We start from the raw sequence: 115,343 nt of genomic DNA on the forward strand, positions 1-115,343 counted from the left end.
CTGCAAGTTTATCACTTGATAGATACCATTTTCAGTTTGTCGGTTGAACGTTCGTCCCTTCTTTTTAAAACCTAATGGTTTTAGGAATGAAAAAATATCCGCTTGAATCAAGTCCAAGTTTTTTTTCATTTCTTCCTTGTCCAAGATTTCGGGTTTCTTCTCAGTCCGTCTGTTCATTATTAAATCAAAAAGTCCCAAGTTAATTGAAGTCTAATTTGTCCGGAAAGCATGACCGCCAACGGCTAAGTTTGTGACGGCTGCGGTCTTCGGAGCGCGTCCCTGTCGCACGTGGCAGAGCTAAATTAAGAAAAACAAACCGAATAACCGCAACGACCCCGCAGCTGGCATAAACTTTTTGTTATGCGAACAGCCCCAGAAACTTTTCAGGGGCCGAAAAACCGTCCAACGTGCCGGGTGCGCCTACGTCCCTGTCCCGGAGCGGTGAAGCGTGGCGCGGTGAAGAAATTGTCGACCGCGTCACCGTCCCCACGCAATGCTGAACCAATTTGAAAAGCTGCAAAACAAATAAGCAAAGGCGCGGGATGAATTTCATTTTGCGGTTTCAAAATCCTGCGCGTTCGCGGGGCTTGCGCATAACGTTTGTGTATGAAACGTGGCTGGGTTTTCGAAGTGCTGTCCTGTCCCACGTGACCAAACATAATTGGAAAACTAAACTACAAATTTACACTGAATCCCAGCCATGTTTTATACACTTTGTTAGCAACAGTGCCCTTCTTTCTCTCTGGTTGTAAGTCAGTCTGTACGTTGTCGTTAAGGTGTCATGGAATAGAATTGATTGTCTGGGTACATGATTGTCCGTGGTGTGTTTGATTCTCTTTTGTCCACTGGTCACTCTATATATAGTGTACTTGCGCGGGGGGGCAACCTTGGAGAATGTTTCGGTTTACTCTTACTACTCTGTCAAATATTGGTGCGGTGGGGCGGCACTCTTGGCAAAGCTTTGGTCTTGCGGGAGGGATTGTATGGGCTTTGGCAAGTGTGCTCCCTGGGCGGGCTACATTTTCGGGTTAGATGTTTGTCCGGTTGGGAGTTTTAAGTTTTTCCCCGTGGGATATACTTTGATGGATGCTTACTTTAACTTTCTGGATGCTCTAAATTGTTTGGCGGGCGTTAGTTCTAACTTAATGGATGCTCAAATCTATTTGGCGGGTGCGAGTTTTAACTTTATGGAAGCTCTAAATTATTTGACGGATGCTCTATTTTAAAAGATGGGCAGGAGAATTTAAAATTGACCTGCCCACTTTGCAAATCAGGTTGTCTGTTCTTTAATCTCCCTTCGGTCTATTGAATTTAAGTCCGCTTACTTGTTTGTATTGCGGACTCGTTGCTCCAAACAGGGATTTCACATATTGTTTTACGTCCTGTGCTGTGTCCACCATGCCCACTGTTTCAGCATAGAGGGCTTTGTCTCTTGCAATTCGGGCGTTACTTAGTGCGGTGGTGGCTGTTATTACGGCTGTGTTTTTCGCTCTCAGGTCTGTCAGCATTGTATTAAGAGTAGCCACTTTCAATTCATTTTCATTTGGGATGTATTTTGGCTCAGCAGTCAGAGTTGCTATAAGTTGGGCGAAGTGATCTATCAACTTGTCATAACTTTGCTGGGAGGTGGAAGCGGTTTTTACAGGTTCAGCTCCGGCTGCCAACGCTGCTGCTGTCGGTTTTTCTACTGCCTTTGTGCGTCTGCCCTGAATTTTCATGTTTGTTGACTTTACATCGTCCACTGTTTGCTTTGTGGCTTCCGTTGCTGCTAACGCATTGATGATTTTAGTTGCCAATGGCTTAAGAGGTTTGAAGGCAAGCTCTCTTGCATTGGTAGAGTTGTCATAAACAGTCTTTGCCGTTTTTACCGTCTGTAATGCGGTATTTGCTCCGGCAAGTTGGATGGTTAGTGCAGGGAGTTTTAGTGCTGCTTTTGAAGGATTGTACGTTACGCCATAGCCTGTGCAAAAGCTAATAAGGTCTTCGAAGGTTGTCACGTTCTTTGCGTGGCCAGTTTCATTTGTGGATGCCATAGTCGAATCAGTTAAGGTTTAAGAGTTATTGATAGAAATAAACGGTTGTTGTTATTGTATGTATTGTATTTCTTATTTATTTGCTTAACAAATATAATATGAAGATTGACAATCGCGTTATTAGTTAAGGATTTAGTAAACAAATAAGATTATGAAAGGGACAAACCTTGGTGAATTTGAGGAGTTGGTACTGCTTACTGTTGGTATTTTAAATGAAGAGGCTTATAGCATAGCCATTTCCAATGAAATAAGTAAGATAACAAGACGCAATGCGAGCTTTGCTGTGGTACACTCGGCATTAAACAGATTGGAAGAAAAAGGATATGTTGATTCTAAGCTTGGAGGTGCAACCAAAGAAAGGGGTGGAAGAAGCAAACGGCTATTCACGATTTCTTCTGCCGGAAAAAAGGCGTTGCTAAGAACAAAGGAACAACGTGATGAATTATGGAGCATGATTCCAAAATTAATTTTCAAAAATATATGATACCAGATAGACCTGCTCCCCCCAAATGGGCAGAGCGTTTTTTGGAGTGGTATTGTGATCCAAGGTTACTGGAAGATTTGCAAGGCGACCTGCATGAAAGGTTTATGTTAAGAACTAAATCAATGAGTGCGTTACGTGCTAAGCTTCTTTATATACGGGATGTGTTTGTGTTTCTTAAGCCATATACATTTAGAAGAAAAAATCAAGTCTCTTCTTTTCTCTTTATGTTTAGGAATTACTCCTACTCTTCTTCACGAAATTTGATGAGAAGTAAGCTCCATACAGGCTTAATTGTTTTTGGTCTTACGATTAGTATTTCAGGCTTCATTCTGATTTCAATGTATGTGAGCGATGAATTGAAATATGATAGGCACTATGATAAAGCTGAACGTATATTTCAAATCACAACCGAACTACAATCGGAAACTTCAAATAGTCATGTAGTTTGGACAGATGCCTATTTAGGTCATCGGTTAAAAGAACTTTATCCAGAAGTTGAAGAGGTAGTAGAATTATTAAAACTACAGGGAAAAATAACTGTTCAATATAAAGACAAAATATTTTCGGAAGATTTACTCTACCGCGCAGAAAGAACCTATTTTCGGATTTTCTCTCATTCATGGATTGCGGGTGATCCTTCTACTGCTCTCACTAACCCTAAGTCCATTGTTATTACCCAAAAAATAGCGAAAAAGTATTTCGGTGAAGAACTTCCTTTGAACAAAGTCTTAACAGTAAGTCATGAGAATTTTATAGTTACCGGAATCATCAGAGATCTGCCAGGACATACTGATCTAAAATTCGATGCCCTCTTATCTACCGATAACGAGTATTTAGCAGAGACAAATTTTTGGTGTCTCACTTTTATTCTATTCAGAGATGTTAAGGATGCTAATGGATTTGGACAAAAGTTAAGTGAAGTTGCTAAGAAGTACATGGAGCCAGAAGCGGCTAAAATGGGAGGAAATGTGGCATATCAAATGGAATCCCTTCCAAGCGTTCATTTCGGCAAAAAGAAATTATTTGACACACCAAAAAGCAGTAAGAGTAACATATATGTATTTTCAATTATTGCTCTTTTCATCCTGTTAATTGCCTGTATAAACTATGCTAATCTTTCTATTGTACAAGTAGCAAAGCGAAGAACTGAAGCAGGTGTCAGAAAGATTATGGGAGCTTTACCATCTCAGTTAATGAAGCAATATCTTTTTGAATCATTTATTTTGAGCGCATTAAGTTTTATTCTTGCCTTAGGTCTTACCGCATTTTTAATGCGTTTTATGAATCAACTTACAGAAAAAGAACTTTCATTACAGGAATTGTTCACAACTTCTTCACTCGTAATAATTCTTTTTGCTATTTTAATAATTGCTTTTCTTGCTGGAAGCTACCCAGCTATACTATTATCATCCACTAATCCATTACATGCCTTCAAGGGGCATTTAAGAATAGTAAGTAAGAGTCGTATCAGAAACCTACTGATCGTTTTTCAGTTTACTGCCTCTATCACGTTAATGATCTCATCAAAAATTGTTTTTGATCAATTCAGTATCCTGACAGATACTGACCCCGGATTTAATAAAGAACAAGTACTAGTGGTAGATGTGCCAAAAGATACATTCCTAATCAAGTCTTTGCCATTAATCCAAAAAGAATTCTCAGAATTAGCTTTTGTCAGTGGGGCGGCTCTTGCTGGATATAATTCTATTCCTACAAGTGATATGAACGTAGATACCTATGATGTTGAGTATAAGGGCGAGTATGTCGCTAAAGCTTTCAATGACATTTCAGTGGATGCCAATTATATTAAACTGCTAAAAATTGAATTAAAAGATGGTCGTGAACTAAATCAATCAGAAGTGGAGACTGGTAACACCTCAATACTTGTGAATGAATCTTTGGTAAAGATGATGGAATGGGAGAATCCGCTTGAACAGATCATATATGAAAATTCAAACGCGTTTGAAATAGTCGGTGTGGTCAAGGACTTTCATTTTAATTCTCTTCATAAATCAATTGAGCCTATTATTATTCATGGTAATAATAATTCTCCGGAAAAGTTGATGCTTAAAGTTGATCGAGTTGACTTTGAAAAGGTGGTAGCTATGGAAAGGGTATGGAATAAATATATGGACAAGACTCCATTTAATTTTGAATTTCTTGATTCCTATTTTAATCAACAATACAAAAGTGAAATGACCATGCGAAACTTGTTGTGGTATTTTTCAGGATTTACGATTGTAATTGCTTGCCTTGGATTATTTGGTTTAGTTGCCATATCAACATCTATAAGAATAAAAGAATTTGCCATCAGAAAAGTTTTAGGTGCAGGATTCTTAAACATTGTATTTCCGATCGTGAAGGAGTTTTTACTTCTCGTATCTATAGGTGCATTCTTGGCAGTGCCACTTGCATGGTGGTTCATGAGTGAGTGGTTAAGTAATTTCTCTTATAAGACACCTTTAGGTATTTCTGTTTTTGTTTTACCTATTCTATTGACACTAGTTGTTGCGTTATTGGCTATGATGTACCATACAATTATGGCCACAAGAATAAATCCTATTGATAGTATTAAGCATGAATAAATAAAAGTTATCTAAACCGAAAATATGTTAAAAAAAATCAGAATTACGATACCATCGCTTTACAAGATATTGTCTTTGTTAACTTGTTTTCAATTTCTTTCGATAATTGCAAAAACTCAAGATAGCTACCTAACATTGGTTGGTGAGGTTGCGGATATCCGGACTAAAACTCCGCTTGGGTATGCGAACATAACAATCTTGGGGAGATCAATTGGAACAACTTCGAATATGAATGGTGGATTTGAATTTCATATACCAACCCAATACTCAAATGATACACTCGCAATTTCATTCATTGGGTACAATACTTATAAAATCTGTTTGGCAGATTTGAAAAGTCAGGCGTTGGTTAGCGTAAGAATGCAACCGTCAATATATCAATTGGAGGAAATTACTATCCACGACAAACCATACACAGTCTATTCTTTATTAGAAGACGTAATGAAAAAATACGACAGTAATTACAATACAAAGCCATATGAAATGGAAGCATTCTACCGCGAGACGAGAAGGGAAAATGAAAAATACGGTTACTTGCTTGAGGCAGCATTTCACATTTATCAAAAGACCTACAAATTGCCGTACCAGAGCTTACTTGAAGAAATAAGAATTAATAGATATGACGAAGCGTTTGACTACAAAACCAATGAAAATTTTCTAAAGTCTCTTTTGATGAATGATTACATAGGAGAACCTAATTCTGGATTCTATAGGCATTTTAAAAAAACGCACAAATACATTATTGAGGACACTACATTTATAGATTATGAGCCAGTCTATGTAGTCAGTTTAGGTAATGTAGTCGATTGGAAAGAAACATGGTACATTAATGCTAAAGACTTTGCCATAATAAAATTTGTGGGTGAAGGCAATTATGGCGCTGATGGAAATCTGGTAATGGGGAAAGTCTCAAAGGACAAAGTCTTGCGGTACCGTTACCTTAAAGTTGTAAACTCATATAGTCTGATCGGTGAAAAATATTATCTCAAATACATGAGTATGAGGCTGGATCATGATGTCTATGATCAACAGAAAAAATCCTCAGAGACTTACAAGATTATTGAAAGGGAGGTTATGGTTAACCGTGTTAATTCAGTGAATATGAAGCCACTTGTTTCTTCTGAAACAATGAAATCCTATAGTCTTGAAGATCAGTTAAAAAAGTATAATGCCGCTTTTTGGGATAATTACAATGTAATGGTAAGAACCCGTCTTCAAGAACAAATTGCAAAAGATCTTGAGAGTAGGGAAACACTTGATGAACAGTTCAAGAAGCAGCAAGAAACTGTAAAAAAGAAAAAGAAGAATTGATCTTTCATTTGTAGTTCATAATTATACTCCAAACCAATTTCGTAGGGGTGGGTGGGGATTTGGCTCTTGGCATTGCTTAGGATGTGGGCGGGATGTGTGGCAATGGCAAGTGCCAAATGTGCGGTGGGCCAGATGAATCTCTCCGGGTTGCCGTGCGGTGGGGATTCGTAGCCGAGTCTTTATCGTTTATTAAGTCCAGTTCTTTAATTCTTTTATTTCTTTTCTCTTGTCCAACGTTGTTTAAAAGAACGCTCACTTGTCCCCGTGGAAAAACTTAAAGGGTTGGATTGTCTGCCGTTACTTTGTTGTCGTGGAGAATTTGTCGGGTTGGTGGAAGGGCATTGTTGCTAACGTTAATATTTGCGATCGGGCGGGAGTTTGAAACTACGTCCTGTCCCCGACACCGAACGGAATAAAGATAACAAAACTTTGAACTACACGTCAACCCCGCCTGGCGCAAATATATTGTTAGGCGCAGTTGAGGATCACCTCATTCTCTCTTACACTTATTAATTTATCGTCCTCGGTGTTCTCAGTCGTCACGAAAACGTCCTTGTCCAACGTTACTGAAATGTCTCGAAGATATTTAAGAACGTTTGAGTGGTCGTCCAAGGATTTCAATTCTCTTGGATCTATGTCGTTTTCAATTTCAGAGTCGATGAAAAAATGACATCTAATATTGACGGCCCCAAGTTTTATTGTTGCAGTGATCCACTCTCTGTCTTTTTGAGTCCAACACTCTTCAACTGTTCCGAAATCAATTTTGTCTTTCGTTAATTCAGTCTTGGCGTCATAGAACTCTACCTTATATTTTTCATTCATTAAATCCGCCCACTTTCTCCAATCATGAATGTCTGTCCCGAAGACATAAATGTCCCGCAAGGAGCCGTCCTCGAAATAGATTTTATTTTTTAGTGTTCTCCAGTCGTCCATTCTAAATTGCGCCTAACGTTTGGCTTGTGGCAGGCGGGCAAATAAAAACCTTCTCCCTGTCCACCGTTATAAAGATAAAAAAAGAACTACACACTTCAATGACGCACAGTCCCGCCCGCTTGCCACAAGCTATTGTTAGCGGTAGTGCGACCTCGTCAGCCGTATCTATCTCTTCGTCCCTGTTTTTCTTTCTCTTAAATATTTACTCATTGTGTTTGTATATCTCCCGTCAAACTTTACAATAGTTATTAAGTTAAACGGTATTTTGGTTGGCTCTTTGTCCAAGTAGCCTTGTGAGTCAAAGTAACGAACATAAACGGAAGTCTTGGTAACTTTTGTTATTGGTCCAACGTCAAATGATTCGTCACTTGGGTCTTCATTCTCAACAATTGGGTTTAAACCTAAAAGCCTGATTGACTTAAAGATGGATGTCCAATTGGTCAAATCAATTTTGTGTTTTTTAACAACCCTATCTGTCAAACCTTCTAGATGCATTATTTTGTCATAATGCTTATCTGTGTTTTTGAATTGAATGTCTGCAATGGTCTTGATGGGGAAAATTGAATATCCGTCTAGTTCAAAGTCGTCACTGTCGTTTAGTAGAATAAAATCTTTTGAAAAACCAACAATATATCCATGACTTTTTTCAAAAACGTCTTTTGAAACTTGTCGTTGAACTTTAAAGTATTTTTTCTTGTCCCTGTGGTATTTTATTTTGTCAATCATCTTTTTCATCGGTCTCATCGAGCATTGCCGCTAACGGCTAAGTTTGTGACGGCTGCGGTCTTCGGAGGGCGTCCCTGTCGCACGTGGCAGAGCTAAATTAAGTAAAACAAACCGAATAACCGCACCGCACCCGCAGCTGGCATAAACTTTTTGTTATGCGAACAGCCCCAGAAACTGTTCAGAGGCCGAAAAACCGTCCAACGTGCCGGGTGCGCCTACGTCCCTGTCCCGGAGCGGTGAAGCGTGGCGCGGTGAAGAAATTGTCGACCGCGTCACCGTCCCCACGCAATGGTGAACCAATTTGAAAAGCTGCAAAACCAATAAGCAAAGGCGCGGGATGAATTTCATTTTGCGGTTTCAAAATCCTGCGCGTTCGCGGGGCTTGCGCATAACGGCTAAGTTTGTGACGGCTGCGGTCTTCGGAGCGCGTCCCTGTCGCACGTGGCAGAGCTAAATTAAGAAAAACAAACCGAATAACCGCACCGCACCCGCAGCTGGCATAAACTTTTTGTTATGCGAACAGCCCCAGAAACTGTTCAGGGGACGAAAAAACGTCCAACGTGGCGGGTGCGCCTGCGTCCCTGTCCCGGAGCGGTGAAGCGTGGCGCGGTGAAGAAATTGTCGACCGCGTCACCGTCCCCACGCAATGCTGAACCAATTTGAAAAGCTGCAAAACCAATAAGCAAAGGCGCGGGATGAATTTTGCTTTGCGGTCTCAAAATCCTGCGCGTTCGCGGGGCTTGCGCATAACGTGAGTATTTGCGTTCGAGCGGGGCTTTCGAAGCCGCGTCCTGTCCCCGACACCGAACGGAATAAAGATACGAAAACGTTGGATTACGCGTCAACCCCGCTTGACGCAAATACATTGTTGCCAGCAGTGGGGTTTCTTCCATTTTAGTAATTCAGTCCATGTTTTTAACGGTCTTTAAGTCCAACGTCTACGAATTTGTAAGAAGTCCAAGGAAACTCTACATTTTTTACTTGAATTTTATAGTCTCAATGGCAGTCAAAAGTAGTCGTTGATTGTCAGCGGATAGATCAATTCCGCTCATTTGAAACTTTGTTTTTTGAGAGTCCAAGCTGTCAAAATAGACGCCTGTTGTCCCGCGCTGAAAATTTATGGGTTTTACAATTTTTGCGTTCTTGTTGTCAATTGTCTTGGTTATTATATCGTGAGTTGAATTGTCAACATTTAAGTTCGATGAATACTGCCCTAAGTCGATACTTACTTTCTCTTGTTCGTTAATCTTAATCTGTCTAACAAAAGAATCGTACCCTTGTACCTTTTCAAGAGTCCAAGTCGCTGGTGTTTTTATAGTAAATCTCTCAACGTCTAGTATTTTTTGCTCCGCCTCGTAATTGCATGAAAGAATAGTCAAACCTGCTATTAAAGCTAGAATCATCTTTTTCATAGATTTCTTTTTTACATTAGACACTGTCGCGAGAGAAAAAGTTGTTAGGTGGTCGCGTCAATTTATCCTGTTGCAAATCTTTATCGTTAATTCGTCTCTGTCGTCTGGCCCCATTGCTGGCAACGTGAGGCTTGCAGAAGGCGGGCAATTAAAAACCTGCGCCTTCTCCCACGTGATAAAATAAATGAAACGCACTGAACTTTCCTAACGCACAGTCCGCCCGCTTTTCTGCAAGCTAGTGTTATGGCCAGTTTGCAACCGAGCTTAGGGTTTTAATGTCAGCCGGGCAAAAGCAAAAATGCCCACTGAGAAGTCGCACATGCAAGTCGTCCAACGAAAGAGTTTGGTCGTCCGCCAGAAAGTGTCGTTAAGAGTTGTCGTGCGCCAACAGGTCGCCCGATTGCAAATGATTCCGAGGCGAGTCGTCCAAGAAGAAAAATGTCCCCAAGGAAAAAAGTTTAAACAAGTGCGGCTTTGATTTTTAAATTTCCCGTCAGTCGCTTGAGGCAAAGTCCTCGGAATATTGATGACTTGTCAACGAGCAGAAGTCAGTCGTCTACTAATTTGTCGTCACCGAAATTCTGGAGGAGCACTCGTCCCGCAAATTGGCCATAACGGCCAAGTTTGTGACGGCTGCGGTTTTCGGAGCGCGTCCCTGTCGCACGTGGCAGAGCTAAATTAAGAAAAACAAACCGAATAACCGCACCGACCCGCAGCTGGCATAAACTTTTTGTTATGCGAACAGCCCCAGAAACTTTTTAGGGGCCGAAAAACCGTCCAACGTGCCGGGTGCGCCTGCGTCCCTGTCCCGGAGCGGTGAAGCGTGGCGTGGTGAAGAAATTGTCGACCGCGTCACCGTCCCCACGCAATGATGAACCAATTTGAAAAGCTGCAAAACAAGTAAGCAAAGGCGCGGGATGAATTTTGTTTTGCAGATTCAAAATCCTGCGCGTTCGCGGGGCTTGCGCATAACGGCTACGTGTGGGCGCAGGTTGATAAAAACATTCACATCCCTCCCACGAAATAAATTAACTAAAGAAATTCAAACTTTCCAACAGCAAACCCCACAACTTGCGCCCACACAATGTTAGGGGCGGTTTCTCGTCTTCCCACGTGCGGGAGGAGCGCACTAGACCGTGGCTTCGTCAGGATGAACGGAGGACGCCAGAAGTCGTGATCGTTGATGAGTTTTTTTTCCTGCGAGGCCTGCGGGCCGCGCGGTCGGCCGTGCGGTGGGTTGCCACCTGCACATTTTCAAGAACGATCTTAATTCCCAAATCGCCCCTAACGTGCAAATGTTTGCGTCAGTGGCTGGATTAAAAGTAAATAATTATCAACCGAAATAAAAACAAACTATGAAAAACAAAACTATGATTACCGATTCACCCAGCCATTGCGCAAACATGGTGTTATGGGTTAGTGCCGCCTTGCACAAAATTAAGCACGGATGGCTTGGCTTTGGTCAGCGCGGTGGAAAGCGCGGCCATGCCATTGGTGCGGATTCGAAGCCTGAAAAACAATGGACAAAAGTTTATGAATTTGTCAGCAAGGATAAGTATGATAAAGAATTTGGGTGGGTTGTCGAATATGGTATAGAAACAGTCGATAATTATTTTTATTTAAAAGGTCGTATTATTCAGATGGAGATTCAAGATTATTTGATTTCAGGTAAGAAATTAGTGTATTATGAGATTCAGGAAAGCACTCCCTTATAAATCCGTTTCTTGCGTCTTCATTTTCAAATTTAGAAGTCCTTATGTAATGTAATATGAATCCAGCAAACTCATTGAGCATTAAATTGTATTTCGGTTCTATCCGCTTCTCAAATACAGTCCCCCATTCTCGGCTAAGTCTTGAGTTGATAATTGATATTTGCTCTCGTCTAATAGCTTCGTTTTCTTGCTTCATTAACTTACGTTCCGTGGCTAGAAACTTTTCTACATTTTCAAGCTGTAATGAACTGATTAAAAGATTAACTGATACTACAATTATTGTCTCCATATTTTGTTTTTTTTATGTGCGTCTGCAAAGGTTGGCTCTTTTGCTTGCTTTGGTTTCGCGTGGCATTGCGCGGCAAGCAAATGTGCCAATGCGCGTCTGGTCTGTCCCGAGCGGTGGCTTGCCTTGAATGTGCGTTGGCATGTGTCCGTCCGCGGGGGCAAGGCAACTCTGCGGGCTGTCAGGCGGTCGAGTAGGCAAGGGGAATTTCACCCCAAGCCTCTCACAGAACCGTACGTGATAGTCTCCCATCATACGGCTCTTCAGTTGATAATCAGTAAGAGAATCGTCCCACTTGCATGGTTGTTCCCGTAACAACATCCTATCAAGCTGCTACCCCCTTCGCTCCACTCCCATTACAGAAGTTTCAACACTACTACGAAGTAGTCCGCCATCATACACAGCATCGGTATTTGGTCTTGTAGATATTTCTCCTACTTGTACCCTTCCCTTCGCATCTATGTATGACTTCCTCTGTTCTATAAATAAGCCTGAATAGAAATCATGCCCCCTCCGTGACGTCTGCCGTGTAGCCAGTATGATTCAGGTCGCCCGCTACACTCCTCCTACTGTACAATGCTCCAATAGTTTTGACAGAAAGTGCGTTTTCTCGACATGTCATCAGGGGTTCATTTACATTCATCTTTTCTATTCTCACCTGATGGCGTCTTTAGCGCCACCTTTTCCCCTTTCCGTTCAATACCTCGCAGTTGCCCGCTTAGCACCGAGGGGTGGTTTGTTAGCGTTGCCTGCACAACTCTAACGATGGGCCTACCATCATCTTACTTACAACATTGAAACTAAGTACGTTCACTTAGTCTCATTCAGAGCACACGCATTACCCATAACGATTCGTGCTTATGTCAGTAGCGGGATTTTGAAACTGCGCCCTGTCCCACAAGCAGAACGAAATTATGAAAACCAAACGAAAAGTCAACGCGTCACCCCGCTATTACATAAGCACTGTGTTGGCGGTTCGTACCATTATACTCCACTCTTGTTCAGAAACTCAATTACCTTGTCCGCATATTCGTCACCGTAGTCGTTCTTTTGGAATACATTCATTCCGTTCAAATGGTCGCCTTTAAATTCAATAATCGTCACGATGTTTTGTTTGGCAAATTCTTTTGCGTCTTCTGTGATTGTAGTTTTGTCGTTGCTTGCACAAAAAATCATTGTCGGGATTTTCTCATCGAGTTTAACAATTGCTTTTGCAAATTGAGGAAGTAAAACAACCTTTCCTTTGTTTACTTTAATCCTGTCTATAACTTTTTGCGGGTCGTGATAAAACCCTTCTCCTATTAAGAAGTCTACTTTTTCCTTCCTCAATAAGCTCACGTATGTCCCCATTGAAAGTGAATATAGTCCGATTTTATCATTCGGGTATTTTTCCCTTGTCGCCTTGATTACGGAATCCAAGTCCAAAGAAAACTCAGGGTAAAAAAGAAAGTCCTTGTTTATTGTAAAGTCTGAACTCTTTCCAAAGCCTCTGTAGTCGAATGCGATAACTCTAAATCCTTTACTTAAAAATGCGTTTGCCTGCCAAATCAAATAACCCATATTTCCCGCATCTGTACCAACCAATATAATCGTCCGGTTGGATTTCAATGAATCGGGTCGTGGATACTCCCAAACGTTAATCGCGTAGTTGTCTGTCGTTTTTAATTGGTATTCAGAATAGCTTATACCCCACCTGTCGGGTGTAAATTTATACTCCCTTTCAGGGTTAATTGCCTTAACCGTTGTCGTCAAACCTAGCAGAATAAATAAAAGTATTCGGTTCATATGTCTTGAGTTAATTGGTACAATCTTTCTTGTCGGGTATGACCGCCAACGTTTGTGCTTCTGCAGTAGCGCGCTTCCGAAGCCGCGTCCTGTCCCCGAAACCAAACGTTGAACGAAGATAACACTTATAGCTTACACGTCACCGCGCTATTGCAGAAGCATTTTGTTGGCAGCTGGGCAACCTGCTCCGAACTTTATAAACGGCAACAATCATTCGTCATTGTCGTCAAGCAAGTCTTTGTATGCTGACCAGTCCAACTCACTTTTATCTTCGTCCACTGTCGAAGTCCTTTCGTTTGCTTGTTTTACCAATTTATTCAATTTACCAATCACTGATTCATTTACCTGTTTAAACTCAGTCAATTCTCGCTTCAACGATTTGATTTCTTGTCTCAATGATTCGTTGTCATCTTGAAAAGGTAGGGTCAATTTTTTTAGTTTCTCCTTTTGCTCTTTACTTTTTGCTTCCAAAACTTTTATTATCTCTGAATACTTGTCGGACTTTTCGTTGGCGATTTTTAGTTTGTACTGAAGTTCGTCTATAAGTCTGTCAGATTCTGATATTCTAATATTTTGGTTATAACGAATGGCTGATTCAAACCCGTACTTTGTCCTTATATATTTGTCCCCGGCTTCATTTACGTAAATGTCTTGTCCAATGTAACGAAGTCCAACGTAATGTGCTATTAAATCATAAACTGTAAGGTCTCTCGTTGTCGGGTCTTCACTTTTCTTTATAATCAAACCGTTTGGGATGCGGTATTCTATTCTCTCATTTGTCCGCGAGTCAATTTCTAATTTGTTGTCCGTCATTTGATAACTTTCTCGTCTTTGGTTGCCTTGCTGCCAACGTAAATATTTGCGATCGGGCGGGAATTTGTAACTGCGTCCTGTCCCCAGCACCGAATGGAATAAAGATAACAAAACTTTGAACTACACGTCAACCCCGCCTGGCGCAAATATATTGTTATGCCACGTTGTTTTTGTCGTTTGTTTCAAAACCCTTAAGTGTTTGTCCGCTTTTCAACTTCCATTCTTCAAGTCCGTTAGCATTACGTCCCATTACAATTGCCGCACCTAATGATGGACTTGTGAAAATATAGTCTTCTGTAAATTCCAAGTCGTCAGTGTTTTGTTTTAGAATTCCTTTATCAATTAGTTGCTGTCTAAGTTTAATAAAGGATTGAGTCATTGATGGAACTGTTGTCGATGAAGCCTTTGAACCCTTAAAAACAACAAAACCGTCTGAGGTAGGTTCACCTTGAGCGTCCGCACCGCGAGCAGCTTTAATCAGAAATGCTTCTTGCTTTTGCTTTAGTTTGATTTCTCGTTTGTCGTCAAATACTTTATGTCCCAGTGTGTTTACAAGCATTTTTATGTTTTCAATATACTCTTCCATTTCTGCTCTATCAGGTTCGGAAATTGCAGATTGTGTCGGAATAATTGAATTGTCAATTGTGTAGCGGTTAGCAAGCTTAGCAATGTCGTGGAGCCGATTTTCGAGATATTTTATATGCGCTTTATTTAAATTCCCGTCTTCGCTTACAAAAACAATTGCCTCATTCCAAAAGTCTTTTTGAGTTAATTGTTGATTAAGTCTTTTTAGGACAGATTCGGCCTCACCAATATAAACTTCGTCTTTTCCTTCATCGTCCTTTCCGAATAAAAGATAAACTCCTGTACTTGTCAAGTCGCTACGGTCAGAGCAGTCTTTGATTTTTATTCTTGGAATCTTATATGCTTTTCCCGTCCAGTTGGAAAGCTCGCAACTCATTCGCCCGTTTGGATCTCCGTCTATGAGGAAAATTTTTATTGTCTTACCGAATTTCATAACATTGGTCTGTCCTACAATGTGGCATAACGACTAAGTTTATGACGGCTGCGGTTTTCTGAGCGTGTCCCTGTCGCACGTGGCCGAGCTAAATTAAGAAAAACAAACCGAATAACCACAACCACCCCGCAGCTGGCATAAACTTTTTGTTATGCGAACAGCCCCAGAAACTTTTCAAGGGCCGAAAAACCGTCCAACGTGCCGGGTGCGCCTACGTCCCTGTCCCGGAGCAGTGAAGCGTGGCGCGGTGAAGAAATTGTCGACCGCGTCACCGTCCCCACGCAATGGTGAACCAATTTGAAAAGCTGCAAAACAAGTAAGCAAAGGCGCGGGATGAATTTTGCTTTGCGGTCTCAAAATCCTGCGCGTTCGCGGGGCTTGCGCATAACGGCTACGTGTGGGCGCAGGTTGATAAAAACATTCACATCCCTCCCACGAAATAAATTAACTAAAGAAATTCAAACTTTCCAACAGCAAACCCCACAACTTGCGCCCACACAATGTTAGGGGCGGTTTCTCGTCTTCCCACGTGCGGGAGGAGCGCACTAGACCGTGGCTTCGTCAGGATGAACGGAGGACGCCAGAAGTCGTGATCGTTGATGAGTTTTTTTTCCTGCGAGGCCTGCGGGCCGCGCGGTCGGCCGTGCGGTGGGTTGCCACCTGCACATTTTCAAGAACGATCTTAATTCCCAAATCGCCCCTAACGGCCAAGTTTGTGACGGCTGCGGTCTTAGGAGCGCGTCCCTGTCGCACGTGGCAGAGCTAAATTAAGAAAAACAAACCTAATAACCGAACCGCACCCGCAGCTGGCATAAACTTTTTGTTATGCGAACAGCCCCAGAAACTGTTCAGGGGACGAAAAACCGTCCACCGTGGCGGGTGCGCCTGCGTCCCTGTCCCGGAGCGGTGAAGCGTGGCGCAGTGAAGAAATTGTCGACCGCGTCACCGTCCCCACGCAATGCTGAACCAATTTGAAAAGCTGCAAAACCTATAAGCAGAGGCGCGGGATGAATTTCATTTTGCGGTTTCAAAATCCTGCGCGTTCGCGGGGCTTGCGCATAACGGCTAAGTTTGTGACGGCTGCGGTCTTCGGAGCGCGTCCCTGTCGCACGTGGCAGAGCTAAATTAAGGAAAACAAACCGAATAACCGCACCGCACCCGCAGCTGGCATAAACTTTTTGTTATGCGAACAGCCCCAGAAACTGTTCAGGGACCGAAAAACCGTCCAACGTGGCGGGTGCGCCTACGTCACTGTCCCGGAGCGGTGAAGCGTGGCGCGGTGAAGAAATTGTCGACTGCGGCACCGTCCCCACGCAATGCTGAACCAATTTGAAAAGCTGCAAAACCAATAAGCAAAGGCGCGGGATGAATTTTGCTTTGCGGTCTCAAAATCCTGCGCGTTCGCGGGGCTTGCGCATAACGTGAGTATTTGCGTTCGAGCGGGGCTTCCGAAGCCACGCCTTGTCCCCGACACCGAACGCATTAAAGATACGAAAACGTTGGATTACGCGTCAACCCCGCTTGACGCAAATACATTGTTGTGGGCTGCTTGCCTCACTTACTTTTTATCATTAGGGAAATCTTTCGAGTGTCCCTTATGTAAATTCCTTTTAGCTTTTCTCCTTCAATTTTCGTTTCGTCTTTGCCCCCTGGATTTATAAATACTCTCCCTTTAAATTTAAAATTGTACTGGTCACCATACATAAATTCAATTGTCATGTTAGGAACAATGCTCGCAGGATTGTTGTCGTCCACGTTGCTTGCAATGTCAATGCAACCCAGCTTGGTAATTTGTCCTTTGTTATACTCAAATACGTCAACTCCTGTTGAATACTCAAATCCAAGTTCGCACACAATTATTATTCTGTCGTCCTTGAACTTGTAAAATATTGGTCTATAAATATAACTCTCTCCAACGTCTTCAGATTTGAATTTAATCTTGTTCTCTTCAATATAAAGAAGTTTAAGACCTTCAATCTTAGCGTTGTCAGTTGTCAGTTGGTTTGCTATTACAAATCTCTCCTTTTGGTTGAGTACATAACTGTCCTGAACGTTGAAGCCGTCAAGTTTGAATTTATTGTCTTTAGTCAATTGAATAATTTCGGGGTTCTCTGTCCCGATAAATAGAATAAAAAGAATAGTTGTTATCTGGTTCATGTCTCAATTGGCAAGTTGCCCACAACGGCTACGTGTGGGCGCAGGTTGATAAAAACATTCACATCCCTCCCACGAAATAAATTAACTAAAGAAATTCAAACTTTCCAACAGCAAACCCCACAACTTGCGCCCACACAATGTTAGGGGCGGTTTCTCGTCTTCCCACGTGCGGGAGGAGCGCACTAGACCGTGGCTTCGTCAGGATGAACGGAGGACGCCAGAAGTCGTGATCGTTGATGAGTTTTTTTTCCTGCGAGGCCTGCGGGCCGCGCGGTCGGCCGTGCGGTGGGTTGCCACCTGCACATTTTCAAGAACGATCTTAATTCCCAAATCGCCCCTAACGGCTACGTGTGGGCGCAGGTTGATAAAAACATTCACACCCCTCCCACGAAATAAATTAACTAAATAAATTCAAACTTTCCAACAGCAAACCCCACAACTTGCGCCCACACAATGTTAGGGGCGGTTTCTCGTCTTCCCACGTGCGGGAGGAGCGCACTAGACCGTGGCTTCGTCAGGATGAACGGAGGACGCCAGAAGTCGTGATCGTTGATGAGTTTTTTTCCTGCGAGGCCTGCGGGCCGCGCGGTCGGCCGTGCGGTGGGTTGCCACCTGCACATTTTCAAGAACGATCTTAATTCCCAAATCGCCCCTAACGATGAGGGTTGCCGAAGGTGGGATTAAAAACTTCGCTCTTTCCCCATAAGATAAAATTAATAGAAAGAGGAACGTTTTCCTAACGCACTAAGCCCCACTTTCGGCAACCCTATGTTGGGCGGTGTTGCAATTTCGAGTTCGCCTTTTATGGCCAAGTCATTGCGTATAAAAGAAAATTATGCGCACGTTACTTGGACTGCCGAAGTTCATTTCCCTGTTATTTACCCCCTTTTAACACGGCACACTTCGGCACGTTAGCCGTAATTAAACGTTTGTAATCGTTTGACATCTGGATACTGTCAAACCAAACGATTAACTTCGTCCCCAAGTCTTTGAAAGCGGGGTCACCCGTTTGAAAGTGCGAACTTTCACGGTCTCACCGCAAAGACTTGAAAAGAAATCCTAACGTCTTTCTTCCAACGTGCCTTCAGCGACTTTGTAAATAAATAGGGAAAACAGAACTTTGTAAAAGGCGATCTCTGAAATTCGCACTCGCAATATAGCCCAACGGCCAAGTTTGTGACGGCTGCGGTTTTCGGAGCGCGTCCCTGTCGCACGTGGCAGAGCTAAATTAAGAAAAACAAACCGAATAACCGCACCGACCCGCAGCTGGCATAAACTTTTTGTTATGCGAACAGCCCCAGAAACTTTTTAGGGGCCGAAAAACCGTCCAACGTGCCGGGTGCGCCTGCGTCCCTGTCCCGGAGCGGTGAAGCGTGGCGTGGTGAAGAAATTGTCGACCGCGTCACCGTCCCCACGCAATGATGAACCAATTTGAAAAGCTGCAAAACAAGTAAGCAAAGGCGCGGGATGAATTTTGTTTTGCAGATTCAAAATCCTGCGCGTTCGCGGGGCTTGCGCATAACGATTTGGCTTGCAGAAGGCGGGCAATTAAAACCTACGCCTTCTCCCACGTGATAAAATAAATGAAACGCACTGAACTTTCCTAACGCACACTCCGCCCGCTTTTCTGCAAGCCTGTGTTATGGCCAGTTTGCAACCGAGCTCAGGTTTTAATGTCGACCGAGCAAAAGAAAAAATGTCAACCGAGAAAGTCTCGCGAGCAAGTCGTCCAGCGCAAGAGTTTTGGTCGTCCGCCAGAAAGTATCGTTAAGAGTTGTCGCGCGAGAATCGGTCATCCCATTGCAAATGTTTCCGAGACGAGTCGTCAACGAGCAAAAGTCTCCCAAGGAAAACGTCTTAAAAAAGCGTGTCCTTGATTTTTTAAATCTTCTGTCAGTCGTTTGAAGGAAAGTCCGCGCAATGTCTATAAATTGTCAGCGAGCAGAAGTCAGTCGGCTACAAATTAGTCGTCAGCGAAATTCTGGAGGAGCACTCGTCCCGCAAATTGGCCATAACGGCTACGTGTGGGCGCAGGTTGATAAAAACATTCACACCCCTCCCACGAAATAAATTAACTAAATAAATTCAAACTTTCCAACAGCAAACCCCACAACTTGCGCCCACACAATGTTAGGGGCGGTTTCTCGTCTTCCCACGTGCGGGAGGAGCGCACTAGACCGTGGCTTCGTCAGGATGAACGGAGGACGCCAGAAGTCGTGATCGTTGATGAGTTTTTTTTCCTGCGAGGCCTGCGGGCCGCGCGGTCGGCCGTGCGGTGGGTTGCCACCTGCACATTTTCAAGAACGATCTTAATTCCCAAATCGCCCCTAACGGCTAAGTTTGTGACGGCTGCGGTCTTCGGAGCGCGTCCCTGTCGCACGTGGCCGAGCTAAATTAAGAAAAACAAACCGAATAACCGCACCGCACCCGCAGCTGGCATAAACTTTTTGTTATGCGAACAGCCCCAGAAACTGTTCAGAGGCCGAAAAACCGTCCAACGTGGCTGGTGCGCCTGCGTCCCTGTCCCGGAGCGGTGAAGCGTGGCGCGGTGAAGAAATTGTCGACCGCGTCACCGTCCCCACGCAATGCTGAACCAATTTGAAAAGCTGCAAAAGAAATAAGCAAAGGCGCGGGATGAATTTCATTTTGCGGTTTCAAAATCCTGCGCGTTCGCGGGGCTTGCGCATAACGATGAGGGTTGCCGAAGGTGGGATTAAAAACTTCGCTCTTTCCCCATAAGATAAAATTAATAGAAAGAGGAACGTTTTCCTAACGCACTTAGCCCCACTTTCGGCAACCCTATGTTGGGCGGTGTTGCAATTTCGAGTTCGCCTTTTATGGCCAAGTCATTGCGTATAAAAGAAAATTATGCGCACGTTACTTGGACTGCCGAAGTTCATTTCCCTGTTATTTACCCCCTTTTAACACGGCACACTTCGGCACGTTAGCCGTAATTAAACGTTTGTAATCGTTTGACATCTGGATACTGTCAAACCAAACGATTAACTTCGTCCCCAAGTCTTTGAAAGCGGGGTCACCCGTTTGAAAGTGCGAACTTTCACGGTCTCACCGCAAAGACTTGAAAAGAAATCCTAACGTCTTTCTTCCAACGTGCCTTCAGCGACTTTGTAAATAAATAGGGAAAACAGAACTTTGTAAAAGGCGATCTCTGAAATTCGCACTCGCAATATAGCCCAACGGCTAAGTTTGTGACGGCTGCGGTCTTCGGAGCGCGTCCCTGTCGCACATGGCAGAGCTAAATTAAGAAAAACAAACCGAATAACCGCAACGACCCCGCAGCTGGCATAAACTTTTTGTTATGCGAACAGCCCCAGAAACTATTCAGGGGCCGAAAAACCGTCCAACGTGGCGGGTGCGCCTGCGTCCCTGTCCCGGAGCGGTGAAGCGTGGCGCGGTGAAGAAATTGTCGACCGCGTCACCGTCCCCACGCAATGGTGAACCAATTTGAAAAGCTGCAAAACAAATAAGCAAAGGCGCGGGATGAATTTTGTTTTGCGGTCTCAAAATCCTGCGCGTTCGCGGGGCTTGCGCATAACGTGAGTATTTGCGTTCGAGCGGGGCTTCCGAAGCCACGCCTTGTCCCCGACAACGAACGCATTAAAGATACGAAAACGTTGGATTACGCGTCAACCCCGCTTGACGCAAATACATTGTTATGCACATGTGCCGCAGTCGACCGTTACTTAACCACACGGATGCCAGTGCTTTGGTTGCGTGTTGGCATGTGTGGCACTGGCATTGGTGTGGTGGGCCACGAAACCTAGTCCACGTTTTCTATTCATATCTCAAACTGTCGATCGGATTTGTGCTTGCAGATTTTACTGTCTTTACACTTATTGTCAGAGTCGTCAGCAGTACAAGGATCAAAACTGGAACTAAAAACAGTGATGCATTTATAGGCATTTGATACGCATATGTCTGCAGCCATTTTTTAATCATTTCATAGCCTACAGGAAGTCCAATGGCACATCCAATTATTACCAACTTGACATAGTCTTTTGATAGAAGTGAAACAATACTAAATGAAGAGGCTCCAAGTACCTTTCTTATTCCAATCTCTTTGGTTTTACGGTTAACGGTATACAATGACAATCCGAACAAACCCAAAAATGAAACAACAACAGCCAGAAATGTTAATACGCCTACTATCATTCCAATTTGCTTGACCGTTGTGTACTGCATGTCAAATTTTTCATCTAAGAAATAATAACTGAATATGTTGTCCGGATAAGTTTCTCTCCATTGTTTTTCAATAGTTGAGATTGTACTTGTAAAATTCTGACCAGCAAGTTTGATCGCATAAGCTGGATTTTTGGGATAACCCTGCATATATAATAGAGGCTGAAGCTGATGCTGTAGCGATCTAACGTGATAATTTTTTATTACTCCGATGACTTCAAATCGTCTGCTTCCAATAAAGATAATTTTTCCTATAGCATCTTCTACTCCCTTAAATCCAAACATTTTGGTAGCCTCTTCATTAATCAACATTGCTTTCCTATCGCTTTCAAGGTCTGGATTGAAGTTTCGCCCAGTCAACAACGCCAAATTAAAAACGCCCAGAAACTCAGTCCCTATGCTTACTATACGACTACTATAACGGTAAGGAGCATTCTCCTCATTCAATGTAATATCAGCTCTATGCCAATCAATTTCAGACCCGGGAAAACTTGAGGCATATGTAACGCCATTCACCGAGGGTAATCGAAGAACTTCGTTTTTAAACGGCTCGTATTTATTGACCGTTGTTGCATCCGTTAGTACGGGCGAATCTATAATTAAAGTTTGCTCCAATGAGATTCCGAGACTTTGACTCCGGATAAAGTCAATTTGCTTTTGAATAGCAAAAATTGCTGTAATCAGTATTAACGATACGGTGAGTTGAGTTACTACCAACACTTTTCTTAGTGTTGAGCGTTCAGTGAATTCGTTGAGTTTTCCCTTTATAGATTGAAGCGGTTTAAATGACGAAAGAAAAATAGCTGGGTACAGCCCTGACATCACAACTCCAGCTACCAATGCGGCCAATAGAAACAAGTAAACCTGCGGTATCTCTAGAATTAATTCGGAAGATGGTATCTTGAAGTAAGTCGCTGCCAGTGGCCAAACAATCACGAACAACAAAATCGCACACAAAAACGAAATTGTATTAAAGACAAATGATTCAGTAAGGAATCGGAAAATCAGTTGCTTCCTACTGGCTCCGATAAGTTTACGAATGCCCACCTCCTTCATGCTTTCCAAAAGTCTAGCAGTAGAAAGGCTTATGTAGTTGAACCATGCCAACATCAAAACAACCAAACCTAATCCAAGAAAGAAATTTACCATTGTTGCTTTGCCACTTCCATCCAAAGCGTGCAAGCGGATGTCACCAATGGGCTCTAATAAATACTTGTCGCCAGTATCGTCTTGATGATATTGTTTTACAATTTTTGCCAGTCCTTCCCTTAGGCGTTCAGGACTAGAATTGGGATTCAAGCGCAGATATGTAGTTACGTTGCTCCAAGCCCAGTTCTCATTCCATTCTTGTTCGTTTTTAGGTGGCAATACAATGTCAAACTGCTGATTAGCGTTTGCTGGGATATCTTCAAAAACGCCATCTACAACATATAGCCGCATTTCAATATTAGCACCAGGGAAACCAATCTCAAGAGATTTGCCGACAGCATCAGCGTTGCCAAAATATTTACTTGCGATGGACTTCGATATAATAATGGATTGAGCAGTTTTGAGAACTTTGAGATTATCACCAGAAAGAACATTGATTGCCAAAACGTCAACAATTGAGGGGTCAGCAAAGACAATACGACTCTCGAAATTTCTTATCTTCTCAATAGGGTTAGACACAACGGCTCCTTCTTTTGAACTAAGTCGCCCAACTGCCTCAATATCCGGAAGTGTTTGTTTAATAGCATAAGCCAGTCCCGATACCGTTCCCTTTGAAATTTCTTCAAAAACGCCATTAGAGGTATTGTAGAGATTTACACGGTATGTTCTGTCCGCATTCTTATTAAATTGTTCAAAGCTGTACTCGAACCAAACAAATTGAGTGATAAATAAACAAACTGTTAGTCCTGTAATTAATCCAATAAGATTTATAAGTGAGAATGATTTGTTTCTTGTCAGCTGACGAAAAACAATTTTGATATTATTAGCAATCATGGCAGGTTTATTGATGAGTGTCTATAAAACGTAATCTGGTCGTCCCAATTGTCCAATCGAGCGTGGCAAAGATTGGCTCTTTTGCTTGCTTTGGTGTCGCGCTGGAATGAGCGGCAAGCAAATGTGCCAATGCGGGAGGCCACTACTCTGTCCCGCGGCATTGTGCATAACGCTAAAGTTTGCGTCAGGGCGGGAAGTTGACACCTGCGTCATCTCCCACGTGATAAATAAACCAAATAACCACGAAACTTACAAGCCACACGTCAGCCCCGCCTGGCGCAAACTTAATGTTATGGGCTGCTGTCCTACGTCATGTTCCACGAAGTTCGTCCCGATGTTGTCCTGCGTCAAACGCTCAACAACGTGCTGTCTTCCCCTGTCAACGGAGTGCACACTTAAACGTCAAACGAAAAACTGTCAACGAGCTAAAGTCCCACGAGAACAAAACAAGTTGCCCATAACGTAAATATTTGCGATCGGGCGGGGATTTGAAACTGCGCCTTGTCCCCAGCACCGAATGAAATAAAGATAACAAAACTTTGAATTACACGTCAACCCCGCCTGGCGCAAATATATTGTTGGGCGTTCGTGCATTAGTCCGCTCTTTTTGTTCTAAATGTCTTGTATCCAGTTGTCGCCAAGATTGTCCCGGTAATTATTATTAAAGACCACAGTGTCCCCTTAGTTACTTTAAAGCCGGATAAAGCGTTAGCCTGAATTCCTTTGTCCATTTCTCTCGAATACAAAACTCTCAACTGACTCTCAAGTCCATTCACCCAGTCCAGATACATAATCTGTCCCAAGAGGATTATTAAAAGTAAAATAGTCAGGATTCCATTTATGATTTTGTTATTCAGTTTGAAATAGATTCCTCTCGTTAAATATGTCGTAGTCAACAGGCCAATAAAAATCACTGTCAGCAAGATGGTTTTAGGAAAAACGTAATAGGTGTCGTGAAGTTGGATGTCAACAGGTGTCGAGTCAAGTATTTGGTCACCGAAAATCCATAGTCCAATAGCTCCTGTCAAAATTACTGTCCCAAGCACCCAATATACTTCACTTATTATTCTTGCTCTCATCTCATTTATGCATGACGCCCAACGGCTACGTGTGGGCGCAGGTTGATAAAAACATTCACACCCCTCCCACGAAATAAATTAACTAAATAAATTCAAACTTTCCAACAGCAAACCCCACAACTTGCGCCCACACAATGTTAGGGGCGGTTTCTCGTCTTCCCACGTGCGGGAGGAGCGCACTAGACCGTGGCTTCGTCAGGATGAACGGAGGACGCCAGAAGTCGTGATCGTTGATGAGTTTTTTTTCCTGCGAGGCCTGCGGGCCGCGCGGTCGGCCGTGCGATGGGTTGCCACCTGCACATTTTCAAGAACGATCTTAATTCCCAAATCGCCCCTAACGGCTACGTGTGGGCGCAGGTTGATAAAAACATTCACACCCCTCCCACGAAATAAATTAACTAAATAAATTCAAACTTTCCAACAGCAAACCCCACAACTTGCGCCCACACAATGTTAGGGGCGGTTTCTCGTCTTCCCACGTGCGGGAGGAGCGCACTAGACCGTGGCTTCGTCAGGATGAACGGAGGACGCCAGAAGTCGTGATCGTTGATGAGTTTTTTTCCTGCGAGGCCTGCGGGCCGCGCGGTCGGCCGTGCGGTGGGTTGCCACCTGCACATTTTCAAGAACGATCTTAATTCCCAAATCGCCCCTAACGGCCAAGTTTGTGACGGCTGCGGTTCTCGGAGCTCGTCCCTGTCGCACGTGGCAGAGCTAAATTACGTAAAACAAACCGAATAACCGCACCAACCCCGCAGCTGGCATAAACTTTTTGTTATGCGAACAGCCCCAGAAACTGTTCAGGGGCCGAAAAACCGTCCAACGTGGCGGGTGCGCCTACGTCCCTGTCCCGGAGCGGTGAGGCGTGGCGCGGTGAAGAAATTGTCGACCGCGTCACCGTCCCCACGCAATGGTGAACCAATTTGAAAAGCTGCAAAAGAAATAAGCAAAGGCGCGGGATGAATTTTGTTTTGCGGTCTCAAGATCCTGCGCGTTCGCGGGGCTTGCGCATAACGTTTGTGTTTCTTCAGTGGTGCGCTTCCGAAGCCGCGTCCTGTCCCCGACACAAAACGATGAACGAAGATATAAACTTTGGATGACACTTCACCGCACCATTGAAGAAACATTTTGTTGGCGGCTGCTGGCATTGATTTTCAACATCGTCTACGAAGTCGAAACTTGTCCACTGTGAATAAACTTGTAACGAAGTTTTTCTCGAAATATTTCTTGTCTGTCTGCGAAATTGAATTTACTTACATGTTGAGATATGTCCGCAAAGCCATTTAATGCAGTTCAATCTTTACTATAAAATTTGGGTGAGAATATTCTGCTTGTCCACTTTCATAAATTTGTTGAGCGATTTCTATAGACTCAAAACCTGTCGCAACATTTTTAACTTTAAAATATTGAGTAGAATACTTTGCATTAATCAATTCCAGATTCTTTGTCTCGGCATAATCTTTAAAGTCAGATTCCGAAACAATATTCTCGTCATGCTTTGTTAGAACTTCACTTAAAACAACAAAATATGAATTTGGGTCGTTCTCATTTGTGTAAAATATTGGGGTAGCTGAAAATATTTCATCGTCTTTGTTTAATTCTTTTAAGTAATCATTGACTTGAGTGCAGTCAGTCAAGGTTTCATTGATTCTTCCCCAAATTTCATGGTAGTTATTGTTACCTGCTTTGGTGCTATTGGTTATGAAGGGATATTTACTCAATATAGAATCTGCTAACCCTTTTGTTACTTCTTCTTGTTTAAACACAATATAAATCTCGGACAATGATTGTTTTCCAAGATATATTTTCCCTCCTCCCGAATAGTAGAAATTTCCATTGTCTGCGCATAATCTAATTTTTGATTTCGGTTCATCTTTTTCACATGAGATTAATAGTGTAAATCCTATGGTTGCGAATATGAAGAATACACGTAATCTTTTCATTATTTCTTTTTTGTCGTTAGACACACATTATTGTCAAATGGTTGTTAACCCTTTCAATTTTACGTCACGAAGCTAATTCTTTCAGTTTAACGCTCTCTTTTTGCTGTGCGCGCCAGTTGCCGCCAACGGCTAAGTTTGTGACGGCTGCGGTCTTCGGAGCGCGTCCCTGTCGCACGTGGCAGGGCTAAATTAAGAAAAACAAACCGAATAACCGCAACGACCCCGCAGCTGGCATAAACTTTTTGTTATGCGAACAGCCCCAGAAACTGTTCAGGGGACGAAAAACCGTCCAACGTGGCGGGTGCGCCTGCGTCCCTGTCCCGGAGCGGTGAAGCGTGGCGCGGTGAAGAAATTGTCGACCGCGTCACCGTCCCCACGCAATGCTGAACCAATTTGAAAAGCTGCAAAACAAATAAACAAAGGCGAGGGGTGAATTTTGTTTTGCGGTCTCAAAATCCTGCGCGTTCGCGGGGCTTGCGCATAACGGCCAAGTTTATGACGGCTGCGGTCTTCGGAGCGCATCCCTGTCGCACGTGGCAGAGCTAAATTAAGAAAAACAAACCGAATAACCGCACCGCCCCCGCAGCTGGCATAAACTTTTTGTTATGCGAACAGCCCCAGAAACTGTTCAGAGACCGAAAAACCGTCCAACGTGACGGGTGCGCCTGCGTCCCTGTCCCGGAGCGGTGAAGCGTGGCGCGGTGAAGAAATTGCCGACCGCGTCACCGTCCCCACGCAATGCTGAACCAATTTGAAAAGCTGCAAAACAAATAAGCAAAGGCGCGGGATGAATTTTGTTTTGCGGTCTCAAAATCCTGCGCGTTCGCGGGGCTTGCGCATAACGTGAATATTTGCGATCGGGCGGGAATTTGAAACTGCGTCCTGTCCCCAGCAGCGAACGGAATAAAGATAACAAAACTTTGAACTACACGTCAAACCCGCCTGGCGCAAATATATTGTTAGTGGCTGGCGGCTTAGTCCACATACTTTCCTTCAGTCCTGTTATAATAACCAGCTCCATAGTTAACAAACACTTGGTCAAGTTCAAGAGTCTGCAGTCCTGATATTCTTGCAATCTGTTCAACCGCTAAAACTGTGTCCACGTTGTTCAATTTTGGTTGAGAGAATTCTTTCTCCAAAACTTCTTTTACTCTTTGGTCAGGCTTTACGGTGTCGTGTCCAAAAGTCATTCTCAAATGTTGCATTGTCGCTATTGCTACATTCTTGATTTGTCCAATAATGTCGCTCTCGTAATTTTTTAGGTCAACGTTTTTTGCCCAATTTGTCATTAAGTCAAAGTCGTCTTTTGAAGTCGGGTATCTTTTTCTCAGGATTGTCACCGTTCCAAGAATTGAGTTTAACACGTCAAATTTCTTTTCGTTTTTGTGTCCCCAGAATTTATAAAATTCGTCTCTCTCCAATTCTTTTATCAAGTCGGTTAGCTGGTCAAAGGTATTTAAGTCAGTCGTCTTTTCTATTCTCTCAATGTGCGGCTTTACATGTAAATTGTAACTTCTATTAGCTGCTAATACAACTTCAATTAGTCCAAGTGCTGGACGTAATCTTGCTCTGTCAGAATAGCCCTTGGTATATTCTCTCGCAGCTTCAATTATTTTTTTGTCCCCGTGCAGAGAATGTAAATGTGAAGTCGGTGTCAGTTTTGATTCTCCGAGTCGGTGAACTGTCTGAATAACATTTTCTTTTGTCAACGAGTCAAGTAAGTCGTAATTTTTCATAGGGGAATTTTCTTTAAGCCGCTTGCCACTAACGTTTGTGTTTCTGCAGTGGTGCCTTATCGAAGCCGCGTCCTGTCCCACGAAACGAAACGTTGAACGAAGATAAAAACTTATAGCTTACACGTCACGGCACCATTGCAGAAACATTTTGTTGCCGGCTGTTACCTCTTCTCACCACTTTTTGGGTCAAACGTTATTGGTATAACCAATCTTGTTTTAACGGGTTTACCTCTTTGTCGTCCAGGATTGAATGGATAGTTCAATGTCGAAAGAACCCGAACTGCTTCCTTGTCAGCTAACTCGTTGAACCCTTTTATCAATCTCACGTCTTTCATTTGTCCAACGGAGTCAATAGTAAACTCAACGAACGATTTTCCTTTTTCCTTAAGTCCGCTTGGGTAGTTCATTTTACTTGCAATTGCCTCAAAGAATTTTTTATAACCACCTATTGGTTCAGCCTGAGTCTCAACAATTATTCCCAAAAATACTTCTTCTTCATTTTCAGTCTCTATTTTTTCACACGCTTTCAGTAATGAGTCCCCTTTTATTACTTCTTGTCCAAGTGTCGGAACTGTCAACGATGTTGCGATAAATGTCGCAGCCGCATATTTTAAAAATTGGTCGCTGAGTTGTGATTTTTTGAATAGTCCGCAAATCGGTCCTTTCGATTTCTTAATTTCTTCCTTTAATTCCTTATCCGTCTTGTTGGTAAAATCTATAACAGCATGAGAACATTTGTCGCAGTGAAGTTTGCTGTCCAATGTCTCAGGGCAGTTAAACTCAATAGTAACGCCTTTAATCTTTGTCATAGTTGAGTCGTTATTGAGTCCATAATCCTGTCCCCGTTAATTAGTCACAAACCTGTCCGAGGTAATTGCCGGCAACGTGAGTGCTTATGCCGGGCGGGGGTTAAACACCTGCGCCCTGTCCGACAGCACAAATATAAATAGAAAGCACCGAAAGTTGATGACCCACAAAACCCCCGACTGGCATAAGCACATTGTTGGCAGCAGCGCATTTTCGTTCGTCAAACAGTCGAGCAAATCTCAAAGGCTTTTCCATCTCGGTGGCGACAAAAACGTCCATGAAAAACGTCCACCTAAAATTGGTCAAATGCCAAGTAATAAATTCAGTCGAGCATTGTCACCTGAGAATATTTTTTCGACCGTCAAACCGTCTACGGTCAAAGAATTTCTCGAAACGTAAAACTCATTGTCGCCATGTCGCTGAAGAAAAAACTGTCGGCTGAAGATATTTTGTCGAATGCAAGCCGTCCGCTGGCAAATAAGTTGTCAAAACCGTCCGTCAAAAAAGTTGACTGATAAAAAATGTAGTCTCGGGAAAATTGTCCAAGTCGAATAATTTCCTGTCGACCTGTCGCTGGCAAAAAACCTGTCAAGGCGATGTGTCAACCGTCAAAAATTGTCGTGCGATAGAATTGTAGAAGCAAACACTTTCAAGAACCTGCGGTCTCGTCCACGTGAGCTAATCCGTCCGCGCGCTGTCGGCCGAGGCGGATTGCGTTGCTGCCAACGGCTACGTGTGGGCGCAGGTTGATAAAAACATTCACACCCCTCCCACGAAATAAATTAACTAAATAAATTCAAACTTTCCAACAGCAAACCCCACAACTTGCGCCCACACAATGTTAGGGGCGGTTTCTCGTCTTCCCACGTGCGGGAGGAGCGCACTAGACCGTGGCTTCGTCAGGATGAACGGAGGACGCCAGAAGTCGTGATCGTTGATGAGTTTTTTTCCTGCGAGGCCTGCGGGCCGCGCGGTCGGCCGTGCGGTGGGTTGCCACCTGCACATTTTCAAGAACGATCTTAATTCCCAAATCGCCCCTAACGTTTAGCTTATTGCTGGCGGGCAATTAAAACCTGCGCCCTGTCCAACGAGATAAAGATAAATAAAGAACTACAAACTTCAATGACGTACTGTCCCGCCCGCTTGCAATAAGCTTTTGTTATGCACAGTACCAATCCCTAAACTATTCTTCGTCACAAAATCAATACTCGTAGTTTAGTCCGTCCCCTGATCTTTATCTTATTGCTTATCAACAATTTTGCAAGAAGTCCAACGCCAATTATAGATCCGCTCACCGCCATTGTGTTCCGGTTTAATTTTCCCGTATTGATGATGTCCAACGCCAGATAACCCGTCCCAGTTATAAATGATAGTTGAGCAATTTTATATCTTAACCACCATTTTGTCTTTTCGTCAATGTAAAGGCATTTGATTTCAGAAACTTTAACCTCGTAGCCTTGAAATACGATAACACTGTCTTTGAAATCAATAATTTGTCCAGTAATTTTTAATCTCCGTCCCTTTACTTGAAAAGAAATAACATCGCCTTTTTCATAAAATACGTTCTTGTTCTTATTCGTTTTCTGTAGCATTAAAAAACTTCTCTGCTCAGTTCTCTTTACCTTTTTATCCGTCCGCTGTGAAAGAGCGCAAGTGCTAAAAAGCAATGTCGCAAGTAATACAAGAAACGTCAATCTCATTCTCCAAGGTTTAGGTGACCTTCAGATGATGCATTGTCGGCAAGAATAGTTGAATAGTAACACTGTCAATATCAAGGGACGTCTACGGTATTGTGCATAACGTTTGGCTTGCGGAAGGTGGGCAACTTAATACCTGCGCTTTGTCCCACACGCCAAGATAAATAAAGAACTACAAATTTCAATGACGCACAGTCCCGCCCACTTGCCGCAAGCTATTGTTGTGTGCCGTGCATTTAGTCCACATGATTGTCGAGTTTCCATTTTTTATTCTCTCGTCTTTTTCTCCAGTCCCAATAGCTGTCGTACAATTTGTCGTGAAGCATTAAGTCGTCTGGTGCCTCAATATCGTCCGAGTTGTCTACAAGTTTTATCCCCTTCCATTTTTTAAAGTCGGTCTCCGGGTCGCTAACACCGTCAATGTTTGATAGTAAGTCGAATACGACAAATGCGCATGAGTCGGCTATAACTTTCCTAAGTCCGCTTTTTAGATTGTCGTCTGACTTGATTGTGTTTAGAGATTCAATTTCCAATTCAGTCAGTCCGCCATTCGGTGGATAGCTTATTGAGTCCGCAGCTGAATGGTTTGTCAAACTGGTCGCTACGTTGTCGGCTGTCTCCTCAATTACTTTGTGTATCTGGAGAAATAAAACGTTCAAATTGTCGGTCGATACTTTCATGGTCAAATCTTGATTAATGCATGGCACACAACGGTTCTCGGCTTGGCGATGTGGCGGATTTTTAGCACAAAAGTTCAATAGAATTACTACCGTTGAATCTTGTACAAATGTTTCATAGAAGCACTTCAGCCGCCATATTGCCAAACCGATGTTGGTGGCAGGTGTTTTATTCGGTTATGAATGGTTTAAATCTTTGGTCGTACTTTGTTGGTGTAAATTCTGTAATTTCATAGTCAGCTATTTGATTTTTATAGAATGGGTCTTCTTTGATAATTTCCTGAACCTCAATGTCTGAAATGTTGTTTGCCAAAATAATTCCGCCAGTTCTTGGATTTTTACGCCCAGAAAATACAAATTTGTCAAGTGCATAATATTTTTCTAAAAAGTTAATATGCTCTTCAATATGCTTTTCAACTTCGTCAATTGTTGTTTTATATGTCAGTGATATTATGTACATTTTTCTTGTTTTTATGCTCCAAATTGTCTTAAATGATGGTCAAAATGTTTCCATTTAAAAATTTCTTTTTTAGAAATCCGCCTATGATTTTTCCAATAAACATTCTTTTGGGAAAGTTTAGTCCCATTGCTGTTTCAAGTGAAATATTTACGTGAGCTAACATTTGAGCCACGTCCATTTTCCCCCACTGTCTTTCGGCATTTGATTGAAGATTGTCCAACCTTTTTTGTATTCCGTTTACGCCTGTTTGGTTGTATAAATTGTTCACTTTTTTTTTGTCTGTCAGTTTGTTTGGGGACGGTTCTGATACACTTGCCACCAACGTTTAGCTTATTGCTGGCGGGCAATTAAAACCTGCGCCCTGTCCAACGAGATAAAGATAAATAAAGAACTACAAACTTCAATGACGCACAGTCCCGCCCGCTTGCAATAAGCTTTTGTTATGCACAGTACCAATCCCTAAACTATTCTTCGTCACAAAATCAATACTCGTAGTTTAGTCCGTCCCCTGATCTTTATCTTATTGCTTATCAACAATTTTGCAAGAAGTCCAACGCCAACAATAGATCCGCTCACCGCCATTGTGTTCCGGTTTAATTTTCCCGTATTGATGATGTCCAACGCCAGATAACCCGTCCCAGTTATAAATGATAGTTGAGCAATTTTATATCTTAACCACCATTTTGTCTTTTCGTCAATGTAAAGGCATTTGATTTCAGAAACTTTAACCTCGTAGCCTTGAAATACGATAACACTGTCTTTGAAATCAATGATTTGTCCAGTAATTTTTAATCTCCGTCCCTTTACTTGAAAAGAAATAATATCGCCTTTTTCATAAAATACGTTCTTGTTCTTATTCTTTTTCTGTAGCATTAAAAAACTTCTCTGCTCAGTTCTCTTTACCTTTTTATCCGTCCGCTGTGAAAGAGCGCAAGTGATAAAAAGCAATGTCGCAAGTAATACAAGAAACGTCAATCTCATTCTCCAAGGTTTAGGTGACCTTCAGATGATGCATTGTCGGCAAGAATAGTTGAATAGTAACACTGTCAATATCAAGGGACGTCCACGGTATTGTGCATAACGGTTAGGCTTGCAGAAGGCGGGCAATTAAAAACCTGCGCCTTCTCCCACGTGATAAAATAAATGAAACGCACTGAACTTTCCTAACGCACACTCCGCCCGCTTTTCTGCAAGCCTGTGTTATGGCCAGTTTGCAACCGAGCTTAAGGTTCTAGTGTTGACCGGGCAAAACGAAAAATGTCCACCGATAAGTTTTGCGAGTCGTCCAGCGAAAGAATTAGGTCTTCCGCCAGAAAGTGTCGTTAAGAGTTGTCGCGCGAGAGTGGGTCGTCCGATTGCAAATGTTTCCGAGACGGGTCGTCAACGAGCAAAAGTGTCACCAAAGAAAAAGTTTAAAAAGGCGTCTTTGGTTTTTTAAATTTTCCGTCAGTCGGTTGAAGCAAAGTCCGCGCAATGTCGATGAATTGTCAGCGAGCAGAAAGTCAGCCGTCTATTAATTTGTCGTCACCGAAATTATGGAGTAGCACTCGTCCCGCAAATTGGCCATAACGTTTAGGCTTGCAGAAGGCGGGCAATTAAAAACCTACGCCTTCTCCCACGAGATAAAATAAATGAAACGCACTGAACTTTCCTAACGCACAGTCCGCCCGCTTTTCTGCAAGCCTGTGTTATGGCCAGTTTGCAACCGAGCTGAAGGTTTTAGTGTCGACCGTGCAAAAGGAAAAATATCCACCGATAAGTTTTCGAACAAGTCGTCTAGCGAAAGAATTTGGTCGTCCGCCAGAAAGTGTCGTTAAGAGTTGTCGCGCGCGAACGTGTCGTCCGATTGCAAATTTTTCCGAGTCGAGTCGTTAACGAGCAAAAAAAGTCCACAAAGAAAAAAGTTTAAACAAGTGCGGCTTTGATTTTTAAATTTCCGGTCAGTCGTTTGAAGAAAAGTCCGCGTAATGTTTATGAATTGTCAACGAGCAGAAGTAAGTCGTCTACTAATTAGTCGTCAGCGAAATTGGGGACGCACCCTCGTCCCGCAAATTGGCCATAACGGTTGGGCTTGCAGAACGCGGGCAATTAAAAACCTGCGCCTTCTCCAACGTGATAAAATAAATGAAACGCAATGAACTTTCCTAACGCACAGTCCGCCCGCTTTTCTGCAAGCCTGTGTTATGGCCAGTTTGCAACCGAGCTTAGGGTTTTAATGTCGACCGCGCAAAAGAAAACATTGTCCACCGAGAAGTCTCGCGAGCAAGTCGTCCAGAGCAAGAGTTTTGGTCGTCCGCCAGAAAGAGTCGCTAAGAGTTGTCGCGCGAGAATGGGTCGTCCGATTGCTGCAAATGTTTCCGAGACGAGTCGTCAACGAGCAAAAGTGTCCGCAAGAAAAGAGTTGAAAAAGGCGTCTTTGATTTTTTAAAATTTCCGTCAGTCATTTGAAGCAAAGTCTGCGGAATGTTTATGAATTGTCAGCGAGCAGAAGTAAGCCGCCTACTAATTTGTCGTCACCGAAATTCTGGGTTCGCACTTGTCCCGCAAATTGGCCATAACGCTAAAGTTTGCGCAGGGCGGGAAGTAAAAACCTGCGTCTTGTCCGCAAGATAAATGAACTAAAAAAACACGAAACCTGCAAGCCACACGTCCACCCCGCCTTGCGCAAACTTGTTGTTGGGCGTTCGTGCCTAAGTCACTTTCTCTTTTTCTGTCGTTTGTCCAAAGTCTTAAGAGCTTCGTCAGCCCGCTTTAAGTATTCAGTTTTCGATTGCTCGAAATCATCTTTAGTGAAGTTGGTCGCTCCATCGTCCAATTTCTGCTGATGTTTTCCAAAGTCCCTGTTCAAGTATTTTTTAATTTCCTCCATTGCTTTTAGTAGTCCGAAACGACTTTTCGTCCCATATTTTTTTGCCCACCAAGATTCAAAGATGTCAGTCGTCCAAAGCCTCTTGCTTTGCTCTCTTACAAGTCCTAAGCTTTTCAATTTTTCAGTCCCAGAAACAAACTCTTGATATGTGATTATTGCGTGGTTAATATAGTCGAACCACTTAATAATTTCCAACAAAGACGCTCCATCGTCATCGCTTTGGGAAAGTTTGATTGACTCAAGTAATAAAGCGTCCGAGTGGTCAAATGTCATTTGTCAATTTTTGTTGTCGAAGCATGACGCCCAACGGCTACGTGTGGGCGCAGGTTGATAAAAACATTCACATCCCTCCCACGAAATAAATTAACTAAAGAAATTCAAACTTTCCAACAGCAAACCCCACAACTTGCGCCCACACAATGTTAGGGGCGGTTTCTCGTCTTCCCACGTGCGGGAGGAGCGCACTAGACCGTGGCTTCGTCAGGATGAACGGAGGACGCCAGAAGTCGTGATCGTTGATGAGTTTTTTTTCCTGCGAGGCCTGCGGGCCGCGCGGTCGGCCGTGCGGTGGGTTGCCACCTGCACATTTTCAAGAACGATCTTAATTCCCAAATCGCCCCTAACGTTTGGCTTGTGGCAGGCGGGCAAATAAAAACCTTCGTCCTGTCCACCGTGATAAAGATAAATAAAGAACTACAAACTTCAATGACGCACAGACCCTCCCGCTTGCCACAAGCTTTTGTTGGGCGCAGTTCCCGCATCAGTACTCTACTCCATAGTATGGTCGCCAAAATTGAAATTCCCTTTGACCTACAATTCTTGGGTGTAGTTTCTCCTCGATGATATTTTCAAAATATTCCTTTTGAATTCCTGATTCATCAAAAAAGGAAACTTTGTCTTTACACCCTAATTTCAATTTCGCTGTGAAAGGCTCAATCCAATATTTGTCGATATCGTTCTTCGAAACTCTGAAGTCGTTAACATCTAACTCTGGTAAATCAATACATTGCCCAAAATAATAGCTTTTAGTAGTGTCTCGTTCCATAATGACAATTACGGATGGAAGAATGTCTTGCAAAAAAACACTATCCATTTCAGCGTTTTCGAGTTCCTTCAATGTGTTGTCATAACCATATGAAATTATCCGATCGGCTAAGATTTTTGTATAAACATGCCTTGGTCCGTCAGCAATGTCGTGAAATTGGTAAGTTATCCGGTTGTCCTTGGGAATTTTAAGATCGATTTTAATCTCTCTCGTGAATTGGGTCAATGCAATAGTCGAGTCATTTAAATCTCTCACTTGAAAGAATGGGAAATTTAAAGTGTCCCCAACTAATTGTCCAACGCCCCTTCTGGAGAAAATATCAAAGTCCTTATAAAATTTTGAATCACGATAATTGTCGGCCTTTTTTGTTAGAAAGTACGCTGTAGTCTCCGAAGATCTCTCACTGCATGAAATTAAAATTAGAACAAATATTAAGTGCTTCTTCATTGTCCTTCGAAATTGCGCCCAACGTTTGGCTTGTGGCAGGCGGGCAAATAAAAACCTTCGCCCTGTCCCACGTGATAAAGATAAATAAAGGGCTACACACTTCAATGACGCACAGTCCCGCCCGCTTGCCACAAGCTTTTGTTGGCAGCTGGCGGCCTTACTCAAATCTTCTTCGTTGTCCCATATTCTTTCTTTATCATTTTAATGTGTCGCGCTATTTCCGCCTTGTCCTTTGTTTCACCTGTCTCAACCACTCTTACAACGGTTCCCTTACATTTTATACACTTTCCAACGAAAACTAAGTCGTCCAATTTGTCTAGATAGATTTTGTAATTCTCTATTGTCGTGTTATGGGGTCTGCATTCTCCGCAAAAAGTCGTCTCAAGACAAAGATGAAGTTTGGAAAATTCGTCACCCATTATAATTTCTACGTCCTCAATGTCGACTTCGATTTCGTCCAGTCGTTTTTTTCTTTCAATTCTCTTCATTGTCCAGAGTGTCGTGTCATTAGGCCGCTTGCTGCCAACGGCCAAGTTTATGACGGCTGCGGTCTTCGGAGCGCGTCCCTGTCGCACGTGGCAGAGCTAAATTAAGAAAAACAAACCGAATAACCGCACCAACCCCGCAGCTGGCATAAACTTTTTGTTATGCGAACAGCCCCAGAAACTGTTCAGGGGCCGAAAAACCGTCCAACGTGCCGGGTGCGCCTACGTCCCTGTCCCGGAGCGGTGAAGCGTGGCGCGGTGAAGAAATTGTCGACCGCGTCACCGTCCCCACGCAATGCTGAACCAATTTGAAAAGCTGCAAAACAAATAAGCAAAGGCGCGGGATGAATTTCATTTTGCGGTTTCAAAATCCTGCGCGTTCGCGGGGCTTGCGCATAACGCTAAAGTTTGCGTCAGGGCGGGAGGTAAACACCTGCGTCATCTCCCACGTGCTAAAAGAACTAAATAACCACCAACTTTGCAAGCCACACGTCCGCCCCGCCTGGCGCAAACTTATTGTTATGGGCTGCACTCCCACGTCACGCTCAACGAAGTGCGGCACCATGCCGTCCTGCGTCAAACGCGTCCACAACGTGCTGCATTCGTCCTGTCAACGAAGAGCGAACGTAAACGTCAAACGAAAAACTTTCAACCAAGTGAAGTCCAACAAGGAAAAACCTAGTTGCCCATAACGGCCAAGTTTGTGACGGCTGCGGTCATCGGAGCGCGTCCCTGTCGCACGTGGCAGAGCTAAATTAAGAAAAACAAACCGAATAACCGCACCACACCCGCAGCTGGCATAAACTTTTTGTTATGCGAACAGCCCCAGAAACTGTTCAGGGGACGAAAAACCGTCCAACGTGCCGGGTGCGCCTGCGTCCCTGTCCCGGAGCGGTGAAGCGTGGCGCGGTGAAGAAAATTGCCGACCTCGTCACCGTCCCCACGCAATGGTGAACCAATTTGAAAAGCTGCAAAAGAAATAAGCAAAGGCGCGGGATGAATTTCATTTTGCGGTTTCAAAATCCTGCGCGTTCGCGGGGCTTGCGCATAACGTTTAGCTAAATGCAGTTGCGGGATTTTGAAACTGCGCCTTGTCCCACGTTGCTGTGCTAAATTAGTTGATTGCACTCAAATGGCAACACGTCACCCCGCAATTGCATTTAGCTTTTGTTAGCAACAGTGCCATTTTTTCGTCCCTCGTTTTAAGGTTAGCGTCCCGCGTTGTCGGCACGTCACGCGGCAGGTTGTGATGTCGAACCTAATTTGTCGGTGAACCCTAAGAGCGCAGGGGGCAACCAAACCCAAACTTTCGGTTTACTCTTACTAATCCGTCAAGTATTGGTGGGTGGGCGCGGCACTTATGCCTAAGCTTTGGTTTTGCGGGTGGAATTGTGCGGGCTTTGGCGTGTGTGCCGCTAGGGTCGGCCAATTTGTCGGGTGAACCCTATTCAAATTCTGTCCTTTCGTCATTTAACCTGCAAGAATCTCTTTTACATACGCTCCATTTCTTTTTACAAAAGCTTCAATTCCTTTGACAGAAGCTCCAAATCCTTTTACATATGCTCCAATTCTTTTGACAGAAGCTCCAAGTCTTTTTACGTATGCTAACATTCTTTTGACAGATGCTCTAATTCTTTTGACAGGTGGGAGAACACTAAATACGCATGCTCTATTCACAAAACAGGTCGGGAGGTTTCTAAACCGTCCCGCTGTTTTCTAAATTCACCTGCTAACTTCGCAAAGCAGGTCGCTATTATCTTAGGCGGTGGTTGGTCATACTTTAGGATAGTATGACAATTTAACGTTGAAACCTATTGGCCCACCTCTTGGAGTCCACCACTTTCCTTGACTCGCAAGTCGAAAATAAATTTTTCCGGTATACGGAAAAGAAGAAGAGAATCTAATCTTAGAATTCTTTAAATTATAATCTATCCATTCCAAGGTGATCACAAAATCCGATTCTGTGTATAGTTTATAAGCAGTGAGATCAGTCCTAACCCAACCTCTTCGGTTGGGAACTGATAAGATAACTCTGTCCCTCAACATTGGAACATCAGGCAATTTCTTGTTGTCTAGTTTATAGATGTTTAAACGCATTATAATAGTATCATCTGGAACAGAAGATGCTACGAAAAAACTAAATTCCTCTAGACTCGCGATAGTGTTTTCTCTAGCTTTAACGTTTACCCCGATACCAATTTCCGAACCTAAATATTTGTAACTTGGAAATCCCGCTGTTAATCTTGTTGACTCTGTTCTACTTCCTTCCAAAACTATTTTTGTTTTCTTAGTTTTAACAACCACCTCCTTCAAAACTAAAATCTTTTCCTTCATCTTAATTACACCCGAGTTTTTATCAATTTGGCTTATAAGAGAATCCAAAACATATTCATTCGTTTCATACCCTATACAGGAAAACATGATTCGCTCTTTTGCATAAAAACCTGAAATATCAATTGCAAACAACCCTTGAGCGTTAGAAACTGTCCCTATATTTTTGTTAACGATTCCAATATTAACAAAAGCGACTGGCATTCCATTTTCTGAGATTACCTTACCTTTAACTTTCAGTATATTACTTTGTGCGTTTGCATTAATAAGGAAGAATGAAAGAGCTGAAATTATTATAAGTCTCATAAGTTAGTTTAAAATGAATAATTCTATAATTGGTTGCCGCGCAGTGGCAAATCCTTTCTTTCTCTTTGGCAGTTCTTCAATGGTTGTGTTGATTGTCATTTGGTCGTTATTTCTTTATTTGGCTAGTGCTTCCAATGACGGGGTCTCCTCAGGCATTGTTGCTAACGTGAGTATTTGCGTTCGAGCGGGGCCTCCGAAGCCACGCCTTGTCCCCGACACCGAACGCAATAAAGATACGAAAACGTTGGATTACGCGTCAACCCCGCTTGACGCAAATACATTGTTGTGTGGCGTTTGCTCCTCCCGCCCTTTATTGGTTACACCTCATAAACGTGTCCAGAACTTTCTCTGATTGTTCATATTCCGGGTCAATTGGTAGTCCTGTCAAAAGTCGGTGACAGTCCTCTTTTTTAGTGGCGTACTTTTCTAATTCACTTAGTCCTTTGTCGATTAGTTCTCGCCATTTTTCAAATGCTCCTTCCTTTTTCTCAACAAAAACTTCATAGGTATAGTCATTGAACATTTTTCCGAATTCAATACAGTAGTAGTCCTTTAAGCTTGAATACAAAATCCACATTGTCCCATATGCTTTTGTTGAGTCCTGAATATGCTCAATATCTCTTCTCATCATTCTCGCGTGTACCTCACCCATGTCAAAATAGAGCCGTTGTTTATCGAGTTCTTTTTCGTCTTTAGTCATTGTCACCGAAGTAGTCTTGATGAAAAAGGGGGCAACGTAAACCTTCTCGAGAAGTCGTCCTCTGTCTCTTTTCTTTTTGGGAACGTCAAGGATTGATTTTAGTCCAACTTGTGCCGAAGCTTGAAGTCCAGCTTCTTTATTAAGTCTTTTTAATTGGTCGGTCGGCTTACCTTTAAAGTCAGCATAAATAACCTTTGTTTCTTTAGTCCAGCCTTTAAGGTTTTGATCTTCGGTCTTAAGTGTTTGTCCCGAAGCCGTTACAGAAATCACGGTCAACAGTGTAATTAGTAGATTCTTTGTCATAGGTTTTTTCTGTAACGATTCATTGTCCCATGTATTTCCATAAATCGAAGCTGAATTCTTTTAGCAAATGCCACACAACGGTTAGGCTTGCTGCAGGTGGGCGAACAAAACCTACGCTCTTTCCCACGTGATAAAGATAATAAAGAGTTACAAACTTCGGTGACGCACAGTCCCGCCCACTTGAAGCAAGCTGATGTTAGCGCCATGTGCCCAATTCCGTTAATATCACCCTTTAATTTTTGAGCCGTTGTCAAGCTGTCGTTTAACTGTTTTAATCATTGAACCCAATGTGTCGATAAAACTTGGTCGCGGGCGGGGCAACCTGACCCAATGTTTCGGATTGCTGTCGGCAATGTGTCCAGTATTGGTGTTTGGGCTGCGGCACTCTTGGCAAAGCTTTGGTTTGCGCGGGGCATTGTGTTAGATTTGCCATGTGTGCCGCTAGGGTCGGCCTCGTTGTCGGGTTGGTCTGTTATCATTTTTCCGTTTTTCATATTGTCCCACGTGAAAACCTTTGTCGGGTTACAAGAATTCTAGTCACGGGTGCAAGAATACTTGTCGTGGATGCTCCATTTCTTTTCACAGAAGCAAGAATACTAGTCACGGCAGCAAAAATACTGGTCGCGGTAGCAAGAATTCCTTTTGTTGGTATCTCATTTCTTTTTATGGTTGCCAGCTTTCTTTTTATGGTTGCTCCATTTCCTTTCACGGTAACTATATTTCTAAAAAAGGGCGGGACAATTCTAAACTGTCCCGCCTGTTTATTGAATTTGGTCGTTTGTTTTCTAGTCTCCGTTTCCTCTTGTGAACTTGAGTCCGCTCACTTGTTTGTACTGGGGGCTGGTTGCCCCATAGAGTGATTTTACATATTGCTTTGCATCTTGCGCCACGTCCACCAGACCTGTGTCTGCGCCATACAAAGCATCGTCCCTGTCGATGCGGGCGTTGCTCAATGCGGTCGTGGTGTTTATAACGTCTGTGTTCTTTGTTTTCAGGTCTGCCAAAACAGTGTTCAACGTTGCTACTTGCAGTTCAACCTCGTTTGGGGCATAATTTGCTTCAGCTGTCAAGGTTGCGATAAGCTGCGCAAAGTGGTCTATCATTTTGTCAAAGCTTTGTTGCGAAGTTGAAGTGGTCTTTATTGGTGTTGCCCCTGCTGCCAACGCTTTTGCATCGGGTTGCTCGACTGCCTTTGCACGTTTGCCCTGTATCTTCAAGTTGGTAGATTTTGCATCGTCCAAAGTTTGTGTTTCTGCATCTGTTGCTGCCAAGGCGTTCATGATTTTTGTCGCCAAGGGTTTGAGTGGCTTGAAGGCAAGCTCGCGTGCGTTGGTGGCATTGTCGTAGGCTGTCTTTGCTGTTTTTACTGCTTGCAGGGTTGTCCTTGCTGTGGCAAGTTGTGCTGTGAGTGCCGGCAGTTTGAGTGCCGCTTTGGTTGGGTTGTAGGTTGCACCATAGCCTGTGAGGAAACTGATGAGGTCTTCAAAGGTTGCAACGTTCTTTGCGTGACCTGTTTCAATAGTTGAAGCCATAATGTAGAAGGGTTAAGTGTTGTTTACCTTCTTTGGGTATTAACGATAGGCGTATATTTGGTGGTATCTTTTTCCTTACTTTTTGTGATAATATTGGGCACGTTTTAAAAAACTTAAGGGCTAAACAAATCGTTAATAGCAACTTGCTGTTTTACTTAAAATTTGTAAGGTCTGTAACTTTCCATGGTAAGCGTAAAGATTTTGCAAGAAAATTTCTTAAGGCCGAAATTAATTGAAAATTTTACGAATAGTGTAAAAAATCCTTTCTATCAATCGCAGGTCCTCCGTAATTATTTCAGCCGATGCAGTCATCCCATAATTGTATGTGAGCAATTTATTATGGTTTGTATTTAAGCCATTGGGCAATTCCACAAAGGCAAAGAATAATTTGTTATCATCGGTAGATAGTTGTGGAAGTGATGATATGTTACCTTCAACCATACCGTATTCTTCAAACGGATAGCTTTGAAATTTTATCAATACCCGTTGACCTATCTTAATCTTACCTGAATTATCCTGTTGGATCGTCAGCGTTCCCACATACAGAGAATTGATTTCAAATACTTGAAATAGTTCTCTATTGATTTCTACGTTTTCTTTTTCTTGCAAATTATTGGCATAAAGTATTTTGCCAGCCGTTGGTGAAATTAACAGGTACCTATTTCGCCAAGTGGCAATTGAGCTATTCAATGAGTTAATCGACTGCCGAAAACTTTCTTTTTGTTCCAATGCCTGCTTTTCTAAATCAATAATCTCTTTTTCTTTGCTTCGTATTTGAGCGTTGTTGTTGAGTATGGATGTCTTAATATTTTTTAATGGAAGCCTCTTTGCCAACAACTTGCTTTCTTCTTTATCTAAGTCCAATTTAGCAATTACTTTATCTTTGAAAAGGCTTTGGTTCATGGCAAATTCACTTTCGGCCAACGCAGCGTCCCTTTCATAAAGGTTGTATTGACTTTTTTGATGATCGTTCATCGTTTCCAATTCTAAAATATCACTTTTTAAAAGCTCAATTTTTTTATTATAGTATTTTTTTCCTAGTAGAGAGTTAAGCTGGGCAAATTGTTGGCGGAATGATTGATAAGATGATTGTACATCGCCCAAGTTTTCGTACGATGCAAGTCTCAGCGAATCTAAACCATTAAAGTTGTCTTTTTCAAATAGTTGACGAACTACATTTAGCTCCGTTTCTAAACTAAGTACTTCCTCGTGATGCGCAGCACTTTCTAAAAATCCTAATAGCTGGCCTGATGAAACTAGTTGATGATTAGCAATCAATAATTTTTCCAATCTTCCGTCTGCTCTGGCAACCACAGGTTTGGGTGCTACTTTAGTGATGAGTTTAAAATCAGCGCGCACCAAAGTTGGGTAACGGATCAACCACGTCAAAGAAATGGCAATTAGCAAAATAGCAGAGATAACAGCTGAACCCCAACGGGTCAGACCGTTGGGTACTTGCTCTAGATAATCTCGCACGGCTTCGCTTCTGTTATCGATATCTTCGTCTTCCATTAATTCCCTAACTCTAATTGATTTTTTATTAATGTATAATAATAACCATGCTTGGCGGTAAGTTCTCCATGAGTCCCTGTTTCAACAATCTCTCCTTTATTAAGTACAATTATTTGATCTGCATTTTTTACCGTACTAAGACGATGAGCAACTACCACTACCGTTCTGTTTTGAAAAAAACTTTCTAAATTTTTCATGATAACCGCTTCATTATTTGCATCAAGAGAACTGGTAGCCTCATCAAAAAACAGAAATTTAGGATTTTTATAGACAGCACGTGCTATAATGATGCGCTGCTTCTGGCCACCACTTACGCCCATACCGCTCGCTCCTATACGGGTATTGTAGGCCATGGGTAATTCTTCAATAAAGCTACCGATGTTGGCAACACGCACGGCCTCCTGCAGTTTCTTTCTATCTATCGCTCCATTTTCATCCGATTCGCTGATGTTCCTTGCAATGGAGTCTGAAAATAGAAAACCATCTTGCATCACCACACCACAGTGGCTGCGCCAAAAATTATAGCTAATGTTTTTAAGGTTACTATTTCCTAAAGTAATTTGTCCCTCCACAGGTTCGTAATATTTTAATAGTAGCTTTAACAAGGTTGTTTTTCCACTACCGCTTGCCCCAACAATTGCAGTAACTTTTCCTTCAGGGATATCAAAGCTGATATTTTTTAAAACCAACGCAGCCGAACTACTTCCGTACCTAAAACTAACATTATCCAATTTGATTGATTTTTGGCTAGGCAGTTCGTGAATCAATTGATTATTCATCGATTCTTCGTTGGGCTTATTATGGATTTCTGCCAATCGTTCGATGCTTAGACGTGCATCTTGGTAGCTCCTGATAAAGGCAATGAAATTGTTAATGGGCACATTCATCTGTCCGATGATGTATTGTATTGCTAGCATCCCTCCAAATGTAATTTGCCCGCTAATTACGCTTTGTGCAGCCACAAAACTGATCAGGATATTTTTTACTTCATTAATAAACTGGCCACCTTCGTTTTGAGATTGAGAAAGCCTAAGGCTTTTCATGTTCAGTTTAAACAAGCGGGTCTGTATTGCTTCCCACTCCCATCGCCTACGTTTTTCTGAGCCGTTTAGTTTTATCTCTTGCATACCCGTGATGAGCTGAATGGTGCTGCTTTGATTGCCGCTGGCCTGGTCGAAATACTTATAATCAATCTCTGCCCTACGTTTCATAAAAATCAATACCCATATTATGTACAAAGCAGAGCCAATCAAGAAAATTATAAAAAGCGTGAGGTTGAAATAAGATAAAATAGCACCAAATACGACAAAGGGAATAATTGAAAACAACACATCCAGTGTAGTGGCAGAAAGGAACGATTGAACACGGTTATGATCCTGAATGCGTTGCAACAAATCCCCTTGGCTTTTAGAATCAAAGAATGAAATGGGCAAGTTCATAAGCTTAATCAAGAAGTCTGAGAGCATCCTAAGGTTCATTCTGCTAGTGATATGCAACAATATCCAACTGCGAACCACACGAATGCCCGTTTGCGAAATGAACAACATCAATTGTGCCGCGAGTATCAGGTAAATGAAATTAAGATTTTTGGTGTTGATGCCCACATCCACAATTTGCTGTGTGAGAAACGGCAAGGCTAGTTGGACGAAACTACCTACCAACAAGCCTAGAAATAACTGAATGGAGAATCTCTGGTAAGGCTTAAAGTACCGTTGTAAAAATTTGAATGGAGATTTTCCGTTTACAGTATGTTCTTCTTGATCGAAAAATGAGGGTGTGGTTTCAAATAGAAGTAAAACCCCCTCCGCGTCAACAGAAACATTTTTTTCTGGAATCCAACCTTTGCAAAATTCTTCGGGAGTATAGTTGATAAGACCATGTGCAGGATCTGCTATTTTTACTTGTTTATCAGAAGCCTCATATACCACCACATAGTGCCGTTGTCTCCAGTGCGCAACGCAGGGTAATGGTATTTCCGTTGCTAAATCTTTGTAAGAAGTATTCAGTGCTAACGTACTCAGGCCAATTTTCTCCGCAGCATCTGCAAGCCCACCTAGTGTTGAACCGTCTCTAGCAAGATTTGCTATCTGACGGAGGTAGGCCATGTCAAAAGACTTACCGTAATGTTTAGCAATCATGCGCAGGCAAGTTGGCCCGCAGTCCATCCTGTCCAGTTGACGATAAAAAGGAAAAGATTTTTTCAATATAACCGCTTATTAAGGCGTAGTTAGTTTTTTCAAAAAGGCAATAGTTCCAAACTCTTTTTGCCCATGGAGAGGCCATGATGTATATATTTTATCCACCACTAATTTCTTAGCGACAATTAAATCATAAATTGACTTACCTCTCGCCCCCGCAGGATAGACTGTTTCTTTTTGGTCGAAGAAAAGTAAGTCTCCTGTCCACAAGATTTTTGACTTTGGAAAATAGTATGCGATATGCTCATTCGTATGCGAAGTGTTTATGCCAATTTCATATCCAACCACTTCATTTGCTTTATCTTTAAATTTTTTTTTCCCATTAATTGGAATAAAGTCCATTTTCATTCTGATAGGCTCAGTGTTCATTAATCTAGCAGAGCCAACAGAATGCTGTGTTATCAATAATTTATCAAAGTAATCCTTATTTCCTTGGGTAGTTACAAAAGTTACTGGCAAAGTTGCGTAAGCCCGTATGCCACCTGCATGGTCAGGGTGGTGGTGGGTTACAAACAAATATCGTAACGGTCTATCTGGATAACGTATCTTTAATTCATCCATTAACTGCAGGTTCAAATCAATCCCTTGAGGCACTTCAAACAAAGCAATATAATCCGTAAACTTGGCAATCAACATCTTATTATTTTGAGATATTATTTTGACTAAATCAAGCGTGGGCGAAATGGCACTAAATTCAAATTGTTCTTTTGTTGATACGGGTTCTGTTAATTTCTTTTTAAATTGTTCAGGCACCCATTTTATCTTTAGGTTGCTAGTATCTGGCTTTAAGTCAAAACGTGGTTCGCTATATGTTAGCTCGCGTTCGAGTTTCCCAGACTCATAATCCATACGTGTAGAAGGAATCTTTAAACCGTTCTTATCGGTAAAATCTTTATAAACCGTTTCAAATGAAACATCACCATAGATAGGGCTATAACCAAGCGTTTCAACTTTCTCGAGCAAATGGGTTTGTTGATTGATATAAAGTGTTGTGCTTTGGTTGGCAGAATAGCTAAATGAAATTAAATGATAAGGTGATTGTTCGCCCAAATACCTTAGCGACTTTCTGTTTTGGTAAGCCAACCGCAATATTTCGGTTGGTAATGCTCTAGCTGTTTCAAAATTAAAATCTTGAGACGTGCCCCGGGCTAGTTCACGCGCATAGTAACCACGTTCATATAGAGAATCGAATTTAGAAACAGATGCTCGTTTATAGGTGTTCCCGCGGTTCTGCATCTCGCTATACAGGTACGCTACTTTCTCTTTTGCAAAGTACCCGTACGTCTCTTGCAGATTTAGTTCTTTCGTTTTTTCAGGGGTTTCGTAATGGCCTAGGTTATAAATAGTTCCTTTGGCGGCAATAAGAATTGGATTGTTGTTTACGCCCATGGCGGTCTGAGATTTTGATAAGATGGCTAAAGATTTTTTATAGTTCTCAATGGTTTGGCCAGATGCTATTAAACCGAATACTACTACTAATATGACCAATAAAAAACAGTGCTTTAGTTTGTAATTCATAGATTGTTTTTTAATTCACATTTTAAATTTTTTTCAACAGAGCGTCTAGCTCTTCTTTATTAATCGAATTTAATATCCGTTTGTTGATTTGGTAAGGATAAACCTCATAAATAGCATTGTCTTCATTAAGGGTATAGCCATTTTGTAAGTTTTCTTTGGCACTCAATAAAAGATCAAATGCTTCCTTAAATTTCCTCTCCCTCATCAAACATTGTGCTTTATAATATTGTGCATCAGGAAACTGAGGATATATATGAAGACAACTATCTAAACTCTGATTGGCCACTTTGTAATTTCCTTTTTCGCTTTGCACAATTCCTAAATAAAACCAATGTAAATGATGCGCTTCTTTTCTAGTTTTTATTTCTTCTTTTATTTCATTTTCGATCAAATATTCTGCTGAGTCGAATTGGTTAAGTTGTAAATAACAAAGTCCTTTATAGAACTGATATGAATGATCCATCACATATGAATTACCGTTTTGCTTTTGGGCAAGATTAAAATCAGTGATAGCTGCACGGTAGGATTTTTGAAAGATACATTTGATAAAAGCCCTATACTCCAGCCAATGTTTTGTCTTATCATACTTAACTGCACTATCTAAATAAATCATACCTATCTCATACTTCTTTTGCTTAAAGAGCGGCATGGCTTTTTGCTGCCATAGATGAGCATCATATGGTGTAATAGTCAACGCGCTATCAAGATATTTCTGACGTTGTATAGAAAATAAAGGAGAATTGCTAAATTTTTCCAGATAGCTAATTAGCCTTGTAGAGTCCTTTTTGGAGATTTTCTTCTCCGAAACTTTTTGGGGTACTGCTTGCTTGTTTCTGCATGAGTATGATGAGATGCAAAAAATAGTTATAATCAATAAGAGTTTTTCGCCTGTCATGTAGTAGCGCAAAGGGTATACCGGATTAATTCTTATTTGTTTGAATGCTCCAAGTAATCCCCCATTGTCTCAAGTATTCTGCAATAGGAATCAAACCCATTTTTGCCCGCCTTTTGTCAACATTAGCAGGATCTTCCAGGGGCAACAAGTAATACTTTTTAGTCTTATCATCTCTTCCTAATTGACTGCCATAAATTTGCTTTTTACCTTGGTTTAATGCGGTTCGATCCTCAAGTAGAGCCAAATCTTTTGAAGATGCCTTTTTATCTTGAACGGCAGCTCTCATCATTGGCAAGTAATATTGTCGGGTTTTTACGTCTGAATGTTGAATTACCAGAAAAAGTGTGGAGTTACCTCTCTCCCCGATACTCTCTGGTCCAAGCCATCCGAAATGATTTAGTATTGATTTTATTTTTTCAACATTTATCGAATCAGTTCTTCGTATTTTACTAGTTAAATAATCTATCTGTTTTGTGTCATTCCTTTCAATGGCTGTCACAAATTGCTGCCTATATTTTTGATCACTTTCATAAATTGAATCTAGTTGTTTTACCAATACGACATTATATCTTTTTTCAACATTAAGTTTGTTCAACTTAACAATAGCCAAGAGCTCCGGCCATCTCGAATCATCCTGCAATAAAGCTAAATCACCATCACTACTTATCTGCTCATAGTTGTGATACTTCATCTCGTTTGTTACTTTAAATAGATAGTAAAATGAGCTATCTAATTGTTTTGAAAGTGCCCACGAGCATGCTGCGTTGTATAAATCCCTAGAAGTGCCCGGATTTACTGTAAATGCCTTGGAATACGTTAAAGCAGATCTTTTGTAATCCTTAGAAAGATAAAGGCTGTGTGATTTGTTAATCAATTCATTATAAAATTGATTTGACTCTTGGCCTCGTAATTGAACGACTATCACTACAATAATGAGGTTAAAAAGAATAATTTGTTTAGGTTTCATAATCGCAGCCTTTTGTAACTTTAACTTTTTTGTTTAGCCTAAATAATATTTTTAAAATCTCAAGTAGTGAACTAGCTGACGCAAGCTCAAATAACAGAGTTATTAGTCAAAGGATTTGCTTCCCTAAAAACCTTCGAATTAAAATCGTAAGAAGGCATTGATAAATCATACTTGCTTACTAGTTGTCCATATTCTTTTTCAATCTCCATGTAGACCTTAGAAAAAAAATTAAACCACAAAAGCCCTTCTGATTCAAAAACATCAAGGCCATTAAAATCGCTTAGCGAGTTTTTAAATCTTCTTAACTGAAAAGCAAGCCTTCCCTTAGCTTCGTGGATATTTTCTTCTGAAAGTACTTTACTTTCAATACATGAGATTAAACTCTTCGTGATTTCAACAAAAGTGAATAAGCCATGAAATCTTAAGTATAAACTATTAGAATCGTCATGAGTCCCACTGATTTCAGAAAAACTCATATTGTAGTGAAACTTAAATAGCTTAAATTTCGAGTCATAAGTTAATGTATTGAAGGTTATGTGGGCTCCCTCATGAGATAAGTGATCAACAAAATACATTTCATTATCCCAAGAATTGACATTAAAGAAAATCATATTGTGTATCTCAAGTGATGCAAAAGAATTGGGTTCTTTTGCTGTAAAAAGCAACACTCTTTTCAGCGATTTTAAGAGTAAGTCAAAATGCTTTGAATTGCATTCTTTTAAAATAGCAAGCCCTTTGTTAAGGTGTTCAATGTGGTGTTCAAAAACATTATCGCTGAGCACGTTGTCGTCATTTGGATGTGTAAAATAAGAAATAAATGATTCTACTAACGGATGTTGATATTTTTGAACCTCGATACCAAAATTTAAAAAAAGTAACGGTTCAAAAGCATAGTCCAAACTCTGACCAGCTAATTCAAGTCTATATTTTCCATCTGTTGTTTTGAGTATGATCGTTGCGTCTGGGCTGCTCGTTTTAAAATAGCCTATCTGAGGCAAAAAGATTGCTCCTTTATGATTCGAAAAAACCTCTATCATTTCTTTTTTCACTTTTTCGTATCCAAAGATTATGCTATCAAGCCATTTGTCGTCTTTCTGATTCAAATAAGTGTAAATCAATGGCTCTAAATAAATATTGTCATTATAAAAATCTAGTCTATCAAATATATTATTATGCCTTGAATAAAGTATGCTCTTGATGGAATCAATCATCGTTAAAGAACAAGCGTCAAAATCTTCATAGAAATTCATATTTCTAAAATTTTTATTTTTTCAAAAATTTAAATAGATGGACACAATTTTTCTAATTCAGTGCTATAATTTCACAAATCCACTCGTCAGTATAAGGATTAAAATTGCAATAGTTAACCTTAAAAAATTTATCGTTTTCCATGCGTATATCCGAATTGCTAACGCAAGTATATCTATACTTGCAATCTTTGCAAATCTCTATTTGATCATTTGAAATTGACCACTTAACTTTAAAATAACTTGTTTCAATTATCTCTTTAATGGAGTCATTTTTAACATTTCCATAGGAATACTCATGATTAAGATAGTTTTTAATTTCTCCGCTCTTATTAATACATATTTTTCTATTGAGTCCCAAATTATATCCTTGAGCTTCGGAGAACGATTCAATATTAGAGTTAAAGAGGCCGGCACTTATTATCTCATGCTGATCTGCTCTTATGTCCTTTTTAAATTGAAGTATAGATTTTCCAAGTTTATCCTCATTAATGATAATACCGTCCTCGGAACTGGCGTAAATCATAATCCGATTCAACCTTGCCTCATGTTTCATCAAATTATAAAGATTTTCAAAACTTACATTAACACAAAACGGCACCATTAACTCAATGTGTTTGATTCGAGTATCTGAAAATATCACAATTAATCGTTCTAATTCAATATAGTCAAACACACTCAAAAGTCTTAACTGAATCGCTCTGCAGCCTAATGAGTTTAATTGCAATATGATATTTTCAAAGTCAAAGTTGAATTGGCTATTGCTATCCAATTCAATTATCGAGTTTGTTATTTGAAGAGGCGAGTACCACGTAAAGTCTATTTCGGGAAATGAGTCAGGTTCATCTGTATAAAAGCCAATTTCCGCATCTACAAGTTTATCAAAAAAAGATTTAATCTCACTTGATTCCAAGCCAAAATGAATTTCTATATCTCTTATATTTTTTGACGTTGAACTTTTAATAATTTCTAAAAAACTATTAGGTAAATCATAGAAAGTACTTCTTTCAATATCATAGATTAAACTGCCTGCTATCCCCTTTACAATTACGCAGCTAGCAAATAACTTAAACCAAGTTTCTGCTTTGCTCATCATAGGATGTTTGATATTGCCTTATAAAAAATTGAAGTATGATATTCATTCGTGTTATGAAATGAGCTTTTAGACACAGACCTTAAAGCGGGTATTTGGTTTGAATACGTTGCGGCTAACTCGAACAAATAGTAGTTAACTGGCAACTTATTTTTCAACTTCATTGGTAGGGGTTGCAAATCAGTTTGCCCCAATTCATTTTTGGTTTTCGTCATAATCTATTAAATATTCGGCTATTTTTTTATCTAAGTAATAATTACAGGGATCGGAAACCATTCCATACTGCCCAGTAGGATTGACCTCAAGAAACACATAACGGCCATTTTTAGTTTTAACAATATCAACTGATCCTGTGTTGAGTTCTAGGTTCGCCATTAACTTGAGGATATTGCTTTCTAGTTCACACGGAAGTTTGTATGGAACCCTTCGATTATTAGAATATTTTCTGAAATCCACACTTGTCTGTTTATCCAACTGTGAAAAAATAGCCATCGAATAGCACTTTCCATCTAAAAAGAAAGTTCGGATTTCTATCTCCTTATCAAGTTTTTCTTGAAATAATGAATACGAAAAAGACTCGGGCATTTCACCTAATACAAGTTCTGTAATTTCTTGTGTGTAATTAATGTATAAATTCGTCTGATTGTCTGACTTAGTCTTGACGTCAAATATTTCACTTATTGCTTTGGTAATAAGATTTCCCTTCTTCAACATAAAGTTCTGCACGTCAGTTTTCTGACCGGTGATTATAGACGCTGGTATTTCAATTGAACAACTTTTAGCCATTTTCAACACCTCTAATTTGTTAATCCTCACTTTTCGAAAGTTGCCCAGTTTTTTGCCAACTTTTAGTAATTGAGAATAAAACAATTGGGTGCTATTTAAATATTCATAGTAAAAATTCTTTTTTATATCTTCAAAACTAGGATTATCATGCGATTCTAAAGGTAAAACATCAGGCAAAAAAGGATATACAGAACGCCTGAACCAAATGGACTGGGCGTTTTTTAAATCAAAATCTCTTAATCTAAACTCCTCGCTGCTTGAACTAAGTTCAACTGTAAAATTTGGTCGACTATCATCAAAAAAATCCTCCCTGTTAAGGCGTAAAAAATTGTGTTTGTAAAAGCTAATCCAATCAATTACCCAATTTGTAGGGTCATCATCATGTCCTGAAGTTATTATTACCATTTTGTTATTTTAGCATAAAGCTGAACAGGGATTCCCTGTCCAGCTTTTTGAAACTACAAATCTCCTTTTTGAGGGAGTAAGTGATTGCGAAAGGTTACTTTCGTTAATCGTATTTTACCTTACTCAATGTCCATGGATCGCCATCTGGCAACTCAACTGTAATTGGGTGGCATCCAGCAGCAACGCCTCCAGTAATTTTTTCTAGCTCCGTCTTGTTGTCAAATGCTTTAACTTTGAAGTCTTGCAATGACAATCTCTTTGGAGCAGCCTTGTTTTCGGCCAATACCGAACCTTCATTATTTTTCATATTATTTTTACCAAAGGGATAAGAGACAGCACCTTGCTGCTCCTTCTTTAGTTAAGGCAATGAATGAATTTTTTACACATAAAGTCAACCGTAGATCTACGGTATTTTGAAATATTTTTATGTGAGAGGAACATCGCACGTTGTATTCTAGTTAATGAATTGCTATTCTAAATTCCACTTGGAGGCTAATGCTATCAATTGTTCTTTGCAATCAATATTGAATTTTGAATATAATCTCTTTCTCATATCATCAACTGTTCTTGGGCTTTTGTATATCTTAGATGCAATCTCACCACTGGATAGTCCTTTGACAATCATTTTAATCAGTTCTTTTTCTTGTTCATTATCAAGAAGGTGAACGTTATTTGACTCCTTTACTTTGTAGGCAAGGTAGCGTTGGATTATTTCTGTTGCCATATCTGTCATATAAGAACCAGAAGTATAGACTGTGCGAATAGCCTTAATCAGTTCATTTGGGTGATCATCTTTACCAATAAAACTTTTTACCCCAATGATATACATTTGAACAATGTTAGATTCATAATCGTATTGCGAAAATGTAATGATCTTTATTTGCGGATAGTTTTCCAATACCTTCTTTGATGCCTCAATGCCGTCCATCTTAGGCATTCTAATGTCCATGAGGATTATCTCTGGCTGCTCTACGTTGATTCCCAATTGTTCAAGTAAATGCAACCCATTATCTGCCTCTAGCATGATTTCAAAATCATGTTCGATTTTAAAGAGAAGTTTTAATGACCTTCGGAATTGCTTGTTGTCATCAACAAGTCCAATTTTTATTTTGCTCATATCTGTCTAATGAAACTTTAGCGGGTGGAAGAAGCAAGTGTGTGGGAGTAGCCTGAGCGTTGGCATTGCGCAGTTGCAGCTACTGCCACACTCTTGCTTGGTGCGGTTGGGGGAATGTTTATGGTTGCCGTGCGGTGGGCAACATAATGTGTCGTGGTGGTCATAAGTACAAAAGTGTTGTCATGGTAAATATAGTCGGGTTAGTCCAAGGGCATTGGCGCTAACGGCCAAGTTTGTGACGGCTGCGGTTTTCGGAGCGCGTCCCTGTCGCACGTGGCCGAGCTAAATTAAGAAAAACAAACCGAATAACCGCACCGCACCCGCAGCTGGCATAAACTTTTTGTTATGCGAACAGCCCCAGAAACTGTTCAGGGGACGAAAAACCGTCCAACGTGGCGGGTGCGCCTACGTCCCTGTCCCGGAGCGGTGAAGCGTGGCGCGGTGAAGAAATTGTCGACCGCGTCACCGTCCCCACGCAATGGTGAACCAATTTGAAAAGCTGCAAAACCAATAAGCAAAGGCGCAGGATGAATTTTGTTTTGCGGTCTCAAGATCCTGCGCGTTCGCGGGGCTTGCGCATAACGGCTAAGTTTGTGACGGCTGCGGTCTTCGGAGCGCGTCTCTGTCGCACGTGGCCGAGCTAAATTAAGAAAAACAAACCGAATAACCGCAACGACCCCGCAGCTGGCATAAACTTTTTGTTATGCGAACAGCCCCAGAAACTTTTCAGGGGCCGAAAAACCGTCCAACGTGGCGGGTGCGCCTACGTCCCTGTCCCGGAGCGGTGAAGCGTGGCGCAGTGAAGAAATTGTCGACCGCGTCACCGTCCCCACGCAATGCTGAACCAATTTGAAAAGCTGCAAAACAAATAAGCAAAGGCGCGGGATGAATTTCATTTTGCGGTTTCAAAATCCTGTGCGTTCGCGGGGCTTGCGTATAACATCAGTATATCCGCAACTCGTTGCGGATATACCGCCAAATATAAGGAATACCCGCAATAGAGTTGCGGGTATTTCACTTATAGCTTCGGGGACTGATCATACTATCTATACTCACTTTTGCCTGTTTTTATGCTTCAAAAGTGCAATTCTCTTGCTAAAATTCCAAGCCATCCAATGGGCTTTTAATCCCGCTCAAGGCTCTGCTTGTCACATGCGTATACACTTCTGTGGTTTTACTGCTGCTATGACCCAGCAGTGTTTGAATATAACGCAAATCGGTACCGTTTTCCAGCAAATGTGTGGCAAAGCTATGGCGCAATGTGTGCACCGTAGCGGGTTTGCCAACACCCGCTTTCTCTAATGCTTCTTTTACCACCGCCTGCATACTCCGCTCACTATAGGGGCCTCCATCTAGCCCTTCAAAAAGATATTCTTTTGGTTGATACGCCTTGTAATATTCACGAAGCAGCGGCAGCATCTTTTCCGATAATAGCGAATACCGATCTTTTTTTCCCTTTGCCGCAGCAATCTTTATCTGCATGCGTTTACTGTCAAGGTCGGTCACGCGCAGGTTAAGCAACTCACTAATTCGCAGCCCCGCAGAGTAACACATCATAATAAGTAGCTTATGCTTTAAGTTTACGGTCGCCTTTATCATGGCCTGAATCTCCTCTACGGACAGCACCGAAGGCAACTTTTGCTCTTTAAGGGGCCGTTCCAATTGATAGAATTTCCTCACACCACCAGCCACTTTTTCATAGTAAAATTTAATGGCATTAATTGCCTGGTTTTGATAACTGATTGAAATCCCTCGTTCTTTTACCAAATACCGAATGTAGGCCACGATCTCCGGCTCAGTAATGTCATCAATTGCCTTGTTAGGATAGTAGTTGATAAACTCTGCAAACAACTGCCGATAAGTCTTAATCGTATTTGCTGAATAACGCATGGTTTCAAGCTTCTCAATCATCGCATCCGGGCAATTTCGATAATTACTTATTGTATAAGCAGGGATTCGTGGTTTCACTCTTTTTCGATCGATCTCATTTTCCCAAACCAACGAAAGGTTTTGGGTCGTGCAAAAATCCTGCAAGGCTTTCTTTTGTTTTTCGTCCATGGCCACGCCCCACCATTTGTTGGCTTTATAAAAAGTGAAATAGGGAAACGTCTTAATGATCGAAATCAGCAAAGGATTATAAGCCGCAATAATGTAATACCGCCCAGGCCGATATTGCTTGGCGAAGATCGTTTCCTTTGCGTCAACTTTTTTTTCCTCTCGTTCCGTTTTTTGCTTGGTAAACCGTTTGTCAGAACGCTGGTCTTCCAATGCGCTCAAATTTGGAAAAGCTTCTTTGATTTTTTGATAGACCGAGTTGATTGCATCAAAATGCCAAGCCTTTTCGGTTTGGCTCCAGCGGCAAGGCGCAATGCTTCTTAGCTTTTGTGTAATCTCTCTTTCGTTGGGTGTTTGAACAAACAAACGCTTTTCACCCCGATGGACTTTTGAATAATAGTAGATCATAGCCAAACGATCAAAAATAGATGCGGATAAAAATAATAAAATTTTGCGAACGAAGTGAAGCAATCCCCCACTCAAACTCTAAAATTGAAGATTGCCTCGGTAGTCAACCCTTGCAATGATGTATTCTCTAACCAACGTAGTACACAGTACAATTCTAATTACTCACACTCACTCGCTTCAACACCTCCACCAGTTGTCCTTTTTCTTTAGCATAAATGCTGTGGTCGTACATGGCTTCGCAGTTCACGCCTGGCAAATAAAAGGTGTGCCAGCATAGCTAGCGGTAAGCACCACCGAGAAGGTGCGCTGGCCATAGTTGCTCAACGAAAAATAGGTGTATACACGTAAAGTAAGCGAATTTAGAGAGATAGCGGAATAAAGGGAGCGTTAAATATTTTGAAGATTTTATTGCTTACATGCAACAGGTGTTAGAACTTCTTTTTTGAATGTAAAACAGAATCATTGATTCTCTTTTTGATTTCAGTCAAGGGTAATTTTTTGCGCAGTTTGGGAGGGTCGATAGCAGGATCAATATCACCAAAATAGTTGATGGCTTTTAAGGGAATAAGCGGATTGAAGTTTGGGTATTTGATGGTATAAAACTCAATCATCTGACCCAATGAAAAGTGTTCTAACAAAAAATACACATCAATGAAATCTTTCAATCGTTTGCACGAATTGCTAATGGCATTCAGCTTCATGGCAGCAATGTCTTCTTTTGAGAGATAGGTAATTCCCTCTTCGGTAATTGGTGGATTGACAAATGGATAACCGTGGCGGATGAAATCAACCTTTACCTTTTCGATAAATCCAATGATGGTGTTTTCAAAATTAAACTTAACATCAAATACAAAGGCATTTGCAACAATGTGATTGACAATCTTTTCGTTTTGAAAATTATTTTGACTAAATAAACCGATGTCAATTGAATTCCGATGATCGAGTTGCAAGGCTAAGGCAGTGCCCCCTACCAAATAAAATTCTTTCAACTCGGGCAACTTTTGCAATTTTTGAATCAGTTCAAAAGTAGCAGGTTCAACAATGAATGGATCTTTATGCAGCATGCAGGAAATCTGATTTCAAAAAGAATCTCGAAAAATCTTTACCGCGTTGATCCAATTGAGCACTCCAATCAATGGTGTCTAGTATTTTGGCCTCACCATAATAGCTTACGATTTCCCGCCACTGTTCTAGATTTCCTAGTTGCAGAACCCGTTCAATGACAATTTTATAAGACTTATCATAATTGAAAGTCTTTAGGTCATATTCCCACAAAAAATTATCTGGTATATTGGGTTTTCGCTTGCGCATGATCACACCTTTTTCAGCCTATCAAATATACTAAAAAAGGTACTTTTTGCCTCGTATTTTAAGCATCTATTATTCTACTTTTCTTGTAGCATTCACAGGAAAAGACCCAAACTGACCGACCGTTAGCGTGCCTGTAAACTGATCTTTATTGATGACGCCCTTCATCACAATATTGGCGGTATTGCCACCAAAGTTTACCTCATACACCAACGTCAATTCATTTTGCTTATAGGTGATTTCTTTAATCGGCATCTCGCGAGTGGAGCGGTTGCTCATGATTGTGCCACTGTATTTATCGCTTTCCTTTTTTATTTTGAATGTGCCCATGCCGCCTTGCGGAGATTCTACGGTGTAACTCCAAGTACCTGCTGCTTCGTAGGCAATGGTATCTGTTTTAGCTGGGGTGGCTACAGTTGCTGCTGGCTTGTTTTGAAAACCCCCTGCTGGAATCTGTGGACGACCTCCTCCTCCACCGCCTTGTGGAGCACCACCTCCACCGCCTCCATCACCACCGCCTTCATCTTTCAAGTCATCGTTGTTGATTGATTTTTTGCGGCCTCGTGGTGCATCAAAACTCATTTTGCCAATGCGATAGCTGAAGGTGACTTTGAAGTTTAAGTTCGTAATCACGTTGGTAATGTTTTGAGAAAGGATGGGAGAATCTTGCGTGTTCTCGATCGTGATTCTTGGATAGAAAAAGTTCTCTGCCCCAAAGCCAACACTACCTTTCTTATTGGCAAATTCTTTGCGCAATGCCAAACTGTACACATAAAAACCTCCTTGAATACCTTGCAATTGCACTTGTCTTCCTCTATAAAAAGTAAAGAATTGAAAGCCCCAACCTTTGGTAAGATTGTAACTGCCAAATAAACGAGCATTGTACACCCAACCTGAGTTCTTGGCATTATAAACGGGGTTAGGTACATTATTGCTCAATACTGCATAATAGGTATCGATGCCTCCATTCAATGAAAGCTTACCAGCATTTACGTTTGCAAATATGCTTGCACCATACGCATCTTCATTACCAATGTTTTGGTACGTTGTTTGAATACCTCCTTTTACTCCAGGAATACTATCTCTTACGCTTTGAATAGCTCCAATGGTGTTTCTCATGAATGTTGAAATATTTAAAGATGTACCTTTTATGAAAGTATTGTAACCCAATTCGTAATTGTTGGTGTATTCCGGATTTAGAAGCGGGTTACCAAAACTAATGTTAAGTGGGTTGCCTTGCTGAATATTCGGATTGAGGAATTGAATTGAAGGACGTTGGATTCTACGATTGTAAGCGAGTTTCAATGCACTTCCATTTTTAAACCTTTTAGAGACATTCATGCTTGGAACTAGTACTCCATAGTCTGGGATGGGAAGGTTTTTATTATCTAGTGTACTGGCGTTAATAGTGGTATGCTCGTAACGTGCTCCCGCTTTAACGCTGAACGTTTTTGCGATTTGGGTTGTAAAGGAACTGTAACCCCCCGTTATATATTGATCATAAAGTAGTGAGTTCGCTAACTGTAAATTAGCACTAGGTTGATAAACACCATCTGAAGCAGCAAAAAAAGTCTTGAAGTCACTTCGTACTTCTCGATTGATTTGTTTGCCGCCAAATTCTAAAATCGAGTTCTTGCCAATCGGTGTTTGATAGTCTATTTGCACAGTCATTTCCCTATTTTGGCTTTGGTTGTTGTTCTTTTGAAAAACGGGTATTGGTGGTGTCGGAGAATCAAGTCTTTCATTAACAAAATCGTTCGTCCGGTTATTGAAACTATACAAAGCCAACACACTAAACTCACGTTGAGGTTTTTCGAAGGTGCGGGTATAGGTAACGCTTGCATCAGTAGTACCGCTATTGTCAACTGTATTCACGTTGGCTAACCGATTTAGATTTTGGTTTGTGGAGGTCGTTGTCAAGCCATCTTGCCAATTTAGGTTATTACGTACGCCATATTTAAGCGATACCGCAAGAGAATTTTTTTTGTCAATGTCATAGTCCCACCCCAATGTGTATTGCCCAAACGCGTTCACTAAGCGCGTATCGGCTTTTTGATTTGTTGTTGAAAGCAATGCTCCCCGCGTTTGATTAACTTGGTCAAACGCATAGGTTGATTGGTCATTATTAAAACTTCCAGGCTGGTTGTAGTTTGATCTCCCAAATCCACCCAACGAAAAACCCATTTTTGCCTTGCGGTAACTTCCACTCAAGCCAAGGTTCGATCCGCGTAAACCTGCGCTCGCATCCACATTTAAAGACAACCCTTGTAAGTTGTTTTTCTTGGTGATGATATTGATGATACCGCCCGAGCCTTCGGCATCGTACTTGGCTGATGGTGAAGTAATCACCTCAACGGTTTTTATCTGATCTGCTGGAATTTGTTTCAACGCATCGGCCACACTGTTGGCGGCAATGGTAGAGGGTTTGTTGTTGATCAGCACACGTATATTTTGGCTACCGCGCATCGACACATTGCCATCCAAATCAACCGACAGCATTGGCACTCTGCGCAACACATCGGTGGCATCTCCTCCTTTGGCTGTTTGATCGTTCTCGGCATTGTAAATGGTGCGGTCTACTTTTTCTTCCACCAAATTTTTCTGCCCTTGCACCACCACTTCTTTCAACACCTTATCATCGGTATTGATCGAAACAGCTCCCAATTCAACATCTTTCTTTTTGTCGGTAATCTTTACAGGAATCCGTTTGGTGCCATATCCTATAAACGAGATCTCCACCACATAATTTCCTGTCGCCACTTTATTGATAGTAAACTTCCCTTTATCATCGGCCACCGCACCATTTACGGGCTTCTTGGTGGCTGGGTCAATCAAGGCAATGTTCGCAAACTCTACGGGTTGTGCATTGGTGCTGTCTCGCACAATTCCTGTAATCTTTCCATTTCCGGTAGCGGGTGCTTGCCCAAAAAGCGCACTGCAAGTCACTAAAAAAATACCAGTTGTTAAAAAAATCTTCATTTTGTCTATAATTCTCATTTTTCTACTTCTAATAACCTACAAGGATACGGGCGAATTACCCACTCGGTTTTAAATTTTACACAAGCGGGACTAGCGTGCCTAAAACAACAACGCAAAAAAAAAGTTACATCAATGATGCCGGTGGCGCGGCTCCCGTAACGACCGCCCCATGGTTTTCGAATTAAAACTTTGGAGCTTTTGAAACTGATCATCTGAAACCAGCGGCTTTATTTTAGACTGCAATTCTAGCAGAAGTGCTTTGGTTTCTGCCTGCCGATATTCTTGTACGCTATCAATTTTGTGTACGTAGTTTTCTATGATGGGTTTAAGCTCTGTCTGCTGTTTTTCATTCGCGTCCATCACACGTAACAATTTCATCACAAAGCCTTCTTTTTGCTTCACACGCTGCTCCGTGGTAGCACGTTCGCGATTGTGGTAATGCTTTCGGGCAAGCAGCCCGGTGGCCAACACGCCAATGGCAATGCCTAAAATAAAGGTGAGCGCGATGACGAAGATGCTCCTTTTTCTTTCCGGTGTCATGGTATCTTGATTTAGTGTGAAATCGCAGTGAAAAAATCGCTGGTGTCGAGTGGTGATGTGGTGTCTTCAAAACCAAAAAACGAAGCAATGGAAAGCTGCTCAGATTGAAGTAAATTAAAAACGACCAACGCCACTACAATGCCGAGGGCTGCGAGCTGATATTTTTTAAAGAATGAAAATATCTGATAGTCAAATTCGCTTTTCAGGTTTTTCAAGTGGTGGGTGATCCGCTCAGCAAAGAAAGGGCCAAACGAACTTTCTTCGCGCTGCATCATGAGGGTGCGTAAAGTGGTAAACTGATCAGCCTCTTTTTGGTAAAGGTGATCGCCTGATAACATTTCACTCAACTGGCTTCGCTGCCGGTCAGAAATCTGGCCATCAAGCGATTGAAGGTACAACCATTCAAACTCATCGGTTTTCATATTCACTTACGTTAATTGAGTTGACAATCGATTTCTTAATTTTTGTTGTGCTCGTGCCAAACGTGAAAGCACAGTACCCAATGGGATGGCTAAAATCTCAGCCGTTTCTTCGGTAGAATAACCCTCACGCAACCGGAGGGTAAGCACGGCCTTGAACTCTGGCTCCAGTCGGTTTATTTCTAAATCCAACAATTCACGCAAATCAAAACGATCATCGCTACCGCCTACCAAATGGCCTGCCTCATCGTGAACAAAAACTTGCAGTTGACGCCTTCTCTTTTTCAATTCATTCAAGCTGAGGTTGATGGCGATTCGAACCAGGTACGTGCCTAAAGCCGACTCTCCTCTAAATTTCTTCAACGATTCATAAAATCGAACAAAAACCTCTTGGCCCACATCTTCGGCCTCTGGTGTTTTACCCAACATGGATTGCACCACCCCTGCCACCTTTCCCTCGTAGCGCACCACCAACTCTTTAAAAGCCTTCCAATCTCCGTCAAGCGTAAGCTCAATCAATTGCTGGTCTGACATCATTTTGCTTACGGAATTCTGTTCTATTTCTGTTTAGACATTCAAATTTGAGTTATTATTCCCCTCGGTTGGGTTTAATTTTCACTTATTTTGCGCGCAAGTTCCTTTACCCCTACTTTTATGAAATCTTTATCATCTATTTGCTTAGTGCTGATGCTGGCAACTTCAACTTTAATGGCACAACAAAAACGACAAATTAATCCACGTACGCTTGGCTACAGCGATGCCGTAATGGTTTCGGGGGGCACCACGATCTATGTGTCGGGGCAAGTGCCCACCAATGACAAAGGTGAGTTGATCGGCAAGGGCGATTTGCGGGCGCAAACTATTCAGGTATTCGAAAATCTGAAAAAGGTATTGGCGCAAGCGGGTGCAGATTTAGAAAATGTGGTGAAAGTAAACACGTACATTGTTAATTGTAAGCCGGATGATGTTGCCGTTTTTAGGGCGGTGCGCAAAACTTATTTTCTGAAAGATCCGCCAGCCAGCACATTGGTAGGTGTTACGTCATTGGTTGACCCGGGTTTTTTAATTGAGATTGAGGTGGTGGCTGTAGTGAACTGATTTTTTTACACGTTGGTTTCTTTTACCTTTGCAGCGCATTCCATTTTTGGCTCCGTATTTCAATGGATAGAATTTCAGATTCCGATTCTGAAGATGCAGGTTCGATTCCTGCCGGGGCTACTCGTTACTCCATAACTATCTAATAATCAAATTATAGTATGTAATCTTATTTAAAGGGTCGAGTTATAGGTCGAGTTACAGTCCAAAGTGATTGGCTTTTTATTTCTGGTTCTGTAGCGGTATTGGTAGCGGTCGGCTGCTCACATCAAGTATAAAGTATCCAGGAAATCTTTTCTGGTAATTCCGAGAATGCGAAGGTGGTTTCTAATAATGAACTCGGGAACCGGATCTATATGACTTTGGAGTGTGAGGGGTCGCAATAAATCTGCTCTTGCATATTGATAGTGTCCTCCTTTTGTCCGGATACACTTACAACCAATGTGATTTAAATATTCTTGGTAATCTCTAAGACTTATATTTCTTAAATGATTAGCTGGCATTAAGCAAACGAAGGAATGTTTACTTCTTCATCAGTTTTCCGGAATTGTTTTTCGGTAAAAATCTCTTCGAGGTATACTCTGCTTTGTAAGAGTTCAGATAAAGAAGGTGCAGAAATTCTTTTCTTTTTAGACACATTCCACCCTAAATTTGCGAGTACCTCAGCAGTTGTTTTCTTATTTGTTGTGTACTTGATGAACTCTTCCATTGCAACGTTATATGAGTCCCTAGCTTCCTCATGGGTCTTGCCATATCCGGTTAGGTCTAATGCAGGGGAGTAAACGAAAAACAATCCATCTTCCTCAAATTCAATTAAGCTTAACTTTACATTGACTGAGTGCTTGCCATCGTTATAATGAGCTTCGTGTCCTATCTTATTAGGCATGATTGCGATTGTTTAAGAAATTCTTTGGTTTGAAAATTCAATTTAAGGGTATTTATAAGACTTTTGCAACCCTTGCCTGTTAATAAACTTACATAGCGATCAATTAGTTTCAGCAATCGTTTTAAATTTCAGCTGATTGGATAGAAAAAATACCAAAACCATCATGAAAACCCAATCTTTTTAGGCTTCCGCGCGCATTAAGCTATAACCTCCAAAATGCTCTGCCCTAATTGGTAAACATTCCAACTCTAATTCGGAATGATATAAACTCATTATGTGGTATTGGCCTTCCGTCTTACTTTCGATTAATACTTCATAATGGATAGGCATTATAGCATTTCCGCAAATACAACGCTTAACGATCTTACCAAATGTGCCTGTTTGCTTTAAACGAACTATTGTATCCGGCTTAAACTCTCCTTCCATATAAAAGCCCTAATATAAAAAAAGCCTTCTGCAATTAACAGAAGGCTTTGCGGTTGTGGCTATGGTATGTGATTGCATTACGAGGTAAGCATTAACAACCATATTGAAGTATTCCAACACGCTGAAATAGAAAGGCTATTCGAGAAAATTTAACTCCAGCGCCATGTTTTTGCTTTTTACTTTACCCGATCTCTACATTTAATAATGGCTTGGTTAAGCTTATCCAATTCTTCAGGCTTAAAGGATTTAAATGAATTTGTAAGTCTATTTCCAATGGCTGCATTCCATGGCTTACCGACTTCTGAAAAAATAGAAACTTTGAATCCTCCTCGAGTTTTAAAAATGTATTCCGAATAGCTTTCTTGAACATTTGCTTTAACAATTGTTACCAACTTTGTCAATGCTTTTTCGATCTGATAATAAATTTGACGGTTGCCATGAGGTCGAGTTAGAGGTCGAGTAAACTATTGTTTTTTAATGTACTCAAATGTACTCAAAAACCGCTGAATTGGCTATTTATCGAAATTAGGGGTGAATAAATATTTTCGGTGATTCCTGCCGGGGCTACCAAAAGATTTTTCGTAAGAATTCTGAAAATACACTTAAGAGTCTAACCATAAGCGCCACTTCATTTTTAAATCTGCTCTAGTCTGTGGTTTATTGATTTCAAGTTGAATTAATCTACTCTCATTCAATTCATATTGATCAAAAAAAACTTTGTTGTACAGTTATTCTTTGAGCTAGTGTTTTAAGTAAAGCGTCTTAGGGGATTTAGCTCTTAAAAAAAAATACTGCAAAATGAAAATACGACTTAACGTTTTTTAATGATTACAAGAGATGATATATTGGACTTCCAATAAATAGTAGATGCCATGCTTCTCTTAGGAATTGATTTGGGCACATCTTCCATAAAGGTTTCGGTTGTGGATGCCACTACCATGCAGTGCATTGCGTCCGCCAAGTATCCTGAAGGTGAAAATGAAATCATTTCATTACACCCCGGTTGGGCGGAGCAGTCGCCCGATAGGTGGTGGGAGCAGGTACAGTTGGCGATTTTAAAATTACATGCCCTACATCAATACAATCCGCACGATATTGCTGCCATTGGCATTGCTTATCAGATGCATGGCTTGGTGATGGTTGATAAGGCACAACAGGTTTTGCGCAACAGCATAATTTGGTGCGATAGCCGAGCGGTGGATATAGGCGATAGTGCATTTGAAGCGATCGGCAAACAAAAATGCCTGCTACAACTTCTCAATTCGCCAGGAAATTTTACAGCCTCTAAGCTGGCATGGGTAAAACAAAACGAACCAAAACTTTACGAAAAAATTGACAAGATCATGCTGCCGGGTGATTTCATTGCCATGAAAATGACCGGTGAATCAACCACCAGCATTGCAGCACTTTCAGAAGGGATTTTTTGGGATTTTCAAAACAATGAGCTTTCTAAAGATGTGTTTGGGTACTTTGGTTTCAACACTTCCCATATTCCAGAAATAAGGAATGTTTTCTCCAGCCATGGCAGTTTAAAGTCTGAAGTAGCAACGGTACTATCGTTGAAGTCAGGCATTCCGGTAACCTACAAAGCTGGAGACCAACCCAACAATGCCCTGTCTTTAAATGTACTTCAACCAGGCGAGGTGGCAGCTACTGCCGGAACATCGGGTGTAATTTATGGTGTGAGCGACCAATTGACCTACGACAATGAATCGAGGGTGAATACTTTTGCACATGTGAATTACACCGCTTCACAAAAAAGGTTGGGGGTATTGCTTTGCGTGAACGGTACAGGGATACTGAACCGTTGGATGAAAAATATAGCTGGCAAAGATGTGAGCTATTCGCAAATGAATGATCTGGCCAAAACCATAAAACCAGGAAGCGATGGTGTGAAAATATTGCCGTTTGGAAATGGTGCCGAGCGCGTATTGAACAATAAGGTCATCGGGGCCGGCATACACAATGTTGATTTCAACAAACACACCCATGCCCATTTGTTCCGTGCGGCACAAGAAGGGATTGCTTTTGCATTGCGCTATGGATTGGATATTATGCGTGAAAATGGGATGAATCCAAAAGTAATTCGCGCAAGCAAAGCGAATATGTTTTTGAGCGATCAATTTACTCAAACTTTTGCCAATGTAAACAACGTAACCGTTGAGTTTTATGATGGGGATGGAAGCTACGGTGCAGCCATTGGGGCAGGTATAGGCTCCGGAATTTTTTCAGATGGAGCAGACGCTTCAAAAAACAGAAAAGCTTTAGAGACTGTTCAGCCACAACACACGGATTTGTATAATGAACTATATGAAGACTGGAAAGAGCTATTGCAAAGAATATTGATTGACAAATAAATCTCACATCCTAAATCTTAAATGATTATGTCGCTTACACTCGGACAAAAAGAATTTTTCACAGGGATTGGCCCCATAAAATTTGAAGGGCTTCAGTCAGATAATCCACTCGCCTATCGCTGGTACGATGAAAACAAAGTAGTGGCAGGGAAGCCCATGAAAGAATGGCTTCGATTCGCTTGTGCCTACTGGCACAGCTTCTGCGGAAGCGGAGCCGACCCCTTCGGGGAGGCTACGCACTTATTCCCTTGGAATGAAAAATCAGATGCGATAGAACGCGCAAAAGACAAAGCCGATGCGGCTTTTGAATTCATTACCAAACTTGGGCTGCCCTATTATTGCTTTCACGATGTGGATGTGGTCGACTACACCAACAATGTAAATGATAACGACAAGAGGCTGCAAGCCCTCACCGACTATCTAAAAGAAAAACAAAAAGCAAGTGGTGTAAAATTGCTTTGGGGAACTGCCAATTTATTTTCGAACAGAAGGTATATGAATGGCGCGGCCACCAATCCTGATTTTCATGTGTTGACACACGGTGCTGCCCAAGTAAAAGCTGCTTTGGATGCCACCATCGCCTTGGGTGGTGAGAACTATGTTTTCTGGGGCGGACGTGAAGGTTACATGAGTTTGCTAAACACCAACATGAAACGTGAGAAAGAACACCTCGCGAAATTTTTGCACACGGCAAAAGACTACGCACGCAAAAATGGTTTTAAAGGAACCTTCTTTATTGAACCAAAGCCGTGTGAGCCAAGTAAGCATCAATATGACTATGATAGCGAAACCGTTATTGGCTTCTTACGGCAACACGGCTTGCTGAATGATTTTAAGTTGAACATTGAGGTAAACCACGCTACATTGGCAGGCCACACCTTCACCCACGAATTGCAAGTAGCTGCCGATGCGGGCCTGTTGGGTTCGATGGATGCCAACCGTGGCGATTATCAAAACGGGTGGGACACCGATCAATTTCCGAACGACATCAATGAACTGACCGAGGCCATGATGATCATTCTTGAAGCGGGTGGCTTTGGAGGTGGTGGCATTAACTTCGATGCAAAGATCAGACGGAACAGCACCGACCCAGCGGATTTATTCTATGCGCACATTGGCGGCATGGATACTTTTGCGAGGGCACTGATCACCGCAGATGCTGTGCTTCAAAAATCAGATTACAAAAGAAGTACGTGCCGAACGCTACGCAAGCTACGACACTGGCAGCGGGAAAGACTTTGAAAACGGGAAATTGTCATTGGAAGATTTGCGTGCGTATGCCGTTGAACAAGGTGAACCCAAAACCATTAGCGGCAAGCAAGAGTATTTAGAGAATATTATTAACCGGTATATTTAGTAGCGACAGGCACAAAATGTTTAAGCTCAATTTGTCCTTTACTGTAGGAGCTTTAATCGTAGACGGAATTCTGGCCGCGCTTTATACTGTCTATTGGAAAAGGTTTAGAGAACTACTGATTTTTAAATTCATTCATCGGTCGTAAACAAAATTATTTTTTAACTTCTTTGGCCCACATATCCCTTAAAGTAGCAGTTCTATTGAAGATTAATTTGCTTGAAGTAGAATCTTTATCCAGGCAAAAGTAGCCCATCCGTAAAAATTGAAAACGATCCTTTAGGTTAGCGGAAGCAATAGAAGGCTCGGCCATGGCTTTCACAACCGTGAGTGAGTTTGGATTGATGTGTATCCGAAAATCATCTTCAATCTTATTCAAATCTTCTACTTGAAAAAGTCGGTCGTATAACCTTACTTCCACGGGCAATGCCGTGGAGGCATTAACCCAATGGATTACACCTTTCACTTGTATGCCCGAAGTATCTTGTCCGCTTTTGCTTTCTGGTATATAACTACAACGAAGTTCCATCACTTTACCATTCACATCTTTTATCACCTCTTCGCATTTAATGATATACGCACTCTTCAGGCGAACCATTTGCCCGGGTGCCAACCGGAAATATTTTTTTGGAGGCACCTCCATAAAATCATCGTGCTCAATATAAATTGTATTGCTGAAAGGCATTTCGCGCGCACCTGCGTTCTCTTGCTCGGTATTGTTTTCGCTTGTCAGCATTTCGGTTCTACCCGCTTCATAGTTGGTGATCACCACTTTCAACGGATCGAACACCACCATCCTCCGCGAAGCGATTTTGTTTAAGTGTTCACGCACGCAAAATTCCAACAGCCCAATATCGATGAGGTTTTCTCTTTTGGCCACACCAATGCGTTCACAAAAATCGCGAATGCTTTCGGGTGTGTACCCTCTTCTGCGTACACCGCTGAGGGTTGGCATGCGTGGATCATCCCACCCACTCACAAATTTTTCGTTCACCAATTGCAGCAATTTGCGCTTGCTCATCATGGTGTATGTCATGTTAAGACGGGCAAATTCGTATTGACGAGAAGGATAGATTTCCAAATTTTGGATGCACCAATCGTACAACTCACGATGCGGCACAAACTCCAACGTGCAAATACTATGGGTTACTTTTTCAATCGAATCGCTTTGGCCATGGGCAAAATCATACATCGGGTAGATGCACCACTCATTGCCCGTGCGGTGGTGATGCGCATGTTTGATGCGATAAAAAACCGGGTCGCGCATCAACATATTGATATGTGCCATATCAATCTTGGCGCGCAACACCTTCTCACCATCTTTATAAACACCCGCCTTCATGTCTTGAAACAACTTCAGGTTTTCTTCTACCGAACGATTACGGTGTTTAGAATTCGTGCCGTGTTGGGTAGGTGTTCCTTTTTGTGCGGCTATTTCATCGCTTGAACTATCGTCTACATACGCTAGACCTTTTCGGATCAGCAACAAAGCAAACTCATACAAGTGGGCAAAATAATCGGAGGCATACAGCTCGTTCTTCCACGTAAAGCCCAACCAGCGCACATCGTCTTTGATGCTTTCTACATACTCCGTTTCTTCGGTTACAGGATTGGTATCATCAAAACGCAAATTGGTGTAGCCGCCATATTTTAAGCTTAGCCCAAAGTTTAAGCAGATGCTTTTGGCATGACCCAGGTGCAAGTAGCCATTAGGCTCGGGCGGGAAGCGGGTAACAATCGATTGGTGCTTGCCCGAGTGGATGTCGGCCTCAATAATTTCCTCCAGAAAATTCAAACTCTTTTCGTCTGCCATAAGAAGTTAAACCGCAAATGTAATCGCGATTTTATTGACAGAAAAGTGTAACTCTAAAGAATTAACTTTTACTCTTCGGCCTCTTCATTGTAGGCAGAATATTCGATTCCGAGCAGGCCACCCGTATATTCTTTAAAGCGAAGATTGTCGCTCACTTGTTTCTGATCGTAATGGTCACTGGTACAATGCACTTTCATGATGGTGCCATCACTGATCTTCACAAAAGCAATCCACTTTCGGTGCTGGTGGGTTTGCACCACATAATCATAGGACTTGTGCTGATTGTAGGGCGTGAGGCTAAAGCCATTTTTATTCTACCTCACTATGTACGCCTTTTCAACTATTGTTCCTTCCAACATGATAGGCTGTGTAAAAAAGATATCGCAAATAAAATACGCTGTGCCTGCCAGCAGTACTAAAAACAAAGCTACCCAGTAAGTAGGTTTTTACTTTTTGAACCATCTTTAAAATATTTTTTTATCTTCTGTAAGCTTTCACTTCGGCTGGGGTTACGGCTGCCCCTTTGTTGCCAAAGGAATTGCGGATGTAGTTGAGTACGTCACTCACCTCTTGATCGGTTAAGTCAAAGCCCGTCATCTCTCCGTTGTACGTTTTTCCATTCACTTTCATTTCTCCGCTTACTCCCTTCAGCACTTGAACAATCGAGCGTTGTTTATCGGCCATCAAATAGTCAGATTTTGCCAAAGGGGGATATACATCTTCCAGCCCTTCTCCTTTCTCCATGTGGCACGAGGTACAGTTGGAAATATAAACCTCCTGACCACGTTTGATGCTGGCTTTGAGATCAAATGGGGTGGGCTTTTGAAATGAGAAAAAGAAAAAACATGCAAAAGAAAAAAGAAAGACTAGTGGTTTCATATTGTTATTGCTTCATCAACATACATCAAATTTAAACAATCTCATCCAAACTAAACGGCAGCCTTCTTATCCGTTTACCGGTCAAATCAAAAATGGCATTGGTAAGCGCTGGGGTAAACGGAGGCAAACCTGGCTCACCCACACCTCCTGCTTTTTCATCGTTATCCATCACGTGTACTTCTATCTCTGGGGTATCGCTGATGCGTGGCATTTTGTAGGAGTTGAAATTTTTTTCTACCGCCTTGCCATCTTTAAAAGTAGTTTCGTGTTTGATGGCTGCCCCCAACGCCATGATGATACTTCCCTCTACTTGTGCTTTAATGATGTCAGGATTCACGTACCAACCACAATCCATTACCGCCCATACTTTATCAATTTTCACTTTGCCTTCTGCATTTTTTGAAACTTTCACCACTTCGCCAACGATGCTCGAAAAACACTCGGTAATGGCTACACCAAAACCACTATTCTTTCCGCGTGCTTTCCATCCGCTCACTTCTTGAAGTTTATCAATCAAGAGCTGATAGCGCTCGCCCAAATGCTGCCTACGAAAATCAAGTGGGTCTTTCTCTGCCTTTATCGCCAATTCATCGATAAAACTTTCAAAAGCAAAACCATTGGTTGAAGAATAAACCGATCGCCACCACATTACCGGCACAGGCGACTCCAAGGGTGAATCACCAAAACTATAGTGTGGTATGGAACTGAAATAGCCTTCCAAAAATCCTTCGGTATCGCTTTCGTTGTAAACAGATTTATCGGCTCCCGGATTTTGCGTGCCCATGTTTTGTCCAGCGATTTTTGTTTCAAACGATGCGATCCGCCCATTGTCCACTACGCCCTTGCATTGGTACACCATGCCCGGACGAAAAGGCCCGATGCTCATATCATCTTCGCGTGTCCACACTACCTGCACCGGAGCTTTGATTTCTTTCGAGATCATCACGGCCTCGTAGGGATAATCGGTAAACGCCTTGCGGCCAAAACCTCCTCCCAAGAAAGTCATGTTGACATGCACTTTTTCTGGCGCCAATTTTAAATGTCCAGCAATGTTTCCTTGGATCCAATCTGGGCCTTGAATGGGTCCCCAAATTTCACATTTGTCATCGGTTACATGCGCCACGCAATTCAATGGCTCCATGCAGCTGTGCGACTCATACGGAGTTTCGTAAGTTGCTTCCACTTTTTTCTCCGCTTTCGCGAAGACCTTGGTGGTGTTGCCCATCGTTTTAAACGAAATGAAATCGCCTTTCACTTGCTCGCGCATTTTGGCATAAAGCTCACCACTGTTGTGATGTGGAAAGCTGGAGTCGTCCCACTCTACTTTCAACACCTTTCTGCCTTGCATGGCAGCCCATGTGCTATCGGCCACTACGGCCACTCCTTCCCGCATGTTGTCAAACTCATCTCTATTTACTTTCAAAACGTGCTTTACACCCGGTACTTTTTTCGTTTCCGAATCATCGAACTTTACCACTTTGCCTTGAAAGCGTGGGCTTCTCTCCACCACCGCATACAACATGCCTGGCAATTTGAAATCCAGACCAAACACAGCTTTTCCATTCACTTTCAGGGGTGTGTCTTGCCGTGGCAATGGCTTGCGGATGATTTTATAGTCTTTCGGGTCTTTCAACACTATCTCTTTGGGTGCTTCCAATTTCGAAGCTTCTGACACTAATTCCCCGTAGCCTAATTTCTTTCCTGTCAATTTATGAATGACCGTTCCGTTCTCGGCATAACAATCGGTTTTGCTCACGCTCCATTTTTTTGCTGCGGCCTCTAGTAACATCTCGCGCGCGGAGGCACCGAGCCTCATCAACTTTTTATAAGAGCCACGAATGGTAGAACTCCCGCCCGTTACTTGACTACCGTAAACCCTTCCATTGCCGGGAGCAAAGATAATGTTGATGGAATCCAACGATACTTCCAACTCTTCGGCAATCATTTGAGGCACTGATTGAAACGACCCCTGCCCCATTTCAGAGCGATGGTTTGTGATGGTTACCTTTCCGTTGGTGTCGATGTGAATCCACGCATTCAGTTCGATGCCCAAACTTTCTGCTGCTTCCATTTTTAGAATCTCCACCTCTTTGCCCAAAGCAGAAGGCCCAAAGCCCAACGTAAGGGCTGCACTGGTCAAGCCCGTTAGCTTTACAAAATTTCTGCGTGATATATTTTTTGTTTCCACTTTTTTAATGAGTTAATGTTTTTACTGATTACCAACTACCAATCACCACTTACCAACTCACCCCTTCGCCAATTCCGCTGCTTTTTTTATCGCCTTGCGAATGCGAGGGTACGTGCCGCACCTACAAATATGACCTTGCATAGCCGCATCAATGTCGGCATCGGTTGGGTTGGCATTACGGCTGAGCAAGGCCGTAGCGGCCATAATTTGTCCGCTTTGGCAGTAGCCACACTGCGGCACTTGCTCGGCAATCCACGCGCGCTGCACCGGGTTCGAGTTATCGGTAGATAGCCCCTCGATAGTGGTAATATTTTTATTGGCCACCGATGAAACCGGGATGGAACACGATCGCACTGGCTTGCCTTCTAGATGAACGGTACACGCACCGCATTGCGCAATGCCACAACCATACTTCGTGCCCGTCAGTCCTACTACATCGCGAATTGCCCAGAGCAGGGGCATTTTAGGATCTGCTTCAATCGTTTGGCTTTTGCCATTAATTTTGAGTAGGATTGCTGCCATAAGATTTTATTTGAAAAGGGAAGGTAATAAATTCGTGCGAGGTAAACTTTATTTTTTTGTTAATGTTGATGAGTGGGGGGAAGATGCTAGATGCTGGTTACTAGATGCTAGATGCTGGTTACTAGATGCTAGCCGCCCAGTTACCTGAATCCAGTTTCAAGAAACCTATAAGAATAAAATATGAAACTACTACTTTTCTCTTTTCTCATCGGTTGTGTGGATCAGATGTTAATGGCCCAAAACTTAACCGTGCGCATTGAAAACATAAAAGACGATCAAGGGCAAGTGGCGGTGGCCCTCTTTAATAATGCTTCTGATTTTCCAAAGAATCGATTTCAAGGAAAGATGACGCCCGCCAAAAAAGGAGAAGTGGAAGTGGTTTTTGAAAATTTGCCTGCTGGTGATTACGCCATTAGCATATTGCATGATGTCAACAAAGACGGTAAGATGAACACCAATTTTATGGGCATTCCCAAAGAAGGCTATGGCTTCTCAAACAATGCGATGGGCACCATGGGGCCACCCAGTTTTGAAAAAGCCAAGTTTAAGTTGAGCAGTGAGAAAGTGGTGATAAGGATGAGATACTGATGAATAGTATTCATCATGGAAGATAATATTCCCAATCCGAGTATCGAAAGATAGCCTATACCGATCCCTAAAAACCATCTTACAAGGTGATTGACCGAATTGAAAAAATTCCGTAAACGAAAATCCTCAAAACCACAAAGAAAATTTTGATCTAGGCTAGAGCGTATGGTGTTTTGTTTGGGTAGACATTTAATCACGGATTTAACCGTATGCGTCAATCAAGTGCAGATAAGAACAACTGCCCTGCAACAAAAAATTCTGCTTACCTTGCGGCCTCAAACGATTGAACCATGGCACGCGTAGAATTGATCATGCCCAAGATGGGTGAAAGTATTATGGAAGCAACGATCTTGAACTGGTTAAAAAAACCAGGCGACAAAATCGAGCAAGACGAAAGTGTGCTGGAGGTGGCTACCGATAAAGTGGATACCGAAGTTCCTTCCACTCACGCAGGCGTGCTGAAAGAAGTGCTGGCCAAAGAAGGCGAGATAGTGAAGGTTGGAAAGGCCATTGCGGTGATTGAAACAGAAATAAATGCTACCGATACAAAACCAAGCACAATCGAACCACCAAAAACCTCTGTTGCGCCTGTTGAAAAAGTGATGGTGTCGGCATCGTCCAGCAATGGAAATGGCTCGGTACACGCGCATGCTACCGATTACAAATCTTCGTCACGGTTTTATTCTCCGTTGGTGAAAAATATTGCAAAGGAAGAACAAATTGCTTTGGCGGAACTTGAAAGTATTTCTGGCACAGGTGCTGAAGGCCGGGTCACCAAAAAAGATATTCTTGGTTATGTGCAGCAGCGCAAGTTAGGGCAAACGGTGGCCATGGGTGTTCGGACTACAGCCGCACCCCTTGTTCCTGCTTCCATTAGCGGTGGCGATGAAATCATTCAGATGGATCGCATGCGCAAGATGATTGCTGAGCGTATGGTGGACAGCAAACGTATATCACCACACGTTACTTCCTTCGTAGAAGCAGATGTCACCAACATTGTGTTTTGGCGCAACAAATGGAAAAATGATTTTCAAAAGCGTGAGGGCGATGCACTTACGTTCACTCCTATTTTTATTGAAGCGGTGATGTTAGCCATCAAAGATTTCCCAATGATCAACGTGCAGGTAGATGGCGACCGCATTATCAAAAAGAAAGATATCAACATTGGTATGGCCGTAGCTTTGCCTACTGGAAACCTGATTGTGCCCGTTATTCGCAATGCTGACCAATACAACATTACGGGTTTGGCCAAAGCCGTAAATGACTTAGCAAAACGTGCACGCGAAAATAAATTGAAGCCCGATGAATTGGCAGGCGGAACCTTTACCGTATCGAATGTGGGTTCATTTGGAAATGTGATGGGCACCCCGATTATCATGCAACCCCAAGTAGCCATTTTGGCGTTGGGTGCAGTTCAGAAAAAACCTTCTGTTATTGAAACACCTTATGGTGATGCCATCGCTATTCGTCATAAAATGTTTTTGTCTCACTCGTACGATCACCGCGTGGTGGATGGTGCGCTGGGCGGAAGTTTTGTGAGAAGAGTGGCCGATTACTTGGAGAAGTTTGATGCGAATAGAAGCATCTAGAAAAGAAGTTAGAAGTTAGAATTTTCGATCGCCAAACAAATCTTACATCTCAAATCAAAAATCTAAAATTCTAAAGAATGCAATTCGGAACCAAAGCCATTCACGCAGGGGTTGAACCCGATCCATCTACGGGAGCAATCATGACACCTATTTTTCAAACATCCACCTATGTGCAAGAGTCGCCCGGTAAACATAAGGGCTATGCCTATGCGCGCGGAGCGAACCCAACACGTAATCAATTGCAGAAAAATATCGCTGCCCTAGAAAATGGAAAGTTTGGATTGTGTTTCTCTTCTGGTATGGGTGCGACCGATGCAGTGCTTCGCTTGTTAAACCCAGGCGATGAAGTAATCACCAGCAACGATTTGTACGGTGGGTCGTATCGGTTGTTTACCAAAGTGTATGAGCGCGCAGGCATCACGTTTCGTTTTATTGATCTAACCGATGTAAACAACATCGCGCCTCATGTCACCTCCAAAACAAAATTGTTGTGGATTGAAACGCCTTCTAATCCCCTGATGCGGATCATTGACATTGCAGGTTGCGTGGCGCTTGCCAAAAAGCATAACATTCAGGTAGCCGTTGACAATACCTTTGCGTCACCTTATTTGCAAAATCCATTGGACTTGGGTGCAGACATTGTGATGCACTCGGTAACAAAGTATTTGGGGGGGCATAGCGATGTAATCATGGGCGCGCTGGTAGTTAATGATGAACAACGCTACAAAGATTTGGCCTTCATTGCCAATTCATGCGGGGCCGTGCCGGGTCCACAAGATTCTTTCTTGGTACTGCGCGGAATTAAGACCTTGCATTTACGTATGGAGCGACATTGCTCAAATGGAAAAAAAGTAGCGGAATTTTTACGCCACCACCCTAAAGTAGGTAAAGTATATTGGCCTGGTTTTACCGATCACCCCAATCATGCGATTGCCAAAAAGCAGATGAAGGATTTTGGTGGTATGCTTTCGTTTACTTTAAAGAACGACAGCTTGGAAAATGCTACCACCTTGATGGAAAGTGTTGAAATTTTTTCACTGGCAGAATCACTAGGCGGAGTAGAGTCATTGATAAATCACCCAGCATCCATGACGCACGCCAGCATCCCGAAAGAAGAACGCACTAAAAATGGATTGAGCGATTCGCTTATTCGATTGAGTGTTGGGGTAGAGGATGCAGAAGATATTTTAGCGGATTTGGAGCAAGCGTTGGAAAAAGTGAAGTAACTCAAACGGTGAATGGAGTCACCACCACAAACTCACTTCCCTTTCCTGAATTGCCTGCTGGTAATAAATTTACTTTGGAGTTAATTACGAAAAATCGGAGTATATCAATCCTTCTCGACAAAATTCATGTCCCTTGAAAATGTTTCGTCAATAGCCAAAAAGGCGATTAAAGCAATCACCAAGGTAATAGCCCCTACACCCAAAGCACCATATACTACACCCCAATGACTGCGCAGTACTTGAAACAAGGCGGTGAATGGCACCACGGTGCCACGTATAAAATTAGGCACGGAAGTAGCCACTGTGCTGCGCAAGTTGGTACCAAATTGCTCGGCCGCGATGGTAACAAACAATGCCCAATAGCCTGCCCCAAAACCAAGCAAAAAGCAATTAAAATAAAACCGCTCTGGCGAAATGTGTGTGGTGAACAAATAAACTAGTACAAACACACACGTGAGTACAATAAAAAGGAGCACCACTTTTTTTCGGCTCTTCAAAAACTGGCTGAGAAGGCCACTGACCAAGTCACCAGCGGCCAAACCAATATAACTCCACATTACGGCATCGCCACTAAAAATTTTTTCAGTGACGCCAAGCGTAGCGGCAATCTCAGGAGAAGCAAAAATCAAAATACCAATTACATACCAAATAGGAGTACCAATAAAAATACAGCCCAAAAATTTCTTCAGTCGGGTGGCATTCGTAAACAACATAAAAAAATTACCGCGTTCAATGGAGGTACCTTTCAATTCTAAAAAAACATTCGACTCAAACACACTGATGCGCAAGAGGAGCAGCAACAAGCCCAATCCGCCTCCTACAAAATAGGCAACCTGCCAATCGCTGAATTCTTTGGCTACAAAGTTAGCCACTACAGCGCCCATCAGCCCAACGGTTGCAACCAATGTTGTGCCGTATCCGCGCAAGCGAGTGGGCAGCGACTCTGAAACCAATGTAATGCCAGCACCCAATTCTCCAGCCAAACCAATACCTGCAATAAAACGCAACACCGCATACTGATTGACAGAGGTAACAAATCCGTTGGCAATGTTGGCGAGCGAATACAATAAAATTGAACCAAATAACACCGACAGCCTGCCACGCTTATCGCCCATAATGCCCCAAATCAATCCGCCCAATAACAGGCCAAACATTTGCCATTGCAAAAGAAATTCGCCTTTGGTCAACAGCTGATCATCCGGCACACCCATCGAAATCAAACTTGGCCTTCGCACAATGCTGAAGAGGAGTAAATCATAAATGTCTACGAAGTAACCCAAGGCAGCCACAATCACGGGCAGGCTGAATAGAGGCTTGAAACTACGGTCTTCCATCGGCTAAATTTTGGTTAAAGTAGTTTATTTTTTGGTTTGGGCAAAGGTGTATGATTGGATGATATTAATGCAGCAACCACTCATAAAAAAGTGTTCTGAAAATCGGATGATTTACAGTAATCTCGTCTCTTAAATAGAAAAACCTACATCACTATGCGTAAACTTACTTCTCTCCTGCTGTTGCTGCTCTTCTCGGTGGCAGCCGTTGCACAAAAGAAAGATCCTAAAGAAAAAACGAACTCGCTAACGTTCGATGAGAAATTATATAAAGGAATGGAATGGCGCAGCATTGGCCCCTTCCGGGGTGGTCGGTCGGCAGCCGTAACGGGTGTGCCCGGCAAACCAAATTTATTTTACATGGGCGCTACGGGCGGTGGCGTATGGCGCACAAAGGATGCCGGAAACACCTGGTACAACCTCTCCGATGGGTTTTTTGGTAGCTCCATAGGTTCCGTGGCCGTGAGCGAGTGGGATAACAATGTGATTTATGTGGGTCAAGGTGAAGGCACCGTGCGGGGCAATGTATCGTATGGTCATGGCATGTGGAAATCTACCGATGCAGGAAAAACGTGGATATTCGCGGGACTAAAAGATTCGAAGCACATTCCACGCATTCGCATTCATCCTAAAAATCCGGAGTTAGTATATGCTGCTGTGATGGGCGATTTGTTCAAATCATCGGAAGAACGTGGTGTGTACAAAAGTGAGGACGGAGGAAAAAATTGGAAACGTGTTTTGTTTGCCAATGCCAATGCAGGAGCGGTTGACCTAGCGATGGACCCTAACAACCCGCGTGTGTTGTATGCTTCCATGTGGAGAATCCGTAGAACACCGTATAGCATGGAAAGTGGTGGTGAGGGCTCGGGCATTTACAAAAGTACCGATGGTGGCGAAACGTGGAAAAACATTTCTTCGAATGAAGGCATGCCCAAAGGAATTTGGGGGATTTCATGCGTATCGGTTTCGCCTGTAAATTCCAATCGTGTATATGCTATCATTGAAAATGAAAATGGCGGAGTTTACCGCTCAGAAGACGCGGGAACCACGTGGAAAAAAATGAACGAAGATAGAAATCTGCGCCAACGCGCTTGGTACTACACAAAAATTTATGCCGATACTAAAGATGAAGACATTTGTTATGTGATGAATGTATCGTACCACAAATCAAAAGATGGTGGCAAAACATTTCAAAGCTACAACGCACCCCATGGCGATCATCACGATTTGTGGATCGCCCCCGAAGACAACCAGCGCATGATCATTGCCGATGATGGTGGCGCCCAAGTTTCGTTCGATGCCGGAGAAAACTGGACTACCTACCACAATCAGCCCACGGCACAATATTACCGTGTAGTTACCGACAATCATTTTCCATATCGTATTTATGGAGCGCAGCAAGACAATAGTACGCAACGCGTTGCGCACCGGACCGATGGTTTCTCCATTGGTGAGCGCGATTGGGAGCCAACAGCAGGTGGTGAGAGTGGGCATATTGCTGTTGACCCGCTTGACAACGATGTGGTGTATGGTGGAAGTTATGATGGCTTATTGACACGCGTCAATCACGCCACAGCAGAAGAGCGCAACATCAACGCTTGGCCTGATAATCCGATGGGGCACGGGGCAGAAGGCGCGAAGTATCGTTTTCAATGGAACTTTCCAATTTTCTTTTCGCCACACAATCCCAAAAAATTGTACGCGGCTTCTCAGCATTTGCACGTGAGCTACAATGCAGGCGAAAGTTGGGAATTGGTGAGCCCCGATTTAACACGCAACGATCCAACAAAACTAGGGCCCTCCGGTGGACCCATTACCAAAGACAACACGGCCGTGGAATATTATTGTACCCTCTTCGCTGTGGCAGAATCACCCTATGAAAAAGATTTGATTCTGGCAGGCTCAGATGATGGTTTATTAAACATCACCCGCGATGGTGGAAAAAATTGGGCCAAACTTTCGGTGGCCGGGATGCCCGAGTGGACGATGATCAACAGCGTAGAATTTAGTCCCCACGAAAAAGGGGCTGCCTATGTAGCCACCACTAGTTATAAGTCGGGCGATTACAAACCCTATTTGTTCAAGACAAAAGATTATGGTAAAACATGGACAAAAATTACAGATGGTATTGACCCGAATCATTTCACAAGAGTTGTGAGAACCGATTTGAAACGACAAGGCTTACTTTATGCAGGAACAGAATTCGGAATGTACATTTCATTTGATGATGGTACCAGTTGGAAACCCTTTCAATTGAATTTGCCAATCGTACCAGTCACAGATTTAACCATCAAAAACGACAATCTCATCGCGGCCACGCAAGGAAGAAGTTTTTGGTTGATTGACGACATCACTCCGCTGCATCAATTGAACGAAACGATTGCAACCAGTGATTTTCATCTATACAAACCCATGCCAAGCTACCGAATGAACGGTGGGCAAGGTGGTTGGAGAGGCGAGCCAAAAACAGAAGGCAAGAATCATCCAGGTGGTGTGATGATTCACTATTATTTAAAAGACACAACCAAAACCGTTGCTTCATTGGAGATTTTAGAAATAGACGGTAAGCTGATCAAAAAATTTGCGACCAAGCCCGACAAAAAAGCAAAAGAAGAACAGCTAAAAATGAAACCTGGCATGAACCGCCACGTATGGAACATGCGCTATGCCGATGCAGAGGGTTTTGATGGACTGATTATGTGGGCGGCATCGCTTACTGGCCCCAAAGCCATTCCGGGTAAGTACAAAGCAAAGTTGACTGTTAACGGAAAATCATCTGAAACGGAATTTGAGATCGTAAAAGATCCACGCACCAGTGGTACTGTTGCCGACATCAAAGCACAGTTTGATTTCTCCATTGCTGTGCGCGACAAGCTCAGCGATACACATAAGGCCATTAAAAAAATCAGAACGGCCCGTGAGCAACTCAATCGCGTAACCGAACCCATGAAAGGCAAAGAAGACATGAAAGAAGTGACCGAAATGGGAAAATCTATTTTGGACGAAATGAAGAAAATTGAAGAGGCCTTGTATCAAACCAAAAACAAAAGCGGGCAAGACCCTTTGAACTATCCCGTTCGTTTGAACAACAAACTTGGGGCATTGGGTTCCGAAGTAGATGGCAGTGACTACAAACCAACGGAGCAAGTGAAAGCCGTTTACAATGAGATCACAGAAAAAATAAACGAGCAACTCAACTTACTCAATAAAGTGATGACCGATAAAGTGCCGAAGTTTAATGAATTGGTTAAGCAAAAGCAAGTGAGTGCTATTTCGGTAGGTGATGTGATGTAACGAGCAAAAAACAGTGGGTTGAAATAGCATTTGTGTTGAACGAGTGCCTGCTTCACTCACTGTTTTGGTTCAATATCCCTATGTTAGCAATAAGTAAAGCAAAATTGCGATGACTACGGAGCTAAGTACAATTGAGACAACCAAAAGTTTTTTTCTATTTTTTGCTTTTACTACATTCATCTGTTTGCCATCTGCAATTTTCTCAAGTCGCAATTTGAGTCTCAGTAAACTAGCGCTATCCTTTCCGATGTACTCGTCAGATCCGTGGTTAAAGGCATCTGAAACGAGCGATACTTTTTCTTCTGCTGAAATATAAATTACTGATGTTGCTTTGTTTTCATATCTAATATTTCGAAGCACGTCCAAACCCTGAAGTCCATTACCCAAGTTATGATCCAAAATAATTACGTCAGGCTTTTCAGATAAGTGCTTCAAGCACTCTTCCCCAGAAAAAAAACCACGCGCACTGTGGCCAAGTAACGTAAGGTATGATAAAAGCATCTCTTGATAAGTAGGATCATCATCCACCACCCAAGTATTTAAAGGAATTGTATTCATATCTTTCAATAGTTGTTTCGCCATAAGGAATCAATAACTAATCCAACTAAAGAAAGCACATTATACGAGTTATTTGAAGTACTAATCATTAACCTCAACCCATTTTGGGAATTGATTTCCATCTGATGGATTGATTGATTTCTCTCTCAAACAATATAAAGTGCAAAAATCATAGCAATAAGTCAAATTCACAACTACCCAGCTTGATTCTGACAGATGGTCTAAATGTTGTATTTGGAAACCAAAACAAAATATAATGAGTCAATTAAAAATATTTTTGGTGGAGGATGACCCGTGGTATGGAGAATTGTTAAAATACCACTTATCTCTGAATCCAGATTACAATGTGTCCCTGTTTAAAAATGGAGCGACCCTTCTCCAAAATCTGTATATAAAGCCCGATGTTATATGCATTGATTATGGGTTACCTGACATAAAAGGCGACTTGCTCCTCTCAAAAATCCATTTGGTCAATAAATCCATACCCGTTGTTATTATTAGTGGACAAGAAGAGATTTCTGTAGCATTAAAATTATTGCAAAATGGCGCAAGTGAATACATTATTAAAGACGAAAACACGAAACATCTGTTGTGGAATGCTATCCTCAAGATAAAAGAGAACACTCATCTGAAAGCGGAAGTAGAGATTCTGAGGGAACAATTGGTTCAACGCTACAGTTTTGAGAAAACCATCATTGGGCAAAGCGAATCGCTGAAGAAAATTTTTTCACTGCTCGAAAAAGCAGCCGGAAACAACATCAATGTTTCTATAACGGGCGAAACGGGTACAGGAAAAGAAGTGGTGGCAAAAGCAATACATTTTAATAGCGCTCGAAAAAAGAAGCCTTTTGTAACGGTAAACATGGCAGCCATACCGAAAGAGCTAATGGAAAGCGAATTGTTTGGCCATGAAAAAGGATCTTTTACTGGCGCACAAACCAGAAGGATTGGTAAATTTGAAGAGGCCCAAGGCGGTACCATTTTCTTAGACGAAATTGCAGAATTAGACTTTAACCTACAAGCTAAGTTATTGCGGGTTTTACAAGAAAGAGAAATCACCCGGGTAGGTGGCAACGAGTCCGTAAAGTTGGACGTACGTATCATTACTGCTACACACCAAAACCTGGCACTACTGGTGCAACAGAAAATGTTCAGAGAAGATTTGTATTATCGTTTGCTAGGTTTACCTATAACACTTCCTGCATTGAGAGAGAGAGGCACTGATATTTTGATCCTCGCGAAACATTTCATACAAGAGTTCTCGGCATCCAATAGAATGAAAGTACCTCAGTTATCAGAAGACGCAAGAGAAAAACTAATGCGATACAACTTCCCTGGCAATGTGCGTGAGTTAAAAGCGATTGTAGATCTTGCTTGCGTGATGAGTGATGGTCAAATAATTGAATCCTCAGACATTACCTATCCATCCGTGGGCATCACTCAAGAACTAACTGCAGTTGAAAAAACAATGGAGGAGTATAACTGGGATGTTATCATGACCTTTCTAAAGAAATATAACAACAATGTAATGATGGTAGCGAAAAAGTTAGGAATTGGAAAGAGTACCATCTACAATCTTATCAAAAAGAATGAACTACAACTACAAATAAATTAAAATCCGAAAATTATGTATGGAATTGTAAACAAAGCCATTGAAGATTTAATCAAGGAAAACTTTGGCGAAGAAAAATGGGAGGCCATCAAGAAAAAAAGTGGGGTGGATATTGATTTCTTTTTAAGTAATGAGCCATACGATGATGACATCACGTTCAAGTTGGCGGAAGCAGCTTCCGAAGAAACCGGACTTACAATTGAAAACGTTCTCATCGCATTTGGCGAATGGTGGGTTCTACGAACGGGTAAAGAAAAGTATGGTGGCCTAATGGAAGCTGGCGGATCTTCACTGAAAGAGTTTATAAAAAACCTTCCTGTATTTCATAACCGCGTAATGTTGGTTTATCCCAAACTTACCCCTCCCGAATTCAGAGTAACAGACAGCACTGAAAATAGCATACATGTCCACTATTTTTCGAAACGCAAAGGGCTACAAGAATTTGTTCGTGGTCTTTTACAAGGATTAGGCAAACTCTATAATACGCCAGTGGAAATTGAATTGCTAAATACCAGAGACTCTGGTGATGATCATGAGGTTTTCAAAGTAAGCTGGGCAAAGTAAATGAATACCGAAAGCAACTTTTGTTTCAACCATCATCAGTTTAGTAAACTATTCCCATTCTATATCTTGATTAATCAAGAGGGTCAAATTGCTTCTTTTGGCGAAAGCATTGGAAAAATATGCGCTATTGAAAAAGGTGGATTGTTCTCAAATGCATTCAAGTTAAAGCGGCCCTCCACAGATTTTAATCTAAACGACTTGGATTCAATTATCGACCAAATAATCATTATCGAATCCAGGTTTAACAGCAAGCTCGTTTTAAGGGGTCAGTTTGAGTATACCGAACACAAAGAAAATGTTTTCTTCATTGGTACACCATGGTTTGGTTCCATGGATCAAATCGTTGAAAATCAGCTTAGCATTGACGATTTCGCCAAGCATGATTCAATGATTGATTTGCTGCACGTACTTAAAACACAGGAAATAACCACCAACGAAATCAAAGAGTTGTTGAAGAAGGTAAACCTGCAAAAAACCAAAATAACGGAATCGGAAAAAAGAATTTCCTCTCTGGTTCTTAATCTTCAAACGGGTGTTTTGCTTGAAGATGAAACTAGGCACATCGCACTCTGCAACAAAATGTTCTGTGACCTATTTCAAATCCCTGTGCCACCTGAATCATTGATTGGATTAGATTGTTCAAATGCCGCAGAACAGTCAAAATCTCTTTTCAAAGACCCAGAAGGTTTTGTTATTGGGATCACTGAACTACTAATCAACAAAAACACCAAATTGTCTGAGCATCTGGAAATGGCGGATGGTAGAATTCTAGAAAGAGATTACATTCCCATTTTTGTATTGGGTGTCTACAAAGGCATTTATGGAAGTATACAGATGTTACTACTCGATTCAAGTACGAAGAAAATCTAAAAAAACAAGAAGCTAAATACAGAAGTATCATTGAAAGTATAAAGCTCGGTCTATTAGAAGTAAATCTCAAAGACGAGATTCAATATGCCAATCAAAATTTTTGTGAAATATCAGGTTATAAATTACCCGAGCTGCTGAATAAGAAAGCGCACGAAACATTATTGATGGAGGATACCACCCAAATCATTGAAGAGAAAAATGCCATGAGGATGAGAGGGGTATCCGATAGCTATGAGTTGGCTGTGAAAAATAAAAAAGGGGAAGATAGATGGTGGCTGATTAGCGGTGCTCCTAATTACAACGATCGAGGGGAACTTATTGGTTCCATAGGCATCCATTTAGATATTACTGAGCAAAAGTTTTTACAACAGGAATTGCTAATTGCCAAGCAGCGCGCTGAAGAATCCTCAAAAGCCAAGGAGAGTTTTCTTGCGAATATGAGCCACGAAATCAGAACTCCTTTAAATGCTATAATCGGAATGGTTCGCGAGCTTCTAAAAATGAGTCAGAACGCCACACAAAGTCAATACCTAACCTATGCACAATCAGCTAGTCAACACTTGCTGTCAATCATCAACAATATATTGGACATCTCCAAAATTGAAGCGGGTGAGTTAAAGTTAGATAAGCAGACCTTTAACTTGAATCGGTTAATTGATGATGTTCTGGCGATGGCCAGCCCCATGACAAAAGATAAATCCTTAGATATTGTTGTCAACTTAAGTGATGATTTGGCTCGTGCGCACGTGGGCGACCCCAACCGAATTCGACAGATTTTGCTGAACATCCTTAGCAACTCGATTAAGTTCACTGAAAAAGGAAAAATTTCCTTGACGTGCCATCTTGTTAAAGGCTGTGAAAACTCTCAGGAAATTCTCCTCTCCATTGCTGACACAGGCATCGGCATGGATGCAAACTATCTCAAAACTATTTTCAAGAAATTTAGCCAAGAAGACTTATCTATTGTAAGGAAATATGGAGGCACTGGACTTGGTATGGCCATTACAAACGAATTAATTCAATTGATGGGTGGCCGAATTGAAGTAACAAGTGAAAAAGGAGTGGGCAGTACCTTTACCATTTTTCTAAACTTAGAAATTCAAAAAAATGAAGAAGAACTAAAAGTAAACGATACTATCGAAAACATAGAACTTCGGAACGTTAAAATTCTTTTAGTTGAAGACAACGAGTTGAATCGGTTGGTAGCAACTAATTCATTAAACTACCACCATGCCCTAGTAACCGAAGCTATCAACGGTAAGGAGGCTGTTGAGATCTTAAAGAGCCAACGTTTTGATTTAATTCTGATGGATCTTCAAATGCCAGAAATGGATGGCCTAGAGGCTACGCGCATAATCCGAAATGAACTAAAAATTACAACCCCAATGATTGCGCTTACTGCCAACGCTCTCAAAAATGAAATAGAAAAGTGCATGGAAGTTGGCATGAACGACTACGTAACCAAACCATTTGAAGAAAGGCACTTCTTACAAGTGGTGACCAAGAATTGCAATCTTAAAATGATCACAAAAAAATCTCAACCGATGGATATCGAAATCAAGGATATAAAAAAACAATACGACTTAGTGAAAATAATAGAGTTAAGCCATGGAAATGATTCTTTTGTACAGAAAATGTCGGATTTGTTTTGTACCAATATGAAGGAATCGGTGAACGAATTAAAGCACGGATTTCAAGCAAACGATTACACTAAAATTAAATCGGTTGCCCATCGGATGAAGCCGATGATTGATAATATGTGCATCCATTCGCTTACGCAGGATATTCGAGATTTAGAATCCATTAATATCGATACCCCTGACACTCTGTCCATTGCATCACAGCTGGATAAACTAGAAAAAATAATAATGGAGGTTATTACTGATTTGTCTTCCAAAAAAAACTAGAAATAGTTTCTAAAAATTCCATCCAGTAGCCAGAATTCCACGCACGTGGAATTCTGACTGCTGATTAAAAAATCTAATGCCTTGAAAAACAATTCACTAAGCTTGTGGCTTAATTTTTAAAGACGTGCGTGGTAATTAAAACCACCATGTATGAAAAAATTACTTTACCACGCCATCTCGCTACTTTGTGTATGGATTGGATTCGATGTCCAATATTGTCGTGCGCAGGGCGAGGCATCCACTTATTTTAATGTTTTCGTTCCACCCAACAACGACCCTGTTAAGCGTAATGTATGTTTAGTGGTAACGGCAATCTTTGACGATACCCATTTTGAAATTGAAGATGATGGAGCGGATGGTGATACCGATGATTCTACATCAGGAACATTGTCCAAGGGCCAATCTTACATCTTGTACATTGCAGACAATGGCATTAATGATGATGCCCGCTATGCTTCGGGCGGAGTATGGAAACAGGACGGAGATTATTTTTTTGTGAAATCCAATAAAAATGTTTTGGTATCACAATCTACTAATAGTGATTGGCAACATGATTTTGTGCCATCGATCGGCCAAAAAGGGATTGGTGAAAAGTTCATCGTCTATGCTCCGCAAACCAGCTAGTTCTAAAAGAGACCTCAATACATTTGTGTATCAAGATTCTACCCTCGTCACCATCAAAAGGATTTCCACTAGCCCTACCACACTCTCAGGTTATACCAACTATCAACTACGAAAATGCAATCGTTGTTGGCACTCAGCTCCTTAATAGAGGCCAAGACATTATCTACTTCAAAACGCTAGGTAGAGATGTAATGGAAACAGGACATACCTATATGGTAGAATCCTCTAAACCCATCACGCTGCAATATGGTGCCTTGTTTGGAAATGAAAGAGATGGTGGAGGCAATGTGCCTTCCAGCAATGGAAGCTCTGCAGGTGATTTGTTTTATTTCGCTGTCCCCTACCAGAGCAGTGGAGAGCAAGAAATACGGGTGGTTTCGTGGGATGATAGCAATGCAATAAAACTAGAACGGTACAGTGCTGGCAATTGGATTACAGTAAAAACATGGAATCTAAACAAAAATGGTTTTTCAGACTGGGTTGGCAAATCCAATGGAAATGTATCTTACCCTACTGTATTTCGCATTACCGGAACCACTGGAAAGCGAGTGAGTGTGTTCGAAGCGAATTGGCTTGAAACCGGTAACCCGGGTACCTCTGATATTGGTTCGATGCTCTCATCAGAAAACGGAACTTCGGCAGGTAAAAAGTTTATTGCGTACATCGCCCCTCCGGGAAATGAACACAATGTACGAAACCCCTTTACCGGAGCTCTGTTTAATCAGCAATTGAGCCATCTCTACATATCCTCACGAACAGGTGCAAAGGTTACGGTTAAAGATGCTTACACCAATGGAAAAGATTTTTTCAGAACATATGATATTTCTCCCGAACGCTACATCGATTGTTATCTAACCCTGCAGGATTGGAAGAATATTTATAACGGAACAGGCACTATTGCCGGAGGGCCTGAGCGCCCGTACTTAATTGTAGAATCGGATAAACCCGTCAGTGTTTTCAATACCAACTTTAACGACAATTGGATGACCTACTTGGGAACGGCTCAGTCGCAGGAATTTTCTTTGAAAACCAATATGCCGCCTTATGCTGTTATTCCTGGAGACACGTCAGCCATCGTAACCCAAGTGGTTGTTCAAACCCAATCACCAATAAACAACGCAAGTGCAACGATGCAAGTAGAAGGTAATGTGCAGGTCATATCATCCGTATTCAATAGCCCCTCCGGAACCGTTCAACATGCAGCGATTAGCGATGATTCAAAAACAGCAACCTTTACTAATCTGCCAGCTATCCCATCCAGCCAAACGTATTCATTTACAACTTCAGTGATGGCAACAGTCTCGAACAACCAAGGAAATTTATTCATAGGCAATTCAGTGGGCACGATTACTGCACAAGTAACTGGCACCGTAGATGGCATTACCTTACAGGCTGTTTCATCAGAAGGGATTTTCATTAACTCTTCCGACCAAAGTCAATTGTTGTTTTCAAAGTCTACGGATTCCGCTTGGGATAATTTACTGACAGACTCATGGACGGTTAGCCTCGTTGACTATAACAACGATAACTGGGACGACATTTTTATAAGCGATCGTGATAAACTAAAAAGCAACCACCTGTTTCGAAACAATGGAAATAAAACCTTTACCAAAATTACTTCGGGCGATTTAGTTACAGATGCCGCCATTAGCATTTCAAGTAGCTGGGCAGATATTGACAATGATGGGGACTTGGATGCGTTAGTGGTAAACAACACAGAAAAACCAAATGGATTGTATATCAATAACGGCAATGGAACCTTCACTAAAAAGAAAGATGCAGGATTTCTTCAGCAACCTGCTTATTACCACAATGCCAACTGGGTAGATTATGACAAGGATGGATTGATAGATTTGTTTCTTTGCAACTACTGGCCAACAAAATTCAACGAACTTTGGCATAACGATGGAAATGGAAATTTCTCCCTTCAGACTAACTCCGTTCTTTCGCAAACCCCGGGCAATTCGGTAAGTGCCAGCTGGGCTGATTATGACAACGATGGGTGGGTAGATGTTTTTTTACCTAACAATAAAAACGGAAAAAATAGTTTATTCCGCAACAAGGGCAACGGTCAATTTGAGTCAGTTAACAATATTATTTCGCAAGAAGGTGGCTACTCTGTGGCCAGTTGCTGGGGCGATATCGATGGAAATGGGTATGCTGATTTATTTGTTTCAAATGCATCCGCTAAAAATAATTACCTGTATTTAAATCAAGGAAACGGCATCTTCAGCAAAGTTACCGTATCTGAAGTGGTTAGCAACGGGGGACATTCGCATGGATGTAGTTTTGCCGATATAGATAACGATGGTGACCTCGATCTGTATGTGAACAATGACACTGGTGACAAGTTTCTATATCTCAACAACGGTAGCGGATCATTTACCAGGAGAACGAACGAAGCGATTACCGTAAACTATGGTAATGCCATGGGGCATGCATGGGCCGATTTAGACAAAGATGGAGACCTTGATTTATTTAGTGTTACCCATAGCAAACAACCTAATTACCTTTTTTGGAACAATGGAAATACCAATCGGTGGCTCTATACAAAATTGGTTGGAGAGCGTTCAAATAAATCAGCTGTTGGCGCAAAGCTGCGCATAAAAAGCAATGGACGTTGGCAAATGAAAGAAGTTACCAGCTCAACAGGAATTGGTGGCCAAGGTAGCTATCGGAATCATTTTGGACTTGGGTCATCATCAATGGCAGACTCATTGATGATCCATTGGCCTTCCGGGTTCACTCAAATCATTACCAATTTAGCAGCCAATCAAAATTTGGTTATCACCGAAGAAGCGGGAAGTTTGGTACAAGCAACTTTTTATGTTGATTCAAATAACAACTGTGTTAGAGATTCAGGAGAAATACCTTTAGTCAATCAATCTATTCTGGTGAATCCGTTGAATCTTACACTTTTTACCAATGCCAATGGTAATATAACTTCAAAACTAGCTCCGGGCAATTACACATTACGGTTTATCAATAATGCCAACTACGAAGCAACTTGTATGGGATCGTTAAATGTAACCATTTCTGCTTCTGGGCAGACCATACAATTAGGTGAAATTGGTATCAAGCCACTGTGCAATTGCGTTGATGCCAGTATTGCCTTATTTACTACCTCTTTACGGAGAGGATTTGGTCAAGATCATTTCGCGCAAGTATTAAATATTGGGAACCAAGAAGCCGCTGATATTGAAGTAAAAATAACAGCGCCCCAAAACCTTCCCTTCAAAAAGGCTGAACCCGCATGGAACAAACGCCAAGCGAACGGAAGTGACTATGAGTACTTTTGGAACTATTCGCAATTGGCCGCTAACGAAACACAAACCATTAAAATCAGAGATAGCGTAACCCTCAATCTAATGGTGGGCGATGAAATAGTGGTGAAGGGTGAAATCACAACCACGAGTAGCGAACCCAATACGCAAAACAACCTATCCATAACAAATCATACAATCGTTGGATCAATTGATCCAAACATCCTGATTGCTTCACCGAAAGGGCAAGGCCCCGAACATTTAATACTGGCTGGCCAACCAATTACCTATCAGATACACTTTGAAAATTTTGGAAATCATGAGACGTCTTTTGTTACACTCATCGATACACTTTCTTCACTAATGGATCTGCAAAGCCTATCCAATATCCATTCCAGTCATGAAGGGTTAAGAATGAGCCTTCAAGGCAATGTATTAATTTTTCGTTTTCCCAAAATAAATCTTACTCCGGCCAGCATTGATTCGATTCAAAGTAAAGGTTTTGTAGAATTTCAAGTCCGTACGAGAAATGATGCAAGTGGAGTGATTTACAATAGGGCTAGCATCCTCTTTGATTACAATGAACCTATCATTACAAATACCGAAATGCACACGGTTTTCAACAATCTATCCTCTAGACCTGGAACACTACTTCTTTTCCCAAATCCGGTTCATGAAAATCACAGCACCGTCATCATCAAACCTGAAAAAGAATCGGAAATAAATATTTTGGAAACTGTGGTAATGGATCTACAAGGAAACATACGAAAGAGAATAGAAGCTAACATCTCATTTTTAACATTGGATGTAAGTGATTTGCCCAACGGGGTGTATGTTACTCAGGTGCGCAGCATTGATGGAAAAACCTACTCAGGCAGGTTGATCATTCTTAAGTAAATTATACTCAGATTACACTTCTAGACCCGAGAATTTTATCTCGGGTCTTTTGTTTTTCAGCCTATTTCTATGATTCGATATAATCCTGCGCATGGAAAAAATTTCCACTGCGTGGAAAGCAACCTAATGGTTCAGTTAGAGAGCATTCGTTATCAATTAGTTATGCATTGGCATCAACTTGGAACAAGTGTCGAAAAAACAAAAGCCTATGGAATCATATACCAACTTAAAAATTTTTTTAGTAGATGACGAGCCTTTTCATTCTGCCCTTGTAGAGCAACAGCTGAATAACTTGGGCTACAAAAACATTCATACTTTCCTGTCAGGAACCGATTGCCTAAATCATATCAATGAAAATCCGGACATCATTCTCCTGGATTACAATATGGAGGGTCATTCTGGATTTGAGGTTTTAACAAAAATAAAACGATTCGATCCGAACATTTTTGTAGTAATGCTTTCGGGGCAAGAAGATTTAGAAACTGCCGTGAGCTGTTTAAAATACGGAGCATTCGATTACATCGTAAAAAATAACGATACGGGAAAAAAAATCGATTATGTTCTTCAGCGCATTGCGGTTATACGACAAGAACTGGATAAGGAAAATCAACCAACGTGGAAAAAATTTATAATGACATTAATATGAGTCTTTCCAAATCCATCATCCTATTGTTTTGGATAGCCGCTATCTTACTATCGTCATGCAAAACACAAAATGTATTCGAGTCTAAAAGAAGTAAAAAGTCAAAACTCTCAGAGTTAGATAGTTCATTCCATTACAACTCAACCTACGAGCACATTATTCAAAAAGACGATAAAGTAAGCATTAGCGTTTGGGGTCAGGATGAATTGAGTGTTGGTTCTTCGTATGGGATATACAATTCCAATGAAGTATATGGAAAGTGGTTGCTCGTTGACCAACTAGGCAAGATTGAAATTCCTAAATACGGTTCTTTAAAAGTGGAGGGCCTCACCGTGCCCAAATTGAAAGATACACTAAAAACGATCTATAAAATTGGATTGTGAACGCGGTTGTAGATGTAAAAATATTAAACAAACAAATTACTGTAATGGGCGAGGTGCGAAACCCCTCTGTAGTGCAAGTGGATAAAGACCGGAACACCTTACTGGAAATGATCTCGCGCACGGGTGGATTTGAGTTTTATGCCAACCTTAAATCGATAAAGATTTTACGCCAGCAAGGCCTGCACGTAAAAGTCGCCAAAATTGACCTAACCAAATCGGGCAATTATCAATTCAAGAATATCCAGCTCTATCCCGGTGATATTGTTATCGTTCCGTCTAAGCGGCATAAGACATTTGATAAGCGAATCTCAACGATCATACCGTTTACCTCCACCATTACTGCGGCCGCCATACTTATGGGCGCTTTTTAGTATGGAAGAAAATTTAAGATTAATCAAACCGTATTTAAGAGGTTTCCCTCTAATCCTTTTTGCCATGATTGTGGCAATGCTAGGCGCACGCAAATACCTCACGTACGTCACGCCCATGTATGAGAGCACAGTAAAACTAAAGTTAGCAGATGTAAGCGAAGGTGTGCCTAGCAGTAATTTGTTTAAAGACCTGGATGTTTTTGCTACCTCTAATAAAATCACTGCTGAAATAGAAGTGATAAAATCGAGTGTACTGATTAATAAAGTATTGGATAATCTTGATTTTGACCTAGAAGTATACCGAATCGGACAAGTAAGAAAAGTAGAATTATATCATCAATCACCTTTTATCATTCAAGGAAAATTTACCAACCCCAAAGCGTATGATCAGCGTTTTCTTTTACAAGTTCACTCATTAAAAAAATTTACACTAACATGTTCCGCTTCGGGAGAGATAAAGCAGGGCACATTTGGTCAGCAGTTGGAACTTCGTTATGGGCAAGTGACGATTTCATTGAACCACTCAGTGATTTCAGCCAAAACTGATTTTTCTCTGGTTGACAACTACGAATTTGAGTTCCTAAGCCGAGAGAAACTGATTCGGAAGATAGCTTCCCATTTAGATGTAATCGCTGTTGATAAAGATGTTACAGTCATTCGGATTAATTTCAAAAGCCCAGTTGCAGAAAAGGCTTCGCGTTTGGTAAATCAAATAGCGGAAAGTTATATCACCGACTATATTGACACTAAGTACAGGGCTGCACAAGTTACGGTTCGATTTCTAAACGATCGTATCGATGAGATCGCTAAGAGGTTAGATCAATCTGAGGAAACGATTCAAAGATATCGAAGCGATCGAGACATCATCAATATACATCAAGAAACAGAAACCGACCTTAGAAAAATTGCACAGCTTAAAATTCAATTTGCAAATGTTAAAATGAACCTTAGTGCCATCAGTGAATTGGATTCCTACATTCAAGCTGGGAAAAGTGATTTTTTAGCACTCGCCCCAAATTTCGAAGCCTTTACTGACCTTCTATCGACCGAAATCATAAAAAAAATGAAGCAGTTACAAGCGGATAAGAAAGACCTACTCATAACATTTACACCAGAGGACGAGCGGGTGAAAGTAATTGACTCAAAAATAAAAGATTTAAGTAATTACTTAATTGAAAGCATAGGCAACACCCACAAAAATCTGCAGACCAAGCACAACCGACTTGAAAAGGAAATTGAAGAGGCAGAAAAAGTTTTTATTGGTATTCCGGAAAAAGAGAAAATGCTTACCATACTTAACCGCGAATTTGAAATCTATCAACGCTCTTACAATTTCTTGAACGAGAAAAAAATAGAGGCAGAGATTGCCCAAGCTGCAAAAATTGCATTTCATCGAATCATCTCACCCGCTCTGCCATCGTCCGTACCGGTATCGCCCAATCGGCCTATTACCATCATCGTTTCAAGTATTCTGGCCATGATTGGATCGATCCTGTTCATATTATTCATTCACTTGGCCAAAGCCAAAGTAAACGATGGCTACACTATCGAAAAAAATTCACTTATACCCATTGCTGCGCAAACTCCTTACTTACCCAATACAAAACAAAGAGAAGTACATTTCTTAAGAGAAGTCATTCAATTAGAAATGAAAGGTGTTCTTGAGAATAAAAAAATGATAGCCATCAGTTCGGGTAGTCATCAGGAGGGGAAAACTTTTCATGTTGAAAATTTAGCAAAAGCCTTTGCGCTACAAGGAAGAAAGGTTTTAGTCATAGATTTAAATGATCCTTTAGTAAAACGTGGATTCGCACCATCCATAGAATCAAATCTTGACTATCTCAATCTTAGCCAATTAAAATCAAGGCACTTAACAAAAGTTTCCGTAGAGGAATACCTCAAAAGCTTTTTGAATGATTATCAGTTAATTCTGGTTGACAACGAACCCTTGGAAAGCGAAACATTGGGATTGATGATGATGGGCTGCGCAGATGTTAATTTATTCATTTTAGATTCCAGAAAAACCCCTGCTCGGCAAATTGAAAAAATAGGATTGCTTCAAAAGGAATTTTCATTACCCCATGTTTGGTTTGTTTTGAATCGAGCCGGATACAATCCAAATATACTCTTTGAAGTATGTACTTGGATTACTCAGATAACAAAGCCTTTACGAAGCGCCATCAAAAAATGAAAATCCCTCTTAACTTTCTTAAAGAAAAAAGTACACTCGTACTTGTTGACCAAGCACTTGTTAGTGGATGCAGTTTTATTGCAACATTCGTGATTGCACGATTACTGACCATAGCTGATTTTGGTTTTTACTCAGCACTATTGTTAACAATATATCTTTTGGTGAGCGTTTGCAACGCATGGATCATTCAACCCCTTCAGACCTCCTATGCCAAAGAACCACAAAAGGAAAGCTACCTCGGTTTCGCATTTTATGCACAAGTAGGTTTGTTAGTGATCATAACCATCTCTGTGTTGACATTAACGCACTTTCAACTATTCTCCGATGTGATACCCGGGTGGCAAGCTATTTTCTTTATCAATGCATTTCTTATGCATGATTATCTGCGGAAATGCTTTCTAGTGATCAATGCTGTTAAAAAAATCCTTTGGATGGACTTAGTGCTGTGCGTCATTCAAACAGTAGTATTGATCCTTTCTTTTTCATACACCACTATTCGTTTAACTACACTTATTTTGTACTTAGGATTCGCCTACACGTCTGCGGGAATAATTGGAATTTATTTCTTACAGCTAAACTCTTATGAATTTCACCGTTGGAAGTTTTTTTTTCAGCATCACATCTACCAAGGTAAATGGTTATTCCTAACTGCTGTGGTGCAATGGTGGTCCAGTAATTTTTTTGCAGTAACCGCTGGTATAATTCTAGGCCCGCTGGCATTAGCAGCACTTAGGCTCGTGCAGTCATTGTTTGGAATACTGAATGTTGTTTTGCAGACCTACGAGAATTATGCATTGCCGTTCGCATTTTCGTTGTATCAGCGATCAGCCGATGAATCCAAAAGGTACTTGAGAGACTTTAGCTTCAAGGGTGGTATCGTCATGATGCTTGTTCTATCAATTCTATTCTTTTTCTCAAAAGAAATCATGCATGTAGCGGGAGGACAACAATATGATTCCTATGCATATCTGTTAAAGGGCATGGCCTTGCTCTATTTGATCATCTTCGTTGGGTACCCAATTCGAATGGCTATTCGGATCAAAGAAATGAACCACTTAATCTTTATCGGCTATGTGCTTTCCTTCGTATTCAGTGCACTATTTGCAAAATTTCTTTTGAAGGAATACCAATTACTAGGGGCATTGATTGGCCTTATCGCCAATCAGTTAATTCTCCTCCTATTTTGGCAATATAACTTAATCAAACATCACTATATTCTATGGAAATAATTCATGTAGTACTGGGCAAGGCCAACCCCGAGCGAATGAACGGGGTAAACAAAGTAGTTTATCAACTGGCTACTCGCCAAGCATCGCAAGGAAAAAAGGTAAGTCTTTGGGGCATTACACATACCCTGCAACACAATTACGGTGCGCGCAACTTTGCAACACGTCTTTACCAGGCATATCGCAATCCTTTTCAGCTGGATAAGCAACTGGTGGCTGATCTTACCGCAATGAAAGGGAAAGCTGTAATTCATTTACATGGCGGGTGGATACCCGTTTTTGCTTCCTTGTCGTGGGAGTTAGCAAGGCTCGAAATTCCATTTGTACTTACACCTCATGGCGCTTACAATTTGATTGCGATGCAAAGAAGTAATTGGACAAAGAAAATATACTTTCAACTTTTCGAAAAGAAGCTACTGAAGCGCGCTGGTAAAATACACTGTATTGGTGAAAGTGAAGTAGATGGATTAAAGTCAATTTTTACGACAGACAAAACCTTTTTACTCCCGTACGGATTTGAAGGCACCAAAGCCATTCAACCGATTCGGCAAAAACAGAAAAGATTTGTTATAGGATTTGTGGGTAGGCTAGATATCTACACCAAGGGCCTTGACTTATTAGTGGACGCATTTAGTCAGCTTTATAAAGAGTATTCAGATAGTTCTCTGTGGATTGTGGGAGATAGCGGAGAACGAGTGCTATTGGAAAAGATGGTACAATCAAAAGGGCTCGAAAATAAAGTAGTACTATGGGGCAGCAAGTTTGGCAAAGATAAAGATGAGCTCATGCAACAAATGGATGTGTTTGTTCATCCTTCCAGAAACGAAGGCCTTCCATCATCGGTACTAGAAGCTGCTTCGCTTGGTGTGCCTTGCCTTGTATCCAAGGCTACCAACGTGGGTTCTTATGTTCTGCGTCATCAGGCTGGGTATGTCATCGACAATGAAAATTCTGAACAGCTGCGTAAAAAGCTTGAGGTACTGTACTTAATAAAAAAATTAGATTCGTTAACTGAAATGGGAGCGGGTGCAAAAAAAATGGTAGAACAATCTTTTAGTTGGGATTCTATAGTTCGCGAATTTGATCAACTCTACCCCGTGGCATGATTCCAGCAAAGCTGAATACGGAGTTACCTCACCAATTTTTGAAAAGAACGGAATGGATTCTGTTCACGATTTTGTTTTTGATGATTGCGGGGTTTTTTACATGGAGTGAAAATGTAGTCATCACCCGAGCAATTAAAGTAGTAGGTAGGATGGGGGTAATGATTTGCTCATTCCTCGTTTTTAAACGAATTATTAACTACGGAGCAATTGATTCCCTTCGATGGAAAAATCATTTCTCATTAAGCTTCTATCTTTTTTACCTGCTGCTAGGTTTCGCATCGTTTGCCTGGAGCACCAACCCAGGTTTCAGTGCATTACAATGGTTCATGATTGTTCAGAGTTTAGTATTTAGCTTCTTTTTCACTAAAAGTTTTGCTGCCTTAGATATATTCTTCCCGGGTCATACCATCCGGCTGTATCACCTCATCGGCAATTCTGTTTTCATCCTGATTGCCATCTTTATCATTGGCATGTACATCAATCCTGATACCTTTTTTCGGTTGACCCATGGCGGAGAAGAAGCTAGGCTCGGTGGGTACATTATGAATCCTAACGAACTAGGGATGCTCGCTGGGGTAGGTGTTGCGTGCCTTATTTTTAATCTTTACCGAAACCATCAAAAGAAGTGGACACTAATTAAACTTGCCATTATCTTTTATGCCCTATACTTAACTGGTTCGCGATCATCGTTGATTGGTGCAATACTCATCATTCTATTTCATATCAGTCAATCAAAGAACAAGCAATTAAAAACCATGATAATTGCCGCAGTACTGGTGGTTGCCCCATTGGGTGTGTATAAAGTAATATTAAAAGATGGTGATAGTAGTAGATTAGAAGAAGTCATGAGCATGACAGGCCGTTTACCCTTTTGGACTGCCCTCATTCAAGAAGGATTGCCGCGCGAGCCGTTATTAGGTTTTGGTTTTATGCGTATCGACTACAAAGAATACTTTCAAAGCACTCATACGTATCCCGGAAAAATGACTCACAACACATTTATGCAGGTACTGATGAATTTAGGATTTGTAGGTTTAACAGTGGTCATCTTTCAATTGCTTTTTACCATTCGAGGTTTTTCAATGGAAAAAAATGAAAAGAAAAGAATGCTTTTCGGGATGTTAATCCCAATCCTGATCAACTCTTTCACTGAGTTTGGAATCTTTGGCGAATCCAACTATGGAATTCTATTCTATCAAATCATGATTTTTGCCATCTCGTTTGAACCATCGCCTTTTCTTACAAGAAGTGAATCGCTTCGGCTTGAAATTAGTGCAAAAAACAGATCGTAACACTCAAATCGAGTTCCATCAGATGGAAACTCCTTCCATCCTCTGAACAGTTAGACAATTATTGGTAATTGTTGCGTCTCATTTTCAGTGAGTTACAATCAGGAACGAATTGTGACAAGATATCTCTAAAACAAATTTAGATGGAACTATCAGTGATTCTTGAAAAGCTTGGCTACGAAACCCAACCAAGTTCTTGTGAAGACGAACTAAAGCTAATGTATTTTCCTAACCCCGATGGTACAGTTAGGTGGTTTTGGCCGGTGGCTTGTCAACAGCCTTACTTTCTCAAGTTCTACAATGTTCAAGGTAAGAAGGCAATGCTCTTCACAGCACTTACTTCAATTGCTTTCAAGTTAGGTCTTCAACGACTATTTTTCAAGCAAATTCAAGTTCCTGTTTCAACATCCATACACGCCAAAAACGTTTTGCCTAAACATTCAAATTGGGCAGCGTTCACAGGTACACCCGGGCCAACACGCAAGGCAATTATCTTTTCTATCGATAATGGTCAAGGGTCCTTCCAAAAAGTAGCCATTGGCGAATCCGCTGCTACCCTTTTGGAAAACGAAAAAACAACAATCCATAGCCTAGCCAACTCCAAGCAAATAACTTTTTCCTTTCCACAACTTATCAATAGGGAAACAAATGAGTTAAAACTTTCTGAAGTAGCCCACGAGGGGATGCGTATGGAAACATTTTCGCATCAACATGAAGAGGCACTTTTAGAAATCCGAAATGAGACGGCAAGTCGAGAGATTATTCAATCGCTTCCCATCTGGAAAGAGTCATTAGAAAAGTTAAGCCGCCTACAACGTTTAGAAAATCCGCGAATTCCAAAAGGAATTCTTAGAAAATTAGAGATACTAATCAACTCCATTCCTGCTCATCAATACATCGCTACGTGTCTCAGTCATGGTGATTTTACTCCTTGGAATATGTATGCAGATCCAAAAGCGGGACTTGCTGTTTATGACTGGGAATGCGCCAAAGGAAACATGCCGTTTGGTTTTGATGCCTTTCATTTCATTATTCAAAATCAAATACTTGTAAAACGAAATCGCTGGAGTGACATAGAGCGACTTATCACTGCACAGCTATTTCAGCCTTCATCGATGCTGGGTGATTACACCCCAGTTCAACAACAATTGTATTTAAAACTATACTTAATAATTAATACAATTTATTATCTAACTGTATACCAAGAACAAATAAACTGGCACATTCAAGTAGAATGGTTAATCAACACTTGGAACGAAGCGCTCTCATCAATGTTGATGAACCAAAAGAGTAATCGCGAGTTGTTGCTAATGGACTTGATTGATTTTTTGAGTAAAAGAAGGTATGCTGCCCTCAAACACAGTAATGAAGCCCCCGAAAAAATTAGTGAATTATCTGACCTAGATCTATTCATCGACTCAACCCATTACCAAGAAACAATCGACTACTTTCACCAGCACACCCTTATTAAAAGTAATAGAAGCAGTCTCAAATCATTTATGGCCTGTGAGCATTTTATTCTAAAGGATGGAGGCTTACTATGCGTAGATTTCATTTGGAAATTGAAACGGAAACAGCTGGAGATGCCTATGTCCAAAGAAATCCTTGACAATGCAAAAGCGAATAGCTACGGACTTAAGGTGGCAGATGCAGTAACCAATGCCCGGTACATTGCATTTTTCTTTGCACTTAACAACGCCATTATTCCCCAACAATACCTTAGCTATCAAAATGCGCTGTGGTTTTCAAAAAATCCGCTTGATCGACTTTTTCTCAACTATCACCAAGGTAAAACTGACAGCAAAGAAATTCGCAATCAAATAAAACATTTACAAGTTAATCGCGGTGGTTTAGCCATACGCAATTGGTTGAATTACATTTTTGATACGATAAGAGAATTTGCTCGCAAAGATGGAATGGTGATTACGCTCAGTGGGGTGGATGGCGCAGGTAAATCTACGGTTATTGAAAAATTAAAGAGTAGAATTGAAAAGCAACTACGCAGGCGTGTAATTGTGCTGCGTCATCGGCCATCCATTTTACCAATTCTAAGTGCTTGGAAAAAAGGGAGGGTTCGAGCTGAGGAAGAGGCTGCTAATCGGTTGCCCCGTCAAGGACGAAACAAGAATATAGCTTCGTCCTTGGCTCGATTTTTTTACTACTATCTAGACTATTTACTTGGCCAATGGTACATCGCGATCAAATATGTGTTTAGAGGATATGTAGTACTGTACGACCGCTACTACTTTGATTTTATAACTGACAGCCGTAGAAGCAACATTGAATTACCCACTGCCTTTGCTAGATGGGCTTATGCCTTCGTTCAGGAACCAGACTATAATTTCTTTCTATTTGCAAAACCTGATTTGATTCTTGCACGAAAGCAGGAGCTGAGTTCCATCACTATTGAGGAGTTGACAAACAAATACCTTTCTCTTTTCGAAGAATTGAACGCTTCAAAAAAACACGCGCGTTACATCTCGGTTGAAAACATTGAATTAGATGCTACCCTTCAATTGATTTTAAGTACAATAAAAAAGTAATCATGAAACTACTTTTTCAAAAAATAATAAAGCTGAGAAACCCTGCTTTTCATTTTGACGAATCCCTTTCAACTTCAGAATTGCTAAAATTCAGTTGGCGCCAACTTCTCAACCTTGCCAGGGGATTACGTTTGGTTCTGGTGTTCAAAAATCCGCGTGCGATTTTACTCGGAAAAAATGTGACGTTTTTCAATATAGCAAAAATCAGGTGGGGAAGATTCGTGAAATTGGAAGACCACGTATGCATGAGTGCCTTGGCAAAAGATGGAATTCTTCTAGGAGATTATGTTAGTATAGGTGCTTTTAGTCGCATAATAGTTTCTACCTCTTTTAATCACATCGGTCGGTTTATCCGAATTGGAAACAATGTGGGTATTGGTGAATTCGCTTATCTAGGTGGTGCGGGTGGCTTAACAATTGGAGCGCACACAATCATTGGTCAATATTTCAGTTGCCATCCTGAGAATCATACTTATGAAAACACAGAAATGCTCATTCGTCATCAAGGGGTTACGCGAAAAGGCATTCACATTGGTGAAAATTGTTGGATTGGTAGCAAAGTGACAATCTTAGATGGCGTACAGATTGGCAACGGTTGTGTTATTGCAGCCGGGTCAATAGTCACGAAGTCTTTTCCAAACAACTGTGTAATCGGAGGTGTACCAGCAAAACTACTTAAAACAAGAAGTAACTGAAATGAAAACAATACTGGCCACGGCTTATGCCGTAAATCCTTATAAAGGATCGGAAGATGGAATGGGATGGAATTTTATTTTACAAATAGCACGCTTCAACAAAATCATTGCCATTACCCGTAAAAATAATCGCGCAAACATTGAGCGATACATGTTGGAGTTTCCGAATGACTTATACCACCAGATTTCGTTTTACTATTTTGATTTACCCTATTGGATGCGTTTCTGGAAAAAGGGGAGCAGAGGAGCACTCCTTTACTTTTGGCTATGGCAGCGGGCAATTCCAAACTACGTACAAAACCAAAAACTTAACTATGACGTTGTACACAACTTAAATTTCCACAACGACTGGACCCCATCGTACCTATGGAAGTTAAAAAAGCCGTTTGTTTGGGGACCAATTGGGCATCATCCATTCATACCTTTTTGCTATTTGAAAAACAGTTCTCTCATCGACATAACCAAAGACCGCCTTTCTTGGCTGGTGAAAAATTTATTTTGGAATCTATCATTTGATCTAAAGAAAACAATTGCGCACTCAAATCACATACTTTGCATGAACAGTCAAGTGGCATCCCATCTGCACTTAAAGTCACACAAGTATTCTGTTGTGCCATCAGTGGCTACTGAAGATTTGGTGTATTCACGAAATCACGACCAAAATAAATTTTCTCTCCTCTCAATCGGAAGGTTCATCCCATTGAAAGGGTTTGACCTTACACTCCTTTCGTTTGCTCAGTTTATAAATGGGCTACCTGAGAATGATAGGGGCAAATGCGAATTAATACTAGTAGGAAGTGGACCGGACAAAAAAAAGTATGAACAGATTGCTCATCAAAATGGAATTTCGAAGTACGTGAGATTTATAGATTGGATGGATCGCTCCCATTTAGTTCAATTGTACTGCCAATCCTCAGCATTCATTTTCCCCTCACATGAAGGTGCCGGTATGGTTGTAGCCGAAGCCCTTTCGTTTGGGTTACCAGTTATCTGCTTAGAAAATTCGGGGGCCGGTGAATTCGTTGACGAACATTGCGGAATTCGTATTTCAGTAAGCAATTTTGAAAAGACAATTGAAGAATTAACAATTGCTATTGGTCAGTTATTCTCAAAACCGCATCACCGCATGAAGTTAAGCAGCGGTGCAAGAGAGCGTTTCGAAACACATTTTAATTGGAACATTAGAGGCGAGCAGCTTCAATATATTTATAAAACTTTATCTATATGAAAATAGTTGCAGTCCATCTATTAAACGACTACAGTGGAAGCCCTAAAGTATTGATGCAATTGACAAAAGGCTGGGTTCAAAGGGGTTTTGAAGTTGTTCTTGCAACCTGTTCAAATCGCGAAGGGTTCTTGAGTGATCTGAAAGGGGTTCAATATCTGAATTATTGGTATAAGTGGAAGGCTAATCCATTTTTACGGCTACTCAATTTCATGGCTAGTCAATCAATTCTGTTTTTTAAGTTGCTAAGGATAATTGAAAGAAAAGATACAATCTATGTCAACACCGTTCTGCCTTTTGGTGCAGCATTGGTAGGAAAGATAAGAGGTTGCCGAGTAATCTACCATATTCACGAAACTTCTATGAAGCCGCGAATACTAAAAGCATTTCTATTTGGCTTAATGAGATGGACAGCTTCAGATGTAGTTTATGTGTCGCACTATCTCCAAAAGCAAGAGCCAACCAAGGGAAAGCCAATCCATGTTCTTTACAATGCTCTTGAATCTAATTTCCTTTCTATCGCGCGACAGATCAAACGAACTCAGAGAACTCCCCGCAACATTCTGATGGTATGTTCACTTAAGGGCTATAAAGGCGTAAACGAATTTATCGCCTTGGCAAAACTAAATGCTCACCTTCAGTTCAAGCTGGTTGTGAACGCCTCGCAAAGCGAAGTCAATGATTTTCAAAATGGAATAACACTTACCTCCAACATTTCCATTTCACCAACCCAAATCAATTTACATCCCTTCTACCAATGGGCCGATATAATCCTGAATCTCTCGAAACCAGATGAATGGATTGAAACGTTCGGTTTAACGATTATCGAAGGCATGGCGTATGGACTACCTGCCATTGTGCCTCCGATTGGTGGTATTGCTGAAATTGTTAAAGATGGAGTCAATGGGTTTTGGGCTGATTGCCGAGATATGGAAAATCTAAACAAAAGACTGAATGACTTGTGTAGCTCAACGATTTATGAAGCATTTAGCACAAACTCATTTGAGATGGCCAATCGCTTTCAAGAAAATGTTTTTCACTTCAAAAGTATTGAAATGTTGCTACGCTCAAGCCGTGGAAAAGTATTCCAAGCTGTGGAAACGTATTTTTGAAAATACTCCGATAAATCAAAAAAATGATTTTTTTAAGATGGCATGTTATTAGCAAAATGTTACAACAGATTTAAATACAAAAAAATGACGCATCAAAAAAAGAAGATTGCTATCATAGGCACGGTAGGGCTTCCCGCCAGGTATGGAGGTTTTGAGACCCTTACAGAACACTTAGTACAAAACATGGGCGAAGAGTATGATTTAACCGTTTATTGCTCTGCCAAAAAATATAGTGCGCACGAACGAGTTAAAACCTACAAAAATGCTCAGCTAAAGTATATTCCATTAGAAGCAAATGGCGCTCAAAGTGTATTATACGATTCTATCTCAATCGTCCACGCACTATTTTATGCCGATGTACTACTAATTCTTGGTGTTGCAGGAGCTTGGTTGCTTCCCTTTGCTAGGTTTTTTACAAAAAAGAGAATCATTGTTTCCATTGATGGTATAGAATGGAAGCGTAATAAATGGAATGGGTTAGCCAAATGTTACTTGTGGTGGGCGGAGAAGCTGGCTGTTAAATATTCTCATATTGATATTTCAGACAATGAATCCATACAAGACTACACGGCTTTACGCTACGGCAGCTTAAGTAGAATTATTGAATATGGAGCAGACCATACACTAAACGTTCAGCCTACCCCAAGTGATAAACTTCTCTTTCCTTTTTTGAAAATTCCGTATGCTATCAAAGTTTGCAGAATTGAACCCGAAAACAATGTTCACAAAGTACTAGAAGCATTTTCAGATTTATCTCTGCATACCTTGGTGATCATTGGAAATTGGAAAAAAAGCGATTATGGTTTAAGTCTTTTAAAAAAATACGAAAGTTACCCCAACCTATTTCTGTTAGACCCCATCTATGACCAACGAACGCTAGATGTGCTGAGGGGCAATGCGTTTGTTTACATTCATGGTCACTCAGCGGGAGGAACTAATCCTTCGCTGGTAGAAGCCATGTATTTAGAGTTGCCCATTATTTCCTATAACGTTTCGTACAATAAAACCACCACTGAATCAAAAGCTCTTTATTTCAATTCAGCAGACGAATTAAAAGAAATCATCCGGTCAACCAATATCCATCGCTTAAAAGAAATAGCATCCACTATGAAAGAAATAGCTGATAGAAGATATACATGGAAAGTGGTAGCCACTGGATATCAACGTATAATAAATGAAGTACTGGTAAGCTCAAAAAAGAAATCAGTTGTGCCCAATGTCAGCCAATTGAATGCGAACTTCCTATTGAAAAATTACGCCAGCCATTTAAAGTATGGTAATTTATTCTTTGAAAAAGTATAGACTTGCTGTACGCCTCCAAAAATTTATCAAGAGATGGAAAACCTAATTGCCCTTATTACTCCCGCGTGCGCATCGCTTATTTTTATACTGATGCTTACGCCACTCATTAGAAAATTTGCCATTATCATTCAATTGGTAGACAAACCAAATGCCAGAAAAGTTCATCATCAACCAACCCCTTTGGTTGGTGGAATATCCATTTTTACGGCAACAACCTTTGCGCTCTTGCTTAGCGATGTGTTTTTGAAAGGGATAGGCACTTTTGTGCCTTTGCTCACGGGTTCATTTGTGATGCTTGCCGTAGGTGTAATAGATGATAAAATGAATATCAAGCCAATTTACCGTTTGGGTATTCAACTAGTTTGCGCTTACAGCATTGCTGAGTCTGGCATTCGGATACATTCCTTTTATGGCATTTTGGGGATCACGGAAATTCCGATTCTCTCCCAATACTTAATTACTATTTTAATAATTGCTGGAGTAGTAAACGCTTATAACTTAATGGATGGTATTGATGGATTACTCGCCAGCTTGGCACTTGTTACATTTCTAGTATTTGGTGCTATTGCCTATCGTTTACACGCTTTTGAATTAACTGCAATGTATCTTACTATCATCGGTTCAATAGTAGGTTTTTTGAGATTTAATTTCAGCAAGAAAAATAAAATATTCATGGGCGATGCAGGTTCATTGTTACTAGGATTTATTTTAGTTGTCAGCGGAATCTACTTACTGAATTTATCTTACCAAACAGAAAAAACAAATAACCCACAAATTCTTGTCTTGGTCGTTGGAGTATTCCTAGTACCTGTGTTAGACTCGTTGCGTGTTTACCGATCCCGTATCAAACGAGGTAGTTCTCCTTTCAAAGCAGACAAAACACATATTCATCACTTGTTTCTTTTCATTGGTACCAGTCATAAAAAAACCACGCTGGTTATTTCAACTGCATCGGTTTTAATAGCACTCATCTCCGCTAGTCTTTGCAGCATTCTATCAATAACTTGGGGTTTAATAATTGGCTCCCTCCTATTTACTATTTTCTTTATTGTTCTTGCAATCAACCATGCAGTCATGGAGTGGAGGAAGAAAGTAGAGCATCTGGAAAACAAAGTTTGAATGGAATTCAAACTACTTTAGTTTGCTAGGGCCGAAACAAAGCTCGGATTTAAGTTAGCTTCGCATCAATTCAAATCTTTCAGTAACTGCTCGTAAAACCACAAGGCTGTTTGATAACTCTCTAAGCTCACGCGCTCATCTATTCCGTGAAAGCCAATAGGGTCAATCATTGGGCTGAATTTAACAATGTTGTCTGACACTTCTCCAAAATGCCGCGAGTCAGTGGCGCCCAACATCAAAAAGGGTGAACTCAATAAATTAGGATATGATTTCTTGATGGTTGTCTCCACTTTTTGATATCCATACCCATCCATTGGGGTAACAGCCGATGCTTCTGCCATTGCCCCTGCATCCAACCGACTTATTTTCACATGATCATTGTCAATTATTTTTTTCACGCGGTCAATCACATCTTCTGATAAGTCACCCGGCAGCAATCGAAAGTTGACCGTTGCTTTCGCCTGCGTGGGAATCACATTGTCTTTAATACCAGCGTTAATTATTGTGGGCGCAATGGTGGTGCGCAACATGGCACTGCCCGGAGCACTTTTATCATATGTGCCAATGATCAATCCTTTGAACAACCAAGGATTTGCAAAGGCCATCTTTTGGACAAACGGCATTTCGGGGCCAAGGCTTTTTATAAAACCCTGCATCGGAACTGAGAACTGCGGTTCGAATGGATGGCTGCGCAAGGTTACAATCGCTTTGGTCAGTATGTCGATAGCCGTTTCCTTTTCAGGCATGGAACTGTGACCACCGGGTATCTCAACCACTAACTCAATGGAGAGGTATCCTTTTTCGGAAGTGCCCACTAAGGCGACTGGTTCTTTCATGCCAGGTATTTTTTCTTTGGTAATGATGCCGCCTTCGTCCATCACCATCTCCGCTACAATGTTTCGTTGCTTCATCAGTTGCGCAATGGCCACCGCGCCTTTGCCACCCAATTCTTCATCGTGGCCAAATACTAAATACACCGTTCGTTCAGGTTGAAAATTCTCAATCACTAATTTCTCTACACTTTCACAAATCGATACCAAGTTGATTTTATCATCGGTAGTGCCACGCCCCCAAATGAAATTGTCTTTGACCGCTCCTGCAAAAGGGTCAGATGTCCACATGGATTGGGTCGCTTCTTCGATCGGCACCACATCTTGGTGCGCCATCAGTACAATTGGCTTTAATGAAGTATTTTTCCCCTCCCATTTGTAAAGCAGACTATATCCTAAAACAATTTCGCGCGTAAGCTTTTCATGCATTTTGGGATAGGTGTTTTCCAAAAATTTTCGGAACGCTAAAAATTGGGTAGAATCAAACAATGCCGGATTGCCAAACGAAATGGTTTTGATGGCAATGGCTTGCTGAAAATGTTGTAATGAAGTTTCAGGGATAGCAGGCGCGGGAAGTGCGGCTACTTTTGTCTGGATGGATGTGAATTGAAATGTTTTAAAAAGAACGATGCCTACGACTAGTAAAATAGCTAGCAGAAGGAGGAGAAGGGTTTTCTTTAGCATGGTAAGGATTAGTAATTTTTATATCAGACTGAATTTTAGTTCACCTACGTGGATGGACGCGAAGTCTTGAAGTAAATTAGGAGCAGCCATCATCATGAAAGTTGGAGAATTGAAGCTGAAAATACAAATATTGAAGAAAGATGATTCTTCAATTCTTTGCAATCTTCTCCGTCAGTCAATGGTCATGCTGACGTAAAGATTTCAGCCGCTTACATGATCTTCAATTTAACGAAAGTAACTTTTTGCATGCCTTACATATATTTTCAACTTTAACCACGCATGAAAAAAATTGCAGAAAAAATTATTGTGGCGGTATTCACGGTCACGGCTGGAAATGTTTTCAGCCAAGGGATTGTAAACTCCGCACAACGTGATGTTGTGCTCACAAATCACATGGAACCAATGAAAGATGGTCTGAAACTTTTTGCTTTTAATGGCATCACTACCATCCGGGACATGTTGGGGCATCCACGGCATTTGGAGTTGCGTACCAAAATCAAAAGTGGAGAAATACTCAGACACAGATTTTACGCCTCATGCCCATCAGCCAATGGTAACAGTGTGAAAACAGTTTATGATGGAATCAACACATGCCATTGCACCTAAGTCCATAGAGTGATCACAGGGCATAACAAAGGCGAGTTTAGTACCTCCGCAATCATTTATTTTTATATTAGGTGGTTTTAGGTTGGTCAAAATTAGTGCAATCTTTCTATTTCAATAAAAAACTACAATGCCTACCCCCTAGTTTGAGAGCTTAACTTCTTATGGGTTTTACTTTATTGCTTAATATTGCGAACTAAATTAAACTCCACTTTATGGCAAACAACCTACTGAAGGGCAAAAAAGGAATCATTTTTGGTGCTTTGGATGAAAACTCGATCGCTTGGAAGACCGCTTTGAAAGTGAAAGAAGAAGGCGGAACGTTTACCCTTACCAATGCCCCCATTGCGATGAGGATGGGCAAAATCAATGAATTGGCCAAAACTTGCAATGCTGAAGTAATACCAGCCGATGCCACTTCTGAGCAAGACCTTACCAACCTTTTTTCCAAGTCCATGGAAGTATTGGGTGGCAAATTGGATTTTGTGCTGCATTCTATTGGCATGAGCCCCAATATCCGAAAGGGAAAAGAGTATGGCGACATGAATTACGATTGGTACTTGAAAACCTTAGATATATCCGCGCTTTCGTTTCATAAAGTATTGCAGACGTCTGAGAAATTGGATGCTTTAAATGAATGGGCCTCGGTAATTGCTTTGAGCTACATTGCCGCACAGCGCGCTTACCCAGATTACACCGACATGGCTCAAGCGAAAGCCATGCTAGAGTCTATCGCCAGAAGTTATGGCCAACGCTATGGGTCTAAAAAGAAGGTTCGCATAAATACCATTTCGCAATCGCCTACCAGAACTACCGCTGGTGCGGGAATATCAGGCTTTGATGTGTTTTTTGACTTTGCCGATATGATGTCGCCACTTGGCAATGCCACGGCAGAAGATTGTGCTAACTACATTACCGTCATGTTCTCTGATTTCACTAGAATGGTGACCATGCAAAACTTGATGCACGATGGCGGATTCTCCAGTTCAGGAATTACCGATTCGTTGGTTCAAAAACTTACAAAATAGGTATTGGTAGGGAATTAGGTATTGTGGCTTTGGGATTGGGCTTTGGGCATAGTTTAGCACTTTCCACTTACCGAATACCGATTACCTCTTACCAACCACCACTCACAAATGATTGCCTTTCCTCCTTGCAAAATAAACCTGGGGTTGCATGTAGTGGCCAAGCGTGCCGATGGTTATCATGATATTGAGACGTGCTTCTTTCCCGTGCCGTGGACGGATGTTTTGGAAATTATCCCAGCCTCCGAGTTTCAATTTACTTCTACAGGCATTGACATTCCTGGAAAGGAAAATGAAAACCTATGCGTAAAAGCGTTTGCACTTCTGCGCGATGCGTTCAAAATCCCTTTTGTCAAAATTCATCTTCATAAAATAATACCCATGGGTGCGGGCTTGGGCGGAGGATCGTCTGATGCCGCGCATACTTTGCGTTTGCTCAATACCATTTTTGAATTGAAGTTGTCTACCGAACAACTGAAAAATTATGCAGCGCAATTGGGCAGCGATTGTTCGTTTTTTATTCAGGATGAACCTATGCTTGGAACGGGGCGGGGTGAAATACTAAATCCTATTTCCGTAAAACTTGCTGGATATTATTTGGTATTGGTAAAACCCAATGTGCATGTTTCTACCAAAGATGCGTATGCAGGACTAACACCAAAAACGCCACTTCATGAAATTAAAGAAGTGCTGCTGCAGCCAGTGAATAGTTGGAAAAACTTACTCATCAATAATTTTGAAACATCCGTCTTTCAGAAATTTCCTGAAATCGAAAAAGTAAAAACCAGATTGTACGAATTGGGCGCAACCTATGCGTGCATGAGCGGGTCAGGTGCTACCGTTTTTGGTTTATTTCAAAAACCGATTTCACTGAAAGGAGGATTTAAAGATTGTGATTACTTTGAAACAGCATTGAAATAGAAGAGTCAGGTTTCTGTTACTTGAAACCAGAAACCTGTTGACCTGCTTACTCCTCTTCCTTCTTTATTTCCGCTCCAGTAGCAAACTTCTCTTTAATTTTTTTCTCCAACTCTTCCATCAATTCAGGGTTGTCTTCAATCAGTTGCTTCACCGAGTCGCGGCCTTGACCAAGTTTGTTGCCATTGTATGAGAACCACGAGCCGGATTTTTGAATTACGTTGAGTTCTACACCCAAGTCAACAATTTCGCCCGATTTAGAAATGCCTTTTCCATACATGATATCAAACTCCACCACTTTAAAAGGAGGCGCCACTTTGTTCTTCACCACTTTCACTTTTACACGGTTGCCCGTAATGTTGTCGGCATCTTCTTTAATTTGGCCAATCCTGCGGATGTCTAGCCGAACAGAAGCGTAAAATTTCAAAGCATTGCCACCCGTGGTCGTTTCAGGGTTGCCGAACATGATGCCGATTTTTTCGCGCAACTGGTTAATGAAAATACACGCACAGCCGGTTTTACTGATCGTTCCTGTGAGCTTTCTCAATGCTTGCGACATCAAGCGTGCTTGCAAACCCATTTTGCTCTCGCCCATTTCACCTTCCAATTCTGCCTTTGGCACCAAGGCCGCTACCGAGTCAATCACAATAATGTCAATCGCGCCAGAGCGGATGAGATGCTCGGCAATTTCCAATGCTTGTTCACCATTGTCGGGTTGCGAGATCAGCAGGTTTTCGGTATCGATACCTAGTTTTTCGGCATACGTTTTATCAAAGGCATGCTCGGCATCAATAAAAGCGGCCAAGCCACCTCGCTTTTGTGCTTCGGCAATGGCGTGCAGCGTTAATGTTGTTTTACCAGACGATTCAGGTCCATAAATCTCAATTACCCGACCGCGAGGTAAGCCACCAATGCCCAAGGCAATGTCCAGTCCTAGCGAGCCGGTGGGTATAGCGGGGATGTCCACAATCCGCTGATCGTTCAACTTCATTACCGTGCCCTTTCCATAGGTTTTTTCCAGCTTATCAATGGTAAGTTGGAGGGCCTTCATTTTTTCTTTTACATCGCTCATATCTTCTGTTGGGGTTGCTACTGCTCTGCTCATGGTTTTAGTATTTAAAATGCTAAATTAGTTAGTAAATACTAAAAAACAAATCATTTGGTTAAAAATTCAGTCAAATATGACTAAAGTGGCTTACTTTACGCATTGTGATTAAAAAGATATTTTTTGCTGTAGTACTTGTTGTCGCTATTCTGGTGGTTTGGAATTGGTCATTGGTCTATTACGGAATTCGACAAGGAATGGGCCAGTTAGAAATTGTTTGGAATGCCCGGCCAGTGGAAGAGTTTCTTCAAGATCCTTCTTTTCCTGATTCATTAAAGCAAAAATTGCGGCTTATTGACGAAATCAGAAAGTACGCCATTGACTCCCTTGGCCTGAAAGACACCAAAAACTATAAAACCTTATACGATCAAAAGAACCAAGAGGTAATGTGGGTGGTGCAAGCGTGCGAACCGTTTGCCTTACAGCCTAAAGTGTGGGATTTCCCCATTGTGGGCACCGTGCCTTACAAGGGGTTTTTCAACAAAGAAAAAGCGTTGGGCCTACGCAAAGAATTGGAAACAGAAGGGTATGACGTAAGTGTGCGCAATCCGGGAGGATGGTCTACCTTGGGTTGGTTTACCGATCCCATTTTGAGCGGCATGTTGGATCGGAGCGAAGGCGATTTAGCCAGTTTGATTATTCATGAAATGGTGCATGCCACGGTGTTCGTAAAAGATGATGTTGATTTCAACGAAAACCTGGCCGATTTTATAGGAGACACTGCTGCTTACTACTTTTTGAAATATAAGTTTGGGGCCGATTCAAAACAATACTTGGATTATCTGCACAGCGACCAAGATTACCGAAAGTTTACCAAGCACATATTGCGTGGCACGCAATCGCTGGATAGCTTGTACAACACCTTACGGCCCCAAGAGCCGATTGAGCAAAAGAAAGAAAAGAAACGGGCGATGATTGAGAAGATTGTTACCTCTATCGATACATTAAATCTATATACCAAACGCAAAGGTGAGAGGATGAAAAAATACCTGCCCAACAACACATTCTTTATGTCTTACCGATTGTACAAAGCAAAGCAAGATGTGTTTGGAGTGGAGTTGGCCGAGAAGTTTAATGGAGATATGAGGTCGTATCTAAAGCATCTGACCAATAAGTATCCTTTTTTGTGAGGGACTAGTTTAATAGAGGATCCAATTGCTACTACCTACTCGTTTACCGGATTAAGTAATTGTTAAGTTGTTAACATTGGTTTCCGAATAGCTTAATTTCAGTCTACCTTTAACCCGCAATTAAAAATCGGTTATGGCCAACAAATCGGCACAAAAAATTTTAGTGGTAGATGATGAAGAGCCTATTTTGGAGTTGCTCAAATACAACCTTGAAAAAGAAGGCTACGATGTGCGTGCCGCCAACGATGGGCAGCAAGCGGTAGAGACAGCCAAAAAATTTCATCCGGATTTGGTTCTCTTGGATATTATGATGCCAAAGATGGACGGAGTGGAGGCCTGTAGGCAAATCCGCGCCATTCCAGAACTGGTTAACACTTTTATCATCTTCTTAACGGCTCGCACCGAAGAGTATTCTGAAATTGCCGCCTTTGATGGAGGGGCCGATGATTACATTCAAAAGCCGATTAAGCCGCGCGCGCTCATGAGCCGCATCAGTGCGCTTTTCCGCAGAGATTCAAAAAAGAAAAATGAATCGAGCCAAATAAAAGTAGGAGATTTAATCATAGATCGCTCGAGCTATACCATAAAAGTAAAGGGCCGAGAAGTTAGCCTTCCAAAAAAGGAATTTGAACTGTTATTCTTCTTGGCTCAAAATCCCAATAAAGTTTTCAATCGCGATGAGCTGTTGCAAAATATTTGGGGATCTGATGTTTACGTACTCGCTCGAACCGTAGACGTGCACATCCGCAAGGTGCGCGAAAAAATTGGGGAAGATTATATTTCTACTGTAAAAGGTGTGGGGTATAAATTCAATTTGGGTTAACCCTTTGCTGCCGTCCCCAAAACTGGTAGCTCACAATCAATTTTGTACTTTGCGCTAAAATTAAACCGGCATGGTTTATAGCGCCCGAACACTTTCTCTTTTATTGGCTTTTTCGATAGCGATTGTCACCACACTCTTTCTTTCGTTGGTAGATGGTGTAGAGCGAGGGGCTTTGTTGGTAGCGGGCATTATCAGTTTTTCAGCTTCTTATCTGCTTACATTTGTGATTTTAGAGTTTTTGGTTTTTAGAGAAATCAACAAAATCTATAAGCTAATTGGTAAGTTAAAAAAGAAAGAACTTTCGGGTATCGCCAAGCAAAAATCAGGTGCACTCAATCCGTTGGAAAAAATCAACGAAGAAATTTTTTCATTCGCTACACTCAAGCAAAAAGAAATTGACGAGCTGAAAAAATTGGAAGCATTCCGCAAAGAATTTATTGCCGATGTGAGTCATGAATTGAAGACCCCCATTTTTGCTGCGCAAGGTTTTGTGCACACCTTGCTGGATGGTGCTGTCAACGATAAAAATGTACGCACCCGATTCTTAAAAAAGGCAGCCAAAAGTTTAGATGGGCTCGATGACCTGGTGCAAGACCTGCTCACGTTATCTCAAATAGAAACGGGTGATATAAAAATGCATTTTGAGCAATTTGATATGCGCAAATTGTGCGAAGAGGTAGTGGAGCAGTTTGAGGAAAAAGCAGAGAAGAAAAAAATCAAATTGAAATTGTTGGCCGATAATCCTACCAAATACCATGTGTATGCCGATTATAAACGCATCACCCAAGTGGTAAACAACTTGGTTTCCAATGCCATCAACTATACGCCTGACGAAGGCGAAGTTTCGATCAGTTTTGATACCAGCAAAAAGTTTGTCACTACGCTTGTGGTCGATACGGGAGAAGGCATACCCGCCTCACACCTTACCCGAATTTTTGAGCGCTTCTACCGCGTAGATAAAAGCCGCAGCCGAGAGAAGGGTGGAACTGGGTTAGGGCTGGCCATTGTAAAACACATTTTAGAAGGTCACAGTACCAAAGCAGAAGTACAAAGCACCGTGGGCGTTGGTTCTGTTTTCAGTTTTAAGCTGCCACGGTTGAAGGGCGATGGAGAGCAAGCTGATAATTGATCTGAAATCTATTTCAATTTCATCTGAGCCATATACGGATGGTCAGGGTTTACTATTAACTCCTGCCTCGATGGGTGAAGCAATACATCCATGTCTTCCATGGAAATAGCACCAAAGAGTGGTTCGTTATCACCCTGCAAAACAAGGGCATTGCACACCGTTTGCCTATTTTTGAATTTCACCACCACCGGGCCAACTAAATTATACTCTTCTCTGCGGCCATTGGCTAGTACAGCTACCCGCTTTTCAATAAATGGCAATTGCAATTGAGCTTGAAGGTTTTCATTGATGCAAAGATTTAATGCACCGCTATCAACCAACATCGATGCATGTATTCTTTTTACTTCTTCATCTCCAATTATTGATTTTCTTGCCAATGCCAAGTCATCGGCATTAATTAGTTCGATATCAGCGTAGGTTAAGCCCATAAGATTCAATTTGATGTAAAGTTATTGTTTTTCTTATCCAGATGCCGAGTAGAGTCAATCCGATGTCAATTTTCATTTTTTATACGATTGACTAAAAAGCAACGTAAGCTTATCCATACAATTCTTGCAATTCTAGCTTTTTGATTCTTGCAATGATAGCTCCCTTTGTTCGGCCGAAATGCCGCGCCATCTCTTTTATATCAAAGCCCTTGCAAAATAAGGTGGTTAGTTCATCGTCAAGTTCGGTTGTCCATGGTTGGTAGGCATCTTTATGCTTTGTTCTTACTTCGTTAACCGAATAGGATTTTTCGATTCCCTTTT

The 115,343-nt window shown here is 41.5% G+C and carries 94 protein-coding genes, 1 tRNA gene and 2 pseudogenes (2 of these 97 running past the window's edge); 39 read left to right on the forward strand and 58 right to left on the reverse strand.

The window, feature by feature from the left end; translation table 11 throughout:
• Positions 1-177: the 5' end (the start) of a DUF4304 domain-containing protein gene (locus KA713_10085; protein ID UXE68896.1), read on the reverse strand. Its footprint begins 498 nt before the window's first position; only the first 177 of its 675 coding nucleotides appear in the window; the start codon lies at positions 175-177; its stop codon lies off the left edge, out of view.
• A 1,109-nt stretch (positions 178-1,286) separates the two neighbouring features.
• On the reverse strand, positions 1,287-2,033 hold the full coding sequence (locus tag KA713_10090) for a hypothetical protein (GenBank protein ID UXE68897.1): 747 nt from the start codon (positions 2,031-2,033) through the stop codon (positions 1,287-1,289).
• Between the two features lie 151 nt (positions 2,034-2,184).
• Here KA713_10090 and KA713_10095 point away from each other — a divergent pair, with 151 nt between their 5' ends.
• The 3 genes from KA713_10095 to KA713_10105 are packed head-to-tail and all read left to right on the forward strand — an operon-like array spanning position 2,185 to position 6,413.
• The gene (locus tag KA713_10095) at positions 2,185-2,517 is read left to right on the forward strand and encodes a PadR family transcriptional regulator (GenBank protein UXE68898.1); all 333 of its coding nucleotides are present in this window, start codon (positions 2,185-2,187) and stop codon (positions 2,515-2,517) included.
• The gene (locus tag KA713_10100) at positions 2,478-5,102 is read left to right on the forward strand and encodes an ABC transporter permease (GenBank protein ID UXE68899.1); all 2,625 of its coding nucleotides are present in this window, start codon (positions 2,478-2,480) and stop codon (positions 5,100-5,102) included. Before KA713_10095 ends, KA713_10100 begins: the two co-directional genes overlap by 40 nt.
• A gap of 24 nt (positions 5,103-5,126) precedes the next feature.
• Positions 5,127-6,413, forward strand: coding sequence for a carboxypeptidase-like regulatory domain-containing protein (locus KA713_10105; protein UXE68900.1), 1,287 nt, complete (start codon positions 5,127-5,129; stop codon positions 6,411-6,413).
• Between the two features lie 468 nt (positions 6,414-6,881).
• Here the strand turns inward: KA713_10105 and KA713_10110 are convergent, their stop codons facing one another.
• The 3 genes from KA713_10110 to KA713_10120 all read right to left on the reverse strand — a co-directional run bounded on the left by KA713_10110 (position 6,882) and on the right by KA713_10120 (position 9,484).
• Complete coding sequence (locus tag KA713_10110) at positions 6,882-7,346, reverse strand: hypothetical protein (protein ID UXE68901.1); 465 nt, start codon at positions 7,344-7,346, stop codon at positions 6,882-6,884.
• Between the two features lie 165 nt (positions 7,347-7,511).
• Complete coding sequence (locus tag KA713_10115; protein ID UXE68902.1) at positions 7,512-8,081, reverse strand: hypothetical protein; 570 nt, start codon at positions 8,079-8,081, stop codon at positions 7,512-7,514.
• Between the two features lie 968 nt (positions 8,082-9,049).
• Complete coding sequence (locus tag KA713_10120; protein UXE68903.1) at positions 9,050-9,484, reverse strand: hypothetical protein; 435 nt, start codon at positions 9,482-9,484, stop codon at positions 9,050-9,052.
• Positions 9,485-10,839: 1,355 nt separating this feature from the next.
• On the opposite strand from KA713_10120, the gene KA713_10125 reads away from it, so the two are divergent.
• Complete coding sequence (locus KA713_10125; protein ID UXE68904.1) at positions 10,840-11,199, forward strand: hypothetical protein; 360 nt, start codon at positions 10,840-10,842, stop codon at positions 11,197-11,199.
• Between the two features lie 1,267 nt (positions 11,200-12,466).
• On the opposite strand, the gene KA713_10130 is transcribed toward KA713_10125, so the two are convergent.
• From KA713_10130 to KA713_10170, 9 genes are all read right to left on the reverse strand, one after another.
• Positions 12,467-13,267, reverse strand: a complete 801-nt coding sequence (locus KA713_10130; protein UXE68905.1) for an alpha/beta fold hydrolase — start codon at positions 13,265-13,267, stop codon at positions 12,467-12,469.
• Between the two features lie 210 nt (positions 13,268-13,477).
• Complete coding sequence (locus tag KA713_10135) at positions 13,478-14,080, reverse strand: hypothetical protein (protein ID UXE68906.1); 603 nt, start codon at positions 14,078-14,080, stop codon at positions 13,478-13,480.
• 154 nt (positions 14,081-14,234) lie between these two features.
• Positions 14,235-15,098 carry a GIY-YIG nuclease family protein gene (locus KA713_10140; protein UXE68907.1) on the reverse strand — a complete coding sequence of 288 codons (864 nt, stop codon included), beginning with the start codon at positions 15,096-15,098 and terminating at the stop codon, positions 14,235-14,237.
• A 1,554-nt stretch (positions 15,099-16,652) separates the two neighbouring features.
• Positions 16,653-17,255, reverse strand: a complete 603-nt coding sequence (locus KA713_10145; protein UXE68908.1) for a hypothetical protein — start codon at positions 17,253-17,255, stop codon at positions 16,653-16,655.
• A gap of 3,795 nt (positions 17,256-21,050) precedes the next feature.
• Positions 21,051-23,438: an ABC transporter permease gene (locus KA713_10150; protein UXE68909.1), complete on the reverse strand. Its 2,388-nt coding sequence runs from the start codon at positions 23,436-23,438 to the stop codon at positions 21,051-21,053.
• 593 nt (positions 23,439-24,031) lie between these two features.
• Positions 24,032-24,517 carry a hypothetical protein gene (locus KA713_10155; GenBank protein UXE68910.1) on the reverse strand — a complete coding sequence of 162 codons (486 nt, stop codon included), beginning with the start codon at positions 24,515-24,517 and terminating at the stop codon, positions 24,032-24,034.
• A gap of 1,280 nt (positions 24,518-25,797) precedes the next feature.
• The gene (locus tag KA713_10160; GenBank protein ID UXE68911.1) at positions 25,798-26,481 is read right to left on the reverse strand and encodes a hypothetical protein; all 684 of its coding nucleotides are present in this window, start codon (positions 26,479-26,481) and stop codon (positions 25,798-25,800) included.
• A 950-nt stretch (positions 26,482-27,431) separates the two neighbouring features.
• Positions 27,432-28,193, reverse strand: a complete 762-nt coding sequence (locus tag KA713_10165) for a hypothetical protein (GenBank protein ID UXE68912.1) — start codon at positions 28,191-28,193, stop codon at positions 27,432-27,434.
• 161 nt (positions 28,194-28,354) lie between these two features.
• Entirely contained in the window at positions 28,355-29,002 is a 648-nt protein-coding gene (locus tag KA713_10170) for an energy transducer TonB (protein ID UXE68913.1), read from the reverse strand.
• Positions 29,003-29,159: 157 nt separating this feature from the next.
• Between KA713_10170 and KA713_10175 the strand changes: the two genes are divergently transcribed.
• Positions 29,160-29,399, forward strand: coding sequence for a hypothetical protein (locus KA713_10175; GenBank protein ID UXE68914.1), 240 nt, complete (start codon positions 29,160-29,162; stop codon positions 29,397-29,399).
• A 794-nt stretch (positions 29,400-30,193) separates the two neighbouring features.
• On the opposite strand, the gene KA713_10180 is transcribed toward KA713_10175, so the two are convergent.
• The 5 genes and pseudogenes from KA713_10180 to KA713_10200 form a co-directional block, all read right to left on the reverse strand.
• On the reverse strand, positions 30,194-30,592 hold the full coding sequence (locus tag KA713_10180; protein ID UXE68915.1) for a hypothetical protein: 399 nt from the start codon (positions 30,590-30,592) through the stop codon (positions 30,194-30,196).
• Between the two features lie 341 nt (positions 30,593-30,933).
• Positions 30,934-31,377 (reverse strand): hypothetical protein, encoded by a 444-nt coding sequence (locus tag KA713_10185; GenBank protein ID UXE68916.1) that lies wholly within the window; start codon positions 31,375-31,377, stop codon positions 30,934-30,936.
• Positions 31,378-31,543: 166 nt separating this feature from the next.
• Positions 31,544-31,834 carry a GTP cyclohydrolase gene (locus KA713_10190; GenBank protein UXE68917.1) on the reverse strand — a complete coding sequence of 97 codons (291 nt, stop codon included), beginning with the start codon at positions 31,832-31,834 and terminating at the stop codon, positions 31,544-31,546.
• 11 nt (positions 31,835-31,845) lie between these two features.
• A pseudogene (locus KA713_10195) lies at positions 31,846-32,102 on the reverse strand (hypothetical protein).
• A 206-nt stretch (positions 32,103-32,308) separates the two neighbouring features.
• The gene (locus KA713_10200; protein ID UXE68918.1) at positions 32,309-32,707 is read right to left on the reverse strand and encodes a hypothetical protein; all 399 of its coding nucleotides are present in this window, start codon (positions 32,705-32,707) and stop codon (positions 32,309-32,311) included.
• 1,261 nt (positions 32,708-33,968) lie between these two features.
• Here KA713_10200 and KA713_10205 point away from each other — a divergent pair.
• Positions 33,969-34,262, forward strand: coding sequence for a hypothetical protein (locus KA713_10205; GenBank protein UXE68919.1), 294 nt, complete (start codon positions 33,969-33,971; stop codon positions 34,260-34,262).
• A gap of 267 nt (positions 34,263-34,529) precedes the next feature.
• On the opposite strand, the gene KA713_10210 is transcribed toward KA713_10205, so the two are convergent.
• The 26 genes from KA713_10210 to KA713_10335 form a co-directional block, all read right to left on the reverse strand.
• Positions 34,530-34,976: a hypothetical protein gene (locus tag KA713_10210; GenBank protein ID UXE68920.1), complete on the reverse strand. Its 447-nt coding sequence runs from the start codon at positions 34,974-34,976 to the stop codon at positions 34,530-34,532.
• A 487-nt stretch (positions 34,977-35,463) separates the two neighbouring features.
• On the reverse strand, positions 35,464-36,195 hold the full coding sequence (locus tag KA713_10215; protein UXE68921.1) for a hypothetical protein: 732 nt from the start codon (positions 36,193-36,195) through the stop codon (positions 35,464-35,466).
• 161 nt (positions 36,196-36,356) lie between these two features.
• Positions 36,357-36,683, reverse strand: coding sequence for a hypothetical protein (locus KA713_10220; GenBank protein UXE68922.1), 327 nt, complete (start codon positions 36,681-36,683; stop codon positions 36,357-36,359).
• Between the two features lie 747 nt (positions 36,684-37,430).
• The gene (locus KA713_10225; GenBank protein UXE68923.1) at positions 37,431-37,700 is read right to left on the reverse strand and encodes a hypothetical protein; all 270 of its coding nucleotides are present in this window, start codon (positions 37,698-37,700) and stop codon (positions 37,431-37,433) included.
• A 450-nt stretch (positions 37,701-38,150) separates the two neighbouring features.
• A complete protein-coding gene (locus KA713_10230) occupies positions 38,151-38,291 on the reverse strand; it encodes a hypothetical protein (GenBank protein UXE68924.1) in 141 nt (46 codons plus the stop codon).
• Between the two features lie 162 nt (positions 38,292-38,453).
• Entirely contained in the window at positions 38,454-39,317 is an 864-nt protein-coding gene (locus tag KA713_10235) for a carboxypeptidase-like regulatory domain-containing protein (protein UXE68925.1), read from the reverse strand.
• 310 nt (positions 39,318-39,627) lie between these two features.
• On the reverse strand, positions 39,628-40,320 hold the full coding sequence (locus KA713_10240) for a hypothetical protein (GenBank protein ID UXE68926.1): 693 nt from the start codon (positions 40,318-40,320) through the stop codon (positions 39,628-39,630).
• A 275-nt stretch (positions 40,321-40,595) separates the two neighbouring features.
• The gene (locus KA713_10245; GenBank protein UXE68927.1) at positions 40,596-40,814 is read right to left on the reverse strand and encodes a hypothetical protein; all 219 of its coding nucleotides are present in this window, start codon (positions 40,812-40,814) and stop codon (positions 40,596-40,598) included.
• A gap of 291 nt (positions 40,815-41,105) precedes the next feature.
• Positions 41,106-41,852: a hypothetical protein gene (locus KA713_10250; protein UXE68928.1), complete on the reverse strand. Its 747-nt coding sequence runs from the start codon at positions 41,850-41,852 to the stop codon at positions 41,106-41,108.
• A 228-nt stretch (positions 41,853-42,080) separates the two neighbouring features.
• A complete protein-coding gene (locus tag KA713_10255; protein UXE68929.1) occupies positions 42,081-43,364 on the reverse strand; it encodes an HlyD family efflux transporter periplasmic adaptor subunit in 1,284 nt (427 codons plus the stop codon).
• Positions 43,364-45,568, reverse strand: a complete 2,205-nt coding sequence (locus KA713_10260) for a peptidase domain-containing ABC transporter (protein ID UXE68930.1) — start codon at positions 45,566-45,568, stop codon at positions 43,364-43,366. The genes KA713_10255 and KA713_10260 overlap by 1 nt, the downstream gene beginning before the upstream one ends.
• 12 nt (positions 45,569-45,580) lie before the next feature.
• Entirely contained in the window at positions 45,581-47,080 is a 1,500-nt protein-coding gene (locus tag KA713_10265; protein ID UXE68931.1) for an MBL fold metallo-hydrolase, read from the reverse strand.
• 22 nt (positions 47,081-47,102) lie between these two features.
• Positions 47,103-47,975, reverse strand: coding sequence for a tetratricopeptide repeat protein (locus KA713_10270; protein UXE68932.1), 873 nt, complete (start codon positions 47,973-47,975; stop codon positions 47,103-47,105).
• 25 nt (positions 47,976-48,000) lie between these two features.
• The gene (locus tag KA713_10275) at positions 48,001-48,942 is read right to left on the reverse strand and encodes a hypothetical protein (GenBank protein UXE68933.1); all 942 of its coding nucleotides are present in this window, start codon (positions 48,940-48,942) and stop codon (positions 48,001-48,003) included.
• 86 nt (positions 48,943-49,028) lie between these two features.
• On the reverse strand, positions 49,029-50,192 hold the full coding sequence (locus tag KA713_10280) for a hypothetical protein (GenBank protein UXE68934.1): 1,164 nt from the start codon (positions 50,190-50,192) through the stop codon (positions 49,029-49,031).
• Between the two features lie 52 nt (positions 50,193-50,244).
• A complete protein-coding gene (gene gwsS / locus KA713_10285) occupies positions 50,245-51,285 on the reverse strand; it encodes a grasp-with-spasm system SPASM domain peptide maturase (GenBank protein ID UXE68935.1) in 1,041 nt (346 codons plus the stop codon).
• Between the two features lie 192 nt (positions 51,286-51,477).
• On the reverse strand, positions 51,478-52,473 hold the full coding sequence (gwsG, locus tag KA713_10290) for a grasp-with-spasm system ATP-grasp peptide maturase (protein UXE68936.1): 996 nt from the start codon (positions 52,471-52,473) through the stop codon (positions 51,478-51,480).
• 103 nt (positions 52,474-52,576) lie between these two features.
• Entirely contained in the window at positions 52,577-52,780 is a 204-nt protein-coding gene (locus tag KA713_10295; protein UXE68937.1) for a hypothetical protein, read from the reverse strand.
• A 162-nt stretch (positions 52,781-52,942) separates the two neighbouring features.
• The gene (locus KA713_10300) at positions 52,943-53,590 is read right to left on the reverse strand and encodes a response regulator transcription factor (GenBank protein ID UXE68938.1); all 648 of its coding nucleotides are present in this window, start codon (positions 53,588-53,590) and stop codon (positions 52,943-52,945) included.
• A 1,095-nt stretch (positions 53,591-54,685) separates the two neighbouring features.
• Positions 54,686-55,648, reverse strand: coding sequence for a site-specific integrase (locus tag KA713_10305; protein UXE69093.1), 963 nt, complete (start codon positions 55,646-55,648; stop codon positions 54,686-54,688).
• An 833-nt stretch (positions 55,649-56,481) separates the two neighbouring features.
• Positions 56,482-57,117 carry a nucleotidyl transferase AbiEii/AbiGii toxin family protein gene (locus KA713_10310; GenBank protein UXE68939.1) on the reverse strand — a complete coding sequence of 212 codons (636 nt, stop codon included), beginning with the start codon at positions 57,115-57,117 and terminating at the stop codon, positions 56,482-56,484.
• Positions 57,107-57,364 (reverse strand): hypothetical protein, encoded by a 258-nt coding sequence (locus tag KA713_10315; GenBank protein ID UXE68940.1) that lies wholly within the window; start codon positions 57,362-57,364, stop codon positions 57,107-57,109. The genes KA713_10310 and KA713_10315 overlap by 11 nt, the downstream gene beginning before the upstream one ends.
• Positions 57,365-57,433: 69 nt before the next feature.
• Positions 57,434-60,340 (reverse strand): TonB-dependent receptor, encoded by a 2,907-nt coding sequence (locus tag KA713_10320; GenBank protein UXE69094.1) that lies wholly within the window; start codon positions 60,338-60,340, stop codon positions 57,434-57,436.
• Between the two features lie 129 nt (positions 60,341-60,469).
• A complete protein-coding gene (locus tag KA713_10325; protein UXE68941.1) occupies positions 60,470-60,880 on the reverse strand; it encodes a hypothetical protein in 411 nt (136 codons plus the stop codon).
• 11 nt (positions 60,881-60,891) lie between these two features.
• The gene (locus tag KA713_10330; protein UXE68942.1) at positions 60,892-61,302 is read right to left on the reverse strand and encodes a hypothetical protein; all 411 of its coding nucleotides are present in this window, start codon (positions 61,300-61,302) and stop codon (positions 60,892-60,894) included.
• 6 nt (positions 61,303-61,308) lie between these two features.
• Complete coding sequence (locus KA713_10335) at positions 61,309-61,836, reverse strand: sigma-70 family RNA polymerase sigma factor (protein ID UXE68943.1); 528 nt, start codon at positions 61,834-61,836, stop codon at positions 61,309-61,311.
• 117 nt (positions 61,837-61,953) lie between these two features.
• Between KA713_10335 and KA713_10340 the strand changes: the two genes are divergently transcribed.
• Positions 61,954-62,397, forward strand: coding sequence for a RidA family protein (locus tag KA713_10340; protein UXE68944.1), 444 nt, complete (start codon positions 61,954-61,956; stop codon positions 62,395-62,397).
• Between the two features lie 48 nt (positions 62,398-62,445).
• Positions 62,446-62,517 (forward strand) — tRNA-Arg (locus tag KA713_10345).
• Between the two features lie 379 nt (positions 62,518-62,896).
• Here the strand turns inward: KA713_10345 and KA713_10350 are convergent.
• Positions 62,897-63,280 (reverse strand): hypothetical protein, encoded by a 384-nt coding sequence (locus KA713_10350; GenBank protein ID UXE68945.1) that lies wholly within the window; start codon positions 63,278-63,280, stop codon positions 62,897-62,899.
• A gap of 602 nt (positions 63,281-63,882) precedes the next feature.
• A complete protein-coding gene (locus KA713_10355) occupies positions 63,883-64,107 on the reverse strand; it encodes a hypothetical protein (protein UXE68946.1) in 225 nt (74 codons plus the stop codon).
• A 471-nt stretch (positions 64,108-64,578) separates the two neighbouring features.
• Between KA713_10355 and KA713_10360 the strand changes: the two genes are divergently transcribed.
• Together KA713_10360 and xylA are read left to right on the forward strand one after the other, a co-directional pair.
• A complete protein-coding gene (locus KA713_10360; protein ID UXE68947.1) occupies positions 64,579-66,063 on the forward strand; it encodes a carbohydrate kinase in 1,485 nt (494 codons plus the stop codon).
• A gap of 27 nt (positions 66,064-66,090) precedes the next feature.
• A pseudogene (gene xylA / locus KA713_10365) lies at positions 66,091-67,420 on the forward strand (xylose isomerase).
• A gap of 151 nt (positions 67,421-67,571) precedes the next feature.
• Here the strand turns inward: xylA and KA713_10370 are convergent.
• From KA713_10370 to KA713_10390, 5 genes are all read right to left on the reverse strand, one after another.
• Positions 67,572-69,230: a glutamine--tRNA ligase/YqeY domain fusion protein gene (locus tag KA713_10370; GenBank protein ID UXE68948.1), complete on the reverse strand. Its 1,659-nt coding sequence runs from the start codon at positions 69,228-69,230 to the stop codon at positions 67,572-67,574.
• A 68-nt stretch (positions 69,231-69,298) separates the two neighbouring features.
• Positions 69,299-69,490 (reverse strand): hypothetical protein, encoded by a 192-nt coding sequence (locus tag KA713_10375; GenBank protein UXE68949.1) that lies wholly within the window; start codon positions 69,488-69,490, stop codon positions 69,299-69,301.
• Positions 69,491-69,707: 217 nt separating this feature from the next.
• Entirely contained in the window at positions 69,708-70,109 is a 402-nt protein-coding gene (locus KA713_10380) for a cytochrome c (protein ID UXE68950.1), read from the reverse strand.
• A 31-nt stretch (positions 70,110-70,140) separates the two neighbouring features.
• The gene (locus KA713_10385) at positions 70,141-72,297 is read right to left on the reverse strand and encodes a xanthine dehydrogenase family protein molybdopterin-binding subunit (protein UXE68951.1); all 2,157 of its coding nucleotides are present in this window, start codon (positions 72,295-72,297) and stop codon (positions 70,141-70,143) included.
• Between the two features lie 57 nt (positions 72,298-72,354).
• Positions 72,355-72,819, reverse strand: coding sequence for a (2Fe-2S)-binding protein (locus KA713_10390; protein UXE68952.1), 465 nt, complete (start codon positions 72,817-72,819; stop codon positions 72,355-72,357).
• A 180-nt stretch (positions 72,820-72,999) separates the two neighbouring features.
• On the opposite strand from KA713_10390, the gene KA713_10395 reads away from it, so the two are divergent.
• The 3 genes from KA713_10395 to KA713_10405 all read left to right on the forward strand — a co-directional run bounded on the left by KA713_10395 (position 73,000) and on the right by KA713_10405 (position 76,222).
• Positions 73,000-73,407 carry a DUF2141 domain-containing protein gene (locus KA713_10395; protein UXE68953.1) on the forward strand — a complete coding sequence of 136 codons (408 nt, stop codon included), beginning with the start codon at positions 73,000-73,002 and terminating at the stop codon, positions 73,405-73,407.
• A gap of 290 nt (positions 73,408-73,697) precedes the next feature.
• The gene (locus tag KA713_10400) at positions 73,698-74,996 is read left to right on the forward strand and encodes a 2-oxo acid dehydrogenase subunit E2 (GenBank protein UXE68954.1); all 1,299 of its coding nucleotides are present in this window, start codon (positions 73,698-73,700) and stop codon (positions 74,994-74,996) included.
• 77 nt (positions 74,997-75,073) lie between these two features.
• Complete coding sequence (locus KA713_10405) at positions 75,074-76,222, forward strand: cystathionine gamma-synthase (GenBank protein ID UXE68955.1); 1,149 nt, start codon at positions 75,074-75,076, stop codon at positions 76,220-76,222.
• 104 nt (positions 76,223-76,326) lie between these two features.
• On the opposite strand, the gene KA713_10410 is transcribed toward KA713_10405, so the two are convergent.
• A complete protein-coding gene (locus tag KA713_10410; protein UXE68956.1) occupies positions 76,327-77,556 on the reverse strand; it encodes an MFS transporter in 1,230 nt (409 codons plus the stop codon).
• Positions 77,557-77,709: 153 nt separating this feature from the next.
• Here KA713_10410 and KA713_10415 point away from each other — a divergent pair, with 153 nt between their 5' ends.
• Positions 77,710-80,847, forward strand: a complete 3,138-nt coding sequence (locus tag KA713_10415) for a glycosyl hydrolase (GenBank protein UXE68957.1) — start codon at positions 77,710-77,712, stop codon at positions 80,845-80,847.
• A 78-nt stretch (positions 80,848-80,925) separates the two neighbouring features.
• Here KA713_10415 and KA713_10420 read toward each other — a convergent pair whose 3' ends face one another.
• Positions 80,926-81,405: a response regulator gene (locus KA713_10420; GenBank protein UXE68958.1), complete on the reverse strand. Its 480-nt coding sequence runs from the start codon at positions 81,403-81,405 to the stop codon at positions 80,926-80,928.
• Between the two features lie 256 nt (positions 81,406-81,661).
• Between KA713_10420 and KA713_10425 the strand changes: the two genes are divergently transcribed.
• The 19 genes from KA713_10425 (at position 81,662) to KA713_10515 (ending at position 106,347) form a co-directional block, all read left to right on the forward strand.
• The gene (locus tag KA713_10425; protein ID UXE68959.1) at positions 81,662-83,020 is read left to right on the forward strand and encodes a sigma-54-dependent Fis family transcriptional regulator; all 1,359 of its coding nucleotides are present in this window, start codon (positions 81,662-81,664) and stop codon (positions 83,018-83,020) included.
• Between the two features lie 12 nt (positions 83,021-83,032).
• A complete protein-coding gene (locus KA713_10430) occupies positions 83,033-83,581 on the forward strand; it encodes a heme NO-binding domain-containing protein (GenBank protein UXE68960.1) in 549 nt (182 codons plus the stop codon).
• Positions 83,582-84,451, forward strand: a complete 870-nt coding sequence (locus KA713_10435) for a hypothetical protein (GenBank protein ID UXE68961.1) — start codon at positions 83,582-83,584, stop codon at positions 84,449-84,451. It abuts the gene before it with no gap.
• A gap of 164 nt (positions 84,452-84,615) precedes the next feature.
• On the forward strand, positions 84,616-86,358 hold the full coding sequence (locus KA713_10440; GenBank protein UXE68962.1) for a response regulator: 1,743 nt from the start codon (positions 84,616-84,618) through the stop codon (positions 86,356-86,358).
• A 150-nt stretch (positions 86,359-86,508) separates the two neighbouring features.
• Positions 86,509-86,982, forward strand: a complete 474-nt coding sequence (locus KA713_10445) for a hypothetical protein (GenBank protein UXE68963.1) — start codon at positions 86,509-86,511, stop codon at positions 86,980-86,982.
• A gap of 23 nt (positions 86,983-87,005) precedes the next feature.
• A complete protein-coding gene (locus tag KA713_10450) occupies positions 87,006-91,142 on the forward strand; it encodes a VCBS repeat-containing protein (protein UXE68964.1) in 4,137 nt (1,378 codons plus the stop codon).
• 208 nt (positions 91,143-91,350) lie between these two features.
• Entirely contained in the window at positions 91,351-91,788 is a 438-nt protein-coding gene (locus KA713_10455; protein ID UXE68965.1) for a response regulator, read from the forward strand.
• Positions 91,785-92,168 carry a polysaccharide biosynthesis/export family protein gene (locus tag KA713_10460; protein UXE68966.1) on the forward strand — a complete coding sequence of 128 codons (384 nt, stop codon included), beginning with the start codon at positions 91,785-91,787 and terminating at the stop codon, positions 92,166-92,168. The genes KA713_10455 and KA713_10460 overlap by 4 nt, the downstream gene beginning before the upstream one ends.
• Positions 92,165-92,539: a hypothetical protein gene (locus KA713_10465; protein UXE68967.1), complete on the forward strand. Its 375-nt coding sequence runs from the start codon at positions 92,165-92,167 to the stop codon at positions 92,537-92,539. The genes KA713_10460 and KA713_10465 overlap by 4 nt, the downstream gene beginning before the upstream one ends.
• Position 92,540: 1 nt before the next feature.
• Positions 92,541-94,730 (forward strand): hypothetical protein, encoded by a 2,190-nt coding sequence (locus KA713_10470; protein UXE68968.1) that lies wholly within the window; start codon positions 92,541-92,543, stop codon positions 94,728-94,730.
• Positions 94,727-95,959: a hypothetical protein gene (locus tag KA713_10475; GenBank protein UXE68969.1), complete on the forward strand. Its 1,233-nt coding sequence runs from the start codon at positions 94,727-94,729 to the stop codon at positions 95,957-95,959. Before KA713_10470 ends, KA713_10475 begins: the two co-directional genes overlap by 4 nt.
• Positions 95,950-97,062: a glycosyltransferase family 4 protein gene (locus KA713_10480; protein UXE68970.1), complete on the forward strand. Its 1,113-nt coding sequence runs from the start codon at positions 95,950-95,952 to the stop codon at positions 97,060-97,062. Before KA713_10475 ends, KA713_10480 begins: the two co-directional genes overlap by 10 nt.
• Positions 97,059-98,354 carry an O-antigen ligase family protein gene (locus tag KA713_10485; protein UXE68971.1) on the forward strand — a complete coding sequence of 432 codons (1,296 nt, stop codon included), beginning with the start codon at positions 97,059-97,061 and terminating at the stop codon, positions 98,352-98,354. Before KA713_10480 ends, KA713_10485 begins: the two co-directional genes overlap by 4 nt.
• 140 nt (positions 98,355-98,494) lie before the next feature.
• Positions 98,495-100,894 carry a phosphotransferase gene (locus tag KA713_10490; GenBank protein UXE68972.1) on the forward strand — a complete coding sequence of 800 codons (2,400 nt, stop codon included), beginning with the start codon at positions 98,495-98,497 and terminating at the stop codon, positions 100,892-100,894.
• 2 nt (positions 100,895-100,896) lie between these two features.
• Positions 100,897-101,589, forward strand: a complete 693-nt coding sequence (locus KA713_10495; protein ID UXE68973.1) for an acyltransferase — start codon at positions 100,897-100,899, stop codon at positions 101,587-101,589.
• Between the two features lies 1 nt (position 101,590).
• Positions 101,591-102,817 carry a glycosyltransferase family 4 protein gene (locus tag KA713_10500; GenBank protein ID UXE68974.1) on the forward strand — a complete coding sequence of 409 codons (1,227 nt, stop codon included), beginning with the start codon at positions 101,591-101,593 and terminating at the stop codon, positions 102,815-102,817.
• Positions 102,814-103,926: a glycosyltransferase family 4 protein gene (locus KA713_10505; GenBank protein UXE68975.1), complete on the forward strand. Its 1,113-nt coding sequence runs from the start codon at positions 102,814-102,816 to the stop codon at positions 103,924-103,926. The genes KA713_10500 and KA713_10505 overlap by 4 nt, the downstream gene beginning before the upstream one ends.
• A gap of 84 nt (positions 103,927-104,010) precedes the next feature.
• Positions 104,011-105,228 (forward strand): DUF1972 domain-containing protein, encoded by a 1,218-nt coding sequence (locus KA713_10510; GenBank protein ID UXE68976.1) that lies wholly within the window; start codon positions 104,011-104,013, stop codon positions 105,226-105,228.
• 90 nt (positions 105,229-105,318) lie between these two features.
• A complete protein-coding gene (locus tag KA713_10515; protein UXE68977.1) occupies positions 105,319-106,347 on the forward strand; it encodes an undecaprenyl/decaprenyl-phosphate alpha-N-acetylglucosaminyl 1-phosphate transferase in 1,029 nt (342 codons plus the stop codon).
• A 65-nt stretch (positions 106,348-106,412) separates the two neighbouring features.
• Here KA713_10515 and KA713_10520 read toward each other — a convergent pair whose 3' ends face one another.
• The gene (locus KA713_10520; GenBank protein ID UXE68978.1) at positions 106,413-107,861 is read right to left on the reverse strand and encodes a M20 family peptidase; all 1,449 of its coding nucleotides are present in this window, start codon (positions 107,859-107,861) and stop codon (positions 106,413-106,415) included.
• Positions 107,862-108,140: 279 nt separating this feature from the next.
• On the opposite strand from KA713_10520, the gene KA713_10525 reads away from it, so the two are divergent.
• The 3 genes from KA713_10525 to KA713_10535 all read left to right on the forward strand — a co-directional run bounded on the left by KA713_10525 (position 108,141) and on the right by KA713_10535 (position 110,410).
• Positions 108,141-108,467 carry a hypothetical protein gene (locus tag KA713_10525; protein ID UXE68979.1) on the forward strand — a complete coding sequence of 109 codons (327 nt, stop codon included), beginning with the start codon at positions 108,141-108,143 and terminating at the stop codon, positions 108,465-108,467.
• A gap of 212 nt (positions 108,468-108,679) precedes the next feature.
• Positions 108,680-109,492 carry an SDR family oxidoreductase gene (locus tag KA713_10530; protein ID UXE68980.1) on the forward strand — a complete coding sequence of 271 codons (813 nt, stop codon included), beginning with the start codon at positions 108,680-108,682 and terminating at the stop codon, positions 109,490-109,492.
• A gap of 108 nt (positions 109,493-109,600) precedes the next feature.
• On the forward strand, positions 109,601-110,410 hold the full coding sequence (locus KA713_10535; GenBank protein UXE68981.1) for a 4-(cytidine 5'-diphospho)-2-C-methyl-D-erythritol kinase: 810 nt from the start codon (positions 109,601-109,603) through the stop codon (positions 110,408-110,410).
• A gap of 46 nt (positions 110,411-110,456) precedes the next feature.
• On the opposite strand, the gene recA is transcribed toward KA713_10535, so the two are convergent.
• Positions 110,457-111,479, reverse strand: coding sequence for a recombinase RecA (recA, locus tag KA713_10540; protein ID UXE69095.1), 1,023 nt, complete (start codon positions 111,477-111,479; stop codon positions 110,457-110,459).
• Between the two features lie 137 nt (positions 111,480-111,616).
• On the opposite strand from recA, the gene KA713_10545 reads away from it, so the two are divergent.
• The 3 genes from KA713_10545 to KA713_10555 all read left to right on the forward strand — a co-directional run bounded on the left by KA713_10545 (position 111,617) and on the right by KA713_10555 (position 114,594).
• Positions 111,617-112,642, forward strand: coding sequence for an aminopeptidase (locus KA713_10545; protein ID UXE64950.1), 1,026 nt, complete (start codon positions 111,617-111,619; stop codon positions 112,640-112,642).
• A gap of 133 nt (positions 112,643-112,775) precedes the next feature.
• Positions 112,776-113,465, forward strand: a complete 690-nt coding sequence (locus tag KA713_10550; protein UXE64951.1) for a response regulator transcription factor — start codon at positions 112,776-112,778, stop codon at positions 113,463-113,465.
• A gap of 70 nt (positions 113,466-113,535) precedes the next feature.
• A complete protein-coding gene (locus tag KA713_10555) occupies positions 113,536-114,594 on the forward strand; it encodes a two-component sensor histidine kinase (GenBank protein UXE64952.1) in 1,059 nt (352 codons plus the stop codon).
• Positions 114,595-114,602: 8 nt separating this feature from the next.
• Here the strand turns inward: KA713_10555 and KA713_10560 are convergent, their stop codons facing one another.
• Entirely contained in the window at positions 114,603-115,022 is a 420-nt protein-coding gene (locus KA713_10560) for a hypothetical protein (GenBank protein UXE64953.1), read from the reverse strand.
• A gap of 109 nt (positions 115,023-115,131) precedes the next feature.
• Positions 115,132-115,343 carry the 3' portion of an ATP-dependent helicase gene (locus KA713_10565; protein UXE64954.1) on the reverse strand. 1,576 nt of this gene lie beyond the right edge of the window, so only the last 212 of its 1,788 coding nucleotides appear in the window; the start codon falls outside the window, past its right edge; it ends in the stop codon at positions 115,132-115,134.

It is taken from the genome of Chryseotalea sp. WA131a, from assembly GCA_025370075.1.
Taxonomy (GTDB): Bacteria; Bacteroidota; Bacteroidia; order Cytophagales; family Cyclobacteriaceae; genus ELB16-189.

Excerpts from the sequence above, each read along its gene's own strand:
- KA713_10090 (UXE68897.1), bottom strand. The coding sequence starts at position 2,033 with ATGGCATCCACAAATGAAACTGGCCACGCAAAGAACGTGACAACCTTC.
- KA713_10095 (UXE68898.1), top strand. The coding sequence starts at position 2,185 with ATGAAAGGGACAAACCTTGGTGAATTTGAGGAGTTGGTACTGCTTACT.
- KA713_10100 (UXE68899.1), top strand. The coding sequence starts at position 2,478 with ATGGAGCATGATTCCAAAATTAATTTTCAAAAATATATGATACCAGAT.
- KA713_10105 (UXE68900.1), top strand. The coding sequence starts at position 5,127 with ATGTTAAAAAAAATCAGAATTACGATACCATCGCTTTACAAGATATTG.
- KA713_10110 (UXE68901.1), bottom strand. The coding sequence starts at position 7,346 with ATGGACGACTGGAGAACACTAAAAAATAAAATCTATTTCGAGGACGGC.
- KA713_10115 (UXE68902.1), bottom strand. The coding sequence starts at position 8,081 with ATGAAAAAGATGATTGACAAAATAAAATACCACAGGGACAAGAAAAAA.
- KA713_10120 (UXE68903.1), bottom strand. The coding sequence starts at position 9,484 with ATGAAAAAGATGATTCTAGCTTTAATAGCAGGTTTGACTATTCTTTCA.
- KA713_10125 (UXE68904.1), top strand. The coding sequence starts at position 10,840 with ATGAAAAACAAAACTATGATTACCGATTCACCCAGCCATTGCGCAAAC.
- KA713_10130 (UXE68905.1), bottom strand. The coding sequence starts at position 13,267 with ATGAACCGAATACTTTTATTTATTCTGCTAGGTTTGACGACAACGGTT.
- KA713_10135 (UXE68906.1), bottom strand. The coding sequence starts at position 14,080 with ATGACGGACAACAAATTAGAAATTGACTCGCGGACAAATGAGAGAATA.
- KA713_10140 (UXE68907.1), bottom strand. The coding sequence starts at position 15,098 with ATGAAATTCGGTAAGACAATAAAAATTTTCCTCATAGACGGAGATCCA.
- KA713_10145 (UXE68908.1), bottom strand. The coding sequence starts at position 17,255 with ATGAACCAGATAACAACTATTCTTTTTATTCTATTTATCGGGACAGAG.
- KA713_10150 (UXE68909.1), bottom strand. The coding sequence starts at position 23,438 with ATGATTGCTAATAATATCAAAATTGTTTTTCGTCAGCTGACAAGAAAC.
- KA713_10155 (UXE68910.1), bottom strand. The coding sequence starts at position 24,517 with ATGAGAGCAAGAATAATAAGTGAAGTATATTGGGTGCTTGGGACAGTA.
- KA713_10165 (UXE68912.1), bottom strand. The coding sequence starts at position 28,193 with ATGAAAAATTACGACTTACTTGACTCGTTGACAAAAGAAAATGTTATT.
- KA713_10170 (UXE68913.1), bottom strand. The coding sequence starts at position 29,002 with ATGACAAAGATTAAAGGCGTTACTATTGAGTTTAACTGCCCTGAGACA.
- KA713_10175 (UXE68914.1), top strand. The coding sequence starts at position 29,160 with ATGACCCACAAAACCCCCGACTGGCATAAGCACATTGTTGGCAGCAGC.
- KA713_10180 (UXE68915.1), bottom strand. The coding sequence starts at position 30,592 with ATGCTACAGAAAACGAATAAGAACAAGAACGTATTTTATGAAAAAGGC.
- KA713_10185 (UXE68916.1), bottom strand. The coding sequence starts at position 31,377 with ATGAAAGTATCGACCGACAATTTGAACGTTTTATTTCTCCAGATACAC.
- KA713_10190 (UXE68917.1), bottom strand. The coding sequence starts at position 31,834 with ATGTACATAATATCACTGACATATAAAACAACAATTGACGAAGTTGAA.
- KA713_10200 (UXE68918.1), bottom strand. The coding sequence starts at position 32,707 with ATGCTACAGAAAAAGAATAAGAACAAGAACGTATTTTATGAAAAAGGC.
- KA713_10205 (UXE68919.1), top strand. The coding sequence starts at position 33,969 with ATGAACTTTCCTAACGCACAGTCCGCCCGCTTTTCTGCAAGCCTGTGT.
- KA713_10210 (UXE68920.1), bottom strand. The coding sequence starts at position 34,976 with ATGACATTTGACCACTCGGACGCTTTATTACTTGAGTCAATCAAACTT.
- KA713_10215 (UXE68921.1), bottom strand. The coding sequence starts at position 36,195 with ATGAAGAAGCACTTAATATTTGTTCTAATTTTAATTTCATGCAGTGAG.
- KA713_10220 (UXE68922.1), bottom strand. The coding sequence starts at position 36,683 with ATGAAGAGAATTGAAAGAAAAAAACGACTGGACGAAATCGAAGTCGAC.
- KA713_10230 (UXE68924.1), bottom strand. The coding sequence starts at position 38,291 with ATGTTAGCATACGTAAAAAGACTTGGAGCTTCTGTCAAAAGAATTGGA.
- KA713_10235 (UXE68925.1), bottom strand. The coding sequence starts at position 39,317 with ATGAGACTTATAATAATTTCAGCTCTTTCATTCTTCCTTATTAATGCA.
- KA713_10240 (UXE68926.1), bottom strand. The coding sequence starts at position 40,320 with ATGACAAAGAATCTACTAATTACACTGTTGACCGTGATTTCTGTAACG.
- KA713_10245 (UXE68927.1), bottom strand. The coding sequence starts at position 40,814 with ATGAAAAACGGAAAAATGATAACAGACCAACCCGACAACGAGGCCGAC.
- KA713_10250 (UXE68928.1), bottom strand. The coding sequence starts at position 41,852 with ATGGCTTCAACTATTGAAACAGGTCACGCAAAGAACGTTGCAACCTTT.
- KA713_10255 (UXE68929.1), bottom strand. The coding sequence starts at position 43,364 with ATGGAAGACGAAGATATCGATAACAGAAGCGAAGCCGTGCGAGATTAT.
- KA713_10265 (UXE68931.1), bottom strand. The coding sequence starts at position 47,080 with ATGAATTACAAACTAAAGCACTGTTTTTTATTGGTCATATTAGTAGTA.
- KA713_10270 (UXE68932.1), bottom strand. The coding sequence starts at position 47,975 with ATGACAGGCGAAAAACTCTTATTGATTATAACTATTTTTTGCATCTCA.
- KA713_10275 (UXE68933.1), bottom strand. The coding sequence starts at position 48,942 with ATGAAACCTAAACAAATTATTCTTTTTAACCTCATTATTGTAGTGATA.
- KA713_10280 (UXE68934.1), bottom strand. The coding sequence starts at position 50,192 with ATGAATTTCTATGAAGATTTTGACGCTTGTTCTTTAACGATGATTGAT.
- gwsS (UXE68935.1), bottom strand. The coding sequence starts at position 51,285 with ATGATGAGCAAAGCAGAAACTTGGTTTAAGTTATTTGCTAGCTGCGTA.
- gwsG (UXE68936.1), bottom strand. The coding sequence starts at position 52,473 with ATGGTAATAATAACTTCAGGACATGATGATGACCCTACAAATTGGGTA.
- KA713_10295 (UXE68937.1), bottom strand. The coding sequence starts at position 52,780 with ATGAAAAATAATGAAGGTTCGGTATTGGCCGAAAACAAGGCTGCTCCA.
- KA713_10300 (UXE68938.1), bottom strand. The coding sequence starts at position 53,590 with ATGAGCAAAATAAAAATTGGACTTGTTGATGACAACAAGCAATTCCGA.
- KA713_10305 (UXE69093.1), bottom strand. The coding sequence starts at position 55,648 with ATGGACGAAAAACAAAAGAAAGCCTTGCAGGATTTTTGCACGACCCAA.
- KA713_10310 (UXE68939.1), bottom strand. The coding sequence starts at position 57,117 with ATGCTGCATAAAGATCCATTCATTGTTGAACCTGCTACTTTTGAACTG.
- KA713_10315 (UXE68940.1), bottom strand. The coding sequence starts at position 57,364 with ATGCGCAAGCGAAAACCCAATATACCAGATAATTTTTTGTGGGAATAT.
- KA713_10320 (UXE69094.1), bottom strand. The coding sequence starts at position 60,340 with ATGAAGATTTTTTTAACAACTGGTATTTTTTTAGTGACTTGCAGTGCG.
- KA713_10325 (UXE68941.1), bottom strand. The coding sequence starts at position 60,880 with ATGACACCGGAAAGAAAAAGGAGCATCTTCGTCATCGCGCTCACCTTT.
- KA713_10330 (UXE68942.1), bottom strand. The coding sequence starts at position 61,302 with ATGAAAACCGATGAGTTTGAATGGTTGTACCTTCAATCGCTTGATGGC.
- KA713_10335 (UXE68943.1), bottom strand. The coding sequence starts at position 61,836 with ATGATGTCAGACCAGCAATTGATTGAGCTTACGCTTGACGGAGATTGG.
- KA713_10340 (UXE68944.1), top strand. The coding sequence starts at position 61,954 with ATGAAATCTTTATCATCTATTTGCTTAGTGCTGATGCTGGCAACTTCA.
- KA713_10350 (UXE68945.1), bottom strand. The coding sequence starts at position 63,280 with ATGCCTAATAAGATAGGACACGAAGCTCATTATAACGATGGCAAGCAC.
- KA713_10360 (UXE68947.1), top strand. The coding sequence starts at position 64,579 with ATGCTTCTCTTAGGAATTGATTTGGGCACATCTTCCATAAAGGTTTCG.
- KA713_10370 (UXE68948.1), bottom strand. The coding sequence starts at position 69,230 with ATGGCAGACGAAAAGAGTTTGAATTTTCTGGAGGAAATTATTGAGGCC.
- KA713_10380 (UXE68950.1), bottom strand. The coding sequence starts at position 70,109 with ATGAAACCACTAGTCTTTCTTTTTTCTTTTGCATGTTTTTTCTTTTTC.
- KA713_10390 (UXE68952.1), bottom strand. The coding sequence starts at position 72,819 with ATGGCAGCAATCCTACTCAAAATTAATGGCAAAAGCCAAACGATTGAA.
- KA713_10395 (UXE68953.1), top strand. The coding sequence starts at position 73,000 with ATGAAACTACTACTTTTCTCTTTTCTCATCGGTTGTGTGGATCAGATG.
- KA713_10400 (UXE68954.1), top strand. The coding sequence starts at position 73,698 with ATGGCACGCGTAGAATTGATCATGCCCAAGATGGGTGAAAGTATTATG.
- KA713_10405 (UXE68955.1), top strand. The coding sequence starts at position 75,074 with ATGCAATTCGGAACCAAAGCCATTCACGCAGGGGTTGAACCCGATCCA.
- KA713_10410 (UXE68956.1), bottom strand. The coding sequence starts at position 77,556 with ATGGAAGACCGTAGTTTCAAGCCTCTATTCAGCCTGCCCGTGATTGTG.
- KA713_10415 (UXE68957.1), top strand. The coding sequence starts at position 77,710 with ATGCGTAAACTTACTTCTCTCCTGCTGTTGCTGCTCTTCTCGGTGGCA.
- KA713_10420 (UXE68958.1), bottom strand. The coding sequence starts at position 81,405 with ATGAATACAATTCCTTTAAATACTTGGGTGGTGGATGATGATCCTACT.
- KA713_10425 (UXE68959.1), top strand. The coding sequence starts at position 81,662 with ATGAGTCAATTAAAAATATTTTTGGTGGAGGATGACCCGTGGTATGGA.
- KA713_10430 (UXE68960.1), top strand. The coding sequence starts at position 83,033 with ATGTATGGAATTGTAAACAAAGCCATTGAAGATTTAATCAAGGAAAAC.
- KA713_10435 (UXE68961.1), top strand. The coding sequence starts at position 83,582 with ATGAATACCGAAAGCAACTTTTGTTTCAACCATCATCAGTTTAGTAAA.
- KA713_10440 (UXE68962.1), top strand. The coding sequence starts at position 84,616 with ATGGAGGATACCACCCAAATCATTGAAGAGAAAAATGCCATGAGGATG.
- KA713_10445 (UXE68963.1), top strand. The coding sequence starts at position 86,509 with ATGAAAAAATTACTTTACCACGCCATCTCGCTACTTTGTGTATGGATT.
- KA713_10455 (UXE68965.1), top strand. The coding sequence starts at position 91,351 with ATGGAATCATATACCAACTTAAAAATTTTTTTAGTAGATGACGAGCCT.
- KA713_10460 (UXE68966.1), top strand. The coding sequence starts at position 91,785 with ATGAGTCTTTCCAAATCCATCATCCTATTGTTTTGGATAGCCGCTATC.
- KA713_10470 (UXE68968.1), top strand. The coding sequence starts at position 92,541 with ATGGAAGAAAATTTAAGATTAATCAAACCGTATTTAAGAGGTTTCCCT.
- KA713_10475 (UXE68969.1), top strand. The coding sequence starts at position 94,727 with ATGAAAATCCCTCTTAACTTTCTTAAAGAAAAAAGTACACTCGTACTT.
- KA713_10480 (UXE68970.1), top strand. The coding sequence starts at position 95,950 with ATGGAAATAATTCATGTAGTACTGGGCAAGGCCAACCCCGAGCGAATG.
- KA713_10485 (UXE68971.1), top strand. The coding sequence starts at position 97,059 with ATGATTCCAGCAAAGCTGAATACGGAGTTACCTCACCAATTTTTGAAA.
- KA713_10490 (UXE68972.1), top strand. The coding sequence starts at position 98,495 with ATGGAACTATCAGTGATTCTTGAAAAGCTTGGCTACGAAACCCAACCA.
- KA713_10495 (UXE68973.1), top strand. The coding sequence starts at position 100,897 with ATGAAACTACTTTTTCAAAAAATAATAAAGCTGAGAAACCCTGCTTTT.
- KA713_10500 (UXE68974.1), top strand. The coding sequence starts at position 101,591 with ATGAAAACAATACTGGCCACGGCTTATGCCGTAAATCCTTATAAAGGA.
- KA713_10505 (UXE68975.1), top strand. The coding sequence starts at position 102,814 with ATGAAAATAGTTGCAGTCCATCTATTAAACGACTACAGTGGAAGCCCT.
- KA713_10510 (UXE68976.1), top strand. The coding sequence starts at position 104,011 with ATGACGCATCAAAAAAAGAAGATTGCTATCATAGGCACGGTAGGGCTT.
- KA713_10515 (UXE68977.1), top strand. The coding sequence starts at position 105,319 with ATGCTTACGCCACTCATTAGAAAATTTGCCATTATCATTCAATTGGTA.
- KA713_10520 (UXE68978.1), bottom strand. The coding sequence starts at position 107,861 with ATGCTAAAGAAAACCCTTCTCCTCCTTCTGCTAGCTATTTTACTAGTC.
- KA713_10525 (UXE68979.1), top strand. The coding sequence starts at position 108,141 with ATGAAAAAAATTGCAGAAAAAATTATTGTGGCGGTATTCACGGTCACG.
- KA713_10530 (UXE68980.1), top strand. The coding sequence starts at position 108,680 with ATGGCAAACAACCTACTGAAGGGCAAAAAAGGAATCATTTTTGGTGCT.
- KA713_10535 (UXE68981.1), top strand. The coding sequence starts at position 109,601 with ATGATTGCCTTTCCTCCTTGCAAAATAAACCTGGGGTTGCATGTAGTG.
- recA (UXE69095.1), bottom strand. The coding sequence starts at position 111,479 with ATGAGCGATGTAAAAGAAAAAATGAAGGCCCTCCAACTTACCATTGAT.
- KA713_10550 (UXE64951.1), top strand. The coding sequence starts at position 112,776 with ATGGCCAACAAATCGGCACAAAAAATTTTAGTGGTAGATGATGAAGAG.
- KA713_10555 (UXE64952.1), top strand. The coding sequence starts at position 113,536 with ATGGTTTATAGCGCCCGAACACTTTCTCTTTTATTGGCTTTTTCGATA.
- KA713_10560 (UXE64953.1), bottom strand. The coding sequence starts at position 115,022 with ATGGGCTTAACCTACGCTGATATCGAACTAATTAATGCCGATGACTTG.